Raw genomic sequence first — 113224 nt, 5'->3', positions numbered from 1 at the left:
GTGTACCGCCCCCTGGCGAGGCGGCCCGCGACGAGGCCGAGGCCACCGAGGCCACCGGAGTGGCCGCGCCGTCGGCCGCGTGGCTCGTCAGGTACGCGCCGCCGGCCGCCGTACCGGCCAGCACGGCCAACGCCGTCACCGAGGCGGACATCACTGACCTGCGTATTCTCCGTCGGGGCATGGCCGCACGCTAGGAAGGGCAGCTGAGAGGAGCCTGTGGCGAACCTGTCGTCAGGGTGAGAAAAGGGACCCACTACGCTCGTCCCGTGGAGCTCAAGAACATTCCGGACCCCGGTTTCTCCGACGACGACGGCACCGCCGCCCCCGAGCTGACGGCGGCGCTCACCGCCTGGTCGGAGGACAGGTCGGCCGTCGGGCCGGTGCTCGCAGCCCTCCGGGACGCCCGGCTCCTGGTGCCTGTCGTCGCCGTCCTCGGCGAGGTGGAAGAGGACGAGAACGGGCTGCGCCGCGAGAAGACCAGCGACATGGCCGTCCCCACCCTCAAGGCGGGGAACCGGCGCGCGCTGCCCGCCTTCACGTCCACCGCGTCCCTGGCGCGCTGGGACCCGCAGGCCCGCCCCGTCGCCGTACCCCTGCACCAGGCGCTCCAGGCCGCCGCCCACGAGAAGGCGGACACGGTCGTGCTGGACCTCGCCGGGCCCGTCGCCTTCGAACTCTCCGGCTCCGCACTGCGCGCCCTCGCCGAGGGGCGGTCCAGCGCCGACCCGCTGGACGACCCCGCCGTCGTCAAGGCCGTACGGGACATCGTCTCCGCCGAACCCGCCGTGCTCCGCGCCCACTTGGGCCCCGGGAGCGCCGACGGCACCCTCGCGCTCGTCCTCGCTCCGGACGCCGCCCCCGCCGAGGCGGCGCGCCGGGTGGCCTCCGCGCTCTCCGCCAGCGAGGTGCTGCGCGCCCGGCTCGTACGCGGCCTCGACCTCGCCGTGCTGCCCGCCGGAGCGCCCGCTCCCGGCGAGGCGCTCTTCACCCGCTGAGCGCACGGCCTCCGGGGCCCGCCGGGTGCATGGGGGGCCTCCCGAGCCCGCGAGGCACACGGCCGGCCTCCGGAGCCCGCGAGGCGCATGGTCGGCCTCGGGAGCCGTCCCCGCCACCTGAACGGCCCAGCGAGCGCGTCCGCTGCTTTCCCTTGAAACTGGGCGAAGTGGAATAAAGCCGGACGAACTTCGCGAGGTGGTTGTATGCAGACGCGGACGGTTGTCTCAGAGTTTCTGGGGACGCTGCTCCTGGTGTTCTTCGCCGTCGGTTCCGCGGTGCTCGCCGTCGACTTCATCGGAACGGTGGGCATCGCCCTCGCGTTCGGGTTCACCCTGCTGGCGCTCGCCTACGCACTCGGTCCTGTCTCCGGCTGCCACGTGAACCCCGCGGTGACCCTCGGCATGCTGATGGCCCGGCGCATCGACCCGCGTACGGCGGTCACGTACTGGGTCGCGCAGTTCGCGGGCGGCATCGCGGGAGCGGCGCTGCTCTTCCTGCTGGCGAAGCAGGTCCCGGGACTCCAGACGCACGGCAAGTTCGGCAGCAACGGCTACGGCGCCCGCTCCGAGGTCCACCTCAGCCAGGGCGGCGCGTTCCTCGCCGAGGTGGTGCTGACGTTCCTGCTCGTCTTCGTCGTCCTGGCGGTGACCCACAAGGTCGCGGTGATCGGCTTCGACGGACTCCCCATCGGCCTCTCGCTCGCGGTGATCCACCTGGTGGGCATCCCGCTGACCGGTACGTCGGTCAACCCCGCCCGGAGTCTGGGGCCCGCCATCTTCGCCGGCGGCCCGGCGCTCTCGCAGCTCTGGCTCTTCATCGTGGCGCCACTCGTGGGCGGCGTCATCGCCGCGCTCGCCCACCGTCTGACGCACCCGGTCTCCACGGGTGCCGCCGAGGCGGGCGACGTTCCGGCCGACGAGGCGGGGACGGCCTGAGCGACGGCAACCGCCCGACACCACGGAGCCCGCCGTCCCCCATGGGGGGAGGCGGGCTCCGTGGTGCGCTCTCCGGGTGCTGCCTAGCCGTAGACCGGACCCGTGTACTTCTCGCCCGGGCCGGTGCCCGGCTCGTCCGGTACGAGCGAGGCCTCGCGGAAGGCGAGCTGGAGCGACTTCAGCCCGTCGCGCAGCGGCGAGGCGTGGAAGGTGCTGATCTCGGTCGTGCTGGCGTCCAGCAGGCCGGCGAGGGCGTGCACGAGCTTGCGGGCCTCGTCGAGGTCCTTGTGCTCCTCGCCCTCCTCGGTCAGGCCGAGCTTCACGGCGGCGGCGCTCATCAGGTTGACCGCGACGGTCACGATCACCTCGACGGCGGGGACCTCCGCGATGTCGCGGGCCATTTCGTCGAAGCCGGGGTTCTCGGTGCTGGGGGCGTCACTCATGCCCCACACGATACGGCGGGTCCCGTACGTCCCCGCGCGCGGGAGCCGGGCCGGAGGCGTGAGGGCCGCGGGGCGCGGGATTAGCGTCGGCGTCCGGTGGCTGCTAACCTTGTGTAACGACCGGCCGGACACCTATGTGCTCGGCCCACAAGTGGAGGCTCCGATCTCCCACCTGGTCGCCCTCAGGGCGACGGGTCACCGGTCAGACGGCCACCATCGTTCCGTACGGACGATGGAGCCGTCCGATGCGCCCCGCGGATTGCACGCGGCGGTGTTCCGGTATTTCCAGGAGCCCCGCCTGTGTTCCCGTCCGGGGCATTTTTCATATCCCGGCGCGGTTGGTCTTGTCGAAAACAGACGTTACGAGGCTGTCCGCCAGGCGGTCCCGTGGTGCTACCTAGGAGGATCCATCAGCGCCGAGCCCCGCATCAACGACAGGATTCGCGTTCCCGAGGTGCGACTTGTCGGACCCAGCGGCGAGCAGGTCGGGATTGTTCCGCTTGCCAAGGCCCTGGAGCTCGCACAGGAGTACGACCTCGACCTGGTCGAGGTGGCGGCGACTGCCCGTCCGCCCGTGTGCAAGCTCATGGACTACGGGAAGTTCAAGTACGAGTCGGCCATGAAGGCCCGTGAGGCGCGCAAGAACCAGGCGCACACGGTCATCAAGGAGATGAAGCTCCGGCCGAAGATCGACCCGCACGACTATGACACCAAGAAGGGTCACGTCGTCCGGTTCCTGAAGCAGGGCGACAAGGTCAAGATCACGATCATGTTCCGTGGTCGTGAGCAGTCCCGCCCGGAGCTCGGCTTCCGCCTGCTCCAGCGTCTCGCTTCGGACGTCGAGGAACTCGGCTTCATCGAGTCCAACCCCAAGCAGGACGGCCGGAACATGATCATGGTTCTGGGCCCGCACAAGAAGAAGACCGAAGCCATGGCGGAGGCCCGCGAGGCGCAGGCCGCCCGCAAGGCCGAGCGCCAGGGCACCACCCAGGACACCGAGTCCGAGGGTGAGCCCCAGGAGCAGGCCGAGGCACCCGCCGAGGCTCCTGCCGAGGCTTCGGGCGAGACACCTTCCGAGGCGTGACCTCGGGGCCGCCATCCAGGCGGCCCCCGGTCCTCCCGGAATCCACAGAGATCTGACGCCCCTGAACGCGCGGTGCCCGCACCGTGAGGGGCGCCACTGACGAGGAGAGAACGGCGCGATGCCGAAGAACAAGACGCACAGCGGTACCAGCAAGCGCTTCAAGATCACCGGCTCCGGCAAGGTGCTCCGTGAGAAGGCGGGCAAGCGCCACCTCCTGGAGCACAAGTCGTCCAAGAAGACCCGCTCGCTGACCGGCACGGTCGTCGTGGCTCCGGCCGACGCCAAGAAGATCAAGAAGCTTCTCGGCAAGTGAGGTCCTGGCCCCCGGTGAGTCCGGGCGGCCGACCTCGATCACACCGGGACCAATTCGTTTCCGGGCTGGGTGCGTCGAAGACATGAACACCAGCCCCGCTACAAGGAGTTAAAAGTGGCACGCGTCAAGCGGGCAGTAAACGCCCACAAGAAGCGCCGGGCGATCCTCGAGGCCGCCAGCGGTTACCGCGGTCAGCGTTCGCGCCTGTACCGCAAGGCCAAGGAGCAGGTCACCCACTCCCTGGTCTACAACTACAACGACCGCAAGAAGCGCAAGGGCGACTTCCGCCAGCTCTGGATCCAGCGCATCAACGCCGCTGCCCGCCAGAACGGCATGACCTACAACCGCCTCATCCAGGGTCTGAAGGCCGCCAACATCGAGGTGGACCGCAAGATCCTGGCCGAGCTCGCGGTCAACGACGCCAACGCGTTCGCCGCCCTCGTCGAGGTCGCGAAGAAGGCCCTCCCGGCCGACGTGAACGCCCCCAAGGCCGCCTGACCCAGGCGTACTTGAAGGTGCTTGACCCGGACCCGCAGGCGCTCGTCGCCTGCGGGTCCGGTGCGTCACACGCCTTCCCGGTGCGTCACACGCCCGTCCGGGGCGCGTGACCCTGATCCGCCGGACACCCCCGAGTCCCGCCGCACGCAGAGAGGCCCGCCGCCGACCATGGGCATCCCCGAACTGATCTCCCCGCGTTCGCCCCGCGTCGCCGCCGCCCGGAGGCTGGCCAAGCGGAACTTCCGCGTCAAGGAGCGACGGTTCATCGCCGAGGGGCCGCAGGCCGTGCGTGAGGCCGCCGTGCACCGGGGCGCCGATGGCGAACCCACCCTGATCGAGCTGTTCGCCACCGTGGAGGCCGCCGAGCGGTACACGGAGATCATCGACGCCGCCCACGCGGCCGGTGCCCGGGTGCACCTCGCCGACGCGGACGTCCTCGCCGACGTCTCCCAGACCGTCACCCCCCAGGGCCTGATCGGCGTCTGCCGCTTCCTGGACTCGCCGTTCGAGGACATCCTCGCCGCGAAGCCCCGCCTGGTGGCCGTACTGGCGAACGTACGCGACCCCGGCAACGCCGGTACGGTGCTGCGCTGCGCCGACGCGGCGGGAGCGGACGCGGTGGTCCTCACCGATGCCTCGGTCGACCTGTACAACCCCAAGTCGGTGCGCGCGTCGGTCGGTTCGCACTTCCACCTGCCGGTCGCGATCGGCGTACCGGTCGAGCTGGCCGTCCAGGGGCTGCGGGACGCCGGTGCGCGGGTGCTGGCCGCGGACGGGGCCGGTACCGCCGACCTCGACGACGAGCTCGACGCCGGCACCATGGGCGGCCCCACCGCCTGGGTCTTCGGCAACGAGGCCTGGGGCCTCCCCGAGGAGACCCGCGCCCTCGCCGACGCGGTGGTCCGGGTGCCCATCCACGGCAAGGCGGAGAGCCTCAACCTCGCCACCGCCGCCGCCGTCTGCCTCTACGCCTCCGCCCGCGCGCAGCGCCCCCGTACGGCGTCCTGACCCGGCGGCGCGCCTGTCCGGCGCGCCCGCTGTGTGCCCGCGCGTGCACATCCGCCCGTAGGCCCGCGTGCGACCGGGCGTGCGGGCGTGCGGGGCGTTCCCGCCCCTGCATGCGCGCGGTCGTGCGCCCCGGCGCGAGGCGACCGGGCAAGTTCCGGCCACGCATGAGCCGGTGTTCGCCGATGCGCCCTTCCGCGCGCCCCCGCAGGGTGTCGCGGGCTCACCGACGCCTAGTAGGGTGACGGGCTCGGGGCCCACTGCACCGGTTCGAGAGGTGGGGTACGGGAAAATGGCTGTCGGCATGAGCAGGCCGCGTCGGACGACGACCACCGTCGTCCGCCCCGGGGCGGACGAGTACGCGGCGGGCGGCTCCGCCCCCACGGACATCCTCCCCGGCGTCGAGCCGGACGACCTGCCGGACGGGCTGGTCGTCGCCGACCGGACCGGGCGCATCGTCTGCTTCAACGCCGCCGCCGTCAAGATCACCTCCGTGGCGAAGGAAGTCGCCCTCGGCAGCCGGCTGGAACAGGCACTGCCCCTCGAAGACCTCAAGGGCCGCCGCTGGTGGACCCTGACCGATCCCTACGGCGGCCTCGCCACCCGGGTCGGCCAGCCCGAGCGGAATCTGCTGCTCCCCGGCGGACGCGAGGTCCTCGTCTCCGCGCGGTACGTCCGCGACCACCCCACCGGCCCCGTCCGGCGGGTGGTCGTCTCCCTCCGCTCGACCGAGGCCCGCCGCCGTACCGAGCGCAGCCACTCCGACCTCATCGCCACCGTCGCCCACGAGCTGCGCTCCCCGCTGACCTCCGTCAAGGGGTTCACCGCCACGCTGCTCGCCAAGTGGGAACGTTTCTCCGACGACCAGAAGCGGCTCATGCTTGAGACGGTCGACGCCGACGCCGGCCGCATCACCCGCCTCATCGCCGAACTGCTCGACATCTCCCGGATCGACTCCGGCCGGCTGGAGCTGCGCCGCCAGCCCGTCGACATCTCGGCAGCCGTCGCCCGCCACGTACAGGCCCTCGTCGCCAGCGGCCAGTCGCCCGACCGCTTCCTCGTCCGTACCGAGCACCCGCTGCCCGATCTCTGGGCGGACCCCGACAAGATCGACCAGGTGCTCGGCAACCTGCTGGAAAACGCGGTGCGCCACGGCGAGGGAACTGTCACCATCGACATCGCACCCGCCCCGGCGGACAACGACGAGACAGGAACGGCGGTCACCGTGAGCGACGAAGGGCCCGGCATCCCCGAGGAGTCGATGGCCCGCGTCTTCACCCGCTTCTGGCGCGGCAGCAAGCGCGGCGGCACCGGCCTGGGCCTCTACATCGTCAAGGGCATCGTCGCCGCCCACGGCGGCACCATCACGGTCGACCGGGCGCCCGGCGGGGGCGCGGAGTTTCGATTTATCCTGCCCGTGAGCACCCCCGCGTACCTGCGATAACCAGGATCGCGCGGAGGGATCGGGCGCCTTCGCACCGCGCGGTGCAGGGCCTCCGAGCAGCCCACGGGCTTCGTACCGCCCCCACGGCCTTTAGACTCGACCTTTGGCACCTTTGCGTCCTCCTGCCGTCGAGCAGGGCCACGGGGGTCTCGGGGTGTCCCCCGATACGGGCAGTATCAGCCAATCGGAAGCACGGGAAGAGATGTCGGCACCGAACAAGTCGTACGACCCAGTCGAGGTCGAGGCACTGAAACCGGAAGAGATCGAGCGCATGCGGGACGAGGCGTTCGCCGCCTTCGCCGCCGCGGGCGACCTCGACGCGCTCGCCCAGGCGAAGACCGCGCACACCGGGGGTACCTCGCCGCTGTCGCTCGCCAACCGCGAGATCGGAGCCCTGCCGCCGCAGGCCAAGGCCGAGGCGGGCAAGCGCGTGGGCCAGGCCCGCGGCGCGGTCTCCAAGGCCCTGGCCGCGCGCCAGGCCGAGCTGGAGGCCGAGCGGGACGCCCGGGTGCTCGTCGAGGAGGCCGTGGACGTCACGCTGCCCTACGACCGCGTCCCGGCCGGCGCCCGCCACCCGCTGACGACCATCATGGAGCGCGTCGCGGACGTCTTCGTGGCCATGGGCTACGAGATCGCGGAGGGCCCCGAGGTCGAGGCGGAGTGGTTCAACTTCGACGCCCTGAATTTCGTGCCCGACCACCCGGCCCGCCAGATGCAGGACACCTTCTTCGTCCGCGGCACGACGGCCGACGGCCGTCCCACCGAGGGCGACGAGTCCGGCGTGGTGCTGCGTACCCACACCTCGCCCGTCCAGGCGCGGTCGCTGCTCAGCCGCAAGCCCCCCGTCTACGTGGTCTGCCCCGGCCGGGTCTACCGCACCGACGAGCTCGACGCGACGCACACCCCGGTCTTCCACCAGATCGAGCTGCTCGCGATCGACGAGGGCCTCACCATGGCCGACCTCAAGGGCACCCTGGACCACATGGTGCAGGCGCTCTTCGGCGCGGACATGAAGACCCGGCTGCGGCCGAACTACTTCCCGTTCACCGAGCCGTCCGCCGAGATGGACATGGTCTGCTTCGTCTGCCGCGGCGAGTCCGTCGGCAACCCCGACCGCCCCTGCCGCACCTGCGGCAGCGAGGGCTGGATCGAGCTGGGCGGCTGCGGCATGGTCAACCCGAAGGTGCTCGTCGCCTGCGGTGTCGACCCCGAGAAGTACAGCGGATTCGCCTTCGGGTTCGGCATCGAACGGATGCTGATGTTCCGCCACAACGTCGAAGACATGCGAGACCTGGTCGAGGGTGACGTCCGGTTCACCCGACCGTTCGGGATGGAGATCTGATGCGCGTCCCGCTTTCCTGGCTGCGGGAATACGTCGACCTGCCGGCTTCCGAGACCGGCCGTGACGTGCAGGCCAAGCTCGTCGACGCCGGCTTCGAGGTCGAGACCGTCGAGCAGACCGGCGCCGGCCTCACCGGCCCGCTGGTCGTCGGTGAGGTCCTGACCATCGAGGAGCTGGAGGGCTTCAAGAAGCCCATCCGCTTCTGCACCGTCGACGTCGGTACCGCCAACGGCACCGGCGAACCGCAGGAGATCGTCTGCGGCGCCCGCAACTTCGCCGTCGGCGACAAGGTCGTCGTGGTCCTCCCCGGCGCCGTCCTGCCCGGCGACTTCGCGATCGCCGCCCGCAAGACGTACGGCAAGACCTCGCACGGCATGATCTGCTCCACCGACGAGCTCGGCATGGGCGACGACGGCACCCACGGCATCATCGTGCTGTCGCCGGAGACCGAGGCGGGTACCGACGCGATCGAGCTGCTCCAGCTCGTCGACGAGGTCCTCGACATCGCCGTCACCCCCGACCGCGGCTACGCCCTGTCGATGCGCGGCATCGCCCGCGAGACCGCCACCGCGTACGGCCTGCCGCTGCGCGACCCGGCGCTGCTCGACGTACCCGCCCCGAACGCGTTCGGCTACCCGGTCCGGATCAGCGACCCGTTCGGCTGCCCGCGCTTCACCGCGCGCACCGTCACCGGTCTCGACCCCGAGGTCCGCTCGCCGCTCTGGATGACGCGCCGGCTGCAGAAGGCCGGCATGCGCGCCGTCTCGCTCGCCGTCGACATCACCAACTACGTGATGCTGGAGCTCGGCCAGCCGCTGCACGCCTACGACCGCACCCGCGTCGAGGGCCCCATCGGCGTCCGCCGCGCCCAGCAGGGCGAGAAGCTCACCACCCTCGACGGTGTCGTCCGCGTCCTGGACGCCGAGGACCTCGTCATCACCGACGACCGCGGCCCCATCGGCCTCGCCGGTGTCATGGGCGGCGCCCACACGGAGATCGCCGACGCCGGCACCGGGACCGCCGCCACCACCGAGGTCGTCGTCGAGGCCGCGAACTTCGACGCGCTCTCGATCGCCCGCACCTCGCGCCGGCACAAGCTGTCCACCGAGGCGTCCAAGCGCTTCGAGCGCGGCGTCGACCCGCAGGCCGCCGCCGCTGCCGCGCAGCGCACGGTCGACCTGCTGGTGCTGCTCGCCGGCGGCACCGCCGAGGCGGGCGTCACCGAGATCACCGCCCCGTCCGCGCCCCGCACCATCGCGATGCCCGCGAACCACCCCAGCCGGGTGGCCGGGGTCGACTACGGCCGCGAGATCGTCGTCCGCCGCCTCCAGGAGGTCGGCTGCGACGTCTACGGGCAGGACGAGCTCCTGGTCACCGTGCCGTCCTGGCGCCCCGACCTGAGCGAGCCGAACGACCTCGCCGAAGAGGTCATCCGGCTGGAGGGCTACGAGAACCTCCCGTCGACCCTGCCGACCCCGCCGTCGGGCCGCGGTCTCACCGACCGTCAGCGGCTGGGCCGCCGCATCGGCCGGGCCCTGGCCGGCGCCGGCTACGTCGAGGCGCTGAACTACCCGTTCATCGGGAACACCGTCCTCGACCAGCTCGGCCTGGACACCGACGACGCCCGGCGCCGCACGGTCCTCCTCGCCAACCCGCTCTCCGACGAGGAGCCGGCGCTGCGCACCACACTGCTGCCGGGCCTCCTCGGCGCACTGCGGCGCAACGACGGCCGCGGCTCCCACGACCTCGCGCTCTTCGAGACCGGGCTGGTCTTCCGGCCGACCGGCCACGAGACGCAGGCCGTCCGGCTCCCGGTGGACCGGCGCCCCTCGGAAGAGGAGATCGCCGCGCTCGACACCTCCCTGCCGCGTCAGCCGCGCCACGCCGCCGTCGTCCTCGCGGGCGCCCGCGAGCAGGCCGGCTGGTGGGGCAAGGGCCGCCCGGCCACCTGGGCGGACTCCGTCGAGGCGGCGCGCACCCTCGCCCGCGAGGCGGGCGTCGAGGTGACGGTCCGCGCCGACCGGCACGCCCCGTGGCACCCCGGCCGCTGCGCCGCGCTGTACGTCACGGTGAACGGCGAGGAGACCCTCCTCGGACACGCGGGCGAACTCCACCCGCGCGTCGTCAAGGAGCTCCACCTTCCCGAGCGAACCAGCGCCATGGAGATCGAGATCGACGTCCTGGAGCGGGCCGCCGAAGGCGCGCTCCGCGCTCCGCGGATCTCCACCTTCCCGGTGGCGACCCAGGACATCGCGCTCATCGTCCCCACCGACGTCCCCGCCGCCGAGGTCGAGGCGACTCTCCGCGAGGGCGCGGGCGAACTCCTCGAATCGCTCCGGCTGTTCGACGTGTTCACCGGCGACCAGATCGGTGAGGGCCGCAAGTCGCTCGCGTACGCGCTGCGCTTCCGCGCCCCGGACCGCACGCTGACGGTCGACGAGGCGTCGGCCGCCCGTGACGCCGCCGTGGCGCTCGCCGCCGAGCGCAACGGCGCGGTGCTGCGCGGGGCGTGACGCCCGGCGCGGCGGCCGTCGCCGCACGGTGAGGAGGGACGCATCCGATGACGGATGCGTCCCTCCTCCGTCTCGCCGTCCGCGGGGGACCGCACCCGGGCCCGGAGCCGGGACCGGAAGCGCTTCGGCCCCGGCCTCCGTCCCGTGGCCACCCCTCCTGTTCGTTCGGGCAGTGGGACCGTGCGGTCCTGCACCGCCCGCCCTGCCGTGGTGTGTCGGGCAGGCCGGCAGAGCGGGCGGTGCGGACGAGGGCCGTCGGAGCTTTACGAGGGGGAGCCGCGACGACCCGGCCGCGATCCGGCGAGACGCCCAGTCAACCCACGCCCGTCCCCCCGCGGGAGGGCGCACAGGGGGACGGTTCGGGCATTCCGTTCACACCCCGTGTGAATCGGTGCTTGGCTGGCACCTTGCGGCGTACGCGTCCGGCACAGGCCCGACCCACCTGTTCCGGCCCGGCGCGGGAAGGGGGGACGCGTGGAGCGCGACCGTACGGAGCCCAACATCCTGCTGGAGTCCCTCGTGGAGGAGGCAGGGGTCTCGCGGGCGGGGCTCGCCGCCCACGTGAACCGGGCCGGCCAGGCCCGGGGGCTGCGGCTGCGGTACGAACACACCGCCGTGTCCCGCTGGTTGAAGGGCCAGCGCCCGCGCGGCGAGGTACCCGACCTGATCTGCGAGGTCCTCGGGCGGCGCCTCGGGCGGCCCGTCACCCTCGACGACATCGGCATGGGCGCGGCCGGCGCACCGGCCGCGCCGTCGCCCGGCACCCCGCTCGCCGGCTTCGTCGAACGGGCCACCGCGCTCTGGCGTGCGGACGGGCAGCACAGCCCGCGGCTGACCGGTGTCCCCGCCGTCACCGGGACCGAGGCGGTGATGCCCGTCTGGGAATGGGAGAACCCGCCCGAGGACAGGGACGTCTCCCGCCCCGGCCCGTCCCGCATCGGCCCCGCCGACCTGGAGATCCTGCGCGCCGCCCGCAACCACTACGAGCACCTCTACCGCAAGGCCGGCGGCATCGCCACGAGAGGCCGGGTGGTGGGCTTCCTCAACGCCGGGGCGGCCCCGCTGCTGCACGCAGGCCACGACGACGCGACGGGCCGCCGGCTGCACCGCGCGACCGCCGGACTCGTCGCGCTCGCGGGCATCTGCGCCTACGACTCCGACGCCCACGGACTGGCCCAGCGCTACTTCCACCAGGCGCTGCGCCTCGCCAAGTCGAGCGGCGACCGGGCGCTCGGCGGCTATGTGATCGCCCTGCTGGTCAACCAGTCGCTGCACCTGGGGGAATTCCGCCGCGCGGTCGCCTTCGCCGAGGCGGCGATACGGGCCGCCGGCCACCGCATCACCCCCGCGCTCGCCGCGGACCTCCACGCCATGCAGGCCAAGGCGTACGCCCGGCTCGGGGACGACCGGTCCGCCCGCGAGCGCATCGGCCGCGCCGAGGCCCTGGCGGCCCGCATCCTCCCCGGCGCGGAGCCGGAGGAGACCGCATACGTCCAGCCCGGCCTGGTGGACGTACAGGTCGCCGAGGCCCTGCTCGGCCTGGGCGACCTCGAAGCCGCCAGGGAGCACGCGGCCCTGGCCGTGCACGCCCCGGCGCACGACCGGGGGCGCGTGCACCGGCTCGCGATGCTGACCCAGGTGGAGCTGCGCCTCGGCGAGCCCGACCGGGCGGCGCGTACGGCCACGGAGATGGCGGAACGCGCGCGCGGGGTCGAGTCCCGCAGGCTGCGCGAGCGGATGGGCGCCGTCCGCGACGACCTCGCGGCCAGCAAGAGCGCGGAGGCCGTGCGGGCCGCCGAAGTGATCGGGGGAGCGCTGCGCGTGCCCCTGTGAGCCCCGGCGCATTCGGAAGCGCACCCTCCTTCAACCTGCCACCCCTGCTGCGATGTTGCCACCAAACGAACGAAAGGTGGCAGAACTGTGCAATGGGCGAACCTGAACGAACAGTCCGTCTATGAAAACCGCTGGTTCCGAGTGAACCTCGCGGACGTCCGACTCCCCGACGGCAGGCACCTCGACCACTACGTCATCCGGCTGCGCCCCGTCGCCGCCGCCACCGTCGTCAACGACGCCGACGAGGTCCTGCTGCTCTGGCGGCACCGCTTCATCACCGACAGCTGGGGCTGGGAACTCGCCGCCGGAGTCGTCGAGGACGGCGAGGACATCGCCCGCGCCGCCGCCCGGGAGATGGAGGAGGAGACCGGCTGGCGCCCCGGCCCGCTGCGCCCGCTGATGACGGTGGAGCCCTCCAACGGACTCACCGACGCCCGCCACCACCTCTACTGGGCCGAGGAGGCCCACTGGACCGGGCCGCCCACCGACGGGTTCGAGTCCTCGCGCCGGGAGTGGGTGCCCCTCAAGTCCGTACCCGGCCTCATCGCCGGGGGCCGGGTCCCCGCGGCCAACATGGCAGCCGGACTGCTGATGCTGCACCACCTCAGGCTGGGGTGACGGCGGCCGGACACGACGGAGGGGCGGCCGGGGAAGCCGGCCGCCCCTCCGGGTGGGACGCGCCCAGGCGTACGGGTGGAACCGTTGCCGCAGGCCGCTGCCCGGGGGAGATGCGTGCTCTGCCGGGCGGGCCGGCCGGTCACCGCCGGGTGGTGGCCTCCGGCGCCTACGCGGGAGCGGTGTTGTCGAAGACCACGTGGGTGTCCGGCGACGCGTTGGAGAGGGTCATCAGGCCGATGGCGCAGACGACGGCGACGATGAGAAGGACCAGGACCGCGACGACGCACCGGCGCCGGTACTCCCGGCGGCGCCAGCGGGCCTGTTCCACGCGGTACGACGTCGCCGAACCGTCCGGTACCGACGCGGCGAGGTCGCTCAGTACCTTGCGCAGCAGGTCCTCGGTGTCCCTGCTCACCCGGCTGCTCCCTTCATGACACTCGTCAGCTTCGCCATGCCCCTGGCGGTGTGCGACTTCACCGCTCCGACGGAGATCTTCATCGTCTCGGCGATCTCGGTCTCCTTCAGGTCCAGCCAGTACTTCAGCACCAGGACCTGCCGCTGCCGGGACGACAGCGTACCCAATGCCGCCACGAGTTCACGCTGGTCCTGGTTGAGGAGTACCTGCTGCTCAGCGGAGCGGACCAGGTCTTCCGGCACGCGGTAGGTGTGCCGGCGGACGACCCTGATGCGGCGTATGCGCATCCGCGCCAGGTTGCAGACTATGGAGCGGAGGTAGCTCGCCGCGGCCTCGGGCGTCTTCAGCTTCGCCCATCGGTAGTGGAGCTGGCAGAACGCCTCCGAGACGAGATCCTCCGCGTCCTGTTCGGCGCCGAGCAGCACCGCGAGACGCACCAGCCCGGCGTAGTGCTGGTCGTAGATGTGAGCGATCGCCACTTCCCGGTCGGCGTCACGCAGGTTGAGGGTGGCGTTCTCGTCGAGCGCCTCCAGAGGGGCGAGCGGCGGGACCGCGACGTCCCGGGGCAGCGGGACTGCGGGCGCGAGGGATCGGAGCGGTTCGCTATGTCGTGGCAGGAGCGGCTTCACGGGGTGGGTTCCTCACTCATTCGACGACGAAGGCGTACTTGGAGCCGCGGCGTTCGAACCCCGCTCCTCCGGCCGTGCCGTCCGTGCCCCGCGGCACGCCGAGAGCGTCGAGGAGGGGCGTGAGCAGGGCGGCGACCGCGAGGTTGAGCGCGAGGGCGATCAGGGCGACGTACACCGGCGCGTGCACCGGGCCGACGCCGATGTCGACCACGGTGGAGAAGCCGCGCAGCCCCAGCAGGACGGTGCCGGAGACCATGCCCAGCGCCCAGCCGAGGAACAGCGCGCGCCGGTGGAACCAGCGGGTGAACAGCGACACCGCGACGGCGGGCAGGATCTGCAGGATCCAGACGCCGCCGAGCAGATGGAGGTTGATGGCGTCCTGCGGCTTCATGAGGAGCGCGAAGACGATGGCCCCTGCCATGATCACGAGTGCGGGGCCGCGGGCGACCCGCACCTCGTGCTTGGGGGTGGCCGTGGGGTTGAGGTACTCGACGTAGACATTGCGGACGAACAGCATCGCCGTGCTCATCGCCATGACGACGGCGGGCAGCAGGCCGGCCACGGCGAGTGCGCCGAAGAGCAGCCCGGCCAGCCAGTCCGGGGCCAGTTCGCGGACGAGCGTGGGTACGGCCAGTTCGCCGTGCCCGGGCGAGGTCGTCACCCCCGCGGCGAGCGCGGCGATCCCGAAGAAGGCCCAGAGTCCGAGCGTCATGCTCCACGCGGGCAGGAACGTGGTGGCTGCCCGCAGCGTCTCCTTGGACCTGCTGGCCATGGCGACCAGGAGAACCTGCGGGTACATGAGCTGGGCGAGCGCGGAGCCGAGGGCGAGCGAGGCGTACGTGGTGAAGTGCTGGGTCGGCACGCCGTAGGACTGCCCCATCGCCGTGCCGCGCCCGCCCGCGAGTTCGAAGATGTGTCCCGGTGTGCCGAGCCGGGTGACGGTCAGTACGAGCAGCACCACGACGGCTGCGCCGATGAGCACGGCCTTGACCAGCGAGATCCGGGCACACGCGCGCAGGCCCCCGGGCTGGGTCACCAGGGCGAAGGCCAGGAAGAGCACGACGAGTACCGTGCAGCCCGCGAACCCGTCGGGGGCCAGCCCGATGGAGCGCAACACGGCCGCCATGCCCACGACTTGGAGCCCCAGGTAGGGCATGGTCGCCAGAATGCCGGTGAGGGCCGTCGCGAGTGCCAGCGGATGGGAGCCGTGCCGGACACGGACGTAGTCGGCCGCGGTGACCAGACCGTGCTTCTCGCCGATGTCGCGCAGCCGGGGCAGCAGGATCAGGATCAGCGGCGAGAGCAGCATGGTGTAGACGAGGGAGTACAGCGCCAGCCCGCCGGTGCCGAACATGAGGCCGGGCACGGCGATGTAGGTGTACGACGTGTAGATGGTGCCGCCGAGCAGCAGGCAGGTGGTGGCGGTGCCGAAGCCGCGGCCGCCGAGCGCCCAGCGGGTGGGGTGCGGCAGCTCGTCGCGCGGCGGGCGGCGGGCCCCGGCCAGCAGGGCACAGCAGACGACGAGGACGAACCCCACAGCGATCGCGTGGCTGATGACGCCCCCTCGGCTCAGAACAAGGGATCTGCGGGGGACTGTGCCGGCCGGTAGGCCGAGTGCCCGAAGTCGCTCGGTGTGAGGCTTCCCTCGTCCACTCTTCTGCGTATTTCGTCAACCGGGTTCTGCTCAGCGGCACTTTAGGTCGCGCCCGAGCGAGGGGTCAAGGATCGGCCGGAGGGCGGTGCCGAATGATCACGCTTGCTCGGGCATGCGTCCTACCTCATGAAATAGGGGCTTCGCCGACGCGGAACGTGATCCACGCCACTCGACAAAAACAGCGTCCGCGTAAACCCTCCGCCCGGGGCGCGCAACCAACACCCGTAGCCGGCGGCCGGAGCGCGAGGACGCTCCCGCCGCCGCGCTCCGCGGGAGTCCGCACCTACGCGCCGCGCTGTGCCGGACCGCCTCTTTCGCGCACTCCCGTCTTCTCCGCCGGCCATGTCCCGTCACTCTCGGGCTACCGGCCACCGGATACGTCAACGACTCGGAGGGGTGCGGTTGTGCCAGTGAAGGCTGCGGGAGACGAGTGCGTCGGGAGCGGAAGCGGAAGCGGGAGCGGGGGTGGACGCGGGCCCGCGCGGCGCGTGGCCCGGTGGGCCCTGTTACTCCTGCCGGTGGCCGCCGCGGCGGCGACGCTCGCGGTGCCGCCCGACCGTCCCCTGCTGTTCGGGATTCCCCTCTTCTACGTACTGCACTTCGTCGTCTGCCTGCTGAGCGCGGCGGTCGCCCCCCTGCTGCGGCGCCTGTACAGGACCTCCGACGAGCCGCCCGGTCCGGCGCTGCCGCGCGGGGGTTCCTCGCCGATGCGATGAACCCCCGCGCGAGGACGGGGCCGCCTGGGCCCGGGATGCGGCTGTGCGTGCCCGGCCCATGACCCGGGTGGCGCGTCGTACACCGCCGGCGGATCACCGCCGGGCTTCACGGTGACTCAGGTCACATCAACTTTCCGCAGCCGGGCGTAACCCGAACGACATCGCCAGGCAACTGTTGTGAGTGAAGGGGGTGCCGGGCGCTGTTCCGGAGTGCCTCCGAGGAGACGCCCATACGTTCCGCGCGGGTGGCCGGTCGGCGCCGCGCGGGCACGAGTCGATGGAGGTTCGGTGCGACCGCTGAAGGTTCCACGGGCGGGTGAGGGCTCCCGGTCGTCCTCCTGCACTTCGCCGGCGGACACCGCCGGTGCCGTCGAAGCCCCGCGGGGAATTCCCTTTCTGCGGGGTATCCCATGCTGATCCGAACGCATCCGGTATCGAGGGGAAATTTTTAGCGAAGTGTCGCCGCCGCGCTCAGGTGTGCGCGGTGATCGCGGGGGCTCCTATTTCCGCTGAAACGCCCGTCGGGGCGGAATTCGTCGAAATCATCCTCGGCTGAGGACGGAGCGATCTCTCCGGGGCCGCCCGCCCCGGACGGACGGGGGACATCGCCCGGGCGCCGTGGCTCCGGAAGTCCGGGCTAGGTCGTGCAGGGGCTGAAGCGATGCCTTGTCCGTCGGCCGGCGGCCGAGGGGCTCACCGCCGGGGCCCCGGCACGTGCGGCCGTAGACCTCGCCCTCCCCGGGCGAATTCAACCCTTCTCTTGCCGGAGGGTCTCTTCGGCGTTGCTTTTTTATGCCCGGATTCCGGCCGGAAACGCCCCCTTGACCCCGGCGGTCGATTCACTTAGCTTTCCCTCTGGCACAAATTGGATCCGCCTTCTGGAATTCCCTGAAACGGTGCAGGTTCACCCGCGGCAGTGAGCTCGAGTCCGGGCACTCCTGCCCTCTCTCAACCCGAGGAGCCCTTTTCGTGAGCGTCAACACGGATGTCGTCAGGACCCTGACGAACGAAATCGCCACCGAACTCACCACCGAGACGCTGCTCAAGCTGGCCAACCGCGAGATCGGCGCGATCCACGTCCGCGGCTACTACCCCGTCGACATCGCCGAGGGCGTCGCGCAGAAGGCGATCAACCACCAGGCGCTGGGCAACTACCACAAGCAGCACACCAGCAGTGTCGGCCGCGTCTACATGCCGCACATCGACACCAAGTGGGACGCGGAGCTGACGAACAAGTACCACGACCAGGCCCTGCCGGCCATCCAGGACGTCCGCTCGATGTTCCACCCCTACCTCTCCCCGGTGGACCGGGTCCGCCTGGAGCTGCAGGAGCTGTGGCCGGCGGGCGCCAACCTGTTGCGCCTGCGCGGGCGCGCCTGCTTCGTGGGCGCCTTCCGGGTCTTCCAGCCCTCCACCTCGGAGTTCTACCCGCACAACGACGCGATCGACCAGGAGAGCGACGCCCCGGAGATCGAGGGCGTGGTCAACCAGCTCGTCGCCAACATCTACCTCCAGGTGCCGGAAAAGGGCGGCGACCTGCACCTCTGGCTCCGTGAGCCCACCGAGGACGAGACCAGGACCATCCTCGACGTCGAGGGCCTGGAGCCGGATTCCGTCGAGGAGCCGGTGCACGTCATCCACCCCGAAGCCGGCGACCTCATCATCTTCAGCCCCCGCATGCTGCACGCGGTGACCGCCGGACAGGGCGAACACCGCGTCGGCGCCGCCGCGTTCATCGCCTCCAAGGGCCCGCAGGAGCCGCTCGTCTTCTGGAGCTGATCCCGGCTCACCGGCACCCCCTCCGACCGACCGCCCACACGCAGAGGACTACGGCATGCTCCCGGCTCTGGTTCGTACGCACGCGACGGCCCACCCGAACCGAACGGCCGTCGCCGTGGGTCAGGACCGCCTGACCTACGCCCAGCTCGACGACCGGGTGTCCCGGCTGATCCACCAGCTGCGCGGCCGGGGCATCGGCCGTGGTTCTCTCGTGGGCATCCACCTCGACCGCTCCCCGGACGTGGTGGTGGCGCTCCTCGCCGTGCTCGGGACGGGCGCGGCGTACACGGTCGTCGAGCCCACCGACCCGGTGGCGGAGGGGGCCGGCCGGCTCGCCGCGGCCGCCCCCGGCCTCCTGCTCACCTCCCGGCGGTACCGCGACGAGCTCACCTCGTCGGGGTTCGACGTCCTGGAGGTGGGCGAGGCGGGTACGGCCGGTGCCGCCGGCCCGGCACCGCTCGCGAAGCCGGGCCCCGACGACATCGCGTACGTCCTCTACACCTCCGGGTCGACCGGCATCCCCAAGGGGGTCATGGTCACCCACGCCAACGTGCGGCACTACACCACGTCGCTGCTGGCCCGGCTGGACATCGCCGAGCCGCTCTCGTACGCACACGTCACCACGCTCGCGGCGGACCTCGGCAACACCTGCCTCTTCCTGGCACTGTGGACCGGCGGCACCCTGCACCTCGTCGACGACGCCACGCGCCGCGACCCCATGGGCCTGCTGCGCCACCTGCACACCGAGCGCATCGACGTACTCAAGACGACGCCCTCGCACTGGGGCGTCCTCTTCCGGGCCTTCGGCCACGACGCGACGACCCGGCCCGAGTTGCGCGTCCTGCTGCTCGGCGGCGAGCTGATGCCGGTGTCGCTGGCCCGCCGCGTCCTCGCCTCGGGCGTCACGCGCACCCTGGTCAACCACTACGGCCCCACCGAGGCCACGGTGGGCATCGCGGCACACGTCCTGCGCGACGCGGCGGCCCTGGACGCGATCGGCGACGCCGCGTCCGTCCCCATCGGCACCGCGTTCGGCGAGACCCGCCTTTTCGTACGCACCGAGGACGGCCGCTTCCACCAGCGTGACGCGGTCGGCGAGCTCTACGTCGCCGGGCCCTCGGTCACCCGGGGCTACCGGAACGACGCCGAGGCCACCGCCAAGGCGTTCACCGGCGAACTCGACGCCGCCATGCCGGGACTGGGCACGGCCTACCGCACCGGCGACACGGTACGGGCCGACGGCCGGGGCGTCCTGGAGTTCCTCGGCCGCGGCGACCGCCAGGTCAAGATCGGCGGCTACCGCGTGGAGCTCGGACACGTGGAGGCGGGCCTGCGCCGACTGCCCGCGGTCTCCGACGCCCTCGCCCTCCGGCCCACCGCCGAGCGGCCCGCCCTCGTCGCGGCCGTCACCACCGCGCAAGACGCCGCGGACGCCGAACCGGCCGCGATAAGAGCGCAGTTGCGGGGCACCCTGCCCGCATACATGATCCCGGACCGCATCGAAGTCTTCGACGACTTCCCGCGCAACGACAACGGGAAGACCGACCAGGCCGCGCTGCGCCGGCTCGTCGAGGCCCGTCTGAACGACCGCGCCGAGCGCACCCACGACGCCGACGAGAACGACCCGGTCCTCGCGGAGGTACTCGCGGCCTGGCGCCGCCACCTGGGCCACGGCGACTTCGGGGTGCACGACGACTTCACCCTGGCCGGCGGCAGTTCCATCGGCGCCATCCAGATCATCGCCGACCTCCAGGCCAAGGGCCACCAGGTGTCGGCAGCCGCGTTCTTCGCGGCACCCACCGTCGCGGCGCTCGCGGCCCGCATCACGACCGGCGCGGCCACCGAGCGGACCCCGCACGCCGGCGTCGGGGGAGGCGTCACCGCCGAGGATGACACGGCACTCTCCCCGGCCCAGCAGTGGTTCTTCCGGAACGGGTTCGCGCAGCCCGACCAGTGGAACCAGGCGCTGCTGCTGGACATCGACGCGGGCGTACGGCCCGACGCCCTGGAAGCGGCCGTCGCCGACACGGTCGCGCTGCACCCGCTGCTGCGCACCGCCTTCCGCGGCGAGGGCGGCGACCGCCGGCGCCACGTCGTCGACCCGGGCCGCACCTTCACCGCCTCGGCGCTGCCCGAGGGCGACGAGGCCGTCGCACGGCACATCGAGGAGACGGCGACCGCCAGACAGGCCGAGATCTCCATAGCGGGCGGCACCGTCTTCAAGGCGCACCTCTTCCACGGCGCGGACCAGGCCCATCTCCTGCTGATCTGCCACCACCTCTCCGTCGACGCCGTTTCCTGGCGGATCGTCGTCAACGACCTCAGCCGCTGCTACACCGAGCGGCTGAAGGGCAACGCGCCCACGACCGCCGCCGGCACCACGGGCTTCGGCGAGTGGGCCACCCACCTCAAGGACCAGGCCCGCGCCCTGCGCGCCGACCTCGCCCACTGGGACGACCTGAGCCACCTTGCTCCCGTACCCCGGGACGGCGAGAACCGTGAGGGCGACGCGCAGGCCGTATGGTTCCGGATCGGCCGCACCGAGACCGAAGCCCTCGCCCGCGCGGGCACGGCCAGCACCGGCACGCCGCTCCACGCCGCCCTGCTCGCCGCCTTCGCACAGGCGCTCGGCGAGGCCGACGGCCAGGACGAGTTGCTGGTCGACGTGGAGAGCCACGGGCGCGAAGCGTTCGACGACGCGGTCGACGTCTCCCGCGCCGTCGGCTGGTTCACCTCCACCTTCCCCATCCGCATCGACGTCGTCGACGGCGACGTGGCAGCCACGGGCAAGTCGACGGCGAAGGCTCTGCACGACGTGCCCCACCTGGGCATCGCGTACGGCTTCCACGACCAGCCGCAGCGTGCGGACGTGTGCTTCAACTACCTGGGCTCGTTCTCCCTGCCCTACGGCGACGACCTCCGCCCCTCGCTCTCGCGGCACGCGGTGGGCCCGGTGCGCGGCGCCGACAACGACCGCGGCTACGGCCTCAAGCTCACCGCCCGTCTCCACGACGGACAGCTCGTCGCCGACCTCTCGTACACGCCGCGCCGCCACGACCCGGAGCGGATGCTCCGGCTGGCCCGCGCCACCCGCGCGTACCTCCTCGAGTCGGCCCGGCTGCCCCGCTCCGAGGGCCAGTTCGTCATCCAGCCCGGGTCGGGCACCGGTCTGCTCGCGCAGGTGCCGCGCGCCCTGCACTGCGAACCGCCCGCCCGGGCCACCCGCGAGTACGGGGCCGTCCTGCTCACCGGCGCCACCGGGTTCATCGGCGCGCACCTGCTGCACCTGCTGCTGACCCGTACCACCGGGCACGTCCACTGCCTGGTGCGCGAGCACCCCGACCGGCCGGCGTTCGAGCGGCTTCGGGAGGCGTACGCCTGGTACCGGCCGGGCGACGACCTGGCGCGCTGGGGCGACCGCGTCACCGTGTACGCCTCCGACCTGGCCGAGCCGGGCTTCGGACTCACCGACGAGGAGTACGCGACGCTGACCCGCGAGGTCGAGGCGGTGTACCACCTGGCCAGCAACACACGGCTGTTCGGCGACCGGGACACCTTCGACCGGGACAACACCGGCCCCGTGCGCGCCATGATCCGCCTCGCGGGTACCGGCCGCCCCAAGGACCTGCACTACGTCTCCACCCTCGCGGTCTGCGGCAGCGGCGCGGAGGGCGAGCGGGCCGTCTTCTCGGAGGACAGCCTCAACATCGGCCAGCGCTTCCTCAACGAGTACGAGCGCAGCAAATACGACGCGGAGCGCCTCGTCGAGGAGTTCACGGCGGACGGCGGCGCCGGGTTCGTCTACCGGTCCGGCAACGTCACCGGCCACTCGCTCACCGGCCGCTTCCAGCGCAACGGCAGCGACAACCGGCTCATCCAGCTCCTGCGGGCCTGCGCACGCCTGGGCCGGGTGCCCCGCATCGGCTCCGAGACACTCGCACTGAGCCCCGTGGACACCGTCGCCGAGGGCATCCTGGAGATATCCCGCAGCACCCGGGTGCGCGGCGGCACGTTCCACGTCGACACCCACCACGAGGTGCCGTACGACGAGGTCTTCGCAGCCCTGCGGGAGCTGGGCTGCACCGTCGAGGAGGACGCGGCGCCCGACTTCGCGACGCTCTTCGGCGACCACATCGGGAGCGGGGACGAGCAGATCTCCCTCGCGCACTTCTGGGCGAGCCGCCCGGAACGCAACGTCCGCTACGACCACACGCGCACCCGGCGCCTGCTCGCGCACCTCGGCGTGGAGTTCGCGCCGCTGGACCGCGCCTGGCTGCGCGCGTACTTCACCGGACTCATCCACCAGGGGGAGATCCCCCTCGCCGCCGACCGGCAGGCCGACCGGCAGGACACGCACGACAACCAGGGGATTCGACATGACTGAGGCAAAGAGCGAAAGGCGCGTCGCCGTCGTGACCGGGGCGTCCTCGGGGATCGGCCGGGCCGTCGCCGCAGCCTTCGCCCGGAGCGGCATCCACGTGGTGGCCGCCGGGCGCAGGGCCGACCGGCTGGCCGCCGTCCAGTCCGAGGCGGCCGGCCTGCCCGGCTCCGTGCTGCCGTTCCCCGGGGACATGACCCGGCCGGCGTACACCGAGGAGCTGCTGGTGGCGGCCGAGCGGGAATTCGCCCCCGCCGACATCTTCGTGGCCTCGGCCGGACGGGGCCTGGCCGGCACCGTCCTCAACTCGGACCCGAGCCAGTGGCAGGAGGTGATCGAGGCGAACTACCTCGCCATCCTCCACCAACTGCGGGCCGCTGCAGCCGAGTTCGTGAAGCAGGCGCAGGCGGACGGCGGGCGCCGGGTGCGCGACATCGTCGTCATCGGCTCCACCGTCGGACGCCAGGTGTCGGCCGCCAACCCGGTCTACGGCTCCACGAAGTTCGCCGTGCACTCGCTGGTCGAGGCGCTGCGCCAGGAAGTGTGCGCGCACAACATCCGGGTGACGCTGATCGAGCCCGGCTTCGTGCGCTCCGGCTTCCAGGAGGCCGCCGGCTACGACTCCGAGTGGTTCGAGTCCGTGGCCGAGCAGAACGGTCCGCTCCTCGTGCCCGAGGACGTCGCGTCCGTCGTCGAGTTCGTGGTCGGCCGGCCGACCCATGTGCACCTCGACGACATCCGGCTGCGCCCCACCCGTCAGAAGGCCTGAGGACCGTGCCCGTGGACGACTTCCTCACCTCCCGGTGCACCCCGCGCGGCCGCCCCTCGTCCACCTGACCACACCCGACCGGCCGCAGCCGCGGCACCCACCAGATGAGGAATGCAGTTGTCCCAGAACAAACCGGTCGTCGTGCTTGTCGACGCGTACACGTCGGGCAAGTACCTGCCCCCGGAGTTCGCCGCCCTGGGCGCGGATCTGGTGCACGTCCGGAGCACCCCCGAGTTCATGCCGTCGATGCCAGCCCCCGACCTGAGCGCCTACCACGCCGCCCTGGTGCACGAGGACCTGGAGAAGACGCTCGCCCGGCTGGAGGAGTACGGGCCGCTGTGCGTCATGGCCGGGCAGGAGCCGGGTGTGCTCCTCGCCGACCAGCTCTCGGAGGGGCTCGGCCTGCCGACGAACGGCACGGCGCTGTCCGGGGCACGGCGGGACAAGTACCTCATGGGCGAGGCGCTGCGGGCCGCCGGTCTGCACTGCGCGGACCAGCTCAAGGGCCGGGACGCGGAGACGCTGGCGCGGTGGGCCGAGGAGGCAGGCCGGTTCCCGGTGGTCGTCAAGCCCCTCAACTCGGCTGCCGGCGACGGCGTGTTCATCTGCACCGACGCCGAGCAGGTGCGGGCCGCGGCGGGCGGGATCCTGGGCACGGAGACGATCTACGGCGACACGAACACGGAGGTGCTCGTCCAGTCCTACCTCCAGGGCACCGAGTACGTGGTCGACATGGTGTCGTACGGGCGGCGGCGTTACGTCTGCGGCGTCTGGGAGTACGAGAAGCGGCTGCTGCCCTCGGGCCGCAACATCTACGACCGCGAGCGGCTGCTGGCCGCCGACGAGGGGCCGGCGCCCGAGCTGATCGCCTACGTGGAGAAGGCCCTGGACGCACTCGGCGTCCACTTCGGGCCGACCCACGCCGAGGTCATCGTCACTCCGCAGGGTCCGGCCCTGGTCGAGGTCGGCACGCGCATCGCGGGGAACATGCACCCCGGATTCCACAACGCGTGCGCGGGCGCCAACCAGGCCGCACTCACCGCGCTCGCCTACCTGGCTCCCGCGCGGTTCGTCCAGGAGTACGCGGGACGGCGCTACGAGAAGGCCCGCGAGGCCATCTGCTGCACCACGTCGACGACGCGGTCCGGGATCGTCGAGAGCATCGACGAGGCCGCCCTCGCCGAGCTCTCCGGCCTGGAGTCCGTGGCCCGCTTCGACCTGAAGATCGAACCGGGCGGCGCCCTCCGCCCGACCGTCGACCTCTATTCGAGCACGCTGCGGATCTTCATGTCCGCGGCTTCGATGGGCGAGATCGACCGCGACTACCAGCGGATCGAAGAGATCAAGGACCGGATCTACCGGCTCCGTGACACAAGTGCGGGTGAAAAGTGAGTACGGTCGTCGTCGCGGTCTTCCCCAACTCGGGTGTAAGGCCGCTGAACATCGCCGAGGCCGCCCGCGCGTGCGGGCTCTCCCCCGTCTACGTGGCGCTGACCGGCGCCCTGGACGAGCAGGAGCGTGCCGAGTACGCCCGGCTCGGACCGGTCTTCGAGTCCGACGAATACGAACTGGGCCCCACGGCAGCCGCGTTGAGCGTCCATGCCCCGTCCGGCGTGACGACCTTCAGCGAGGGCCTGCTGCCCTTCACCGCCCGGCTCGCCCACGAGCTTCGACTGCCGTACCACGACCTGGAGACGGTGACCCGGCTCACCGACAAGCGGGCTCAGCGGCAATGCCTCGCCGAGCGGGGCGTGGACGCCGTCCGGTCGGTCGCGGTGACCAGCCGTGCCGAGGCCCTCGCACTCCTCGGCGAGTGGGCGGCCCCCGTCGTGGTCAAGCCGGTGCGCGGCCAGAGCAGCATCGACACCCACTTCGTGGCGAACGTGGACGACTTTCCCGCGGACCTTGCTCCCACCCCCGACCGCCCCTTCGTCGTCGAGGAGTTCCTGCACGGCCGGGACGAGGGCGACTTCGGGGACTACGTCTCGGTCGAGTCCCTGGTCGTGGACGGCGCCGCCCACACCCTCGGGGTCACCGGCAAGTTCCCGCTGATGCCGCCCTTCCGCGAGCACGGCGCGTTCGTGCCCTCCCACCTCGCGCCGGCCGAGCACGGACGCGTCGCCCGGCTCGCCAACGACGCGGCGCTCGCCCTCGGTATCCGCCAGGGCCTGGTCCACACCGAGATCAAGCTGACCCCCGAGGGCCCGAGGGTCATCGAGGTCAACGGCCGCCTGGGCGGGTTCGTGGCCGACATGTACCAGCGTGCCCTGGGCCTCGACCTGCACGAACTGGGCCTCCGGACGGCCTGCGGCCTCCCGGTGGAGCTTCCCGAACTCTCCCCGGACTCGGTGGCGTTCCAGTACTTCGGCCTCTCCCCGCTGCCCACCGGCGGCGTTCTGCACCGCGTGGAGGGCGTCGAGACGATGCTCAAGGAGCCCGGTGTCGTCGGGCACTTGCAGCGCCTGGCCGTCGGCGGGCAACTTCCGCCCGCCGCGACCTCGTTCTTCATGGACATCCTGCTCGGCAGTGCCCCCGACCACGCCGCGATGCTGGAGACCGTCGACCGCGCGCTGGCCCATCTGCGGCTCACCTACGTGGAGTCCGAAGGCGGTACGAGCGTGTGGCAGGCACGCCGCGGCGCGATGAAGCGCATCGGGTGGACGCCACCGCCCACCCCACCGCACACCGAATCCGACACGACCAGGAGTACGCCTTGAAGGGCTCCCCGTATCTCAACAACCCGCGCGCGCAGGCTCTCAACAACTGGATCTTCCTGCGCAAGGCGGGCGGCAGGAACCGCCGCCGCATCATGCCCTCGCACGCGGTCTTCCCCGAGGTCTGGGAACTGGAGCGACAGTTCCCGGACCTCCAGGCCGAGGTGGACGCGCTGCTCGCGAGCCGCAGCATCCCGACGTACGACACCTTCGACCCGGAGCGCGCGGCCCAGGTCTCCGAGGAGTGGAAGCTCTACTACGCGTACATGTTCGGGAACAGCAACAAGCTGGCCAAGAAGGACCTGCCGACCCTGCTGTCCTTCGCCCAGAACACCCCGAACGTGGTCAACGCCTTCGTCTCCATCCTGGAGCCGGGCGTCGTGCTGCCCTCGCACAAGGACCCGTACGCGGGCATCCTCCGCTACCACCTCGGCATCCGGATCCCCGCGGACAACCCGCCGCGCATCCGCCTCGCGGACGAGTACTACCAGTGGAAGGAGGGCGAGAGCACCGTCCTCGACGTCTCACTGGAGCACGAGGTCCACAACGACAGCAGCGAGCCACGCGTGATCGTCATCATCGACTTCCGCCGCCCCATGGGCCCGCTCGCCGGCCTGCTCAACCGCTACTGCCTGTGGCAGAAGCGCAAGTTCGCCCCGCAGTTCGTCGAGGCCAGCAAGTACGACGTCATGCACTGAGAGGCACCGCGGGGCCGGGGCACCCACGCCCCAGCCCCGCTGCCTTCCCCCGCCGAACCACCTCGATCCAGCGACACCAGGAGGGCGCCCCGTGCTCACCCCCACGACGACCGAACGGCAGCCCGGCAGGGTCCGCGCCGTGGAGCGGGCCGCCGACCTGCCCAGGGAGGGCTGGGACGCCCTGGCCGGACCGTCCGACATCTTCCTCACCTGCCGCTGGCTCGACGTCGTCGAGGCGACCGCCGGGGTCCCCATGACCTACCTGTGGACCGAGCGCGAGGGCCGGCCCGTCGCGGGCCTGGCCACCGCGACCGCCACCACCTCCGTGCCGTGGGCGCTCGGCCGGCCCGACGTGGTGCTGCGCAACAGCGCGGAGGCCGAACTGCCCGGGGCGGCCGGGATGCTGGTCGACGTCGACGACCCTTCACGGTCGCTGATGCCCGCGCTGGTGGCGGGCGGGCGCCACGTCGGCAGTACGCGCGTCCTGCGCTCGCCCGAGGCCACCGCCGAGGACGTCGAGCCACTGGTCGAGGCCGCCGAAGCACTGGCGCGCGATGCCGGGCTCGCCTCGGTGTGCTTCCTCTACCTCGACGAACAGGACGCGGACCTCGCGAAGACCCTGGACGCGCGCGGCTACCTCTCGTACACGACCGGCCACTACAGCACCCTGCGGGTACCGGAGGACGGGTTCGACGGCTATCTCGCCTCCCTGCCGCGCAAGCGCCGGGTGTCCATCGGCGCCGAGCGCCGCCGGATACGGGAGGCGCAGGCCCAGGTCGCCGTCGAGTCCCTGGACACGGCGGACCTGCCGCGCTTCGCGGAACTGGAGTCCGGGCTGCTCGCCAAGTACGGCATCGACATCCGTCCCGACCAGGTCCTCGCGCAGATCCGCCAGGTCCGCGACTGCTTCGGCGACGACGCGTTCGCCGTCGTGGCCCGCGCCGAGGACGAAGTCCGCGGGTACGGCCTGATCCTGCGACACGGCGACCACTGGTACGCGCGCCAGACCGGCTACGACTACGCCTACCAGGAACGCACCGGGCTGCCCCTGTACTTCGAAGTCCTCTACTACAGCCTGCTCGAAGAGGCCGCCGCGGCCGGGGTCACCACCCTGCACTACGGCCTCGGCAGCGAACGGGCCAAGCGCTCCCGCGGCTGCACGGCGACGGAACAGCGCTGCCATCTGCTCCGGCTGTGAGCCGCCGCCCGGCCGACCGAACCCCATCCCGCAGGCACCGAAGGACTCCGTGACATGACATCCACCACTGTGAAGAACAGGAGCGGGGCCGCCCCCGTGCTCCCGCGCGGGCCGGGTGTCGTCTGGTTCGGCCTGTCGGAGGTCGTCAAGGCCCTCGGCACCGGCTTCTTCTACCCGTTCTCCCTGCTGTTCTTCACCGAACTGTCCGGGGAGTCGCTGCGTTCGGTCGGCCTGGTCCTGACCGTCACGGCGCTCGCGGTGCTGCCGGGACTCTTCGCGGTCGGCCGCCTGGTGGACCGGGTCGGTCCGAAGCCCGTGCTCATCGCGGCGGCGCTGGTCCGCGTCGCCTGCTTCGTGGGCATCGTCTCCTTCCGGGGCCTCGTCCCCCTGGTCGTGTGCACCCTGCTGCTGGCCCTCGGCAACCGGGCCGAGCAGGCGTCGAGCCCACTGCTCGCGATCCGGCTGGCCCCGGAGGGGCAGAGCGGCCAGTGGCTCGCGCTCACCCGTGTCGCCTTCAACGCGGGGATCGGCGCCGGGGCCCTCCTGGCCAGCCTCTTCATCGTGGACACGGCGTCGGGGTTCGTGGTGCTGGGAATCGTCACGGCGGCCGGCTTCGTCCTCACGGCCCTGCTGTACCTCCGCGTACCGCCGGGGCGGTCCACCGAACCCGCGCAGCGCAGGGGCCTGGGCGGCAGCCATGCCGCACCCTGGCGCGACCTGCCGTTCCTGCGCACGGCGGGCGCGAACGCCCTGCTGCTGACGTCCGCCCTGGCCGTGGAGAGCGCCCTGCCGGTGTTCGTCCTGCGCGAGCTGCACATGCCGTCGTGGATCGTGGGCGTGCTGTTCGCGGTCAACACCGTGCTGCTCACGCTGCTGCAACTGCCCCTGAGCCGGGTGCTGGAGCGGTTCCGGCCGGGGCTCGTACTCGCGGTCGGCGGGATGTCGTACGTCGCGCTGTACGCGTCGGCGCTGCTGGCCGGGAGCGTGCAGCGCGGGGCGCAGATCGCCCTGCTGGTCGCCGGTATGGCCCTCTACACCCTCGGTGAACTGGCCGTCTCCCAGGCCGCCATGGTGATGCTGACGAGCCTGCCGCCCAAGCAGGAGCAGGGCGCCTACCTGGCGTTCAACCAGCTCTTCGCGGGCGGCGCGACGGCCCTCGCCCCGCTGCTCGTCGCCACCCTGCTGGCCAGCTTCCCGCTGACGCTCTGGTGGGTCCTGGCGGCCGGAAGCGTGATGGCGGCGCTCCTGGCCATGACGGTCCTGCGCACGCACGAGCGGGCCGCCGCCCGTACCGCCGAAGCCGGCGTGTGATCTCCGGCATCAGCCGGCTGGAGGCCGCACACGCCTCCGACCTCGGGCAACGCGCCTCGGCGGGTCCGACAGGCCCGGCGGGTCCGACAGGCCCGGCGGGTCCGCGCCGGGCCTGTCGGCAGTGCGGTCAGGCGTACGGGTAGAACCCCGCCCCCGACTTCCGGCCGAGCCGGCCCGCGTCCACCATGCGCTGGAGCAGCGGGGGAGCGGCGTACAGGGGCTCCTTGTACTCCGCGTACATCGAGTCGGCGACGGACGCCACGGTGTCCAGGCCGATCAGGTCCGCCAGCTTCAGCGGCCCCATCGGGTGGGCGCAGCCCATCTCCATGCCGTTGTCGATGTCCTCACGGCTGGCGATGCCCGACTCGAACATCCGGATGGCGGAGAGCAGGTACGGGATCAGCAGGGCGTTGACCACGAACCCGGAACGGTCCTGCGCCCGGATCGGGTGCTTGTCCAGCACCTCCCGAACGAGCGCCTCGGCCCGCAGCACGGTCTGCTCGCCCGTCGTCAGGGCGGGAATCAGTTCGACGAGCTTCTGCACCGGCGCCGGGTTGAAGAAGTGGATCCCGATGACCTGGTCCGGCCGGGAGGTGGCCACGGCCAGCTTCACCAGCGGGATGGAGGAGGTGTTGGAGGCCAGGATCGCGTCCGGCCGCGTCACCACCTGGTCGAGCACCCGGAAGATCTCCGTCTTGACCTGCTCGTTCTCCACGACGGCCTCGATGACCAGGTCGCGGTCGGCGAACTCGCCGAGGTCGGTGGTGAAACTGAGCCGGCCCAGGGCCTCGTCCCGCTCCTCGTCGGTGATCTTGCCGCGCTCGGCAGCCTTCGACAGGGAGTTGTGCAGCCGGGTACGCCCTATCTCCAGGGCCTCACCGGTGGTCTCCGCGACCATCACGTCCAGACCGCTGCGCGCGCAGACCTCCGCGATACCTGCGCCCATCTGGCCACAGCCGACCACTCCGACGCGTGCAATGTCGGCCATAGAGTCCGTCACCTCGTGCCTCTCCCTGATCTCCGTATCGCGGGACCCGTGGGTGGCGGTACCCGCTTCGACCTCCAGACGGTACCCGGCGACGCGGCCCAAGTTACCTGCGGGTCATCGAGGGTCCGAGAAGGCATGATCTGCGTCACGCAGCCGACCGGAGCGGTCCGGCGGGGCGCGAGAGGAAGGCGGAGAGCATGCGGCGCATGGGCCGGAGGGCATTCGTACTGGGCGCGGCCGGAGTGGTGGCCGCCCTGGCGGCACCGGGTCCGGCGGGGGCGGCGGGGCGCGTGCCCCGTGAGCGACGTCACCGCGCGTCGGCCGGGCTGCGCGGGATGTGGATCGCCACGGTCGCCAACGTCGACTGGCCGTCGGCCACCGGCCTGACGGCGGCCACCCAGCGCAGCGAGCTCATCGCCCACCTCGACCGGGCCGTCCGGTTCGGCCTCAACGCGGTGATCTTCCAGGTGCGGCCCAGCGCCGACGCCCTCTGGCCCTCGCCCCACGAGCCCTGGTCGCAGTACCTGACCGGCGTCCAGGGCAAGGACCCCGGCTGGGACCCGCTCGGCACGGCGGTGACCGAGGCCCACGCCCGCGGCCTCGAACTGCACGCCTGGTTCAACCCGTACCGCGTCTCCAACCAGACCGACCCGAAGAAGCTCGTCGCCACCCACCCCGCACGGGTCCACCCGGACTGGGTCGTCCCGTACGGCGGGAAGCTGTACTACGACCCCGGGCTGCCGGAGGTCCGCGCCTTCGTCCAGGACGCCATGCTGGACGCGGTCGGCCGGTACGACATCGACGCGGTCCACTGGGACGACTACTTCTACCCGTACCCCGTCTCCGGCCAGAGCTTCGACGACGCCGGCACCTACGCCGCACACGGCGCCGGCTTCAGCAGCAAGGCGGCCTGGCGCCGCGACAACATCGACCGGCTGGTGAAGGAGACCTCCGACCGGATCAAGGAGATCAAGCCGCACGTCCGCTTCGGCATCAGCCCGTTCGGCGTCTGGCGCAACAGGACGACCGACCCGCTCGGCTCGCCGACCGCCGCCGGGGTGCAGACGTACGACGACCTGCACGCGGACACCCGTAAGTGGATCAAGCAGGGGTGGATCGACTACATCTGCCCCCAGCTGTACTGGAGCATCGGCCAGTCGGGCGCCGACTACGCCCAGCTCGTCCCCTGGTGGGCCGAGGTGGTCGAGGGCACGGACGTCGACCTCTACATCGGTGAGGCGCTCTACAAGGCCGGCGACCCCGCCCAGAACGCGGCCTGGCAGAACGCCGCCGAACTCTCCCGCCACCTGACCCTCGCCGAGGACTACCCGGCCGTCGGCGGACACGCCTTCTTCTCCGCGAACAGCGTGAAGACGGACCGGATCGGTGCCATGGCCCGGGTGGCGGCGGACCACTACGGGGTGGGGTGAGGTTCCTCGCCGGGGCGGGGTGAGGTGCTTCCGTGGGGCGGGGGCGCTTCCCTCTCCCTGATCCGTACGCTCGCGCGCCCTGGTCCGTACGCGTACGCGCGTGCCCTGATCCGTACGCTCGCACCCTCCCCCGATCGAGCGCATGGTGCTACTTTCATTAGCACCATGCTGCTGAGACTGAACACCGCTGACGCCAGCCCCCTGCACGAGCAGGTGGCGGGCGCGATCCGCCGCGCCATCGCGCAAGGGGAGTGTCTGCCGGGGGACCGGCTTCCTCCGGCACGTGACATGTCCCAGGCGCTGGGCGTGAACGTCAACACGGTTCTGCGCGGCCTCCGGAGCCTTCGGGACCAGGGGGTTCTGGAGTTCCGTCGCGGACGGGGCGTGACGGTGGCGGCCGGAGCGGACCGGCGCTCCGCCCTGCTGGACCGGGTCGCCGATCTGGTGGTCGATGCCGCGCGGCTGGGATACAGCAGGACGGAGCTTGCCGAGATGATCAGGGGGGCGGCGCAGTGAACGAGCGCGCGAAGGACAGGAGAGGTGCCGTAGGGGGTGCCGTCTGCTGGGCGGTCGGGATCCTGGCACTGCTGGTGGGCATGGTGCCGGCGGCGAGCGGACGGCTGCCGGAGCGGGTGGCGACGCACTGGAACGAGGCGGGGCGGCCCGACGGTTCCATGCCCCTGTGGGCCGCCGCGCTCATACCGGCGCTGATGTGGGTGGTGGCGGCCGTAGGGATCGGGATCTGGGCGCGGCGCGCGAACGCGTGGCCGGGTGGCGCGGCGCGAGGGTGGGCGGCCACCGCCCTGCTGACGACGGGGGTCTTCCTGGTCGGCTGCCAGGCATCGATCGTACGGGCGAACCTGGACCGGGCCGACTGGCATCAGGCTCGCTCGGTGATCGGATGGATGGTCGGAACTCTCCTGGTGGCGGCGGTGGTTGGGACGGCAACGCGGTGGGCGAACCGCCGGGGCGCCACCGCCCCGGGGCGGGCGGGGGGCGGTCCGCGCATGGATCTGCCCGCCGGGCAGAAGCTCATGTGGTTCTCCCGGGCGTCCAACCCCTGGCTCCACGTGTCAGCGGCCCTCGCCGGAGCCGTGGCCCTGGTCGCCGTCATGGCCGCGGTCGTGGGGGTGGCGGCCCCGCACTGGACGCTGATCGCGATTTCCGCGCTCACCTCGGTCCTGTTTCTGGGCTGCGCCTCCGTGCGGGCCACCGTCGGCGAGAAGGGACTGAAGGTGTCGTTCGGACCGTTCGGCTGGCCGGCGCGGCGCTGGGACCTCCAGGACATCGACTCGGCCCGGTCCGAGCAGCGCAGACCGAGCCAGGTGGGAGGCTGGGGCTACCGACTGAGCGGGCTGGGGACCACCGTGATGCTCCGCGGCGGAGAGTGCCTCGTCATAAGCGCCAGGGGCGCGGACTTCGCGGTGAGCGTGGACGACGCCGAACGCGGCGCCGCGCTGCTGAACTCCCTGGGCGGGCGGCGGCCGGGACGAGGAGCGCCCGGTGGTGCCTGACGGGCACCCCATCGGCGGCGCCAGGGCCTCCGGGTCCGCGACGGGCTGAGAGACGCGTCCGCCGCACACCGGCTCCGCCTGCAGACGGCGGCCATCAGGATGGCCCCTCTGTACGGTTCGGCCCAGGGCCACGGCCTCGACTCGGGAAGAGGGCCGGCGGGGGAGGCGTTCGGGGACAAGACGGTGCTGTCCTCGGTGCTGTCCGTACGCACCTCGGTGCTGCCCGTACGCGTTCGAAGCCGGCCTCGATCGGCCGGGCCCTCACACGGCCCTGTGGCGGGGGCACTGGCAGTGGGGCCAGGCCGACGTAACCTCCGGGACCTTGAGCGGTTTCACCGGCCGCAGGGGGCGGATCACCTGGCGGGAGCCTTCGCGCCCCAACCGGTACACACCGATTCTTGTCGTCACGGGCATTCCCCGGTCAGTCGCCCACCGTCCCTGTCGTGCCGCTCGGCCTCCCGGTGCCTGCCGACCCAGACCCGGAGCAGGCGCCGGGTGATGTCGGCCGCTTCCCGCACGTGGGCGTAGGCGCTGAAACACGGCGTCTCCCGCGTGGGGGCCTTCGCCGCCAGAAGGACGTACGCCTTGCCGATCACATCCCGTACGAACGGGTCCTGGTCCGCGCCCAGTTCCTCGCGGACGAGCAGGTTGAGGAACCCGTGGACTGCCGCAGCATGGGCGAGGATGTCCTCGCGGGTCGAGGTGGTGAGGCGCAGGTCCAGCACCTGGCCCGTGATCTCCGAGATGGTCTCCACATCCACGGGCGCGGTGGCGTGATCCGCCGCCGCTTCTCTGTCGGTCCGGCTTGTCGGCACGGCTTTCTCCTTCTGTTGATCTCTCACGCCCTACGTAACCGTGCAGTCACGCACAGCGGTACCGTGAAGATGGCGCGAGAACTTTAAAGCCTTGAAAACAAGGGTGGTTGACTGTGCCTCAGAAGATGCCGAACGAGGGACTGGCTCGCCTTCTGCGAGAGACCGGGTGGACCTACAGCAGCTTCGCCATGGCAGTGAACCGGGCGGGGACGGAGATCGGGAGGCCTACCCGCTACGACGAATCCGCGGTGAAGCACTGGCTTGACGGCACCATGCCGCGCAAGGTGGCCAGAGGCCTGATCCTCGAAGTCCTCTCCCGTCGGTTGTCCCGCCCGGTTACGCATGAGGAGACGGGCCTTCCTCGGCTTCAGGGAGAGGAAACCCCACTCGATACGGTGGAAGGACTTGTCGATCTGGGGAGGCAGGACATGGACCCTTCGCGTCGTTCCGTACTGGGTGCGGCGCTGTTCTCCGTGGCGCTCACCATCCCGGACTGGCCGGATGTGGTGGGTCGCGCCGAAGCGTTCGCAGCGGGCCGGGTGACCCGTATCGGACGCGGAGAAGTCGAGATGGTCACGCAGATGACGGAGCGGGTCTCCGAGTTGGACGACCAGTTCGGAGGCAGGCACGCCCGGCCGATGGCGGCGGCGTTTCTGGTGAATACCGTCGCCGGGTACCTGCACGCACAAGCTCCGGACCCGGTGCGGAAGGAGATGATGTCCGCCGCTGCGGACCTCTGTTACCTCACCGGCTACATGGCGGTGGACGAGGGACTTCACGGACTGGCCCAGCGCTATTACCTCAAGGCTCTGGAACTGGCCGGTGCTGCCGACGATCACCTGACCTACTGCACGACGCTGCGGGGCATGTCCGTCCAGGCTGTGGATCTCGGGCACGGGCGGCACGCACTACGTCTGGCCGATGCCGCTGCCGCTGCCTCCCCGCACGCCGGCCCCCGGATGCGGGCCTTCCTGGCAGGCCAGCAGGCGCACGCCGCTGCGCAGCTCGGTGAGCGCGACAGTGCCCTACTCCGTATGAAGGAAGCAGAAAAGGCAATGGACGTAGCTGAATCGCAGGCGAAGGCCTTCGGTTCCTACGATCCCTCCTCGCTGATGTATCACGTGGCCCAGGTGCGGCATGAACTCGGCGATGCTGCCGGAGCAGTTGAGTCCATGCAGGAGTCGAACAGGCTTCGCCACAGTCTCTACAGGCGGGCCAAAGTACGCCATCTCGGTCTGACCGCGGAGCGTCAGCTCGCCATGGGGCACCTTGAAGCAGCTGTGAGTACCTGGCACGAGGCCATGGACGACTACCCGATGGTGCAGTCCGGCAGATGTGACGATCGCATGCGCGAGATGGTGTCCGTGCTCTCCCCCTACTCTTCGAATCGGCAGGCGAGAGGTCTTCTGGAGCGCGCCACAGCTGTCGGCGTCACGGTAGCCGCCTGATGGCGTAGCCCCCGTTCAGCGTCTCGCGCCGAGCCTATGGCCGCGCTTTACAGGGTCGGCGCACGAAGGGGGCCACCGGGCAGTCATCTCCTGCCACGGGGACCGACTGCCGTCGGCGGTACCCGAGCCTCTCCGCCCGGTGGCCTGGCTCACCACCGCTCGGGTTCCTTCTGGCCGGTCCTGTCGGCGCCCGCGTGCCGCACCACGCTGTCCGGCCCCGGGTACGCGAGCGACTCGTGGCCGTCCGCGTAGCGCAGCCGGTACGGCGGGGTGCCGCGCGGGCCCCGCACCTCGATGATCTCCGCGACCCGGTCGGGCCGGCCGACGGTTCTGCCGTGGGTCAGCAACCGGTCGCCGGTGTGGGCCTCCATCGGGAACGACCTCCTCCTGGACGGCGGTCCCTGTACCGACAAGTCTATGACCGTGGGGCTCAGTGCTCGCGCGGTCGCGGGGTGCCCGCCCGCTGGGTCACCGCGATGCAGACGAGCACGGCCACCGCCGCGAGCGGAGCCGCCGCCGACAGGTCCTCGCCGAGCAGCAGGAACGACCAGACCAGGGTCAGCAGCGGCTGGGCCAGTTGCAGCTGGCTGGCGCGCGGGATGCCGATCTCCGCCATGCCCCGGTACCAGACGTACAGCCCGATGAACGTGGACCCGGCCGCCAGCCAGACCAGGCCGGCGATCCCGTGCCCGGTCAGCGTGACGGGCTCGTACGACAGCGCGACCACGCTGCTCGCCACCGTGACCGGGAGTGAGAGGACCAGCGCCCAGCCGATCACCTGCCAGCCGGGCATCGACCGCGCCAGCCTGCCGCCCTCCGCGTACCCGGCCGCGCACACCACCAGCGAACCGAACAGGTACAGGTCGCCGGCGGAGACCGCCCCGCCGCTCTGGGCGACCGTGAACGCCAGCACCACGGCGGCCCCCGCGAGCGCCGCGATCCAGAACGCGCGGGGCGGGCGGGTTCCCGTGCGCAGGGAGGAGAACACCGCCGTGGTCAGCGGCAGCAGCCCCACCACCACGGCCGCGTGCGAGGAGGTCGTCGTCCTCAGCGCGAGCGTGGTCAGCAGCGGGAACCCCGCGACCACCCCGCCCGCCACGACCAGCAGCCCGCCCAGGTGACGGCGGCCCGGCCACGGGATGCGGGCCGCCAGCAGGACCGTGCCCGCGATCAGCGCGGCGAGCACGCTGCGCACCGTCACCAGCGACCAGGGGCCGAAGCTCTCCAGCCCCCACAGGGTGGCGGGGAAGGTCAGGGAGAAGGCGACGACGCCGAGGGAGGCGAGGACGAAGCCCGTCCGCTCGGAGGGCGGGGGCTGGGCCGGCGTCGGTGCCGGGGAAGCGGCGGGAGGAGTGGCGGTGGGGGCGAGCGCTATCGTCGGTGACGGGGTAGCGCTATCGTTGTCTCTCATGGAAGAGCGTAGCAGTGTGGGGGAGTTGGCGAGATCCCTGCGCCAAGAGCTGAACCGCTACTCACCTGGCGGGAAGCTGCCGTCGAGCCGCGCCCTCGTCGAGCGCTTCCGGGTCAGCCCCGTCACCGTCACCCGGGCCCTCGCCCAACTGGCCGCCGAGGGGCTGGTCGTCACCCGGCCCGGCGCCGGCGCCTTCCGCGCCCAGCCGCGTACGACTGCCCCGGCCCCGGGCGACACGTCCTGGCAGGAGGTCTCGCTCAGCGGTGACGGTGGGCCCGAGGTGGTGCCCCGTGCCGTCGACGCCTCGGGGGTCCTCGTCACCCTCGCGGCACCCCCGCCGGGTGTCATCGAGTTCAACGGCGGCTATCTCCACCCCGTCCTCCAGCCCGAACGGGCCCTGGCCGCCGCCCTCGCGCGGGCCGGCCGCCGCCCCGGCGCCTGGGACCGGCCGCCGGTGGACGGGCTGCCCGAGCTGCGCGCCTGGTTCGCCCGGGAGATAGGCCCCGGCGTCGGCGCGGCCGACATCCTGATCACAGCGGGCGGCCAGGGCGCACTGGCCACCGCGCTGCGCGCGCTCGCCCCGCCCGGGGCACCGGTGCTCGTCGAGTCGCCGACCTACCCCGGCATGCTGGCCGTCGCCCGCGCCGCCGGGCTGCGGCCCGTCCCCGTACCGGTGGACGCGGACGGAGTGCGCCCCGAACTGCTGGACGCGGCGTTCCGCGCCACCGGGGCCCGGGTCTTCGTCTGCCAGCCGCTCTTCCAGAACCCGACGGGCGCGGTCCTCGCCCCCGCGCGCAGGGCCGAGATGCTGCGGATCGCCCGGGCCGCGGGCGCCTTCGTGGTGGAGGACGACTTCGCCCGCCGCCTCGCCCACGAGGACGCGGGCCCGCTGCCGCCGCCGCTGGCCGCCGACGACCCGGACGGGGTCGTCGTACACGTCTGTTCGCTCACCAAGGTCACCTCGCCCAGCCTGCGCGTCGGCGCGCTCGCCGCGCGCGGCCCGGTGCTGGAACGGCTGCGCGCGATCCAGGTCGTGGACAGCTTCTTCGTGCCCAGGCCACTCCAGGAGGCCGCCCTCGAACTGGTCGGATCTCCGGCCTGGGGCACCCACCTTCGCTCCGTGGCGGGCGAGTTGGCCCGCCGCCGCACCCTGCTCTCCGGTGAGCTCCGCCGCTCGCTGCCCGAACTCGACCTGCCGCACGTGCCGTCCGGCGGTGGCAGCCTCTGGCTGCGCGTCCCCGGCGGGGGCGGCAGCGGTGCGGACGAGGCCGCGTTCGTCACCGGAGCGCTGCGGGCCGGGGTCGCCGTGGCGCCCGGGCGCCCGTACTTCTGCGCCGAACCGCCCTCCGCGCAGGTCAGGATCAGCTTCGCCGCGGCCTCCGGCGCGGGCGAGATCGCGGAGGGGGTCAGGCGGCTGCGCATCGCGTACGACACCCTGCGGGAGGGCGGAGCGCCCGGGGTGTGACCGGGAGGAAAAGGGGCGGACGGGGTGGTGGGGGCGGCGCGTGCGCCGGGAAATCGGTGGGCACGCCCGGAGAGTCGTTCTAGCCTGCGTCCATGACCGGAACGATCACGCAGGACTACGACATCTCGACCGACCCCGACCGGCTCGACCCGGCCCGTATCCACCACTGGCTCTCCACCGACGCCTACTGGGCGCTCGGGCGCAGCCGCGCCAAGCAGGACGCGGCGATCGCGGCCTCGCTCAACTTCGGTGTATACGAGCGGAGTTCCGGCAACCAGGTCGGGTACGCCCGGGTGGTCACCGACCAGGTCTCCTTCGCCTGGCTCTGTGACGTCTACGTCGACCCGGCTGCTCGCGGGCAGGGGCTCGGCGTACGCCTGGCCGAAGCGGTACGCGACCACCTCGCCCCGGCCGGTGTCCGCAGGATTCTGCTCGCCACGGGCGACGCCCACGGAGTGTACGAGAAGGCCGGCTTCCGGAGGCTGGAAGAGCCCGGCAATTGGATGGCTCTGGTCAACCGCTAGATCGTCAACTCCCTTCTGTACGAGCCCTCTTGACCGTGGCGGTCGACGGCCTCACGATCGCGGCCATGAGTGTTCGGGTTTCCCTCGTGGCGGCAGCGCGGAGCTCGTCCCTGCTCGCCGAGCGCTTCGACGACGACCGTCCGCTCGACCACGCCGGATGGCACGAGGTGCAACTCGTCGCCCATGCGCTGGTCCCGCTCGGTGCGGCCGACCTCCGCTACTGTGCGCCGACCCCACGGAGCCGGGCCACCGGCGACGCCCTCGGGTACGCGCCCATGGCCCAACCCGACCTGCGCGACTGTGACATGGGGCGCTGGCGGGGCATGACCCTGGCGGAGGTCGCCGCCCGCGAGCCCGCCGCCGTCGACGCGTGGCTGGCCGATCCCCGGTCCGCGCCGCACGGCGGCGAGCCGCTGCTCGGCTTCATCACACGCATCGGCCACTGGCTCGACACCCGCCCTTTCGACGGCGGTTCCATCGTCGCGGTGGCCGAGCCCCCCGTGGTCCGCGCGATCCTCGTCTACGCGTTGAAGGCCCCGCCCTCGGCGTACTGGAACATCGACGTACGCCCTCTCTCCGCCGTCACCCTCGCGGGTCAGCCCGGCCGTTGGATCCTCTGCCTGGAACCGCCGGTCCACTGACGCGCCCCGCGCCCCGCGCCTGGTGACTCGTGCCCGTCCGCCTCGTGCCGCGACCGACGAAGGCCTCAGCCGCACGGGAAGGGTGAAACCCCTGCGACGGAGGGTGCACATCGGCCACAATCCCGGACATGCAACGGTTTGCGGAGATGTTCACCGATCCTGGAAGCGACCCACGGGCAGAGGTCCCGACGCAGAGCGACGAGCGGACCATGCTCGCCGCATCCCTGCGCCGCCAGCGGGAGACCCTGGTCCTGAAGTGCTCCGGGCTCGACGCCGAGGCCATGGCTCTGCGGTCCGTGGACTTCTCCGGCCTGTCCCTGCTGGGACTCGTCCGGCACCTCGCCGACGTGGAACACCGTTGGTTCAGACTGCGGTTGGCCGGCCAGGAGGGCCCGGCACCCTTCTCCACGGTGGACGAGCCGGACAGCGCGTTCGACCGCGCCGTGCCCGACGCCGCCCGCACCGAGGAAGCCTGGAGGGCCTGGCGCGAGGAGGTCGACTTCGCCGAACGGTTCGTCGCCGAGGCCGTGGATCTGGACGTCTCCGCCATCGACCCCTGGCAGGGGCGGGTCTCGCTCCGGTGGGTGATGCTGCACATGGTGGAGGAGTACGCGCGCCACAACGGCCACGCCGACCTGCTGCGCCAAGGGGTCGACGGCGCCGTGGGGTTGTAGCAGGGGAAGGCCGGGTGCCGGAAGTACGGGGGTGACCGGGGAGGTCCGGGTCCCGGTCCGGACCCTCGGGCGCCGGGCCGGACGCCCGGGCCGGCGCCGCGCCACCCCTTCCCGTCGGTCCGACCCGTCGGTATGTTGCCCGGGACGCCCAGGACGAGGAGGCCACCGTGACGCAGATCCGCGGCCACTGCGACGAACGGTTCGCCCGCGTGCGTACCGCGTTCGAGGAGAACTTCGACGCACGGGGCGAGCTGGGTGCGGCCGTCGCGGTCCTGGTGGACGGCGAGCCGGCCGTCGACCTCTGGGGCGGATGGGCGGACGGCGCGCGGACCCGTCCCTGGGAACGGGACACCCTCGTCAACGTCTGGTCCACCACCAAGGGCCCCACCGCGCTCTGCGCCCACATCCTCGCCGACCGTGGCCTGCTGGACCTCGACGCCCCGGTGGCCTCGTACTGGCCCGAGTTCGCCGCCGCGGGCAAGGAGGACGTCCGGGTACGCGACCTCCTCTCGCACCGGGCCGGCCTCGCCGGACTGCGCGAGCCGCACTCGCTCGCCGACCTCTACGACTGGGAGCTCACCACGTCCCGGCTCGCCGCGACCGAACCCTGGTGGGAGCCCGGCACCCGTTCCGGCTACCACGCGCTGACGTACGGATTCCTGGTCGGCGAGGTCGTCCGGCGGATCAGCGGCGACCTGCCCGGGGAGTTCCTGCGGCGCGAGGTCACCGGCCCTCTCGGCATCGACTTCACCGTGGGGCTGCCGGAGAAGGAGGCCGGCCGCGTCGCCGAACTCGTCACGACGAAGGCGACGCCCGAGCAGATCGCGTTCTTCACGAGCCTGCCCCCGGTGGCCGTCGCCTCCCTCGCCAACCCCGGTACGGGAGCCACCGCGGCCAACACCGCCGCGTGGCGGGCGGCCGAGATCCCGGCGGCGAACGGCCACGCCACCGCCCGCGCGGTCGCCTCGCTCTACGGAATCCTCGCCGGCCGGGGCACGCTCCACGGCCACCGCGTCCTCTCCGAGGAAGCGGCCGAGCGTGTACGTGAGGGCCAGGGGAGCTGCCGCGATCTGGTGCTGGGCGCCGGATTCGCGCACGAGACGGAGATCGCCCTCGGCGTCTGGCTGAGCGGCCCGAACGCCTCCTACGGCCCCAACCCGCGAGCGGTCGGCCACGACGGGGCGGGCGGCTCCTGCGGGCTCGCCGACCCGGAAGCGGGGGTGGCGCTCGGCTACGTCATGAACCGGATGGGCGTGGGGCTCGCCGACGACCCGCGCAAGATGGCCCTGGTCGACGCCGTGTACGCGTCCCTCTGACCACTCTCCGGGACCCGTGCTCCGGAGCGGGGCCTGTGCTCCGGGACCGGCGCTCCGGGGCCACGCTCCGGAACCGGAGAACGAGAAACGCGCGGACCGACGGTTCCCCGTCCGCCCGCGCGTCTCCGAAACGGAATCCCTGAACGGATTCCTTGACGGGATCCTTAGAGGACGCCGCTCTCCGCGATGGTGATCTTCGCCGAGGTGCGGCCGCTCTGGGAGCCGAGGGACTCGATCTTCTGGACCAGCTTCATGCTGTCCTCGTCCGCGACCTCACCGAAGACGACGTGCTTGCCGTCGAGCCACGGGGTCAGGACGGTGGTGATGAAGAACTGCGAGCCGTTGGTGTTCCGGCCGGCGTTGGCCATCGAGAGCAGGCCCGCCTTGTTGTGCGTGAGCTTGAAGTTCTCGTCCGCGAACTTCTCGCCGTAGATGCTCTTGCCGCCCGTGCCGTCGCCACGGGTGAAGTCGCCGCCCTGCAGCATGAAGTCCGGGATGACGCGGTGGAAGGAGGAGCCCGCGTAGCCGAAGCCCTTCTCGCCGGTGGCGAGGGCGCGGAAGTTCTCCACGGTCTTCGGGACGACGTCCTCGAAGAGGTTGAACGTGATCCGCCCGGCGGGCTCGTCGTTGATGGTGATGTCGAAGTAAGCCTTGATGGTCATACAACCATCCTGACACTTCTCGGGCCGGGCCTCGCGCAGAGGGGTCCCCACTGCGCGCTGGGCGCCCCTGCTGGCCGCGCAACCGACCACCTCGCCCACGCCTCAGCGCCTGCCCGGCCGCCCGCCCCGGCGCCGGTCGCGCCCGAGTCCGAAGGGACCCCGCCACCCCGTCCGCGACCGGGGCCGTACGGGCCGCCCCGTTCGGCCCCGGGGCCCGTGACCCGGCACCGCGGGGCGACGGTCGCCGTCCGGGGACGGCAGCGGGGCCTGCCGGTCGGCCTGGGCGCGTATCTCCTGGTGAGCGGCGTACGACGTGGTACGGAACGCCTCCTCGTACGACGCGAGGGCCGCCCCGATCGCCGCCCCGGCCGTCCCCCGGCGCCGCACCCTGGCCGCGAGCGACGCCAGCAGGCCCATGACGGCGGCCAGACATCCGGCAACGATCAGCAGCGGCAGGAGAACACCCATGGCGGCGAGCGTAACGAGCGGGCTCGCGGGGCGGTACGGGCGCCGTCGCCCCGGGAGCCGGGTCGCCGCGTGTGTACGGCCGGTGCCGCGTACGACCGGCGCCACGCGCCCTCCGGCTACCGGCCGCGCGGCTTTCCGCGCTTGGCTCCCTTGGCCCCGCCGGTGCTCTTCGTGCCCTTGCCACCCGCCCCGCCCCGCGGGTTGCGTGCGGACGGCTTGCCCGTGCCGGCACCGCGACGGGCACCGGCGGCCGGCCGCTTCTCCTGCTTCGGCTGCGGGGGAGTGGGAGTACGCCCGCGAGAGCTGTTCACCGTGCGGCCCCGGACGATGCCGATGAAGTCCTCGACCCTCTCGGTCGTCCTCTCCTCCGGCCACGAGAGCGCGATGCGCGACTCCGGGACGTCCGTCATCGTCCGGTAGGTGAGGTCCTTGCGGTGGTGGAGCCTTGCGAGCGACTGCGGGACGACCAGCAGGCCGATCCCCGCCGCGACCAGCGCCACGGCGTCCTCCGTCGTCTCCGGCCGCTCGAACGCGGGCAGACCCGGCGGGCGCTCCCAGCCGAGCGGGTCGTCGAGCGGGTGCAGCACGATGTCCTCCGCGAGGTCCTCGGCGGACACCTCCTCCGCGGCCGCGAGCAGGTGGTCCTTCGGGATCACCACCACCGAGGTCTCGGTGTACAGCGGGATCGCGCTGAGCTCCTCGCGCCCGACCGGCAGCCGTACGAACCCCGCGTCGGCACCGCCCTCCACCAGCAGCCCGGGGGCCTCGCCGGACGGCACGGAGACCAGCTCCAGCGGGATGAGGGGGAAGCGCTCTTTCCAGATGCGCACCCACTTGGAAGGCGTCACGCCCGGTACGTAGGCGAGGCGGAACGAGGGGGATGCGTCGGAGCCAGTCACCCCGCCAGGTTACCGGCCCCACCCCCGGGGGCGTCCGGCGGATCATGGCCGGGAGCCCCTCGCGCCACCCGTAGCGAGCGGTGTGGTCGGCGGCCTCGCACACGCTCGCTACTCTTGACACATGACCTCGCACCAGACACCCCAGACGATGAAGCCCGCCACCGCGGCGAAGAAGCTGGGTGTGTACCTCGAAGCCACCCCCGCCGAGTTCCAGGAGGGTGTGGTCTCGCGCAGCGAGTTCAACGCGCTGCAGGCCGAACCGCCGGCCTGGCTGGAAGAGCTGCGCCGCAACGGCCCGCACCCCCGCCCGGTCGTCGCCGCCAAGCTGGGCGTCTCCATCTCGGGCCTCGCGCGCGGCGGAGTCACCGAGCCGCTCACCACCGAGCAGATCGACGCCCTCAAGAACGAGATGCCGGAATGGCTGAGCGCGGAGCGCGCCACCCAGGCCGACGTCCGCAAGGAGGCCGTCCGCATCAAGGAGCGGAACGCCGCGCGTGCCGCGAAGGCCGACTCCGACTCCTGATCCACGCTCCACCACCGCCCGGCCGCCGGCACACCTCGCGCGGCCGGGCGGAGCTGTGCCCGCGGCCGGGCCGGCCGCTCCGTCCCCCCGCCCGATCCGGCTGCCCGGAGCGGGCAGGGGGGCCACCGGATAACCGGGTGGCCCCGCCCCGGCCCCAATTCCGGTGGCGGGAGTGGCTCGCCGCCCTCCCGGACCTCCCCGACGGCGTGACCGCGACGCCCGCCGCGGACCCCGACGTACGGGTGGCGGCCGAGCTCGCGTTCCGGACCATGTCCACGACCGCCGCCAGCCGGCTCGCCCGGCACCCGCACGCCGAGGTGCGGCCCGCCACCCGGCCCTGCCTCCGCCCGTACGCGCCGTGCTGCTCGACCACGCCGACCACGAGCAGGCCAGGCTGCCGCGGCCGACCCCGCCCTGCCGGTCGCCGAGATGATCCGACGCCTCCCGCCTCCCGCCTCCCGCCGCACGTCGTCCCCGGACTCCTCGGCACCACGTAACGTGCGGGTGGGGGCGTCGGCCGAAGGCGCCGCCGCTTCAGCGTCCGTGTTCCACCTGGCAGAGAGGCCGACACCGACCATGACCGACACACTGACCGTCAGCGTTCTGGGCACCGGGATCATGGGCGCCGCCATGGCCCGCAACCTCGCCCGCGCCGGACACTCCGTACAGGTCTGGAACCGCACCCGGGACAAGGCCGAGCCGCTGGCCCGGGACGGGGCGCGGATCGCCGGCACCCCCGCCGAGGCAGTCGACGGCGCCGACGTGGTCCTGACGATGCTGTACGACGGGGTGGCGGTGGCGGAGGTCATGCGGCAGGCGGCCCCCGCACTCCGTTCCGGGACCGCCTGGGTGCAGTCGACCACCGTGGGCGTCGACGCCGTCGAGGCGCTCGCCGCCTTCGCCGACGAGCACGGCCTGGTCTTCTTCGACGCACCGGTGCTCGGCACCCGGCAGCCCGCCGAGGCCGGGCAGCTGCTGGTCCTCGCGGCGGGACCGGCGCGGCGGCGGGCCGCCGTCGCCCCGGTCCTGGACGCGGTCGGGGCCCGTACGGTCTGGACGGGTGAGGACGGGGCCGACGGCGGCGCCACCCGCCTCAAGCTCGTCGCCAACAGCTGGGTCATCGCCGCCACCACCGCCACCGGAGAATCCCTGGCGCTCGCCAAGGCCCTCGGGGTGAACCCGCAGGACTTCTTCGACGCCATCGCCGGCGGCCCGCTCGACATGGGCTATCTGCGCGCCAAGGCCGGCCTCATCCTCGACGACGGCCTCGAACCGGCCAGCTTCGCGGTGACCACGGCCGAGAAGGACGCCCGCCTGATCGTGGAGGCCGGTGAGCGGTACGGCGTCCGCCTCGACGGTGCCGCCGCGAGCGCGGACCGCTTCGCCCGGGCCGCCGCTCAGGGCCACGGCCACGAGGACATGGCCGCCGCCTACTTCGCGAGCTTCGACCCGGACGAGTCGCGCTGACGCCTGTCCGCTCACCACCCGTTCCCGGGGGACGGCGGCTCAGGCGAACCGGGAGCTGCGCACCGGCCCCGACGAGGCGAGCCCGCGCCGGGGGCCTCGCAGCCACGAACCCCGGACGCCCGCGGTGAAGGCTTCGAGCACCTCCACCGGATCGGCGGGGGAGTCGCCGTCGCCCGGGGCCGGAGCGGGATCCGCCCCGAGGATCTCGGCCGCGAGCGCCTCGGCCGGACGGCCGTCGGCCGGACCTCGCTCAACGTCGCCGCCGGCGCCCGCACGCAGCTGTTCCGCCCAGGGCGCCGCCACGGACTGGTGCAGGAGCGTGACGCTGTCCGCCGTGACCCCCGGGGCATCGGTCCAGCAGCTCGCGTGCTCGTGCAGCACCTGCCCGCGGGCGCGCTCCACCAGGCCCAGGAGCGCTTCCCGCCCGCCGTCCTCCTCGGCCACCTCGACGAGGTCGTACGCGATCACGACGGTGTCCGGCTCACCGGGGCGGAAGGGCCGCGCGGGCAGCCCCAGGACCTCGGCCGCCGCGAGGCCGAGGATCCGGCTGCCACGACCCGGCAGCAGGGCAACCGAACGCGGCGTCACCTCCGCCGCGGCCAGCAGGGACTTCAGACGCTGGAGCCCGAGCAGGCACTGGGCGTACGAGTCCTGGAAGAAGGCGTAGCGCCCGGTCATTCCGGCGGTGAAGCCGTACGGAGACAGCGTGCCGAGCAGCGTTCCGCCGATCACGAACTGCCAGCCGCGCAGGTCGGTGCCGTCCAGCGAGGTCGTACCGGCGGCGCTCGCGGCGCGTTCCAGCATCCGGTTCTGCCGGTCCCGGGGCGCCAGCCACTGCGGGTCCTGGGGAGCCGGCAGCAAGGCGTGCTGACGCCGCGCCAGTTCGAGGTCGCCGGAGAGGATGGCGTTGTGGACCAGGAGATAGCGTTCCGGCCAGTCGGAGAAGCTCTTCTCGTACCCGGTCAGCAGCTCCACCGCGTCACGGTGCAGGCCCTGGCTCTCGTACGCCGCGACCAGTTCGTGCACCACCGCGAGTGAGCCCGGACTCAGGCGCAGCGCCTCCCGGAGCGGGGGAACGGCCAGGTCGTCCAGCCCGCGCTCGATACAGGCGTATCCGAAGCGGTACAGGGCCCGCGCGTCCTCGGGGTCGGCGGACAGCGTCGCCGAGGCGTCCCGGAGGTCGTCGAAACCAGCCGCCGCGGCCGCTCGCCCGATCACCAGCGCCACGTCATCCCTCGGCTGGTTCTCACCGGCGGCCCGTACCTGGCGCAGAGCGCCGGGTACGTCCCCGGTGTCGAGGCTCCTCCAGGCGTCGAGGAGTGCGGCGGACTTCGGGAGTGCGGCGGACTTCGGGCGGTGGTTCCTGCGGGAGAACATCCGGCGATGTTCTCCGACGAGGGGAACGGCTTCAACCGAATTGTTGTCGGCGGGCGTTGGCCCGGCCGCGGGCCCGCGCGGGCAGGTCGGCGGCACGAGCGGCCCGCCCTCCTCGACCACGTTCTCCGTCGAAGGGAGGCGGCCGGCAGCACGTGACCGGCCCGGAGGTCTCCCCTTTCCTCGTGGCTCCTCGTGGCTCCTCGTGGCTCCTTGTGAATCGGAACATCGTTCCGTATTGTCGTTCCGGAACGATGTTCCGTTTTCGGTTCGCCGAACCGGACGGGGCCGTCGCAGGCGCCGTACATGCGGGGCCGTCCGTACAAGACTCGGCACAAGGCCGTGCACACAAGGAGAACCATGCGATACCGCACGCTGGGCCGGACCGGCATCAAGGTCAGCCCGTACTGCCTGGGCGCCATGATGTTCGGCGCCATGGGGAATCCCGACCACGACGAATCGGTCCGCATCATCCACAAGGCGCTGGACGCGGGCATCAACTTCGTGGACACCGCCGACGCCTACTCGCGCGGCGAGTCCGAGGAGATCGTCGGCAAGGCGCTCAAGGGCCGCCGCGACCACGTCGTGCTGGCCACCAAGGCCCACCTCCCGATGGGCGACGACCCCAACCAGCAGGGGAACTCACGGCGTTGGCTGGTCCGCGCCCTGGAGGACTCGCTGCGCCGGCTGGGTACCGACCACGTGGACCTGTTCCAGATCCACCGTCCGGCGCCGGACACCGACATCGAGGAGACCCTCTCCGCCCTCACCGACCTGGTCCGCTCCGGCAAGGTCCGGGCGATCGGCTCCTCCGCCTTCCCCGCCACCGACATCGTCGAGGCGCAGTGGACCGCCGAACGGCGCGGCCTGCAGCGTTTCCGCACCGAGCAGCCGACGTACTCGATCCTCAACCGGGGCATCGAACGCGAGGTGCTCCCGGCCTGCGAACGGTACGGAATCGGCGCGCTGGTCTGGAGCCCGCTGGCCGGGGGCCTGCTCACCGGCCGTTACCGCAAGGGCCAGGAGCCCACCACGCACCGCGCGGGCTTCGGCTTCAAGCACCTGAAGGACGAACGACGCCTCGACGTCGTCGAACAGCTCATCCCCCTCGCCGAGAAGGCGGGGATGCCCCTGACGCACCTCGCCACCGCCTTCGCCATCGCCCACCCCGGTGTCACCTCGGCGATCATCGGACCGCGCACCATGGCCCACCTCGACGACCTGCTCGCGGGCGCCGAAGTCAGCCTGAGCGACGAGATCCTCGACCGGATCGACGCCGTGGTGCCCCCCGGCACCGACATCGGGAGGCTCGACATGGCGTACGACCCGCCCGCCATCCAGCAGGCCGCGCTGCGTCGCCGCGCCGAAGCCGAGCGCGCCGCCGCTTGATCCGGGGCGGGTCGGAGGCGGGGCGGGTTGTCGGCGGGGTACAGCGCGGGGTGCCGGGGCGGCCCGGAGAGGCGTTCCAGCAGCCACTCGGCGGGCAGTTGCCCCGCCGACGGCACCAGGGCGACGGCCGCCTCCCGGACGACACCGGCGGCCGTATCGTCCAGGAGCGGCAGCAACCGCCCGGCCTCCACGCGGTCCAGAAGCCGATCCCCGCCCTCCCGGCCGTCGTACCGGGGGATCGTACGGCCGGGCGGTCCTCAGAACCGCCCGGGCCGTTCCTCGGGCAGGCCGTTCAGTTCCTTCCGGGCCGTACCGATCCGTTCGGAGTCACTCGACGTATTCGATGAGCTGCATCATCCCCTGGTCCTCGTGCTGGAGCTGGTGGCAGTGGACGAGGGCCCGGCCGGTGAAGTCCTCGAAGCGGACGCGCAGGGTCACCGAGCCTCCCCGCCTGATGCCGATGGTGTCCTGCCACACCGGCGTGGCGAGGGCGCGGCCGTCGACGGCGGTCACCAGGAAGTGGTTGGTGTGCAGGTGGAACGGGTGGACGGGGTGGCCGTTCGAGTTGTTGCGCAGGGTCCATTCCTCCGTGTCGCCGAGCCGGAGAGTGTGGTTGACGTGGTCCGGATCGAACCGGCCGTACGTCGGATCCGTCGGATCGGCCACGTCGCGGGTCGCCGGCGTCGCTCCGTCGCCGGTGATGCGGAACGCCTGCGGGAAGGGCTGCCCGGGGAAGGCGTTCCTGTCGCTGTGGAAGGTCAGGGAGCGGCGGCGGGTCACCGCACCCGGATCGATGTACGGGGTGGGCCCCGGCAGGTCCGTGGGCAGTTCCATCCGCGCGCCGGAGCCGGACCGCACGGTCATCGTCGCCAGCAGGATGTCGCCCGCCATGATCCGGTAGTCGCCCGGGCGCTGCGCCCTGATCATGACGTCGGACCGGTTGCCCATCGCCAGGGTGACTCCGTCGAGCTCGACGGTCCGGGTGAGGGCGATGCCGTCCACGGCGATCTGGTGCAGCGCGTGTCCCTCCACCCGGATCGGCAGGACGGTGAACGCCGACGCGTTGATCAGGCGCCAGCGCTGCACCTCGCCCTCGCGCACCTGGATCACCGGCCGGAAGAGGCCGTTCACGACGTACGTCGACTCGACCGAGTCGAGGTCGCCCTCGGCGTGCAGGTCCGGCACCTGGCCGTTCGAGAGCTTGAGTTCACCGATCGCCATCACGACGTCGCTCGCGGCCGCGATCTCCGGAACCCGGTCGATCGCGCCCTCCACGACGATCGCGCCCAGCAGGCCGCCGGACAGCTGGACGGCGGTCGACCCGTGCACGTGCGAGTGGTACCAGTACGTGCCGCCCTCGTGGCCGGAGGGGATCTCGATGCGGCTGCGGTAGCTCGTGACGGTCTGGCCGTTGGCCGGATCGTAGGGAGCGAACTCCCGGAAGACGTTGTCCGCCTCGCCGCTCGGCGACACGTGGAGCCCGTGGGTGTGCAGGTTCACCGTGTTGAACCGGTGCGGCACGTTGTGGTCGCTGTGAGCGGCCTGATCGGGGTCGGGCGGCAGATCGTTGATGTGCTCGATGTCGAGCAGGTCGCCCGGCCGTACGCGGAGCGTCGGTCCGATGGCTTCTCCGTTGTAGAGGCGGAGATCGACGTCGCCGACCCCGGCGAGCGTGCGCCGGGCGTACGCGACCCGCAGCGTGGTCGACAGGACACCGTCCGCCGACCCGATCACCGGAGGCCGGCTGAACCGCGGCGCCGCCGACGCCGAAGCGCGGGGGGTCTGAAGTGCGCCGGCGGCCAGGGCGGGAGTCGCCGCCAGTAGCGCACGCCTGCTGATACCGCGTGATGGGTCCATGGAACTCACCCCTACTCGTGAACGGGCAAAGACCGTCCAGCGTGGCGAGCGGACCACCGGTTCCGCCGGACGACACGTCCCGCGCCGCCCGGCTTCCACCGATCGGCGCACCGGGTGGCCGGAGAAGCCTTGCTGATCCCCGGTCGGATCCCTGGCCGGATCCCTGGCCGGATCCCCGGCCCCCTCGGAACCGTACGGGTGCCTTTCAGCGCGGGAACCGGACGAGCGCATCCGGCTTCACCGGCCGCTTCGAACCTTCCACCGGCCGGCCGTGTCCCCAGCCGCACGGGGCGGTGCACCTGAGCCGCACGGGGCGGTGCACCTGAGCCTCACGGCGCGGTGCACCTGGCGTTCCGAATTGGCCAGGCCCCGGCAGCGCGCAGAGTTCCGGCCAGTGTGGGGAGTCCGATCCAGACCACGAGCGTGGACACCCCCAAGGCGAAACCCGTCACCGCGAGGGTGAACGCCGCCACCCGAGGGGTGTTCCAGACAGCAGATAGCCCCGGTCCCGACGGAACCGGTGGGCCACGGGCCTACTCCCGAAGGGCACTTGGGGCACGGCGCGGAGTGAAGAGGCCAGTCATGGCGTCACAGCTGTCGAGTCCGCCGCCCACGCGCGTCGGGCTGCGTCACCCCGCTGTCGGCAGGGGGTTCCGTGTCCGGTGGCAGGCGCCTACCGCGGATGAGATCACGCCAATCGTGTTGATCATCACTCTGAGAGACCCCGTGATTGCTATTAGCGTTCCGATGTGACTTCCCATCAGATTCGCGACCACGCCCCCCACCCGCCGCTCTCGCTCACCGCCGATCTCACCCACGCGCTCTACGGCGGCCGCCTCGCCGAGACGCATGATCGCTGGCGCGGTCTGTTCAGCTCGGCCCCCTTCTCGTTCCGTGAAGGGCTGACCCGTGAGGAGCGGATAGCGCTCTCCTACGAGCGTCTCCGGCTGGTGCGCGCAGCTGTTCCCGGCCGGATGGAGCGGTTCGTGGCGGACGCGGCGGAGCTGTCCGCCCTCCACGAGTGGGCCGGGGTCGACCCGGGCATGGCCACCGTGAGCTCGATCCACTTCAACCTGTTTCTCGGGAGCCTGGTCGACCACGGCCGCACCGGCGACGATCTGGCCGGGTTCGCCGATCGGACCGGGACGTTTCTGTGTACGGAGCTCGGTCACGGCAATGACGCGGCGAGATGTGAGACCACGGCGACGTTCGACCGGGAGTCGGGCGGATTCGTCCTGGACACTCCGACGCCCGGGGCCGCGAAGTTCATGCCCAACACGTCCTCGGCCGGCGGTGCGAAGGCGGCGGTCGTGGCCGCACGTCTGATGGTCGACGGTACCGACCACGGGATCTTCCTCTTCCTGACCCCGCTGAGCGATGCCGACGGGGTCCACCTGCCGGGGATCGAGGTGCGCGAACTTGCAGAGACGGCCAGTGCCCCGGTCGATCACTGCGTCACGACGTTCCGCGGTGTGCGTCTGCCCTACGAGGCGATGCTCCAGGGCGACCACGGACGCCTCACCCGCGAGGGGGGGTTCAGCAGCGCCGTGGGCAGTCCCCGGCGCCGGTACCTGCACTCCATAGGCCGGGTCACCATGGGCAAGCTGTGCATGTCCGGGTACAGCCTCGGCGCGACGCGCCACGCGCTGGCCGTGACCATGCGGCTCTCCCACGACCGGATCACGTCGTCGATGACCACCCGGGCGACGCAGCCCCTGATCGAGCACCGCAGTCACCACGCCCCCCTCCTGGAGGCGGTGGCCACCACGTACGCGGCCACCCTGCTCCACCGGTCGGTGGTCACGCGGTGGACCCGCGCCGCTGACGGCACGGACGAGGACCGCGCGGCGTGCGAGCGGGACATAGCCGTCGCCAAGACATGGATCACGTGGGAGGCCCGCAGGACGATGACGGCCTGCCGGGAGAGGAGTGGCGCCCGCGGGCTGTTCCTCGGCCACGGCATCGCCATGCAGCTCGCGGCCAACGAGGGAACCATCACCGCCGAGGGGGACAACCAGGTCGTCGCCGCCAAGGCCGGCGGAGAGATGGCCCTCGGCGCCATCGCCCTGAAGCCGCCGAGTGAAATCCCTCCCGCCGAACGCCTGCTGACCGATCCTCAGTTCCAGCTGGACCTCCTGTCCGATGTCGAGCGCATCTGGCACGACAGGGCCAGCGAGGAACGCCACCAGCCCGCCCCCTCGGCGTCGGCACGGTGGAACAACATCGTGGGCCCGGCTCTCACGCTGGTGGACGCCCACGTCCGACGGCGGGCCGGGGAGGAGATGCTCACGGCGGCGGCCCGGGCCGGCTCCGACCAGGGGCGGAGGCTGCTGCTGGACCTGTTCGGGCTGTTCGCGCTGCGCCAGGTGGCCGCGCACAGCGGGGACCTCCTGGCCGAGGGCAGGATGACGGCCGACCAGGTCCGCAACCTGTACAAGGTCACCGGGAAGCTCCTCGACGTTCTCGTGCCGCACTCGCTGTCCCTCGTGGAGGGCTTCGCCGTGCCCGGCGCTCTCCTGGAGTCGAATTCCATGCTGAACCCCTGAAAAGGCTCCGGGGTGCCGTCCACCGGGTTCCGTGGCAGATGGCGCCCCGGGCCGCGCGATGGAGCGATCGGCCACCGGCGGCGGAGGTGCACCTGCCGCCCTCGTTCGCCGGCATCGTCCGCCACGGCTCGTCGAGGGCGGAGCGCCCCCGGACGATCCCGTGTGACGGCTGCTGACAGTTGGCGGATCGCCGGGGGATCTCGCAGGTGACGTGTCTGTGGCCGGACGTGGTTGGCGAGTCCGGTCGGCGATGGCCGGCGGGCTCATCGCCGTTCCGGTCACTGAGGGGCAGAGATCGTCTGGGGACCCGGTCGCGTACAGAGCGTGACCCGCCACTGTCAGTGGCCGACCGCCGACTGTCGCCGGCCGTCGCATTCCGCTTCGGCCGAGCCTCCCAGAACCTTTGCATAAAAGTGCACACCTGCGTATAGTCATGCCATCGATGAGGAGGATTCCGATGGTGGTACGTGCAGCGGTGGCAGGGGCGAGCGGATACGCCGGCGGTGAGCTGCTGCGCCTGCTGCTGGCCCACCCCGAGATCGAGATCGGCGCCCTGACCGGCCACTCCAACGCGGGGCAGACGCTCGGTGCGCTCCAGCCGCACCTGCGGCCCCTCGCCGGCCGGGTGCTGGAGCCGACCACCGCGGAGGTGCTCGCCGGGCACGACGTGGTGTTCCTCGCCCTGCCGCACGGGCAGTCCGCCGCCGTCGCCGAGCAGCTCGGGGACGAGGTCCTGGTCGTCGACATGGGGGCCGACTTCCGGCTCAAGGACGCCGGGGACTGGGAGAAATTCTACGGTTCGCCGCACGCCGGTACGTGGCCCTACGGCCTGCCCGAGCTGCCCGGCGCCCGCGCCGCGCTCGCCGGGTCCAAGCGGATCGCCGTCCCCGGCTGCTACCCGACCGCCGTCTCCCTCGCGCTCTTCCCGGCGTACGCCGCCGGGCTCGCCGAACCCGAGGCGGTCGTCGTCGCCGCGTCCGGCACCTCCGGCGCCGGCAAGGCGGCCAAGCCGCACCTCCTCGGCTCCGAGGTGATGGGGAACATGACTCCGTACGGCGTCGGCGGCGGTCACCGGCACACCCCGGAGATCACGCAGAACCTCAGCGCCGTCGCCGGGGAACGCGTCTCCGTCTCCTTCACCCCGACCCTCGCCCCCATGCCCCGGGGCATCCTCGCCACCTGCAGCGCCAAGGCGAAGCCGGGCGTGGACGCGGAGGCGCTCCGCGCCGCCTACGAGAAGGCGTACGCGGACGAGCCGTTCGTCGAGCTCCTCCCCGAGGGCCAGTGGCCCGCCACCGCGGCCGTGTACGGCTCCAACGCCGTCCAGATCCAGGTGGCGTACGACCCCGCCGCCGCCCGGATCATCGTGATCAGCGCCATCGACAACCTCGCCAAGGGCACCGCCGGGGGCGCCCTGCAGAGCACGAACATCGCCCTCGGGCTGCCCGAGGACACCGGCCTGACCACGGTCGGCGTGGCCCCCTGACCGGCGTGCGCCCGGCCGCACCCGCCCCGGGCGCCGGGCGTACGGACGCCGGGCCCCCGACCACCACGGAAACCCCCGCAGCGCCGCACCGCGCGGGCGGAGAAGCGAACGAGGAGATGCAGTGAGCGTCACGGCAGCACAAGGATTCTCGGCGGCGGGCATCGCCGCCGGGATCAAGGAGAGCGGCAACCCGGACCTGGCCCTCGTGGTCAACCTCGGGCCGCGCCGCGCCGCCGCGGGAGTCTTCACCTCCAACCGCGTCAAGGCCGCACCCGTCCTCTGGTCCCAGCAGGTCCTCAAGGGCGGCGAGGTCTCCGCCGTCGTCCTCAACTCCGGTGGCGCCAACGCCTGTACGGGCCCCAAGGGCTTCCAGGACACGCACGCCACCGCCGAGAAGGCCGCCGAGGTCCTCGAGGGCCACAGCGCGGGCGAGGTCGCCGTCTGCTCCACCGGGCTCATCGGCACGCTGCTCCCCATGGAGAAGCTGCTCGCGGGCATCGACAAGGCCGCCGCCGCGCTCAGCACGGAAGGCGGCACGGACGCCGCCATCGCCATCAAGACCACCGACACCGTCCACAAGACCGCGGTGGCCGCCGGCGAGGGCTGGACCGTCGGCGGCATGGCCAAGGGCGCGGGCATGCTCGCCCCGGGCCTCGCCACCATGCTCGTCGTCCTCACCACCGACGCCGACGTCGAGGCGTCCGCGCTGGACGCCGCCCTGCGCGACGCCACCCGCACCACCTTCGACCGGGTCGACTCGGACGGCTGCATGTCGACCAACGACACCGTGCTGCTCCTCGCCTCCGGCGCCAGCGGCATCACCCCGGAGCAGGACGCGTTCGCCGCGGCCGTACGGACCGTCTGCGCCGACCTGGCCCGGCAGCTCATCGGCGACGCCGAGGGTGCCTCCAAGGACATCCGGATCGAGGTCGTGGGAGCCGCGACCGAGGACGACGCCGTCGAGGTGGGCCGCTCCATCGCCCGCAACAACCTCCTCAAGTGCGCCATCCACGGCGAGGACCCCAACTGGGGCCGCGTGCTCTCCGCGATCGGCACCACCCGGGCCGCCTTCGACCCCGACCAGCTGAACGTCGCCATCAACGACGTCTGGGTCTGCAAGAACGGCAGCGTCGGCGACGACCGCGACCTCGTCGACATGCGGTACCGCGAGGTCCGGATCACCGCCGACCTCTCCGCCGGCACCGAGTCGGCCGTCATCTGGGCGAACGACCTCACCGCCGAGTACGTCCACGAGAACAGCGCGTACAGCTCATGAGCGACTCGAAGAACACGAACACCGAGAAGAGCACGGCGCGGAAGCACACCGCCCTCCCGAAGGCGCAGATCCTCATCGAAGCGCTGCCCTGGCTCACCCGGCACAACGGCCGGACCGTCGTCATCAAGTTCGGCGGCAACGCCATGATCGACGAGGACCTGAAGGCCGCCTTCGCCCAGGACGTCGTCTTCCTGCGGCAGGCCGGCCTCAAGCCCGTCGTCGTGCACGGCGGAGGTCCGCAGATCAACGCCCAGCTCGACAAGCAGGGCCTGGTCAGCGAGTTCAAGGCCGGACTGCGGGTCACCACGCCCGAGGCGATGGACGTCGTACGGATGGTGCTGGCCGGACAGGTGCAGCGCGAGCTCGTCGGCCTGCTCAACCAGCACGGGCCGCTCGCCGTCGGCATGACCGGCGAGGACGCCCGCACCATGACCGCCGTCCAGCACCGCCCGACCATCGACGGCGAGCTCATCGACATCGGCCGGGTCGGCGAGATCACCGAGATCGACACCGGGGCCATCGAGGCCCTGCTGGCGGACGGCCGCATCCCGGTCATCTCCTCGATCGCGCGCTCCGCCGACGACAACCACGTCTACAACGTCAACGCCGACACCGCCGCGGCCGCCCTGGCCGCCGCGCTGAACGCCGAGACGCTGATGGTCCTCACCGACGTCGAGGGGCTGTACGAGGACTGGCCGCACAGCGACGACGTGATCAGCCGGATCACGGCGACCGAGCTGGAGAAGCTCCTGCCGGAGCTGTCCAGCGGCATGGTCCCGAAGATGCAGGGCTGCCTGTACGCGGTGCGCAACGGCGTCGAGACCGCCAGGGTCATCGACGGGCGCGTCCAGCACGCGATCCTGCTGGAGATCTTCACGGACGAGGGGGTCGGCACGATGGTCGTGCCCGACGCCGGCACGACAGCCGAGAACGGCACGGAGGGGGCAGCATGACGAACGCGGAACTCGGTCAGCGGTGGAGCCACGCGCTGATGGACAACTACGGCACGCCGCAGATCCCCCTGGTCCGCGGCGAGGGCGCCCGCGTCTGGGACGCCGACGGCAAGGAGTACCTCGACTTCGTCGGCGGGATCGCGGTGAACGCGCTGGGCCACGCCCACCCCGCGATCGTCGAGGCCGTCTCCACGCAGATCGCCTCCCTCGGCCACGTCTCCAACCTCTTCATCGCCGAACCGCCGGTCGCGCTCGCCGAGCGGCTGCTCCAGCTCTTCGGCCGGAGCGGACGGGTCTACTTCGCCAACTCCGGCGCCGAGGCCAACGAAGCCGCCTTCAAGATCGGCCGGCTCACCGGCCGGACCGGCATGGTGGCCACCACCGGCGGCTTCCACGGCCGGACCATGGGCGCGCTCGCTCTCACCGGACAGTCGGCGAAGCGGGAGCCGTTCCTGCCGCTGCCCGGCGAGGTCACCCACGTGCCGTTCGGGGACGTGGAAGCGCTCCGGGCCGCGGTCACCACGGACACCGCGCTCCTGGTCATCGAGCCGATCCAGGGCGAGAAGGGCGTGGTCGTCCCGCCCAAGGGCTACCTCACCGCGGCCCGCGAGATCACCCGGGCCACCGGCACGCTGCTCGTCCTCGACGAGGTGCAGACCGGCATCGGCCGGTGCGGCACCTGGTTCGAGTACCAGGCCCACGAGGACGTCGAGCCCGACATCGTCACCCTCGCCAAGGGCATCGGCGGCGGACTGCCGCTCGGCGTGACCGTCGCCTTCGGCGCCGCGGCCGACCTGCTCAAGCCGGGCCAGCACGGCACCACCTTCGGCGGCAACCCGATCGCCTGCGCGGCGGGCCTCGCCGTGCTGGACACCCTGGCGGCGGACGGCGCGCTCGACAACGTGAAGCGGCTCGGCGAGCGCATCCGGGACGAGGTCGAGGGTCTCGGACACCCCCTCGTCTCCCACGTCCGCGGCTCCGGCCTGCTGCTGGGTATCGTGCTCACGGGACCCCACGCACCGCAGGTGCAGCAGGCGGCCCAGGAAGCGGGACTGCTGGTCAACGCCCCCGCGCCCGATGTCGTCCGGCTGATGCCGCCGCTGATCATCGGCGACGCCGAGGTGGACGCCTTCCTGGCCGTGCTGCGGGGTGCCCTGGACACGGTGAACCCGGGCGAGGGCGACGGAGAACCCGGAGCATGAGCACCCGGAGAATGAGGCGACGACGATGACCGAGGCGCAGGACACCGAGCACGGAGGCCCTGCCGTGCCGCAGACCCGCACGGCACGCCACCGTCGGATCGTGGACATCCTGAACCGGCAGCCGGTGCGCTCGCAGAGCCAGCTGGCCAAGCTGCTCTCCGACGACGGACTGAGCGTCACCCAGGCGACGCTCTCCCGCGACCTCGACGAACTGGGCGCGGTCAAGATCCGCAACACCGGCGGGGAGCTCATCTACGCGGTGCCGAGCGAGGGCGGCTTCCGCACCCCGCAGGCGCCGCTGGGCGGCTCCGCCAAGGAGGAGCGGATGCGGCGCCTCTCCTCGGAGCTGCTCATCTCCGCGGAGGCCTCGGCCAACCTCGTCGTCCTGCGCACGCCCCCGGGCGCCGCACAGTTCCTCGCCTCGGCCATCGACCAGGCCGAACTCCACGACGTCCTCGGCACCATCGCCGGGGACGACACGCTGATGCTGATCAGCCGTGACGCGGCCGGGGGCCAGGCGCTCGCCGACCACCTGCTGCGTCTGGCGCAGAACGAACGCTGACACACGCGGCGCCACGCGCACCCGAGCCCGGTCCGCCACTCGCGGACCGGGCTCGGGTGCGCCGTGGGCGCGTCAGTAACGGGTGACCGCCAGCGCCCCGCCGGAGGTGCCGATGGCGATGTGCGGGTGCGCGTCCGGGTCGGCCCACGCCAGGACGCGGTCCATCGCCCCCGCCGGCACCGAGACGCAGCCGGCCGTCGCCCCTTCGCCGTCGACGTGCAGGAAGATCCCCGCGCCCCGGCCCCGTACCGGCTTCGCGTAGTTGAAGCCGATCACCAGCGCCCGCGCGTACTGCGTGGGGTACGTGACCAGCTGCTCCGCCTCCGAGGCCCGGCAGTCGGACGGCAGCGGCTCCACCCACCGGTTGTAGTCGCGCGCCTCGTTGTCCTGGCACCACCACGAACCGTCCGTCACCCTGCGGTACGGATACGCCGTACCGGCCGGAGCGGCCCGCACACCGAAGGCGTACGGAAGTCCGTACAGGCCCGTCGGCGTGGTGTTCGTGCCCTGCTGCCGGGTACGCCCCTCGGCGAGACCCGCCGCCCCGAACCGGGCCGGCGCGGACCCCGCCTCCACCCACCGCCCCCGCCGCAGCTCCCACCAGGTGACCGTGCCGGTGGTGGACCCGGCCGCGGGGGCCTCGGCGACGATCAGCTGCCGGCCGCCGCCCGTGTCGGCCAGCCGCTCGGGCACCGTCCGGCCGGCGGCGGCGGGCGGGCCCGCCGCGACGGAACCCGCCAGGGCCAGGAGGACGGACAGGGTCACCAGGGATTTGCGCATGCTCCGGACCGTACGGGCGGCGGGGACGTGGCTCCACCGGGGTGCTCCGTACGGTCCAGAGGAACGCTCGGGGAAGCGTCCGTCAGCGCGGGGCCGGGGCGGGCATCGGCGGCAGCGGAAGCGGCAGGCCGGGCAGGCCGTCGATGCTGGTGGCGATGTCGGGCTTCTTCTCGAAGTACGAGCCGAGGCTCTCGTCGTCCTCCCGGGCGAACCGGTCCGCGTGCAGCGGCCGGTCCCGCTCGTACGCGAGGAACGGCACGGCGAACCCGCAGGTGTCACGGATCAGTCCGGCCGTCACCACGATGACGGCGCGCAGCCCGTGGGGCGTCGGATCCACCTGGTCGAAGCGCGCCAGCAGCCCGGGGAAGCGGGGGTCGTCGCGGAAGACCGGTTCGCCCCGGCCGTGCACCCGCACGATGTTGGGCGGGCCCTGGAACGCACACCACATGAGCGTGATGCGGCCGTTCTCCCGCAGATGGGCGATGGTCTCCGAGTTGCTCCCGGCGAAGTCGAGGTACGCCACCGTCGTCTCGTCGAGCACCGCGAACGAGCCGCTGACGCCCTTGGGGGAGAGGTTGACCGTGCCGTCACCGTCCAGGGGAGCGGTCGCGGTGAAGAAGAGGGGCTGCTCCTCGATGAACGCGCGCAGCCGTCCGTCAATGCGTTCGTAGGTCTTTCCCATGTGCGGATTATCTGCCGTCAGGAGGTCCTGTGGTCGCTGCTTTTCGGCCACCGCAGGCCCTCGCTCCCTCGGCTCAGGCGGGTGGCAGCGGCTCGTACCGGGCGCGCTGCGCCTCGTGGGCGACCTCAGGATCCTCGTCCTCCTCCATCCCCGCCAGCACCCGCTTGCGCAGGCCGAGGCCGTGCGCGCCGAGGAGACGGAGACCGGCCCGGCGGACGTGCGCCGGCCGGGCGGGGGCCACCAGTGCGGCCAGCCACTCCTCCGGCACGAACAGGACGTACGGCTCCAGCGCCTTGCGGGCGGTGCGCACCACCGGCGGATGGGGATCGTCCATGGCGGCCATCAGCTCGTCGGGGGAGACCACGCCCAGCATGCGCAGCCCGGCCAGGGCCGCCGCGCGCACCCGGCCCTCCGGATGGAGCGTCAGCGGCCGCAGCAGACCGGCCGCGTCCGGCGCCCCGGATTCGGCCAGCCCGAACACCGCGCCCGGCGGCAGGCCGGGCGCGGCCGGATCCGCGCACCGCTCCCGGTAGAACGCCCACGGGTCCGTGCCCTCCAGCCGCAGCACCAGCCGGGCGGCCGACCGCACCCGGGCCGAGGGATCGGCGAGACGGCCGTACGCCTCCGGGCCGCGGCCCGCCCGGTGCAGCGCGGTCACCGCCGAGGACCGGGTCGCCGCCGAGGACGCGGTGAGCAGCGGGTCGAGGAGGCGGTCCGGATCACCGGGGGAGACCCGCGCGAGGAGTGCGTCGGTGCAGAGCCGGCGGACCGCCCGGTCCTCGGCGGTGAGGACCAGCTCCGTGAGCCGGGCGGCCGGCAGGAGGCCCCGGTCCAGGCAGAGCCCGGTGCCGAGCAGCCGGGCCCTTTGGCGGGGGCTCGCCAGCAACCGGCCGGGCAGCGAGGACGGAAGCGTGCCGGCGACGGCGAGGACCAGCGCGAGACCGGGGCCGCCGTGCGGGCGGAGCGTCAGCCGTACGGCCAGCGGGACCAGTTCCGCGGCGCGCCCCGCGCCCCCCGGCCCGTCCAGGGCCGTGCCGAGCGTCCGGCGGGCCCGGTCGCGTACCGGAGCCCGGCCGTCCGCGCACCGCAGGAGCAGCAGCGGGAGCAGGGCGGGGCGTCCGGCGGCGAACGGCAGGGCGGCCTGGCGCACCTGCCACCGGTGATGGCAGAGCGCGAGGGCGGTCTCCGGCTCGGACGGTGGGAAGACCGACCAGGTCACGTCCTGGACACTGTCGTCCCAGTCGGGGGCGAGGGGGCGGCCGGGAACCCCGGAGCCCGCGGTGCCGGGGCCCGCGGAGGGGGCGCCGGGTGACGGGCTCGCGGGGTGGGCGCCGGACGGAGTGGTCGCGGCGGGTGCGCCGGGCGGAGCGGCGGTGGAGGGGGCGCCGGGTGACGGGCTCGCGGGATGGGCGCCGGGCGGCCTGCTCGTACCTCCCCTCGCGGTCGTCGCGCGGATCCGCCGGTCGAGACCGATCCAGGCCTCGGGATCGGCCGTGTCCACGGCGGCGGCCAGGGGGTTGCCCAGCAGCAGGTGCTCGTGCGGCGCGAGGTCGCGCGCGGGGGACGGGTGGATCGGCTTCCGCATGGGCGCAGCCTATGGGCAGCCCGGGCGTCCGCCGCCCGGGCCCCGGGAGGCGTACGGCGGGGCGGTCCGGTGCGACATGCGAGGGAGCGTCCGGGCCCGAGTCCAGGCCAAATCGGCTGACGGACCCCGTCGCGTCGGCCCCGCCCCTCGCGGCCGGTCCCCCCGCGGCAATGGGCGCAGAGCCGGACATCCCGCTTGATCAACGCGTGGCCGGATAGCGACGGCGAGCCCCGGGGCTCTGTTGACGGAGCTCCCTCCACCCATATCGTTGCCCCAGGCATCTAGTTCCGTGTCCTGGGCATCTGGTTCCGGGCCTCAGGCACCTAGTTCCGCGAGGGATTCCGTCCGACGTCCTTCTGCCGAGGAGGCAGGCATGACCGAGACCGTGACCACGACGACGCCGACCCCCCACCCCGAATTCCCCATGGCCAGGGCGGCCGGCTGCCCGTTCGATCCGCCCCCCGCACTGCGGGAACAGCAGGACTCCGAGCCCATCTCCCGGGTGCGCCTGTGGGACGGCGGCAACCCCTGGCTGGTCACCCGTCACGACCAGGTCCGCGCCCTGCTCGGCGACCCGCGCATCAGCGCCGACCCCGCCCGGCCCGGGTATCCCCACCGCGACGCCGGGGCGAAGGCCCGGGCCCACACCCGCCAGACCTTCATCACCATGGACGACCCCGGCCACGCCCGCATGCGCCGGATGGTGACGGCCCCCTTCGCGATCAAGAAGGTGGAGGCGATGCGGCCGGCGATCCAGAAGATCGTCGACGGGCTGATCGACACCATGCTGGCCGCCCCCGGGCCCGTGGACCTCGTCGAGGCGTTCGCCCTGCCGCTGCCCAGCCTGGTCATCTGCGAACTGCTCGGAGTGCCCTACGACAAGCACGACTTCTTCCAGAAGCACACCAAGGTCCTGGTCCGCCGCAACGGTGATCCCGAGGAGGTGATCGCCGCCTCGGAGGCACTCATCGGCTACCTCGAGGACCTGCTGGCCGACAAGCTGGCCGAGCCGGGAGACGACATCCTGTCCGACCTGGCCACCAAGCGCGTGGCCACGGGGGAGCTGACGGCGCGCGAGGCCGCCGAGATGGGCTCGCTCCTGCTCGCCGCGGGCCACGAGACCACCGCGAACATGATCGCGCTGGGCACGGTCGCCCTGCTCCAGCACCCGGACCAGCTCGCCCTGCTCCGCGAGACCGACGACCCCAAGGCGATCGCCGCGACGGTGGAGGAGCTGCTGCGCTACCTGACCATCGTCCACTCCGGGCGCCTGCGCGTGGCGGTGGAGGACATCGAGATCGGCGGCGTCACCCTGCGCGCCGGGGACGGCGTGATCTGCGCCACGGACGTCGCCAACCGCGATCCGGAGCTCTTCGCCGAGCCCGACCGGCTCGACATCACCCGTGACGCCCGTCGGCACGTCGCCTTCGGGTTCGGCGTCCACCAGTGCCTCGGCCAGCCGCTGGCCCGCGTGGAACTCCAGGTCGTCTACAGCACCCTCTACCGGCGCATCCCCACCCTGGCCCTGGCCACCGGGGTCGACCAGCTCCGCTTCAAGCACGACGGCGTCATCTACGGCGTCTACGAACTGCCCGTCACCTGGTAGTACCGACCACAGAATCGAGAAGCGCATGCGCGTCAAAGTCGATCAGCCCAAGTGTGTCGCGTCCGGGCAGTGCGTCCTGGCGGCCCCGACCGTCTTCGACCAGGACGACGACGGCATCGTCCAGGTCCTCGTCGACCGGCCGGACGCCGTGGACCACGAGGACGTGAGGGAGTCCGTGGCCGTCTGCCCGGCCGCGGCGATCTGGCTGGAGGAGGAGTGACGGCGGCGCCGCCGCGCCGCATCGTGGTGGTGGGCGCCTCGGCGGCAGGTCTGTCCGCCGCCGAGACCCTGCGGCGCGGGGGGTTCGACGGCTCCCTCACGCTCGTGGGCGAGGAGGCCCACCCGCCCTACGACCGGCCGCCGCTGTCGAAGCAGATCCTCACCGGGACATGGCAGGCCGACCGCCTGCGGCTGCGCCGGCCCGAGGACCTGGACGCCCTCGGGCTCGACCTGCGGCTCGGGACCGCCGCCACCGCCCTCGCCCCGGCCGCACGCACGGTGACCCTCGCCGACGGCACCGAACTCCGCTACGACAACCTGGTCGTCGCCACCGGGGTCCGGCCCCGCCGCCTGCCGGAGTGCGGGACACCGGGCGTCCACGTCCTGCGCGGCCTGGAGGACGCCCTGGCGCTGCGCGACCGCCTGGCGTCCGGCGGCCGGCTGGTCGTGGTGGGCGCCGGGTTCCTCGGAACGGAAGCGGCTGCCGCGGCCCGTTCCCTCGGGGCCGCCGTCACCCTCGTCGAGCCCGCCGAGGTACCGCTCGCCCATGTCCTCGGCCGGCGGCTGGGGGCCCACCTGGCCCGGATCCACCGCGACCACGGCGTCGACCTGAGAACCGGCACGAAGGTCACCGGGATCAGGACGGCCGGGGGCCGGGTCACGGGGGTCCACCTGTCCGACGGGACGGAGGCCGGGGCCGACGACGTACTCGTCGCCATCGGTTCCCGGCCCAACACCGAGTGGCTCGCCGGCAGCGGTCTCGACCTGACCGACGGGGTGGGATGCGACGAGTACTGCGCCGCCGCCCCCGGCATCCACGCCGCCGGGGACGTGGCCCGGTGGCGCAACCCGCTCTTCGGCACCGCCATGCGGGTCGAGCACCGTACGAACGCGGCCGAGCAGGGCATGGCCGCGGCCCGCAACCTCCTCGATCCCGGCCACCCCAGACCGTTCGCACCCGTCCCCTACTTCTGGTCCGACCAGTACGGGCTGAAGATCCAGGCGTACGGGCACCTCCGCGACCACGAAGAGGCCCGCGTCGTCGAGGGGGACATGGCAGGCGGTCCCTTCGTCGTCGCGTACCGCACCGGCCGCTTCCTGACCGGGGTGGTGGCGGTGGACATGCCCCCGAAGGTGCTGCGCCCGTGGCGGGCGGCGATCGCGGCCCGTACCCCCTGGCAGGCATGGGCCGTTGAACCGGCGGAGGCCGCCTCCCCGGCCTGAGGCGTCCCGCCGCTCCACGGACGTGGCGGCCCGGCCGGGGCGCCCGCCACCAGCCGCGTTGACAAAACATACGGAGGATTGCATAGTTATACCGACGGTGGGCGCACCGCGGAGGATCTCCCACCCCCTCCGCGAAGACCGCCGCCGCCCGGCGCGACCCCGCCCGACAGCGCGCGCCACGCCCGCACCACGCGTACGAAACCGGCCTCCCCGATCCTCCGCGGCGGGGAGGCGGTCGCACATCCACCCCCTTGTTCTTCGAGGAGCACGCAGTGAGCAACGCCAACGGCAACGGCAACAGCGACGTACGCCTCTGGGGCGGCCGTTTCGCCGACGGACCGGCCGAGGCGCTGGCCAAGCTGTCCGCCTCGGTCCACTTCGACTGGCGGCTGGCTCCCTACGACATCGCCGGATCCCGTGCCCACGCGCGTGTCCTGAACAAGGCGGGCCTGCTCACCGACGACGAGCTCACCCGCATGACCGGCGGACTCGACCAGCTCGAAGCCGACGTCACCGACGGCTCGTTCACCGGCACCGTCGCCGACGAGGACGTCCACACCGCGCTGGAGCGCGGCCTGCTGGAGCGCGTCGGCAAGGACCTCGGCGGCAAGCTCCGCGCCGGCCGGTCCCGCAACGACCAGGTCACCACGCTCTTCCGGATGTACCTGCGCGACCACGCCCGGATCATCGGCGGACTCGTCGCCGAGCTCCAGGACGCACTGGTGGGCCTCGCCGAGGCCCACCCGGACGTCGCCATGCCCGGCCGCACCCACCTCCAGCACGCCCAGCCGGTGCTCTTCGCCCACCACGTCCTCGCCCACGTGCAGGCCTTCTCCCGGGACGCCGAGCGGCTGCGCCAGTGGGACGAGCGGACGGCCGTCTCGCCGTACGGCTCCGGCGCGCTGGCCGGTTCCTCCCTCGGGCTCGACCCGGAGGCGGTCGCCGCCGACCTCGGCTTCGAGCGCGGCTCCGTCGCCAACTCCATCGACGGCACCGCCTCGCGCGACTTCGTCGCCGAGTTCGCGTTCATCACCGCGATGACCGGGATCAACCTCTCCCGGATCGCCGAGGAGATCATCATCTGGAACACGAAGGAGTTCTCCTTCGTCACCCTGCACGACGCGTTCTCCACCGGCTCCTCGATCATGCCGCAGAAGAAGAACCCCGACATCGCCGAGCTGGCGCGCGGCAAGTCGGGCCGGCTCATCGGCAACCTGACCGGCCTGCTGGCGACCCTCAAGGCCCTCCCGCTCGCGTACAACCGCGACCTCCAGGAGGACAAGGAGCCCGTCTTCGACTCCTGCGACCAGCTGGAGGTCCTGCTCCCCGCCTTCACCGGCATGATGGCCACGCTCACCGTCAACCGCGAGCGCATGGAGGAGCTGGCCCCGGCCGGCTTCTCGCTCGCCACCGACATCGCCGAGTGGCTGGTCAAGCAGGGCGTTCCCTTCCGGGTCGCCCACGAGGTCGCCGGCGAGTGCGTCAAGGAGTGCGAGCACCACGGCATCGAGCTCGACGAGCTGACCGACGAGCAGTTCGCGAAGATCTCCGAGCACCTCACGCCCGAGGTCCGTACCGTCCTCGACGTGCCCGGCGCGCTCGCCTCCCGCAACGGCCGCGGCGGCACGGCACCGTCCGCCGTCGCGGTCCAGCTCGCCGAGATCAAGCAGGACCTCGCGGTCCAGCACGCCTGGGCGACCGCCCGGAAGTAGCCGGCCACCGTCCGGACCGGGCCCACCCGCCCGGTCCGGACACGCGCGTCCCGACCGGGTCTCCCGGGTGGGTCCGAGGTGTACGAACGGCGCCGCGGGCTACGTTGACGGGGAAGGGCGAAGAACCGCCCCCGGACCACGAGGAGCCCGCGATGCCGTTCGACCGCCTGACCGCGGCCACCGCCTCGACCGCCCACATCGGGCTCGGCCTCGCCGCAGTCGGCAGGCCCGGCTACATCAATCTCCACCGCGAACTCGACCTGCCCGAGGACCGCACCCCCGACGCCCTGCGCGACCGCACCCACGAACTCCTGGACGCGGCCTACGCCCAGGGCGTCCGCTACATCGACGTGGCCCGCTCCTACGGCCGCTCCGAGGCGTTCCTCGCCGAGTGGCTGATCGCCCGCCCCGCTCTCACCGACGTGGTGGTCGGCAGCAAATGGGGCTACACCTACACCGCCGACTGGTCGGTCGAGGCCGAGGCCCACGAGGTCAAGGACCACGGGGTGGCCACCTTCGACCGCCAGCGCGCCGAGACCCGCGCCCTGCTCGGCGACCGGCTCGACCTCTACCAGATCCACTCGGTGACCGCCGACAGCCCGGCCCTCACCGACAAGGAACTCCACGCCCGGCTCGCCGGCCTGGCCGCCGAGGGCGTCACGATCGGCCTCTCCACCAGCGGCCCCGGCCAGAAGGACGCCATCCTGGCGGCCCTCGCCGTCACGGTCGACGGCGAACCCCTCTTCCGTACCGTCCAGGCCACCTTCAACGCCCTGGAGACCTCGGCGGGCCCGGCGCTCGCCGAGGCCCACGAAGCCGGACTCACGGTGATCGTCAAGGAGGCCATGGCGAACGGCCGGCTGGCCGGTACGCAGGCCCCGGCGCTGATCCGCGAGATCGCCCTCGACCGGGAACTCGGCAGCGACGCGGTGGCCCTCGCCCATGTGCTCCACCAGCCCTGGGCCGGGGTCGTCCTGTCCGGCGCCGCCACGGTCGGTCAGCTCTCCGGCAACCTGCACGCCGTCACGCTCGACCTCGACGAGGAGGAGCGCGCCCGGTTCGGCAGCCTGGTGGAGGACCCGGAGGCGTACTGGCGGTACCGGGCCGCCCTCCCCTGGAGCTGACGGCCCGCGGAGCCTACGGCCCTCGGAGCTGACGGCCCCGGAGCCGACGGCCGCCCCACGCCGGACGTGCCTCAGGCGGCCCAGGCGGCCAGCGCGTCGAAGTCCCGCCGCTCCAGGCCGACCGCCGGATCGACCTGCCGCAGCAGCGCCGGGCCGGGGTGGTGCGCCGCCACCCACGCCCGGTCCTGCTCGCCGACCTCGTCGTCGATCCAGGCGAACGGCCGCCCGGCCGCGTACGCCACGACGTGCGGCGTCTTCCAGAAGACCCCGTCGCCCGTGCTCCCGCCCACCACCGGCCAGTCGACGAACGGCAGCGGGGGCAGCCCCAGCGGCGGTCCGACCCACTCGTTGGCCTCGTCCTTCCAGGTGGTCGCCCAGACCAGTTCGTACCGGTCCGCCAGCGCCAGCAGCTCGCCGCCGTGCGCCGGATTGAGCAGCACCGGCAGACCCTGCCCCATCTCCCACCCCGTCGGGCGCATCCGCAGGCGCCGGTACCCCGCCGGGTTCCGGCGCCGGGACAGCGCCAGGTAGGGGTTCAGCGGACCGTCGATGTCGATCAGCAGCAGCGGCTTGGTGCCCATGCCCCCATGCTGCCGCCCGGCGGCCCCGAGCGGTAACGAAGTACGGCCGTCGGGCCCCGGGAGCCGCCTGCCACCACGGACCGCCTGGCGGGCCGGTGGTCCGTGCGCACCCGGGGCGTCTCCGGGGACGCGCGGTCAGCCGGCCGGCTTCTCCCACACCGAGACGTGCCGGCCGCTCTCATTGCCGAACGGGCTCCGGTCCCAGTCCTCGAAGCGCTCGCGCAGCCGCATCCCGGCGAGCTGCGCCATCAGGTCGAGTTCGGCGGGCCACACGTAGCGGAACGGGATCGAGCGGAAATCGCCCCGCCCGTCCACGACGTCCACGTAGTTCGAGCTCACCGACTGGGTGGCGACGTCGTACTCGTCGTACGCCCAGCGCGTCGCACTCGTGTGGAAGGGTACGACCCGCTGACCGGGCGGGAGCTTGCGCAGCTCGGGGACCACCACCTCGATCACGAAGGCGCCACCCGGTTCGAGGTGGTCCGCGACGTTGCGGAAGCAGGCCACCTGGTCTGCCTGGGTCGTCAGGTTCATGATCGTGTTGAAGACGAGGTACGCGAGGGCGAAGGTGCCGTCCACCTTCGTCCCGGTGAAGTCCCCGAGGGTCACCCCGATCGCGTCGCCGCCCGGCTTGGCGCGCAGCCGCTCCACCATCGCCCGGGACAGGTCGATGCCGTGCACCGGGATCCCGCGCCGCGCCAGCGGCAGCGCGATCCGCCCGGTGCCGATGCCGAGTTCGAGCGCCCGGCCCGTGCCCGCGAGCCCGGCCAGGAAGTCCGCCGTCGACTCCACCAGATCAGGCGCGAACATGTCGTCCGAGGGATCGTCGTACCGCGCCGCGATCGGCTCTCCGAAGTAGTCCTTCTTGTCGGTCACGCCGGGACCGTACCGTCCGGCGGCACACCACGCCCGCGAATTTCCCGGCCGGCGTCCGGGTACGCGAAGGGCCCGCCACCCGGGGAGAAGGTCCCCCGGGTGGCGGGCCCGGAAGCCCCTGCCGTTACGCGGCCTTCGCCTTCGTCGCGTACATGTCCACGTACTCCTGGCCGGAGAGGCGCATGACCTCGGACATCACCGAGTCCGTCACCGCGCGCAGTACATAGCGGTCGCGGTCCATGCCCTCGTACCGGGAGAACTCCATCGGCTCGCCGAAACGGACCGTGACCTTGCCCGGCCGGGGGATGCCCGCGCCGCCCGGCTGGAGCTTGTCCGTGCCGATCATCGCGAACGGGACCACCGGTGCGCCCGTCATCAGGGTCAGGCGGGCGATGCCCGTACGCCCCCGGTAGAGCCGCCCGTCGGGGGAGCGGGTGCCTTCCGGGTAGATGGCGAAGGCGCCGCCCTCGTCCAGCACCCGGCGCCCCGTCATCAGCGCCGCGACACCGCCCCGTCCCCCGTCGCGGTCCACGGGGATCATGCCGCTGCCGGTGAAGAACCAGGCCATCATGCGGCCCTTGATGCCCTTGCCGGTGACGTACTCGTCCTTGCCGATGTAGTACACCGGCCGGTCGCAGCAGATCGGCATGATCAACGAGTCGATGAAGGTGAGGTGGTTGCCCGCGAGGATCACCGGACCGTTTCCGGGGATGTTCTCGGCGCCCTCGATCTGAGGCCGGAACATCAGGCGCAGGATCGGTCCGAGCACTGCCTTGATGACCGTGAGACGGGACAACGGTTCCTCCGGTGTCGTGGCCGGGCCGGCCGGGGCGGTGACGCGATGGTCTGTGCAGGTGAGGACGATACTCGCGGCGACGGGCCGACCGCACATCGGGTTCACACGACGGATACGCGGTGTTGACGTGTGTTCGCGGTGCGTTGGCCCGCCCGACCCCCGGAGTACGGCCTCCGTGCCTACGCTCGGGGCCGCGCCGGAGCCCGGTGCAGCCGCCGAACGTCACATGCGAGGAGCGTCCATGACAGAGCGTACGCGCAAGAGCCCCGGCCGCCGGGCGCTGCTCGGAGCCGCGGTGCTCGGAACGACCACGCTCGGCCTCCCGGCCGCCGGCACCGCCGCGGCCGACGAACGCGGCCACGACGACCGCGGGGGCAGGGGGAGCGGCACCGGGCGTCGCCTGCGCGACCTGCCCGTCCCCACCGTCGTCGGGCACCGGGGCGCCAGCGGCTACCGCCCCGAGCACACCCTCGGCTCGTACCAGCTCGCCCTGGACCTCGGCGCGGACATCGTGGAGCAGGACGTCGTCCCGACCAAGGACGGCCACCTCGTCTGCCGCCACGAGAACGACATCAGCGGCACCACCGATGTCGCCTCCCACCCCGAGTTCGCCGGCCGCAGGACCACCAAGACGGTCGACGGTGTCGCGCTGACCGGCTGGTTCACGGAGGACTTCACCCTCGCCGAGCTGAAGACCCTGCGCGCCACCGAGCGCATCCCCGGCAACCGCCAGAAGAACACCCTCTACGACGGCCGCTGGGAGATCCCGACCTTCGAGGAGGTCCTGCGCTGGGCCGACGCCGAGGGCCGCGAGCGCGGCAAGCCGGTCTGGCTCTACACCGAGACCAAGCACCCCTCGTACTTCCGGGGTCTCGGCCTCGCCCTGGAGGAGCCGCTCGCCAAGCTGCTGCGCCGGTACGGACGCGACCGCGCCGACGCCGCCCTCATCCTCCAGTCCTTCGAGCCCGACTCCGTGCGCAGGCTCTCCCGGCTGGTCTCCACCCCGCGCATCGTGCTGCTCGCCGGCGCGAACTCCCGCCCCTGGGACTTCACCGAGGCGGGCGACCCGCGCACCGTCGCCGACCTCGTCACCCCGGCCGGCCTGAAGTGGATGGCCTCCTTCGCCCAGGGCATCGGCCCCACCCTCGACCTGGTCGTCCCGAGGGACTCCGCCGGCCGCCTCACCACCCCGACCACGCTGGTCCGGGACGCGCACGCGCAGGGGCTGATCCTGCACCCGTACACGATGCGCAACGAGAACACCTTCCTGCCCACCGAGTTCCGCCGGGGCACCGACCCCAACGCCTACGGCGACGCCTTCGGGGCCTTCCGCGCGTACTTCGCCACGGGCATCGACGGCATCTTCTCCGACAACGCCGACACCGCGCTCCTCGCGGCGGCCGACGCCCGCCGCGCCTGACGGGCGCCCCCGCCCGACCGGGGTACGTACGGCCGCCTCGCCGGGCCGCGCCGACCTGACGGGGCCGCGCCATGAGGGATCGCGTCAGCGCAGTGCCCGTCGTGCCCCGGTCGGGTGGGACTTCCCGCGTACGGCAACCAGCCGTGCGCGGGACGCGTTGAGCGGGCGTGACCCCCGCCGGCCACCGTGCCGCTACCCCCGCCGACCACCGCGCCGCAGGCGCCGTCGAGCGTGCCGACCACCGCGCCGCAGGCGCCGTCGACCGCTCCGGCCGCGCTCCGGCCGCTCCCACCGCGTACACCGTCGTGGTGCTGACGGCCCTGCATCCACTGGTCCGCGCCGAGGTGACGGCCGAGGCCCCGGCGGCCGGAACGGACCCGGCCGACCTCGAACAGACCGTCTGGCTGCGACTGCTGGAGCGCCTCGCCTCCGGCGCCCCGCTGCCCGACCCGGCCCGCTGGGTGCGCGACACCGTACGCGCCGATGTCCGCCGGGCCCGCCGCGCCGCCCTGCGTGAACACCCGCACGCGGACGACGTACCCGACGCCGGACCGCGCAACTGTCCCGAGCACGCGACCCTCGGCGCCGACGAGCGCCGGGTGTTGCGCGCGGCCGTCGCCCGGCTGCCGGGCCGCTGCACCGGACTGCTGACCGCGCTGCTCGACCCGGGCGACCGCACCTACCGCGAGATCGCGGGGGAGTTGGGTATGTCACAGGGGAGTCTGGGACCGATGCGTTCCCGATGTCTGGGATGTCTCCGGATAATGCTCGCGGCGGAGGTTGCCGCTCCCCGCGCGCGGGGAAGGGTGCGTTAGGCAAACCGGCCTATCAGGTGAGCGGGAGGCATGCACACATGGGCATGAGCGTGATCATCTCGGCGGCGACCCCGGACGACGCCGAACAGCTCTTCAGGCTCCAGTACCTCTGTTTCCAGAGCGAGGCGGAGCTCTACGGGAACTACCGCATCGACCCGCTCGTCCAGACCCTGGAGTCCGTCCAGGCCGAACTCGCCACCGACCTGGTCTTCGTGGCCCGCCTCGGTGAAGAGGTCGTCGGCGCGGTCCGGGGATCCACCGCGGACGACGGCACCGGCCGGATCGCCAAACTCTGCGTCCACCCCCGGCTCCAGGGCCACGGCCTCGGCGCCCGCCTGCTGCGCGCCGCGGAGGCCGGACTCGCTTCCGACCGCGCCGCCACCCGCTTCCGGCTGCACACCGGGCACCGCAGCGAGAGCAACCTGCGCCTCTACCGCCGCGCCGGATACGCGCAGGTCGGCGCGGAGACGGGTGAGGACGGCGTACGCCTGATCCTGCTGGAGAAGGAAGCCCCCGCGGCCCAGGAGTACCTGGCGAGCGCGTAACGGCTCCCCGGCCGCCGGCCGTCGAGGAACGAGAAGTCCCGGAACGCGAAGTCCCCCTACGGGAAGTCCCGGAACGCGAAGTCCCGCCCGGACGCACGGTGCAGGGCGGGACCGCGCGGTCTCCCCGGGACGCACGGCCCCCCGGACGGAGAGCCTGCCTCAGTCCGGGACGGAGCCCCGCTCAGGCCTGCTTGGCCCGGCGCAGCCAGAGCAGTCCGGTGACCGGGAGGATCACCGGGATGAAGACGTAGCCCATGCCGAAGTCCGACCAGACGGTGGCGTCGGCGAAGGCGGAGGGCTCCACCATCGTCCACGTACCGACGATCAGAACGCCCGTCAGTTCGGCGGCGCAGCAGACCAGGGCGGCCCGGCGGGCCTTCTCCCCGCCGCGCACCAGGGAGTACGTGATGAACCCGTACACCAGGGCGGCGACGGCCGACAGTACGTACGCCAGCGGCGCCTTGCCGAAGTCCAGGATGATCTGGACGATCGCCCGTGAGGCGGCGGCGACCGTGAACACCCCGTAGAACCAGACGAGTACGCGTCCGGGGCCGGTCCCCAGGTCGAACGACGGCTTCTGCGCCGTCGCTCCGGCCGACGCCGGGGTCTCGGTGCGATCGGTGTCGGTCACGTCAGTTTCCCCAGATGTCGTAGAGCCGTACTTCGAGCACGGCCAGCACCACCGCGCCGGCGGCCACCGTCGCCGAGCCCCAGCGGGTCCGCTCGGTCAACGAGAGGAAACCGGCCGCGGGCACGGCCGCGAAACAGCCGATGAGATAGCAGATGAAGATCGTCATGCCCTGTTCCGGGCGCTCGCCGCGCGCCAGCTGCACGATCCCCACCACCAGCTGCGCGAGCGCCAGCAGCGTGACGACCGCCATACCGATGAAGTGCCAGTCCTTGGTCGGCTGGTCCCGGTATGCGGCGAATCCGCACCAGGCGGCGAGGGCGAGCGCGGCCACGGCGAGCGTGACCGTCAGGGCGTCGAGCATGAGCCGAGGGTATTACGGCCGGACCCCGCGCCCGCCCCCGGCCCCGGCTCCCCGCGGTTGTATACGAAAGAGGGGGACCGGCCCCTCGGTGGCCACTCCGAGGGGCCGGTCGCCGTCTTCCGGTGGCCGCCTCCGAGACCGTGGCGGCTGTCTCCCGGCGGACCGGTGCACAAGCCTTCGAGGGCGGGGCCCGTGGCGTCCGCCACAGGCGCCCGGGCAGGGTGAAGGCGTGGAACCCGGACGGCCGGGTCCGATCCGTTCCAGTGTTTACGCAGGTCAGCGAGGTGTGCGGGGGAGAGTTGCCCGCGGTGCGACGGGGGGCGGCGGCCCCCCGCCCAGGGGTCCGGCATGCGGACGCGCCGGTTCCGCGCTCTGTTACGTCTGTTTTACTTGGGGCATGACCACGACGAGCAGCCGCACCCTTGCGACCGAGGCGATCACTACGCCCGGTGCTCGTTGTATGTGTCGAATGCGCGCCATCTGAGGGCCCCCGCCAGTGTCTCGCGCCCCGAAGCGAGAACCCGCCGACGCCGTCCCCTCCCGGTCGCCCCGGGCAGGAACGCGCCGGCCCCGTACGGCCTCGACCGGCACTCCTGTGCCGCGGCCGTGCCGAGACCCCGGCCGACGAGGGCCGGTGAGTCTCCCCGGACGAATGCCCCGTGCCCGGCGGACAACCACGCCGCGAGCACTCGACAGTGACGGAAACCCTGTGATCACCACTTCGGGCCTCACGAAGGTCTACCAGTCGCGCGACCGCGAGGTCACCGCACTCGACGGAGTCGATCTGCACGTCGAGGAGGGCGAGGTCTTCGGCGTCATCGGCCAGAGCGGCGCCGGCAAGTCCTCCCTCATCCGCTGCGTCAACCTGCTGGAACGCCCCACCTCCGGCACCGTGACCGTGGCCGGCCAGGACCTCACCGCCCTCGCCGGCCGGGGCCGCCGGGCGGGCAAGGAACTGCGCGAGGCGCGCAGCCGTATCGGCATGGTCTTCCAGCACTTCAACCTGCTGGCCTCGCGCACCGTCCAGGGCAACGTGGAACTCCCGCTGGAGATCCTCGGTGTGCCCGGCCGCGACCGCTCCCGCAAGGCCCTCGAACTGCTCGACCTGGTCGGCCTCGGCGACAAGGCGAAGGCGTACCCCGGACAGCTCTCCGGCGGTCAGAAGCAGCGCGTCGGCATCGCCCGCGCCCTGGCCGGCGACCCGAAGGTGCTCCTCTCCGACGAGGCGACCTCGGCGCTGGACCCCGAGACCACCCGCTCCATCCTCCAGCTGCTGCGCGACCTCAACCAGCAGCTCGGCCTGACCGTGCTGCTCATCACCCACGAGATGGACGTCGTCAAGTCGATCTGCGACTCTGCCGCGCTGATGCGCCGGGGCCGCGTGGTCGAGTCCGGCACGGTGGGCGAACTCCTCGCCACCCCCGGCTCCGAGCTGGCCGATGAACTCTTCCCGGTCGGCGGCGGCACCTCCGGCCCCGGCCGCACCGTCGTCGACGTCACCTTCCACGGCGACGCGGCCGGCCGGCCGGTGATCTCCCAGCTCTCCCGTACGTACAACATCGACATCTCCATCCTCGGCGCGGCCATGGACACCGTGGGCGGCAACCAGATCGGCCGGATGCGCATCGAGCTGCCCGGCGGCTTCGAGGAGAACGTCGTGCCCATCGGCTTCCTGCGCGAGCAGGGGCTGCGGGCCGAGGTCGTGGACGAGGCCGCCGCCACCGCGATCCCCGTACGGACCACCGCCCCGCTCACCAAGGAGGCCGCGAAGTGACCTGGTCCGAAATGCAGCCCCTGCTGACCCAGGGCACCGTCGACACCCTCTACATGGTGCTGTGGTCCGCGGTCGTCACCGTCGCCGTCGGCCTGCCGCTCGGCGTCCTGCTGGTCCTCACCGACAAGGGCGGACTGCTCCAGAACACCGTGGTCAACAAGATCGTCGGTGCGGTCGTCAACATAGGCCGCTCCCTGCCCTTCATCATCCTGCTGATCGCGCTGATCCCCTTCACGACCTGGGTCGTCGGCACCTTCATCGGTCCGACCGCGATGATCGTCCCGCTGGCCGTCGGCGCCATCCCCTTCTTCGCACGCCTGGTGGAGACCGCCGTCCGCGAGGTCGACCACGGACTCGTCGAAGCGGTCCAGTCGATGGGCGGCTCCATCCCCACCATCGTCCGCAAGGTCCTGCTGCCGCAGGCACTGCCCTCGCTGATCTCCGGGGTCACCACCACCGTGATCGTGCTCATCGGCTACTCCGCGATGGCCGGCGCCGTGGGCGGCGAGGGGCTCGGCTCCAAGGCCGTCACCTACGGATTCCAGCGCTTCGACAACCAGTTCATGATCGTCACCGTCGTGCTGCTCATCGTCATCGTGACCGTCGTGCAGCTCATCGGCGACCTCGCCGGACGCCTGCTGGCACGCCGGAGCCGCACCGCCTGACGCGCTCTCCCCGCCGCCACCTCCCCGCAGACTTCCGTCCCGCACCCGTAACGGCCCCGTTGTTACGAACGCGCGGCGACGGCCGGGCCCGCACTCCTTGTCCGGGCGCTCCACCCCACCCGAAAGAGGCACTTTTCGTGCGCAAGACCATCAAGCTCTCCGCGGCAGCCGCCGCCACCGCCGCCCTCGCCCTGGGCCTGAGCGCCTGCGGTACGGACTCCGACCCGTCCGCCGGCGGCACCGGCGCGAGCGCCGACACCTCCAAGGCGCTCGTCGTGGGCGCGTCCCCGACGCCGCACGCCGACATCCTCGACTTCGTGAAGAAGAACCTCGCGGCGAAGGCCGGCCTCAAGCTGGAGGTCAAGGAGTTCACGGACTACGTCCTGCCGAACACCGCCACCGAGAACGGCCAGATCGACGCCAACTTCTTCCAGCACAAGCCCTACCTGGACGACTTCAACAAGAAGAACGGCACCCACCTCGTGCCGGTCGTCAACGTCCACCTGGAACCGCTCGGCCTCTACTCCAAGAAGGCCAAGTCCGTCTCCGACATCACGTCCGGCCAGACGATCGCGGTGCCCAACGACACCACCAACGAGGGCCGCGCGCTCCTGCTCCTCGCCGACCAGGGCCTGATCACGCTCAAGGCCGGTGTCGGCACCGACGCCAAGCTGAGCGACATCACCGACGCCAAGGGCCTGAAGTTCAAGGAGCTGGAGGCCGCCACCGTGCCCCGCGCCCTGGACGACGTCGACGCCGCCGTCATCAACGGCAACTACGCGATCGAGGCCAAGCTCACGCCGTCGAAGGACGCGCTCGCCATCGAGAAGGCGGAGGGCAACCCCTACGCCAACATCCTGGTCGTCAAGAAGGGCGGCGAGAAGGACCCCCGCGTCGAGAAGCTCGCCAAGCTCCTCAACAGCGACGAGGTCAAGAAGTTCATCGAGGACACCTACAAGGGCTCGGTCATCCCCGCCTTCGGTGCCCCGGCCGCTTCCTGACCGTCCCGCGCATCCCGCGGAGCCCCGCACCTCCCGCCGTGGAGGTGCGGGGCTCCGCCGTACGGACCCGCCCATGCACGGCGCGCGCCCGATACTGCATGCTGTGCCTTTACCGGTCTTCGGCATGGAGCTGCGCATGACTACCACGTTTCCGTCGATCTCGATCAGCACGGACCGACTGGTGCTGCGCCCCTACGACATGTCGGACCTCCCCGCACTGACCGACATGATGGACGACGAGGCCGTCACCGCCTGGACGGACGCCCCGCACCCGTACACGCAGATCGACGCCGAGCGCTGGATCCGGCGGATCGCCCCCGGCGAGCGCACCCAGGGCCACGGCATCGTCCTCGCCGTCCACGAGTTCCTCACCCAGCGGCTCGTGGGCTCCGTACGGCTGCTCAACACCGACTGGCGCACCCGCTCCACCGAGGTCGTCTACGTCACCGCCCACTGGGCGCGCGGCGAGGGATACGCCACCGAATCGGTACTGGCGCTCGCCGAGTGGCTCTTCCGCGACCAGGCCTTCGAGCGGATCGAGTTGCGCACCCAGGCCGACAACACCGCCTCCCAGCAGGTCGCCCAGAAGCTCGGCTGCATCAGCGAGGGCGTCCTGCGCAACGCCCGGATAGCGCGGACGCAGACGGAGGACGGCGGGTGGGTCGACTTCCGTACCGACCTGATCGTCTGGGGACTCCTCCCGGAGGACCTCGAAGGCGTCGCCGAGCAGCTCGCGGACGCGGGCGGCTACGGCACCTACAACGACTGGAACTGACGGGGGCAGCCGGCCGCGGCCCTCCGGCCGGACCGGGAAAGGACCGACGCGGACCGGCGCCGGGCCCGGACCGGACCGGCGGAGGACCGCCGCCCGCGTGCCCTGCGGGGCGACCCGATAACCTCTACCCGGTCCGCCGCGCGGGCAAGGCCCCACCGGCGGACAAGCCCCCCTCACGCACCCCCACAGCTCCAGGAGACGGACGACGATGGCCGACCGGGTCACGGTGATCGGCTGGGACGGCTCACCGCTGACCAGAGCGGCCTCGGCAGCGCTCTCCGCCGCCACGCTCGTGGCCGGCGCCGCGCACCACCTCGCGCTCGCCGAAGTCCCCCGGGACGCCGAACGCATCCGCCTCGGCAGCGTGGACCTGGCCGCCCGGCGTATCGCCGGACACCGGGGGAGCGCCGTCGTCCTCGCCGACGGCGACCCCGGCTTCTTCGGAGTCGTACGCACCCTGCGCGCACCCGAACACGGCCTGGAGGTCGAGGTCGTGCCTGCGGTCTCCTCCGTCGCCACCGCCTTCGCCCGCGCCGGGATGCCCTGGGACGACGCCCAGGTCGTCGTCGCCCACCCGAGGACCCTGCGACGGGCCGTCAACGTCTGCCGGGCCCACCACAAGGTCGCCGTCCTCACCTCGCCCGGCGCCGGCCCGGCCGAACTGGCCCTGCTGCTCGACGGCATCCACCGCACCTTCGTGATCTGCGAGGAACTCGGCACCGCCCACGAGCGCGTCACCGTCCTCACCTCCGACAAGGCCGCCGACCACGCCTGGCGCGACCCCAACGTCGTCATCGTCGTCGGCTCCGGACCCACCACCGCGTCCGCCGGCTGGATCGGCGGCCGGGACCCCGCCCGCCCCGACGGCGTGCGCGGCTGGGCCCTGCCCGAGCACGCCTACCGCCGGACCGGCCACGGTCCCGCCGGAGGCGACCGGACGGGTACGGCGGAGAGCACCGAGGGCGAGTCCGCCGGGATGCGCGCCGCCCAACTGGCCCGGCTCGGCCCGCGCACCGGCGACCTGGTCTGGGACATCGGCTCGGGCACCGGCGCGCTGGCCGTCGAAGCGGCCCGCTTCGGCGCGGCCGTCATCGCCGTCGACCGCGACCCCGCCGCCTGCGCCCGTGCGACGGCCGCCGCCCGTTCCTTCGGCGTGGCCGTCCAGGTCGTCCAGGGCCTCGCCCCGCACGTGCTCGAACGGCTTCCCGAACCCGATGTCGTACGCATCGGGGGCGGGGGCGTACCCGTGGCCCTCGCCGTCGCCGACCGGCGCCCGGAGCGGATCGTCACCCACGCCTCCACCCGGGACCAGGCGGAGGCCCTCGTCACCGCGCTCTCCGGCAGCGGCTACACGGTGGAATGCGCGCTCCTCCAGTCCGTGGACCTGGACACCTCGGCCTGGCGGGAACGCGAACGGTCCGTCGCGTTCCTGCTCTGCGCGGTGCGTTCGGACCTTGCCCCGTGACCAGGTCGCTACAGCGCGGAAGGTAGGCTGGCCGATTGTTGTACCGAACCCGGTCGTTCGTCGCTTCGTTCGTCAATGTCCGGAAAAGGGAGTTGTTTTGTTTCTCCCTGTGGTACGGCACGACCGGGCACGCGCAAAGTGGCGCAGTCCACAGCGAACCGCGGCGCAACGACCTGTCGCTGCGGCGAACGGCCGCGAGAATATGTAGAGGTCTGCGGGCGTTTCGTGCCGCGCGGCGAGCCCGCTCGTTCTTGATGACGAGCACCGGCCTGCCGTGACGCGGGCGTCCCGGGAGATGGGCCGAAGGAGCACTGACGATGGGCGAGGGGTACGCATGACTGACACCGGCCAGGTCCCGGGCGAGGGACAGCCGGAGAACGCAGGCATGGTGGAGCAGCCGGGCGTCCTCGCCCCGGATGCCTACACCTACCTCGACCCCTCCGAGCAGGCACCCGACGAAGAAGAGATGCTGCTGATGCCCGCCGCCCACGGCGGCGCGTGGGGCGACCCGCAGATCGTCCCGCCGCCCGCCGGGGACGCCTACCAGCAGTTCCCCCAGCAGAGTGCCTACCAGGCCCAGGAGCCCCCGGCGCAGGGTCCCGCGAGCCACGACTCCGGGGCCTTCGACCTCGGCGGCGTACGGATCCCGGCCCCGGCACCCGCCCCCGCGCACGCCGCGGCCCCCGCCCCGTCGCGCCGTCCGCTCCACCGCGGGCCCTCGGTCGACGGCCCGTCCTACGGCGGGCAGAGCGGCGTCGTGCGCTCGCTGGCCGACCGGGGCCCGGCCGGGTCCCCGCAGCCCCAGGCGCCGGTCCGTACCGTGGCTCCGGCTCCCGTCGCGCCCGAGTACCAGGCGCCCGCCGAGACTCCCGTGCCCTCCGAGATCCCGGCACACGCCGAGACTCCCGTGCCCACCGAGATTCCGGCCCACGCCGAGACCCCAGCACACGCCGAGGCGCCCGCCGCGCAGGAGCCCGTACTCCCCGGCCCGCAGCTGGGCGAGATCCCGCTCCAGGGCGCCGACCCGTGGGGCGCCCCCGAGACGGTTGCCGCCACCGAGGAGCAGCCCTTCGCGGCCGAGCCCGCGCCCGTGGACGCCGCGCCGGCGGAGTACGTACCGGCCGATGCGCTCCACCTGCCCGCACCGGAATTCGTGCCCGCGCCCGAGGCGGCGCAGGGCTTCGAGCCGGCCGCCGCCCAGGACCTCGCACCGGGGCACGCCCCTGTCGAGGGACCGGCCGAACTCGCGGTGGAAGCCCCGGCAGAAACGGTCGTCCCCGAGGCGCCCGCCGAGCCCGCCGTCCACGCCCCGGTCTTCGTACCGGAGGCAGCCCCGGAGCCGTACGCCCCCGAGGCGGACCCGGTGCCCGCCGCCGAGTTCACCGGCGCCCAGCTGCCCGAGCAGGTCCAGCTCCCCGCGGAGGCCGCCGCCCCCGTGGCGCACGCCCCGGCGGAGCACACGGTCGCCGAGCCGATCGCCATTGAGCCGATCGTGACCGAGCCGCCGGCCGCCGGACCCTTCATCGCCGGGGAACCGGCCGCCGAAAGGACGGCCGAGGAGACCCCGGCCGAAGAGCCGACCGTCGAGGAGCCCGCCGCCGAACCGGCCCCGCCCGCCGAGCCCGTCGCCTTCGACGCAGCCGCGGCCGCCCTGCCGGAGCACGGCACGGAGCCCCGCACGGAGGCCGGCAGTGTCCCGGAGGCCGCCGCGCCGCACGCCGCCGGAGCGCCCTGGGCCGTCGAGCCCCCCGCCGCCGAACAGGGCGCCGGGCCGCAGTACACGGAACCGGAACACCAGAACGTGCACCAGGAACAGCCCTACCCCGCCGAGGCCCCGGAGGCCCCGGCCTTCGAGGCGGCCGAGCCCGTCACGGCCGAGCCGCTCGTCCCCGCCGCCGAGGCCGTCGCGGTGCAGCCCGCCGCCGAGGAGCCGGAGGCCGGGTACGCCGACGCCCCCGAGGAGCCGGCGACCGACCCGGCCCCCGGCTACGACGAGGCGGAGCGCGAGGCCGTACTGCGCGTCATGCGCGAACGCCGCGACATCCGCAACGGCTTCCGCAGCGACCCGATCCCGCACGAGGTGCTGCTCCGCGTGCTGGAGGCCGCGCACACCGCGCCCAGCGTCGGCCACTCGCAGCCCTGGGACTTCGTCGTCATCCGCTCCGCGGAGACCCGGCGTTCCATGCACGAGCTCGCCCAGCGGCAGCGCGACGCCTACGCGAAGTCCCTCCCCAAGGGCCGCGCGAAGCAGTTCCGGGAGATGAAGATCGAGGCCATCCTCGACACCCCCGTGAACATCGTCGTCACCGCCGACCCCACCCGCGGCGGCCGGCACACCCTCGGCCGCCACACCCAGCCGCAGATGGCGCCCTACTCCTCCGCGCTCGCCGTGGAGAACCTGTGGCTCGCCGCCCGCGCCGAGGGCCTCGGCGTCGGCTGGGTCAGCTTCTTCGACGAGCGCGAGATGGTCCGCGCCCTCGGCCTGCCCGAGCACCTCGAAGTCGTCGCGTACCTCTGCGTCGGGTACGTCGACGAGTTCCCCGAGGAGCCCGAGCTGATGCAGGCGGGCTGGTCCAAGCGCCGCCCGCTGTCCTGGGTGGTTCACGAGGAGACGTACGGCCGCCGGGCGCTGCCCGGTGAGGAGCCGCACGACCTGCTCCAGGAGACCATCGCCAACATCCGCCCGCTGGACGCCAAGGCGCTCGGAGAGGCGTGGGAACGCCAGAAGCGGATGACCACGCCCGCCGGCGCGCTCGGCATGCTGGAGATCATCTCCGCGCAGCTCGCCGGGCTCTCCCGGACGTGCCCGCCGCCGATCCCGGAGCCCGCAGCCGTCGCGATCTTCGCCGGCGACCACGGCGTACACGCCCAGGGGGTGACCTCCTGGCCCCAGGAGGTCACCGGCCAGATGGTGGCCAACTTCCTGGCCGGCGGCGCGGTCTGCAACGCCTTCGCGAGTCAGGTCGGCGCCGAGGTCTGCGTCGTGGACGTCGGTGTCGCCACCGAACTCCCCGCCACCCCGGGCCTGTTGCCCCGCAAGGTGCGCCCCGGCACGGCGGACTTCACCACCGGCCCCGCGATGAGCCGCGAGGACGTTCTCGCCGCGATCGAGGTCGGCATCGAGACTGCCCGCGACCTCGTCGCCGCAGGCAACAAGGGCCTCCTCATCGGAGAGATGGGCATCGCCAACACCACGGCGTCGGCCGCCCTCATCTGCGTCTACACCGGCGCCGACCCGTCCGAGGTCACCGGCCGGGGCACCGGCATCAACGACGAGATGCACGCCCGCAAGGTCGACGTGGTGCGCCGCGCCCTGGAACTCCACCAGCCCGACCCGTCCGACCCGATCGGCGTGCTCGCGGCCGTCGGCGGCCTGGAGCACGCGGCCATGGCCGGCTACCTCCTGGGTGGCGCCTCGCTGCGTACCCCGGTCATCCTGGACGGCGTGAGCGCCGGTGCCGCCGCCCTGGTCGCCCGCGCCATCGCGCCCGAGGCACTGGCGGCCTGCATCGCGGGCCACCGCAGCGCCGAGCCCGGCCACGTCGCCGCGCTCAACAAGCTGGGACTGCGCCCGCTGATCGACCTCGACCTCCGCCTCGGCGAGGGCACGGGCGCCCTGCTCGCGCTCCCGATCGTGCAGAGCGCCGCGCGCGCCATGCACGAGGTGGCGACGTTCGACTCGGCCGGCGTCACGGAGAAGTAGCCCCGAGGCCGTCCCCGGCCGGGCTCCCGCGCCCGCCCGGGGACGGCCCCGTGCCTCCCGGGGCCCTGCCCTCCGGTGGCCCCACCCCGTATGGTGGTCCCCGCCCCACCCTGCTGAACCCGCACGTCACAGCCGCTCCGGAGCCGCAGCGGCAGCCCCGTCCGCAGCCGCCGCGTCCCGAACGCCGGACCGGACTCGACCGGACTCCCCGTGCGGCGCCCCACCGCGCCGCACGCACCGTTCCCCGCCGAGGAGCCAGCACCGCCATGGCCGAGCACGTCGATCACCCCGCGTACCCCGTCGGACTGCGCCTGCACGGGCGCCGCGTCGTCGTCGTCGGCGGCGGCCAGGTCGCGCAGCGCCGCCTCCCCGCGCTCATCGCGGCCGGGGCGGACATCACCCTCGTCTCACCGTCCGCCACCCCGTCCGTCGAGGCCATGGCCGACGCCGGGGAGATCCGCTGGGAACGCCGCCGGTACGCGGACGGCGATCTCGCCGACACCTGGTACGCGCTCGTCGCGAGCAGCGACCCCGCCGCCAACGCCGCCGCCTCCGCCGAGGCCGAGCGCACCCGCACCTGGTGCGTCCGCAGCGACGACGCCGAGGCGGCCACCGCCTGGACCCCCGCCACCGGCCGCAGCGAGAACGTCACGGTCGCCGTGCTCACCACCACATCCAAGGGCCGCGACCCCCGCCACTCCGCCGCCGTGCGCGACGCCATCGTCGAGGGACTCCGCGACGGCACCCTCGCCGCCGCGCACCACCGCACCCGCACCCCCGGCGTCTGGCTCGTCGGCGGCGGACCCGGCGACCCCGACCTGATCACCGTGCGGGGCCGCCGGCTGCTCGCGGAGGCCGACGTCGTCATCGCCGACCGGCTCGGCCCCCGCGACCTCCTCGACGAGCTGCCCCCGCACGTCGAGGTCATCGACGCCGCGAAGATCCCCTACGGCCGTTTCATGGCCCAGGAGGCGATCAACCAGGCGCTCATAGACCACGCGAAGGCGGGCAAGGCCGTCGTCCGGCTCAAGGGCGGCGACCCGTTCGTCTTCGGCCGCGGCATGGAGGAGGCCCAGGCGCTCGCCGCCGAGGGAATCCCCTGCACCGTCGTACCCGGCATCTCCAGCTCCATCTCCGTGCCCGGCGCCGCCGGAATTCCGGTCACCCACCGGGGCGTCGCCCACGAGTTCACCGTCGTCAGCGGCCACGTCGCCCCCGAGGACCCCCGCTCGCTCGTCGACTGGGAGGCCCTCGCCCGGCTCCGCGGCACCCTCGTCCTCCTCATGGCCGTCGACAAGATCGGCGCCATCGCCAAGGCCCTCGTCGCCCACGGCAAGGACCCCGCCACCCCGGTCGCCCTCGTCCAGGAGGGCACCACCGCAGCGCAGCGCCGCGTCGACGCCACGCTCGCCACCGTCGGCGAGCGGGCCGCTGCCGAGGACGTACGCCCGCCCGCCGTCATCGTCATCGGCGAGGTCGTCGCCGTCGGCCCCGACGCCCCGGGCCGTGTCTGACCCTTCCCGCCGGGCGCCCACGGCCGGGCCCGGCCCGGCGACCCCCACCGCGTAAGACCGGCGGCCCCCGCCGCCGCCCCACCCCGGACAAGGCAGCACTCCTGTGGCAGAGATCATCACCGTCGAGGACCCCGACGACCCGCGCCTGCACGACTACACGGGCCTCACCGACGTCGAACTGCGCCGCAGGCGCGAACCCGAGGAGGGCCTCTTCATCGCCGAGGGCGAGAAGGTGATCCGCCGCGCCGGGCAGGCCGGGTACGCGATGCGCTCGATGCTCCTCACCCCCAAGTGGACCGAGGTGATGCGCGATGTCATCGAGGCGGCCGAGTCCCCGGTGTACGTGGTCACCCCCGAGCTCGCCGAGCAGGTCACCGGCTACCACGTGCACCGCGGCGCGCTCGCCTCGATGCGGCGCGAGCCGCTGCCCGACGCCGCCGGGCTGCTGGCCGGTGCCCGCCGGGTCGCCGTGTTCGAGGACATCGTCGACCACGCGAACATCGGCGCCGCCTTCCGGAACGCCGCCGCGCTCGGTGTCGACACCGTGCTGCTCACCCCGCGCTGCGCCGACCCCTTCTACCGGCGGGCGGTGAAGGTCTCCATGGGCGGCGTCTTCCAAGTGCCGTGGACCCGCCTGGAGTCCTGGCCCGCGGACGTCGGGGTGCTGCACGCCGCGGGCTTCACGGTCGCCGCGCTCTGCCTCAGCGAACGGGCGATCACCCTCGACGAGCTCGCCGCGCGGAAGGACGAGCGGCTCGCCCTCGTCTTCGGTACGGAGGGTGCGGGCCTCACCGAGAAGACCCTCGCCGCCGTCGACGACCACGTCCGCATCCCGATGGACGCCGGGGTCGACTCGCTCAACGTGGCCGCCGCCTCCGCCGTAGCGTTCTACGCCACCCGCCCGCGCCCGGCCTGACCCTTCGCCCGGCCTGACCCTTTCGCCCGGAACCGGAACCGGGACCGGGACCCGAGCCACGGCTCAGAAGGTGGGGTCGACAGCCGGCGCCACGGATCCGTCGCCCGGCTGCCCGCCCGCCGCGTACTGCCCGCCGGGCTGCCGCGCGGGCGAACCGCCCAGCCCGCGCGCCGGTCCCTGGCAGCCCTGAGCGGCCGCGATGCCGAGCGCCACCAGCAGCGTCACCACCACGAAGACGAAGAGGCGCTGCCGCAGCAACCGGGGGTTCGCCGGACGCCGCCCGGTCCCGGTCGGCCTGGCCCCGGGACGGGTGCCCGGCCTGCCGTTCGTACCGTTGGTCGGGCTCGGCCGGCGGCCCGGCGGGACCGCACCGCGGGCCGGCCGGGGCCGGGCGCCGGCCGGACGGGGCGCCCCCGCGCCCGCCCGCGAGGCGGACACCGACGCCGAGGACGTGGAGCCGGACGGCCCCGGCGAACCGGACGCGGAGGCTGGCGAGGGCCGGCGGGCCTGCGGCGAACGCCCGGTGGACGGGCCCTCGGACCTGCGTGTCTGCTGCTCGGTGTACGGGCCGTCGAGCCGGCCGGTGGGCCGGTCGGCCTCGTGTGCGGAACGCTGGACGGGCGGACGGCTCTCGTGCAGCCCCTGGGCCTCGCGCGCCGCGATCTCCTTGAGCCGCATCGACAGCTGCAGGGTGCTCGGGCGCTCCTCCGGGTCCTTCGCCAGACAGGCCCGCACCAGCGGAGCGAGCGCGTCGTGCACCTCGGCCAGGTGCGGCTCCTCGTGCACCACCCTGTACAGCATCACCTCGGAACTGCCGTGTCCGAAGGGGGAGTCGGCCGTCGCTGCGTACGCGAGGGTGGCGCCCAGCGAGAAGACGTCCGTCGCGGGCGTCACCGCCGCGCCGCGCACCTGCTCCGGCGCGAGGAACCCGGGCGACCCGACCGCCGTACCGACATGGGTGAGCGTGCTCGCCCCGGTCGCCCACGCGATGCCGAAGTCGATGATCCGGGGGCCCTTGGGAGAAAGGAGGATGTTCGACGGCTTGAGGTCCCGGTGCACCACCCCGGCCTCGTGGACCGCGACCAGCCCCTCGGAGAGCGCGGCCCCGATCGAGGCCACCTCCGAGGCGGAGAGCGGACCCTCCTCGGCGACCTTGTCGTGCAGCGAGGGGCCCGGTACGTACTGCGTGGCGAACCACGGCCGTTCGGCATCCAGATCCGCGGCCACGAGGCGGGCGGTGCAGCCGCCCCGGATGCGCCGCGCGGCGGACACCTCGCGCGCGAACCGGGACCGGAACTCCTGATCCTCCGCCAGGTCGGGACGGATCACCTTCAGGGCGACACGCTGCCCCCGCCGGTCGGAACCCAGATAGACGACACCCATCCCGCCGGCCCCGAGCCGCCGGTGCAGCCGGAACGAGCCGACGAGACGCGGGTCCTCGCGCCGGAGCCGCATCATCGCCATCGTCTGCCCATCCCCGCTGCCTGGTCCGCCTGACGAGGCACAGCTTACGTACCCGGCGCCCAGCGCGCTCAGAGGCCGCGCCTTCCCCCGGGATTCGATTGTCCGTACCGAACCGGACGTGTGAAGCACGGTCAGCAGTACGCCGATCCGGGCGATTCCGTACCCCTCCGGGCTCAAAGGGGCATCCCCGCACGGGTATTGGCGCACCGCCGGCGGACGGCGGCCGGACGGGCGCCTCCCGCGGGCCGTTCCGGCCCGGCGCCCCGGCAGGTCCGGGCCCCTCTCTCCTGCCCCACGAGAAGAGGCGTCCCCGCCCGGTCCGGCGTGAGTGATGTCACCCGTTCCGCCGCTTTCCGGACGAACCCCACCCGCAGTCCGCAGCCCGTCTCCACCCAGGGGAGTACTCCGGCTACCCACAGCTCATCCTCCCGTAGGCCCGCCGATCGGTACGCGGGCATGACGCCTGCCCCGCACCGTCTCCCTAGGCTGGGAACGAACGGGGGCGGAACCCTCCCGGCCGGGACCGGCCGCCGACGTTCGCACCGTCAGGAGAGGAACCATGTCGGACACGGCCACGCGGACCACGCTCCGCGCGCAGGGACGCAAGGCCCACGAAGCGTTCGGCGGCCGTCCGTCCGGCACCCGCCACCCCCTGGTGGCGGCGGCCATGGTCCTTCCCCTGGCGGCACTGCTGGTGGTCGTCTTCGGCGGCTGGGAATCAGTGGTCACACAGGCGTCGTCCGTGGGCGTGATGATGGGGCGCTGAAAGGCGCCCCCGGGTCCGGAAGAGCGGTCCGGACCGGGACATCCGGCCAACAGCCCCGTGGGGACGGGGGTACGGCGGACGACAGCGTTTGTCCGGCCGGCTGGGGAGCCGGCCGGACATCGCGCTCTTCGGGACCCGACACCCCCAGTAGCCTGGGGCTTTGCCACGACTATTCCCGGGAGACCCGTTGAGCGGCGCCGAGGTCGTCACCGCCCTGGGCGGCCTGGCCCACGCCGCCGCCCACCCGGCCGCCGACGGCGGCTGCGGCTGCCCGCCGCCCCGGGTGCTCGCCGACCGCCCGGACGGCACCGTCGTCCGGGGCGGCGGAACGGTCGCGAAGGCCCACGCCCCCGGCACCGGCGGACCGGAGTTCGCCGCCCGCCTCGCCCTCGCCGCCGCGCCCGCGCTCGCCGGGGTCCTGCTGCCGCCCGTTCCGGTACCCCGTCCGCTCCCGCGTGTGGACGGACGCCCCGTCACCCTCTGGCCGTACGGCGAACCCGTCGACCCCGCCGATCCGTCGGCCGCCCCCTGGGAGGAGGCGGCCGCCCTCCTCGCCCGCCTCCACGGCACCGCGCCCCCGGTGCCGCTGCCGCCGATGCGCGGACCCGCCAAGGCGGCGCTCGCCGTCGCCCGGATGCGGGCGGCGCACCCCGTCGGCCCCGGCCGCGCCGAGGTCCTCGCCGCCTGGGCGACGCTGCCCGGGTGGGCCCGTGACGAGGCGCCGGCCCCACCCGGCCGCGCGGGATTCCTCTGCCACGGAGACCTCCACCTGGGGCAGCTCGTCCGCCACCCGGTCCCGCACGGCCCCTGGCTGCTGATCGACATCGACGACACGGGCACGGGCGACCCCGCCTGGGACCTCGCCCGGCCCGCCGCCTGGTACGCCGCCGGACTGCTGCCCGACACCGTCTGGCAACGGTTCCTGGACGCCTACCGCGCGGCGGGCGGCCCGGCCGTCCCGGCCACCGGCGACCCCTGGCCCGAACTCGACGTCCCCGCCCGGGCCCTGACCGTGCAGACCGCCGCCCTCGCCCTCGCCAAAGCGGCGGACGAGGGGCGGGAACTCGACGATGTCGAACGGATGATGACCGACGCGTGCGCCCGTATCGCCTCACTCCCGCCCGAGTTGGCGCCACCGTGCACGTCGTAGGGTGAACCGACCGCCATCGGGCAGGAATTCCGGTGGCGGACCACCGAACGGCGAGGAGCCGAGCCGATGATGCAGTGTCCGAAGTGCCACGCGCAGATGCACACGTACAACCGCAATGGTGTCCAGATCGAGCAGTGCAGCGGCTGCCGGGGGATATTCCTGGACTTCGGCGAGCTGGAGGCCCTGACGCGGCTGGAGTCGCAGTGGACGCAGCAGGCGCCGCCCGCGCCGCCGGCCCCGCAGGCGTACCCGGCCGCCGGCCCCGCGTGGGGCGCCCCGCAGCACGGCGGCGGTCACTACGACCACCACCACCGCCAGAAGAGCTTCGGCCGGATGCTCTTCTCCTCCTGAGCCGGCGCCGCCGCCCGCCGGTCACGCCGGGCGGCGCTCCCGGACCCCCAGGCGTTGCGGACCTTCGTGGCGTCCGGATCCCCGGAGCGTTCCGGGGCACGACCTGGCCGCGGGCACAGCGAAAACCCCGGTCGTGTGGACGACCGGGGTTTTCCGTGGTGCGCGATACTGGGATTGAACCAGTGACCTCTTCCGTGTCAGGGAAGCGCTCTCCCGCTGAGCTAATCGCGCAGGGTGAACCTGCGTGTACTGCGTGCGCGATACTGGGATTGAACCAGTGACCTCTTCCGTGTCAGGGAAGCGCTCTCCCGCTGAGCTAATCGCGCGGGGCGAACTGCGTGTACTGCGTGCGCGATACTGGGATTGAACCAGTGACCTCTTCCGTGTCAGGGAAGCGCTCTCCCGCTGAGCTAATCGCGCGGGAAGATCCTTGCGGATGAGTGGACGATACTGGGATTGAACCAGTGACCTCTTCCGTGTCAGGGAAGCGCTCTCCCGCTGAGCTAATCGTCCTTGGAGGTGGAGACGGGATTTGAACCCGTGTAGACGGCTTTGCAGGCCGTTGCCTCGCCTCTCGGCCACTCCACCAGAATCAGGGGGTTCGGGAAGATCCCCCTTTTCCTGCGAGCGGACGACCAGGTTCGAACTGGCGACCTCAACCTTGGCAAGGTTGCGCTCTACCAACTGAGCTACGTCCGCTTGTCTTTCCCGTTCCGCTTGCGCGTCCCGGCGACGTGTTGAACTCTAGCGGATTCCTGGGCCAGCACAAAAACGCGTTTGCGCAGCGTGCTGCGGCCCGCTCGCTCCGCCCCGGCCCGAGGGCCCGCGGACCTACACTCGACCGCGTGTCCGACATCGCCCCCATGGCCCGCTTCGGCGGCCTCGTCGCCTCCGGTCTCCGGGACGTGACCAGCGATCCCGCCGCTCTCGGCTCCGCGGGCTTCTGGGCCGTATCCGCCGACTTCGAGGGGCGTGTCGTGTGCGCGCGCTTCTCCTCCGTACGCGAGGAGCCGGTGCCCCCGCCCGTCCCCGGCGCCTGGCGCGGCCCCGGCCCGGGGGAGTGGACCTCCTCGCTGGACCGCGAGGCCTACCAGGAGGCCGTACGGCGCGTCCGCGCGCACATCGCGACCGGCGGGGTCTACCAGGCGAACCTCTGCCGGGTGCTCTCCGCGCCGCTGCCCGATCCGGACCGCGCCGACGTGGACGCGCTGACGGCCCTCCTCGCGCGTGGCAACCCCGCTCCCTACGCGGGCACGCTCCGGCTGCCCGGCCACGGGGTCGAGATCGCGACCGCCTCTCCCGAGCTGTTCCTGTCGCGCTACGGGCGCACCGTCGAGTCCGGGCCGATCAAGGGGACCGGGCGCACCGAGGCGGATCTGCTGGAGAAGGATCACGCCGAGAACGTGATGATCGTCGATCTGGTCCGCAACGACCTGGGGCGTGTCTGCGCCACCGGCACGGTGACCGTCCCCGACCTCTGCGTGGTGGAGAAGCACCCCGGGCTCGTCCACCTCGTCTCGACCGTGCGCGGGGAGCTCGCGGACGGCGCGGGCTGGCCGGAACTGTTCGGCGCCGCCTTCCCGCCCGGCTCGGTGAGCGGGGCGCCCAAGTCCAGCGCGCTGCGGATCATCGAGGAGCTGGAGACCGCGCCGCGCGGCCCCTACTGCGGCGCGGTCGGCTGGGTCGACGCCGACCGGTCGGCCGCGGAGCTCGCGGTCGGCATACGCACGTTCTGGATCGACCGGACCGGGCCCACGCCGCTCCTGCGTTTCGGTACCGGGGCGGGCATCACCTGGGGCTCCGACCCCGCGCGCGAGTGGGACGAGACCGAACTGAAGGCGTCCCGGCTGCTCGCCGTGGCGTCCGGAGCCGGGTTCGCCCTCTGAGGGCGCCGCCGGAGGGCCGGTACCGCTTCCGTGTACGGGGGTGACCCGGCGGCTCCGGGCCGGTAGAACAAGTGCGGTGACCACGACCCTGCGGCCGACCGGGCCGACCCAGCAGAGCGCCGACGGCGCGCGGACCCGTAGTTACGACGTGTGCGACAACGGGCGCCCCGTCGGTACCGTCAGCCTCTCCACCGACTTGTCCTTCGGCCCGGCCACCGGGGTGCTCGACGGTCTCCGCATCGAGGAGCACCGCCGCCGGCGGGGACGGGCGATCATCGCCTCGCTCGCCGCCGAGGAGGTACTGCGGGACTGGGGGTGCGTGGAGGTGCGCGCCCGGATCCCGGCCGGGAACGAACCGGCGCTGCGGCTCGCCGCCGTACTCGGCTACGCCGAGCGCAGCCGGAACATGGACCGGCCGACGCCCGCGCACGCCCCCGCGCCGCCGCCCGGCCTCGTGGGGCGGCCGATGAGGCCGGAGGAGTTCGCGCCGTGGCTGGACGGCCGCCACGAGGAGTACGCGCGGGAGTGGGCCGAGCGCGGTGTCCCCCCGGAGCAGGCCCGTCGCAAGTCCGAGACCGACCACGCCCAGCTCCTCCCGCAGGGCCTGGCCACTCCGGGGGTGTACATCGACGTCCTGGAGCGCGAGGAGGACGGCCGGGCCGTGGGCCACGTCTGGCTCTCGGGACGTCCCGCGGAGACCGGCGCGACGATCGGGTACGTCTTCCACGTCGAGGTGGACCCGGAGTTCCGGGGACGGGGGTACGGCCGCGCCCTCATGGGGCTCGCCGACGGCATGGCGCGGAGCGCGGGGTTCGACCGGATCGGGCTGCACGTCTTCACGTCGAACACACCGGCCCGGAGACTGTACGAGTCGCTGGGGTACGAGCCCACCGCGCACAACCTGGTGAAGGCCCTGTAGGCGGCGGCGGAGGGCCGGGGCCGACCGGGTCAGCCCCGGGCCGCGAGCAGCCCGTCGACGAGGGACTCGATCCGCTCGCGCAGCCCGTCCTGGCTCTTCCCCCCGTCCAGACGCTCGCCGCCGACGACGTAGGTCGGGGTGCCGGTCACCCCGATCGCCTTCCCCTCGGCCTGGTCGGCGTCGACGATCAGCATGTGCCGGCCGTCGATCAGGGCCGTGTCGAACTCCTCCGCGTCCAGGCCGAGTTCACCGGCGACCTCCAGGAGCAGCGGCTCGCCCGCGCGGGACAGCTCGGCCGTGCGCCCGAGGACCGCCTCGATGTACGCCCAGTCCTTGCCCTGGGCCGCGGCCTCCTCGGCGGCCTGGGCCGCCGCGTACGCGTGCTTGTGCTTCTCCAGCGGGAAGTGCCGCAGCCGGATCTCGACGCGGTCGCCGTACCGGGCGCGCAGGGCGTGCACGTCGGTGAGGGCGCGGTGGCAGTCGGGGCATTCGAGCTCGCACCAGAGATCGACGACGACGGGGCTCACGGGGGTGGAATCGCTCATGCGGCCAGTCTTTCAGCAGGTACGGCCACGACCCAATCGGCGGCGCCCCCGAGTCCGGTCCGGCCGGCGTCGCGCCGCCACCCGATCCGCGTCCGGCCGGCGCCGGGTCCCTCCCGGAGGAGGAGCCGGACCCCGAAAAGACCCTGACGCACGGCCGACGGCATGGCCCCGGTCACCCCGGGCGGTGCACGATGGAAGGGACGCCCGTTCCTGCCGCTGGAGGCCCCGATGATTGCCGAGACCATTTGCTCCGCGGCTTCGGCGGCGGGCCTGGGGATCGCCGCCGTGACGGCGTACCGCAAGCGGTTCCTCACCGCCGCCCGGATCGCCGCGTACTCGCTCGTCCCGATCGGCCTCGTACTCACGGGGATCGTGGAATGGGTGGCCGGCATCGCGTTCGATCCGAGCGTGTGGATCGGCTTCCTGCTGCTCGGCGCCGCCTGGCTGCTCTTCGTCACCACGCGGGCGGTGGAGCGCCGCCGCGGGCTGACCCGGGAGGAGCGCAAGGCCGCCCCCCGGGGTGGCGACGACGGACGGACCGCTCCGGCGTCCTCCGTGCCCTCGCTCCGGCAGGCGCCCACGGGTCGGCACCCCGCCTCCCGCCCCGGCGAGAAGCCGGGCGGCACGGGCGGGACGGAGCCGGCGGACGACTTCAGCGACATCGAGGCCATCCTGAAGAAGCACGGCCTCTGAGCCCGTCCCCGACGGTGAGGGACCGCCACTGACCGTGTGAGCCCGTCCGCCCCTGAATTGATTCAGGCAGGGCGCAGGGAGTGGGCGGACCGCCCGTGCTCCGCGGGCGTGAGGAACGTGCCGGAGTGGCGCCCGGGGAGCGTCGGGCCGCCGCGGATTGAATCAATTCATGCGCCCGGCCCGGGTCCCGCTCCGGTGCGGGTCCTCCGTACGATGGGCGGATCCGTCGACCGGCACGGCGGCCGGGGGCGGCAGTCGGCATCAGTGGGGCAGGACAAGTGGCGCGTGTGGCAGGGATCAAGGATGTGGCCCGGCGGGCCGGCGTCTCGGTGGGCACGGTCTCCAACGTCATCAACCGGCCCGAGGCGGTGCTGCCGGAGACGCGCGCCCGCGTGCTCGCCGCCATAGAGGAGCTGGGCTACGTACGGAGCGAGTCCGCCCGCCAGCTCAGGGCCGGCCGCAGCCGCATCATGGCCCTGCTCGTCCTCGACATGGGCAACCCGTTCTTCGTGGACGTGGCCCGGGGCGCCGAGCGGGCCGCGCGGAAGGCCGGCCTGGGGGTCATGGTCTGCAACAGCGACCAGAACCCGGCCGAGGAGGCCGAATACCTCGGTCTCTTCGCCGAACAGCGGGTCTGCGGGGTACTGGTCACCCCGGCGGACGCGAGCGGACGGAACCTGGAGTCGTTCGCCCGCCACCGGATTCCGTTCGTGCTGGTCGACCGGGTCGCCTCCGGCCCGGACTCCTGCTCCGTCTCCGTGGACGACGTGCGCGGCGGCGCGCTGGCGGTGGGCCACCTCGTCCAGGCCGGCCACCGGAGCGTCGCCTACGTCAGCGGCCTCGGCGACCTCCACCAGATCAGGGACCGCAGAGTCGGCGCCCTCGCGGCCCTCGCCGAGGCGGGCCTGCCCCCCGAGGCGCTCGTCGAAATCTCCTCCGACCGGCTCGACGTCGCCGCGGGCCGCGACGCGGGGGCCCGGCTGCTCGGTCTGGTACCCCGCCCCACCGCCGTCTTCTGCGCCAACGACCTGCTCGCCCTCGGCGTCCTGCAGGCGCTCTACGCGGCCGGGGTGCGGGTGCCGCAGGACGTCGCCATCGTCGGCTACGACGACATCGAATTCGCCGCCGCCGCCGCGGTACCGCTCACCTCCGTCCGGCAGCCCGCCGTCCGGATGGGGCAGCTCGCGGCGGAGCTGCTGCTCGAGGAAGCGGACGACGACTCGGGTGCCCACGAGCACCGGGGCGTGCTGCTCCAGCCCGAACTCGTCGTCCGCGCGTCCAGCGCCTCCGCCCGCTGACGGCAGGCCGCCTTGCGGCGGTGGCCGGACCGCCGCCCTCCGGACAGCTGGGGGAGACTCGAACGGCCAGGCGATTTTCGCGCTCCTTCGAGGTGAACTCCCGGACCCAAAAACGGGGTTGATCTCCGGGGCGGCCCCGCCTGGGTCATGATCGCTACGAAATGTTGGACACATCCAGGGGCGAAGCCCCCGCACAGACCGCCGAAGAGCCCCGTGGCTGCCTCTTCGCTCTCTCCCAGCCCCCACTGATGATCTTCCTCACCGTGGTCGGCACCCTGCTGCTCATGGCGGCGCTGCACGATCTCTTCCTGCTGTGAACCGGGGACGACCCGCGAACCGGGGGCGGCCCGCGAACCGGGGGCGGCCCGCGAACCGGGGGCGGCCCGCGAACCGGGGACGTCCCGCGCGCCCGGGACGGCCCGCGAACGGACGGGGACGAACGTGCGGACGTCCGCCCCCTCGCACGCTCCCCAGCCCGTTCCGTCGCCCGTTCCCGGGCCCCCGCTCAGCCGGTCGCTTCCTTGCGCCGGGCCCGGTACGCCGCGACGTGGAGGCGGTTCCCGCAGGTGCGGCTGGAGCAGTAGCGGCGGGAGCGGTTGCGCGAGAGGTCGACGAACGCCCGGCCGCAGTCGGGGGCCTCGCACCGCCGCAGCCGCTCCTGCTCGCCCATGACCACGATGAACGCCAGGGCCATGCCGCAGTCGGCCGCGAGGTGGTCGGCGATCGAGGCGCCCGGTGCGAAGTAGTGGACGTGCCAGTCGTACCCGTCGTGATCGGTCAGCTGCGGGGTGGTGCCCGCCGCGGCGACCAGCTGGTTGACGAGATCGGCCGCGGCCCGGGCGTCCGTGGCCGCGAAGACGGCCGCGAACTTCGCGCGTACGTCCCACAGCGCCCGCAGGTCCTTCTCGCCGAGCCGGCCGACGTCGCTGACGCGGTGGTGCGCCGCGAAGGCGTACAGCTCCGTGGTGCCGGCGATCCCGTCCGTGGGTCCGCCGTCGGGCGATCCGCTCTCCGGGGCGGTGTTCACCAGATCGACCACCGTGTCGAGGGCGATGCGGGTGTCGTGTGGGATCAGCACGCTTTGCTCCCTGGCCTCCGGCGGGCGCCGTGCCCGCAGATGCGGGCAGACTCTACTGGCTCGTGCCGCCCGCGCGGGGGCCGGGACCGGCGGGCGGGCCGCCGTCCATGTCCGCGTGCACGCGCCGGCGCCGCCACCGCGGTGGGTTCCGCGGTGACGGCGCCGGTTCCTGCCCTATGAGGTTGTCCGCGCGACGCCGTCTCCCCGAGTCGGACGGCGTCCCGCAGTTCGTCGCCTGGCTCAGCTTTCGGCCAGGATGTGTGAGAGCTCGGTGTCGAGGTCGAAGTGACGATGCTCGGTGCCCGGCGGAACCGCGGCGTCGGTCCTCTTCAGGAACGACTCCAGGGCCCGCGCCGGGGCTTCGAGCAGGGCCTCTCCCTCCGGAGAGCTCAGTGCGATACAGACGACGCCTTGGCCGTGACTACGAGATGGCCAGACGCGGACGTCTCCGGTGCCGGTGGGCCGGTGCAGCCCCTCGGCAAGGAGGTCACGGGCGAAAACCCACTCGACCGTCTCCTCCGCTCCGGTGTGGAAGGTGGCGTGCACGGCATAGGGATCGGCCGTGTCATACCGCAGGCCCGCGGGTACAGGCAGTGAGGACTCGCTCGACACAACGAGGCGCAGGTGCAGCTCGCAGCTGACCGTGGTGTTCATAAGCGCCAGGGCCTTTCGCTCAGTGTGCGCTCGGGGATTCGCACGTCGGCGAAATCGACATGCCACCTACGGTGGCGTTGTAAACCCCTCTGACCGTTTTGTGCTTCTTTGGGTCCCCCGTACAGCGGTGTGTAACTTTCCGTCATGCACCCATTCCAGTGACGGAGAGCGGTCGGGTAGGTTGAGACCCATGAATGCGCAGAGTGACGAACGGGACGGAACCGCGGCGGTCGCGGAGCCGGATTCCGTGGCGGGGGACGTGACGGAACCGGAGCGTGAGCTGGGCTCCCGGGCGCCGGCCTTCATCAAGGCCTCGAAGCCCCTGCACCTGAGCTGGCAGGTGGGCGTCTTCGCCGTGGGCCTCGCCGTCGTGGCGGCGGGGGTGGCGATGCTCGTGCTGCCCGGGCCGGGGTGGCTGGTGATCTTCGGTGGCATGGCGATCTGGGCGACCGAGTTCGTCTGGGCGCAGCTCGTGCTCCGCTGGACCCGGCGGAAGGTCACCGAGGCGGCACAGAAGGCGCTCGATCCCAAGGTGCGGCGTCGCAACATCATTCTCACCGTGGCCGGGCTCGTGATCATCGCGGCGTTGGTGGGGGTCTACCTCTGGAGGTTCGGCCTCAGCCTGCCGTGGAACATCAGCGAGTGAGTGCGGGGTGGTCCAGGGGCACCGCTGACATGCGGTAATGTTTGCGGTGCGCCCGGGCGATTAGCTCAGTGGGAGAGCGCTTCGTTCACACCGAAGAGGTCACTGGTTCGAACCCAGTATCGCCCACCCGGACGGAAGGCCCGAGAAACCGCAAGGTTTCTCGGGCCTTCCGCGTTCCCCGTCGACGTCATGGGGTCGGGTGTCCTCCGGCGGAGCGGAGTCCTGGCCCGGTACCGGAAGCCCTGCCCGCCCCTCGCGGAACCCGGGCCGCCCGGGTGTTTCCGATGCCCCGGTGAAGCGCTTCGACCGATCCTGTCACAACCGTTGACGTTGTCGTGTCCACTCCATAATTTGTCGGCAAGCGCTTTCTTGAACGATTCAATCTACCGCGGCGGGGGTGCGACCTGCCCGGGATGGGGTGTGTCATGGCGTCTTGGCGAAATACCCGGGGACTGCGTGCGGCAGGCGTGTCCGTGGTGGCGCTGGGGCTTCTCGCCACCGGCTGCGGAGGCGACGGCGGAACGGGAGCCGGCGGCAAGGTGGAGATCCGCTACTCCTGGTGGGGCGGACAGGAACGGGCCACCTTGATCAACAAGACGATCGCCCTGTTCGAGAAGAAGCACCCTGACGTCGAGGTGAAGACCGACTTCCAGGACTACGAGAACTTCTGGAAGAAGTTCAACACGCAGGCCTCGGCAGGCAACGCCCCCGACGTCTTCCAGAACTCCGTCGCCTTCCTGCGCAAGTACGACGACAAGCGGGTGCTGCTCGACCTCAGCGCCCAGGTGCGGGCCGGGAACCTCAGCATGGAGCACTTCCGGGCCGGCCTCGACAAGGCCGGAGAGGTCGACGGCAAGCTGGTCGGCGTCCCGGTCGGCGGCAACACCTTCGCCCTGATCTACAACCCCGCCGAGTACGAGAAGATCGGCGTCACCCCCACCGAGGGCTGGACCTGGGACGAGTACGACGCGGCCACCGAGAAGATCAGCAAGAGCGGGCTGCCGGGGGACAGCGGTGGCGGCGGGATCATGTACCTCTACGACCTGGTCCTGCGTCAGCACGGCAAGGCCTTCTTCACCGACGACGCGAAGCTCGGCTTCACCGAGGCCGACCTCAAGGACTGGTGGAACGAGAACTACGCCCGCACGAAGGCCGGCGTCCTGACCGACCCGAAGAAGATCGAGCAGGCCAAGCCCACCTCCGGGCTGTCGAAGGACCTCTCCGCGGGGGAGTTCACCTGGGACAACTTCCTGGTCCGCTACACCTCCGAGACCAAGACCCCGCTCGCCCTCGCGCCCGTACCCACCACCGACGGCAAGCGCACCGGGCAGTACATCTCCTCACTGATGCTCAGCGGGTCCGCCCGCACCAAGCATCCCAAGGAGGTGGCCACCTTCATCGACTTCATGGTCCACGACCCCGAGGTCGGCAAGATCATGGGCTACGACCGGGGCGTCCTCGCCACCGAGGAGCAGTTCGACGCCTACGAGCCGACCGGGGTCTCCGCCCAGATCGCCGCGTACGAGAAGCAGATCGCCGGCAACGTCGAGCCGATCACCCCGCATCCGGCGGGCGCCGACATCGTCGAAGCCGCCTTCCTGCGCATCGCCGCCGACGTGTTCCTCGGCAAGACCTCGGTGGACGACGGCACGAAGCAGTTCTTCTCCGAGGCGAAGACGGCACTCGGCTCCTGAGAGGAACGGCGATGACCGACACCCAGGCGGCCCCCGCGCCGTCGCCGCCCGAGGAGCGCCCCGCGCCCCGCAAGGCCCCCGCCGCCTCCGGGCGGCGGCGGGCCCGCGGTGAGAACCTCGCCGGCTATCTGTTCATGTCCCCGTGGATCGTCGGCTTCCTGCTGCTGACCGCGGGCCCCATGCTCGCCTCGCTCTATCTGGCCTTCACCGACTACAACCTCTTCGACAGCCCCCGGTGGGTCGGGTTCGAGAATTTCACCGAGATGTTCTCCGACCCCCGCTGGCGCAAGTCCGTCGAGGTCACGACCTCGTACGTCCTGGTGGGCACCCCGCTCAAGCTGGCGGCGGCGCTCGGCGTCGCCCTGCTGCTCAACAAGCCGCGGCGCGGCCAGGGCTTCTACCGGGCCGCGTTCTACGCCCCCTCGCTCGTCGGCGCGAGCGTCTCCATCGCCATCGTGTGGCGGGCGCTCTTCTCGGACGACGCCGTCGTGGACCGTTCGCTCCAGGTCTTCGGCGTGCACGTCGGCGGCTGGATCGGCGACCCGGACATGGTGATCTACGCCCTGGTGGCGCTCACCGTCTGGCAGTTCGGTGCGCCCATGGTCATCTTCCTGGCAGGCCTCCAGCAGGTGCCGCGCGAGCTGTACGAGGCGGCGCAGGTGGACGGCGCGAGCGCCTGGCGGCGGTTCCGCTCGATCACCCTGCCGATGATCTCCCCGGTGCTCTTCTTCAACCTGCTGCTGGAGACCATCCACTCCTTCCAGATCTTCGCCTCGGCCTACGTCGTCACCAACAGCAAGTGCGGTCCGGCCGACGCCGGGCTCGTCTACACCTGCTACCTGTACGAACAGGGCTGGACCAACCTCCGGATGGGTTACGCCTCCGCCATGGCCTGGATGCTGCTCATCTCGGTCGGCCTGGTCACGGCCGTGCTGTTCCGGTCCCAGCGGCGCTGGGTCCACTACGAGGAGGACATCCGATGAGCGCGCTCCTCCACCCGGCGCGGCGCCGGACGACGCGCTCGGTGCTCTGGCACGTCGGCGCGCTCCTGGTCCTCGCGCTGGTGCTCTACCCGCTCTTCTGGGTGATCGGCAGCTCGCTGAAACCCAGCGAGGACATCGTCGGAGGGCTCGAACTCTTCCCCACTCAACCGGTGTTCGAGCACTACCGGAAGCTGACGGACGGCATCGCCGACATCCCTGTCTCGACCTTCTTCGTCAACTCGATGGTGCTGGCGTTCGGTTCGGTGGCCGGAGTGCTGTTCTCCTGCTCGCTCGCGGCCTACGCCTTCGCCCGGATCGACTTCCGGGGCCGCAACCTGCTCTTCTCGCTGATGATCGGCACCCTTCTGCTGCCGTACCACGTACTGATCATTCCGCAGTACGTGCTCTTCCAGAAGATGGAACTCATCAACACCTATGTGCCGCTGCTGCTCGGGAAGTACCTGGCGACCGACGCGTTCTTCGTCTTCCTGATGATGCAGTTCATGCGGAACCTGCCCCGCGAACTCGACGAGGCGGCCCGGCTCGACGGCTGCGGCCACCCCCGGATCTACTGGCACATCATGCTGCCGCTCTCCCGGCCCGCCCTGATCACCAGCTCGATCTTCACCTTCATCTGGTCCTGGAACGACTTCCTCGGTCCGCTTCTCTACCTCAACGAGCCGGACAAGTACCCCGTCTCCATGGGCCTGAAGATGTTCATCGACCAGGACAGCGCGGCGGACTACGGCGGGATGGTCGCCATGTCGGTCCTCGCCCTGCTGCCCGTACTCGCCTTCTTCCTCGCCTTCCAGCGGTACCTGGTCGAAGGCGCGGCCACCTCCGGGCTGAAGGGCTGACCGGGCCATGGGCGCACCCACCACCACCGGCGTCCGCGCGCACACCCGGCGTGCCGCCGTGCGCCGCCGCACCGAACGGCTCGCCCGCTTCGCGCTCTTCGCCGAATGCCTGCTCACCGGGGTCTGGATCACCCTCGCCGCACTGCCCCTGGTCACCCTCGTACCGGCGTTCGCGGCGGGCTGCGCCCACCTGCGGCGGCAGACCGAGGGCAGGCGCGGCGGGATCCGGGAGTTCGCCGGCGATCTGCGGGAGGCGGCACGCACCGGCCTGCTGGTCTCCCCGCTGACCGGGGCGGCCCTCGCCCTGCTCGCACTCGACTGGCGGATCGCCCGGTCCGGACAGCTGCCCGGCGGCCGGCTCCTCGCGGCGGTCAGCGTCCTCGGCGCCCTCGCACTGGCCGTCGCGGCACTCCGTACGGCCGCCGCCTGGCGGCCCGGCGCCCGCTGGACACCGCTGCTGCGCGAGGCGGTCCGCCGTACCGCGACCGACCCCGTCGGCTCGCTGCTCCTCGTCGGCGGGTTCGCCGCCGTCGCCCTCACCGCCTGGCAGCTGCCCCCGCTCGCCGTAACCGCCCTGGGCGCACTCGCCGCCGCGGCGGTCGTCACCGACCGCCGCCGCTGACCTCCCGTCCACCCCCGGGGCGCGGAGCGCACCCCGGGGCGGTCCGGCCTGCCCGGTTCCATGCCGGCGCGAGCGCACACGAACCGAGTCCCCCCGAGAAGTGGAGTCGTGATGTCCCCGATCCCCCGTCGCACCATGCTCAAGGCCGCAGCCGTCGTCGGTGCCGCCACCTCACTGTCCTCGACCGCGTTCGCCGGCGCGCCACGGGCCGGAGCGGCCACGCCCGCCGCCGGGGAAGGCGGGGAGCCGGTCGAGATCGGCTGGCTGGAGGAGGGCGGGCTCGGCGCGGCCCCCGGCACGACGTTCGGGGTGCCCTGGCCGAAGGGGCGGTACCCGGCCGACCAGAAGTTCGCGCTCGCCACCGCGGAGGGCAAGGCCGTCCCCGTGCAGAGCTGGACCACCGCCACCTGGCCGGACGGCTCCCTCAAGTGGAGCGCCCACGCCGTCGGGCCGGAGGCGGCCGGCGCCGGGAAGTTCGCCCTCACCGCCGGTGAACCCACCGCCCCCGGGGCGAAGGTCACCGTCAGCGGCTCCGGCTCGGCGATCACCGTCTCGACCGGGGGCGTCACCGCGAAGATCGGGAAGACCGGCTCCTCGCTCGTGAAGTCGCTGGTGCGCGGCGGCACCGAGATCGCCAAGGACGGCAGGCTGGTCCTGATCCGCCAGGGCGAGATCGAGGACGGCGACCAGGGCAAGGAGACGTACGAACGCTTCGAGAGCGCCATCGCCTCGGCCGAGGTCGAACAGGCGGGCCCGCTGCGTGCCGTCGTCCGCGTCGACGGCAGGCACCGCCGCGGCTCGCGCTCCTGGATGCCGTTCTCCGTCCGGTTCTACTTCCACGCCGGCGCCGAGTCGTTCCGGATGGTCCACACCATCACCTTCGACGGCATCCAGGAGCCCGGAAAGGCCAGTGGCGACTTCGTCCGGGGTCTGGGCGTCCGCTTCACCGTCCCGATGCGCGACGAGACCTACGACCGCCACGTCCGGCTCGGCGGCGAGGGCACCGGCATGCTCCGGGAGGCCGTCAAGGGCATCACCGGCCTGCGCCGCGACCCCGGAGCCGCCGTCCGGGCCGCCCAGTTCGAGGGGGTACGCCTTCCCGACCCCGCCACCTGGGACCAGCGGGTCACCAGCCGCCTCCCCCTCATCCCCACCTGGGGGGACTACACCCTCGGCCAGCTCTCCGCGGACGGGTTCGCGCTGCGCAAGCGCACCGCGAAGGGGCACGGCTGGATCGCCGCGGGCGGCGGACGCCGCGCCTCCGGCTTCGGCTACGTGGGCGGCGTGAGCGGCGGACTCGCCTTCGGGCTGCGGGACTTCTGGGAGAAGTTCCCCGCCCAGCTCGACATCAGGGGCGCCGACACGGACGAGGCCGAGGTGACCGTCTGGCTCTGGTCGCCCGAGGCCGAACCCATGGACCTGCGCTTCTACCACGACGGCCTCGGTATGGACACATACCCCGAGCAGCTGGACGGGCTGGAGATCACCTACGAGGACTACGAGCCCGGCTTCGGCACCCCGTACGGCATCGCCCGCACCAGCGAACTCCTCTTCTGGGTCCACGACTCCACCCCCGGCGCCGAGGCACTGGCCCGCCAGACCGCCGCCGTCCGCACCCTCCCGCAGCTCGTCGCCCCGCCCTCCCAGCTCATCGGCGCCGGCGTCTTCGGCGGGCTCTTCGCCGAGCCGGACCGTTCCACCCCGGCGAAGGCGAGGATCGAGGACCACCTCGACTTCCTCTTCTCGTACTACCGGGACCAGGTCGAGATGCGGCGCTGGTACGGCTTCTGGGACTACGGCGACGTCATGCACACGTACGACCCGTCCCGGCACCAGTGGCGGTACGACATCGGCGGCTACGCCTGGGACAACTCCGAGCTCTCCACCGACCTCTGGCTCTGGTACGCCTATCTGCGCTCCGGCCGTGCCGACATCTTCCGCTTCGCCGAGACGATGACCCGCCACACCGGCGAGGTCGACGTCTACCACCTCGGCGAGTGGGCCGGGCTCGGCACCCGCCACGGCGTCCAGCACTACGCGGACAGCGCCAAGCAGCAGCGCATCGCCAACACCACCTACCGCCGCTTCTACTACTTCCTCACCGCCGACGAACGGGTCGGCGACCTGATGCGCGCCAACGTCGACTCCGACGAGACCTTCCTGGCGCTCGACCCGCAGCGCAAGGTCCGCACCGACGTGTACACCCCCGACCGGCACGCGCTCTCCATCGGCTTCGGCACCGACTGGAGCGGGCTCGTCTCCGCCTGGCTCACCGAGTGGGAGCGCGGCGGTCCGCAGGCGGCGAAGGCCAGGGACCGGGTCCTCGGCACCATGGAGACGATCGCCGCACAGCCCAACGGCTTCGTCCAGGGCAGCGGACTGTACGACCTCGACACCGGCCGGTTCGCGATCGCCGCGCAGCCCGTCGTGAGCGTCTCCCACCTCTCGGGCGTCTTCGGGCTGAACGAACTCTGCGCCGAACTCGTCGCCCTCGTCGACATGCCGGCGTTCGAGCGGGCGTACCTCGACTACTGCCGGTACTTCAACGCCACCAAGGCGGAACAGGCCGCCCGCTACGGCTCCGACTTCGGCAGCATCAGCCTCTTCCAGGGCCACTCCCGCATGGACGCCTACGCCGCCGTGCGGACCGGTGACGCCACATTCGCCGCCCGTGCCTGGGAGAAGTTCTTCAACGGTGACGGATACAAGGAGTCCGCGCCCTGGAAGACCGAGGAGGTGACCGGGCCCCTCGCCACCGTCGCGGGCACCGAGGCCGCCTGGGTCTCCACCAACGACACCGCCCTCTACGGGCTCGCCGCCATCGAGAACCTGGCCCTCGTCGGCGACCGCATGCCCGGCTGACCCTCCGCCCCGTCCCCCCTGCCCGCCCCGAGTCCGGGGCTGGCAGGGGCCGACCCCCTCACCCCATCCGGCCCAGGGCCTCCTTCACCCGACGGGCGTCCCGCAGCCGCTTCTCGTACGTGGCGCCCACCGCGAGCAGCAGCACCCCGGCCGCCGCGGGCACCAGCCACCTCGGCAGCGCGCCCACCACCTGCACCACGTACGGGGCGAGCTCGTGCAGGCCGAGCAGGGCCAGCACCCCGCCGCCGAGGAGCAGCGGGGCCTGGAGGCGGGCCCGGGCCCCGGCGAGCGTGACCGCGAGGGCCGCGAGCCCCAGCAGCAGCGGACGCGTCCACCCCGGGTCGCCCCAGGCCGCCAGCAGGCTCGGCACCAGCGTGACCGTGAGCCCCGCGCCGTACGCCGTCCAGGAGGAGACCTCGTGGCCGGGGGCGGCGCGGCGGCGCCGCAGCACCCCCACCACCAGGGCCGGGACCGTCACCGGCAGGGTGTACGCCTCCGGGGCGGTGACCTCCGACGCCGCGAGCCGCACCCAGGACGCCAGCACGAAGAGCACCAGCGCCAGGGTGCCCGCCGCCTTCCGCCGCTCCGGCCGCACCGCCGTACCCGCGGCCAGCACTCCGGACAGCCCGAGCACCAGGGCGAGCGACGCCGGGTCCGTGGCCGCCATGCCCACCGCCACCAGCACGCCGAAGGACCCGGTCAGCTCCACCGGCACCGACACCGGGCGGCGCCGGAGCACCCCGCCGAGCAGCGCCGTGACCGCCGGGCCGGCCAGCAGCAGCGGCGCTCCGTGCGGGGCGGAGAGCCCCAGCGACCCGACGGCGGCGGCGGTCAGCGCGATCCCGCCGAGGACGGCGGCGCAGGCGGCCACCGAGCGCACCGGGCGCTCCGGCAGCCGGAGGGCCGTAGCGGTGAACAGCACCGTCAGCGCCGCCACCACGGCGTAGGTCGCCGCCTGGGAGGGGAGCGCCAGGGCGGCCACGCTCACCGTTCCCGCCAGCGCGCCGCCGAGCGCGGCCGGCCCGGCGGCGGGCCGGGTCCGGCCCCGGCTGGAGCGCACCAGCAGCTCCAGCGCCCCCGCGACCAGCAGGGTCTCCAGCACCGCCCCGGCGGCGTACGGGATGTTCGCGGCGGCCGCCGCGACCAGCACCGCGCCGGCCGCCAGAGCCGGTACGGCCACCGGGGCCGCGCCCCGCCACCACGTCCAGAACGTCCGCGTCCGCGCGGCGGCGAGGCCCTCCGCGCCCTCCACGCCGTTTGCCCCCGCTGGCCGCACGATCCACCGGTGGGCCGTCGCCCCCAGGACGGCCACCACCGCCAGGGCCACCGGCGCGGCCATCGTCCACGACGGGGGGACCGGCCCGCCGAGCGCGTCCCGCAACCCCTCCGGGGCGCCCGCCCACACCCGCGTACCCGCCGACAGCGGGCCCAGCAGGACCGCGGCCACCCAGGGCACCGCCCAGAGCAGCGCCCCCGCGACCACGGCCGCCACCGCCGCGTCCACACCCCGCCCGCCCGCCGCCACGGACAGCACCCGGACCACCGGCAGCGCCCGGGCCACCGCCAGGAGCGCGATCCCCGCGAGCAGATACGCCACGACGGCCCACTCCGCCGGCAGCCCCGCCCGCACCACCCCACCGGTCCCCGCCACCCCGGCGAGACCGCCGACGAGTCCGCAGGCCGTCGCGAGGCCGGCCGGCGCCCAGCGCACGGCGAGCAGCGCGGCGGCCCCCGCGAGCACCAGCAGCGCCCCCGGGGCGATCGCCGCGACCGGGCCCCCGGCCGTCAGCGACCGGGCCAGGGCCAGCAGCAGCGCGCCCGACCCGGCGGCCGCGAGGCAGACCAGGGCGGTGATCCGAACCCCGGACCGGACCGCCCGGACCGCGAGTACCCCGTCCAGCACCGCCGTGACCAGCAGCGCCCACCCGAAGGCGAGGGCCGGGGCGCCGGCGGCCACGCAGCCCAGCACCAGCGGCAGCTGACCCGCCACCACCGCCGCCGGAACCGGCAGCACCGGCCGGCCCGGCGTCAGGCCGTACCCCGCCCAGAGCGCGGCGAGCACGGCCGAGGCCACGGCCGCGTACGCCGCGCCGCCGGTGCCGGGGAGCGCCACCGCGTGGAGGGCGTAGGCGTCGAGGAGCGTCAGGACGAGCCCGAAGGCGCCCAGCGACTCGGCCGTGGCCCGCAGCCCGCGCTGCCGCAGCAGGACCGGGGCGACGAGGGCGGCGGCCGTCACGGTGGCCAGCACCGCGGAACGGCCGCCGATGCCCATCGAGCCCCAACTGAGCAGCGTGAACGCGATGGCGGCGACCGCCAGCAGCAGCCCGCCGAGGGCGAGCAGCACGTTCTGCGCGCCGCGCCCGGAGGGGGTGCGCGCCGGGGTGCGCGGGCCGGACACCGGCGGCGGGGCGGCGAAGGCCGTGTGCGCGCGGGCGAAGCCGGAGCCGGCCGAGGCGCGCAGGGCTTCGACCAGCCAGGCGCGGCGCTGGAGCAACTGGGCCCGGTGGTGGTCCAGTCGAGCCAGTTCACGATCGAGGAGCGCCAGTTCCTCGGCGGGTGGCAGGGCATGTTCCATGCCCGGAGTGTCGGGCCCGGGCCGGGGTGCGTACATGTGTTCAGGTACTCACTTCCGGGAGTGAGTACCTGGGGCGGCCGCCTCCCGAGCGCGCCAGACTGGCTCCATGAATCCGAACCACTACCGGTTCACGAGCCTGTGGGACCTCCCCGCGCCGCCCGCCGCCGTCCTCGCGGTGCTGGAGCGGGGCGAGGAGTACCCGCACTGGTGGCCGCAGGTCCGCGAAGTGGCCCAGGTGGACGCGACCACGGGACGGGCGCGCTTCCGCTCCGTCCTGCCGTACGACCTGGTCGTCACCCTGGAGCGGGGCCGCCGCGATCCGGCGGCCGGAATCCTCGAAGTGTCCATGCGGGGTGATCTGGAGGGCTGGGCCCGCTGGACCGTCACCGGCCGGGGTGACGGCAGCCGCGTGCGGTACGACCAGGAAGTCGAGGTCCGCAAGCGGCTGATGCGGCTGCTGGCACCCGTCGCCCGGCCGGTCTTCCGGGCCAACCACGCCCTGATGATGCGCGCGGCGAGGCGCGGGCTGACCGCCGTGCTCGACGGTGCCTGACGCCCCGGCGGGAGGCGGGCCGGCCGCGTTTCGCGACGCGGTTTGAACGAAGCCCGCCGAGCCCTGTATTGTTCAACCCGTTCCCGGGCGATTAGCTCAGTGGGAGAGCGCTTCGTTCACACCGAAGAGGTCACTGGTTCGAACCCAGTATCGCCCACCGGGAAGAGCCGGTCCGTCAGTGATGACGGACCGGCTCTCGCGCGTTCCGGCCCGCACCGGGAGGTGAGGGCACGGCCGTTCACGCCGCGGCGGCCACCTCCGGCCGCGGACGCAGCGGCCACGCGGGGTCGACCCACTCCGGGGTGCCGCTCCGGGCGAACCACGCCTCCAGCCCCCGTGCCTGCGCCGCGTGCCACGACACCTGGAGTGTGTGCAGCTCCGCCGGGCTCAGCCGCTCCAGCCGCGAGGTGAACCGCCGGCCCACGGCGCGTACCAGCTCCATCGAGGCCGCGGCGTCCGCCGCCGCGTCGTGGGCCCCGTCCAGCACCACCCCGTACAGCTCGCAGAGGTCGGTCAGGGTGCGGCGCCCCTTGCGGTAGCGGTCCAGGTGCTTGTCGAGCACCCGCGGGTCGACCACGCACAGCGGCACGTGCTCCAGATAGTGCGTGAGCGAGGACGCCCGGTGCCGCTTCAGTTCGCGGTCCAGCAGCGTCAGGTCGAAGGGCGCGTTCATCACGACCAGCGGACGGCCGGTCGCGCACTGCTCGGCGAGCGACCGCGCGATCTCCTCCACCACCGGAGCCGGCCACCGGCCGTTGCGCTGCAGGTGGCCGTCGGTCAGGCCGTGGATCTCGGTGGCCCCGGGCGGCACCGGTATCCCCGGATTGATCAGCCAGCGGGTCACCCGGGCCCGTCCGCCGGCGGTGTCCTGGACGACCAGGGCGGCCGAGACTATCCGGTCCTCCTCGACGTCGACCCCGGTCGTCTCCGTGTCAAATGCGGCCAACGGCCCCTCGAACCAGTGCATCATCCCCGAACTCCTCGCACCCGCACGGCAGATGACGTGATTCCTCTGCCCGATATCGGTGATACCCGCAGTGTTTGCCTGATACGCCGTTTGCGGGCCGTCTCCTTCGGTGACAACACTTCTGACGGGAAACGGAGTTGACCGGCGCTGATTCGCGGTGCCGTTCGTGGTGCCGGCCCCGTCGGAGTTGAAGCACGCCCACGACCGGAGAACTGCACAGCCCGGAAGGCATACGGAGCCATGGCGCTCGCGCAGCCCGACCCGGGGAGCACCGCCCGTGCCGCGGACCGCGAGAGAGGTCTGCCGGCCGGGCGGACCGCCCCCCTGCGGGGCACCCTCGCCACCACCGCCTGCATGGAGACCCTTCAGGTGGGGTACCTCCACGCCGTGGCGGCAGCGGCCGGCTGCTCCCTCTCGCAGCCGTTTCCCGACAACGGCGTCGACTGGCACCTCAGCCACGGCGCCCCGGCCCACACCGTCGACGACGAAGTGACCGTCAAGGTGCAGCTCAAGTGCACCTACCAGCTCCCGCCGCACCCCCGGGGCGGGACCTTCCCGTTCACCCTCGACAACACCCACCTCGTGAAACTCGCCCGGACCCCCGTGTCCGTGCACCGGATCCTGGTCGTGATGATCGTGCCGCGTGCCCAGGACGACTGGCTGCGCGCCGGACACGACCGGCTCGACCTGCGGCACTGCTGCTACTGGATCAACCTGGCCGGCCACCCGGTGACCGGCCGGCTCAGGACAACCGTGCGCATCCCGACCTCGCGGATCTTCGACGACCGGGCGGTCTGCGAGATCATGGCCCGGGTCGGGGCGGGAGGGAGACCCTGATGCACCGGTCGATGGACGAACCCGTCGGCGGGGGAGCGGAGCCGGGGACCCGGGCCCATCCGTCCGAGATCCAGCTCCTCCGGGAGGCGGGGAAGGCGCCAGAGGCACCGGACCGGGGTGCGTCCGGCGCCCTGCCGGACCCGTCCGCCGTGGACCCCGCCGTCCTCGGGGCGCTCCTCGCCCGCCACGGCTGGTGCCGGCGCGGCGGGACCGCCGGGCGCTACACCCGGTGGACCCCGCCCGGCCCGGCCGGCGGGCCCGCCAGCCTGCTGGTGCCCGCCACCGTCGCCTTCCCCGACAGCGAGGAGCTGCTCGCGGAGGCGGTCGCGGCTCTCGCCCGCAGCGCCGAACCCTCCGCCCGGGACGTCCTCGTCGCCCTCGCCGTACCCAGTGACGAGGTCCGCTGGCGGCGCGAGGTCCCCGAGGGGGCGGCGGCCGCCGCGGGGGCCGCCGGAGCGGCGGGCTGGGGCGAGGCGGAGGCGCTGCGCTCGGCGGCCCTGCGCGTCCTGCTGGCCGGCTCCCTCGCGGTACGCGGGCCCGCGGGCCACCACGGGGCCCGCCACCGCAGACGGGCCCGTGCGGCGCTGGACGACGTGCTGATCGGCCCTGCCCCGGGCGGCCGCAGGCTCACCGCCTTCCTCCCCGTCGCCTCCGGCCGCGCCGTCGCCGGCCGGCTCTACCGGGCGCTGCACGCCGCCCGCGAGGCCGTCGACTACCAGCGGGCCACCGGCCGCATGGAGGCCTTCGACGCCGCCGTCCCGGCCGGCGTCAGCCGCGAGCTGACCGAGGCCCTGGTCGCCCTGGTCCGCGGCTCGGAGGGGGCCAGGATCACCGTCGACTGGGAGCCCGCCCGCGGTGCGCCCGACGACTGCCCGGCCCGTCCCGAACCCATCGACTTCTCCCCGGGCGACCTCCCCGCACTCCGGCTGGCCGGCACCCGTTACCGCCAGGAGGAGCCCTCCTTCCCGGTCCGGATCACCGGAGCCGTCGTACGGATGCGCCGCTCGGGGCCGCGCGGCCCCGGGACCGTACGGCTGCGCGTCCTCGCGGGCGCCGAGGTGGCGCACGTGCGGGTCGAGCTGGACGAGGAGGCGTACCGCATCGCCGGTCACGCCCACCTGGTCGGGCTGCCGCTGCGGGTGGAGGGGGTGCTGGAGAGCCGGGGCGGTTTCCGGCGCCTCACCGGCGCCACCCAGGTCGCGCCGGTGCAGGTCGACGAGGCGGAGCGCGACCGGCTGATGAAGGCGCTCCAGGAGAACCTCGACTGGTTCGAAGAGGCGTGCGCGGGCGACGAGGCGTAGCTTCCGGGGCGCTCACCGCTCTCTCCCGCGGGGCCGCGGTCGTGCGCGGGAGAAGAACGCAATGTGAATTAGGCTGCCCGGCTCGGTACGATCCCTGGAGCACGCGCAAGCAATGCGGTGCGCCCCCTGAGTCAGGAGAGACCGGTGTCAGACGTCCGTGTGATCATCCATCGCGATTCCGAGCGGGAAGAGCACGTGGTGACGACGGGCACGACGGCCGCAGAGCTCTTCCCCGGACAGCGCTCGGTCGTAGCAGCCCGCGTCGACGGCGAGCTGCGTGACCTCAGCCACGTCCTCCAGGGCGGCGAGACCGTCGAGCCCGTGGAGATCTCCTCCGAGGACGGCCTCAACATCCTGCGCCACTCCACCGCGCACGTGATGGCCCAGGCCGTGCAGGAGCTCTTCCCGGAGGCCAAGCTCGGCATCGGCCCGCCGGTCAAGGACGGCTTCTACTACGACTTCGACGTCGAGAAGCCGTTCACGCCCGAGGATCTCAAGGCCATCGAGAAGAAGATGCAGGAGATCCAGAAGCGTGGCCAGCGCTTCTCCCGCCGCGTCGTCACCGACGAGGCCGCCCGCGAGGAGCTGGCCGCGGAGCCGTACAAGCTGGAGCTCATCGGCATCAAGGGCTCGGCCTCGTCCGACGACGGCGCCGACGTCGAGGTGGGCGGCGGCGAGCTGACCATCTACGACAACCTGGACGCCAAGACCGGCGACCTGTGCTGGAAGGACCTCTGCCGCGGTCCGCACCTGCCGACCACCCGGTTCATCCCGGCGTTCAAGCTGATGCGCAACGCCGCCGCGTACTGGCGCGGCAGCGAGAAGAACCCGATGCTCCAGCGCATCTACGGCACCGCGTGGCCCACCAAGGAAGAGCTCAAGGCGCACCTGGAGTTCCTGGAGGAGGCCGCCAAGCGCGACCACCGCAAGCTCGGCAACGAGCTGGACCTCTTCTCCTTCCCCGACGAGATCGGCCCCGGTCTCGCCGTCTTCCACCCCAAGGGCGGCATCATCCGCCGGGCCATGGAGGACTACTCGCGGCGCCGCCACGAGGAGGAGGGCTACGAGTTCGTCTACAGCCCGCACGCCACCAAGGGCAAGCTCTTCGAGAAGTCCGGCCACCTGGACTGGTACGCCGACGGCATGTACCCCCCCATGCAGCTCGACGACGGGGTGGACTACTACCTCAAGCCGATGAACTGCCCGATGCACAACCTGATCTTCGACGCGCGCGGCCGTTCCTACCGTGAACTCCCGCTCCGGCTCTTCGAGTTCGGCACGGTCTACCGGTACGAGAAGTCCGGCGTGGTGCACGGCCTGACCCGCTCGCGCGGATTCACCCAGGACGACGCGCACATCTACTGCACCAAGGAGCAGATGGCCGAGGAGCTGGACCGCACGCTCACCTTCGTGCTGAACCTGCTCCGCGACTACGGCCTGACCGACTTCTACCTGGAGCTCTCCACCAAGGACCCGGAGAAGTTCGTCGGCTCGGACGAGATCTGGGAAGAGGCCACCGAGACGCTGCGCCAGGTCGCCGAGAAGCAGGGGCTGCCCCTGGTCCCGGACCCGGGCGGCGCCGCCTTCTACGGCCCGAAGATCTCCGTGCAGTGCAAGGACGCCATCGGCCGCACCTGGCAGATGTCGACCGTGCAGCTCGACTTCAACCTGCCGGAGCGCTTCGACCTGGAGTACACCGGCCCGGACGGCACCAAGCAGCGCCCGGTCATGATCCACCGCGCCCTGTTCGGCTCCATCGAGCGCTTCTTCGCGGTGCTCCTGGAGCACTACGCGGGTGCCTTCCCGGTCTGGCTCGCGCCCGTCCAGGCGGTCGGCATCCCGATCGGCGACGCCCACATCCCGTACCTCCAGGAGTTCGCCGCCACGGCGCGCAAGCAGGGGCTGCGGGTCGAGGTGGACGCCTCCTCCGACCGGATGCAGAAGAAGATCCGCAACCAGCAGAAGGCCAAGGTCCCCTTCATGATCATCGCGGGCGACGAGGACATGGCCAACGGCGCCGTCTCCTTCCGTTACCGCGACGGTTCGCAGGAGAACGGCATCCCGGTCGACGAGGCGATCGCCAAGATCGCCAAGGCCGTCGAGGACCGCGTCCAGGTCTGATCCACGGCACGGCACGCGTACGGCCCCCGGTGCGGCGTCAGCCCACCGGGGGCCGTTCCTCGTCCTCCCGCCGGAAGACCTGGAGCAGCCACGACGAGAAGGAACCCGTCACCGCCCCCAGCAGGGCCAGACCGCACGCCATCAGCCCGGCCGCGACGATCCTGCCCTCCGGGGTGACCGGCACCGCGTCCCCGTACCCCACCGTCGTCAGGGTCGCGCACGCCCACCAGACCGCGTCGCCGAACGTGACGATGCTGGCGCCCGGCGCGGTGTGCTCCACGTGGTAGACGGTCAGCGCGGCGGAGACGCCGAGCAGGACCGAGGAGAGCCCGGCGTACGACATCACGCGGGCGTACAGGCTCAGCCTCGGCTCCGAGCGGCGCTGCTGGACCGCCGTGTACACCTTCACCACGCGCAACGGCCGCAGCAGCGGCATCACCAGCACCAGGGTGTCCAGCCAGTGCGTCCGCACGAAACGGTGGCCCTGGCCGCTGAGCCACAGGCGTACGGCGTAGTCCGCGACGAAGAGCGCCCAGGTCCCGTAGACCAGCGACAGCCCCACGTCCGGCCACGGCTCGCGGTCCCGGCCGGCCAGCACGTGGATCGCGTACCCGGCGAGGAAGACCAGTGAGGCGACGGCCAGGGGCACCTCCGCACGCGCCTCCCACCGGCCGAGCCGGGCCGGCGGGCGGGAGGCGGCGGAGCGGTCGCCCGCGGGGGCGGGGCGGTCGCTCGGGGGATCGGGGCGGTCGCTCATGGCCGCAAGCATCCCGCCGCCGCCCGGGGCCGGGCCCCGGCGACACGCACGCCGGGGGTGACGCCATATGCTGAACCGCATGACGAGTGAGCCCGAGCAGCAGATCGGAGTGGGGACGCCCGACGCGTTCCAGCGCCTGTGGACCCCCCACCGGATGGCCTACATCCAGGGTGAGAACAAGCCGAGCGGTCCCGGCGCCGACGACGGCTGTCCGTTCTGTACGATCCCGTCCAAATCGGACGTGGACGGTCTCATCGTGGCACGCGGCGAACACGTCTACGCGGTGCTCAACCTCTACCCGTACACCGGCGGCCACCTCATGGTCGTGCCGTACCGGCACGTCGCCGACTACACCGAGCTCGACGGCCCGGAGACGCTCGAACTCGCCGACTTCACCAAGAAGGCGATGACCGCGCTCCGCCGGGCCTCCGGGGCGCACGGCTTCAACATCGGCATGAACCAGGGAGCCGTCGCCGGCGCCGGCATCGCCGCACACCTGCACCAGCACCTCGTCCCGCGCTGGGGCGGCGACACCAACTTCATGCCCGTGGTGGGCCACACCAAGGTGCTCCCGCAGCTCCTCGGCGACACCCGCGCGCTGCTGGCCGACGCCTGGCCGGCCGTCTGACGGACCGCGCACGGAGAGGAGGGCGGACGGGGGTGGGTGGCTCCGGCGGTGCCGATGACCAGGAGGCCGATG

General features: G+C 72.6%; 103 protein-coding genes and 8 tRNA genes (1 of these 111 cut by a window edge). 75 read left to right on the top strand and 36 right to left on the bottom strand.

The features are described from left to right. Positions 1 to 181, bottom strand: the 5' portion of a protein-coding gene (locus tag ACWCSV_RS23910; protein ID WP_451145362.1) for a serine hydrolase. 767 nt of this gene lie to the left of the window's left edge; only the first 181 of its 948 coding nucleotides appear in the window; the start codon lies at positions 179 to 181; its stop codon lies off the left edge, out of view. Positions 182 to 266: 85 nt separating this feature from the next. Here ACWCSV_RS23910 and ACWCSV_RS23905 point away from each other — a divergent pair, with 85 nt between their 5' ends. Continuing rightward, positions 267 to 995, top strand: coding sequence for an SseB family protein (locus tag ACWCSV_RS23905; RefSeq protein ID WP_451145360.1), 729 nt, complete (start codon positions 267 to 269; stop codon positions 993 to 995). A 204-nt stretch (positions 996 to 1199) separates the two neighbouring features. Then, positions 1200 to 1931, top strand: coding sequence for an MIP family channel protein (locus tag ACWCSV_RS23900; protein ID WP_451145358.1), 732 nt, complete (start codon positions 1200 to 1202; stop codon positions 1929 to 1931). An 83-nt stretch (positions 1932 to 2014) separates the two neighbouring features. On the opposite strand, the gene ACWCSV_RS23895 is transcribed toward ACWCSV_RS23900, so the two are convergent. Further along, positions 2015 to 2374, bottom strand: a complete 360-nt coding sequence (locus ACWCSV_RS23895) for a DUF1844 domain-containing protein (protein WP_266702546.1) — start codon at positions 2372 to 2374, stop codon at positions 2015 to 2017. Positions 2375 to 2783: 409 nt separating this feature from the next. Between ACWCSV_RS23895 and infC the strand changes: the two genes are divergently transcribed. The 9 genes from infC to ACWCSV_RS23850 all read left to right on the top strand — a co-directional run bounded on the left by infC (position 2784) and on the right by ACWCSV_RS23850 (position 13024). Then, positions 2784 to 3458, top strand: a complete 675-nt coding sequence (infC, locus tag ACWCSV_RS23890; RefSeq protein ID WP_451145374.1) for a translation initiation factor IF-3 — start codon at positions 2784 to 2786, stop codon at positions 3456 to 3458. A gap of 118 nt (positions 3459 to 3576) precedes the next feature. Beyond that, positions 3577 to 3771, top strand: coding sequence for a 50S ribosomal protein L35 (rpmI, locus tag ACWCSV_RS23885; protein WP_266702544.1), 195 nt, complete (start codon positions 3577 to 3579; stop codon positions 3769 to 3771). A gap of 114 nt (positions 3772 to 3885) precedes the next feature. Beyond that, positions 3886 to 4269, top strand: coding sequence for a 50S ribosomal protein L20 (gene rplT, locus ACWCSV_RS23880; protein ID WP_266702543.1), 384 nt, complete (start codon positions 3886 to 3888; stop codon positions 4267 to 4269). 168 nt (positions 4270 to 4437) lie between these two features. Beyond that, on the top strand, positions 4438 to 5277 hold the full coding sequence (locus ACWCSV_RS23875) for a TrmH family RNA methyltransferase (RefSeq protein ID WP_451011910.1): 840 nt from the start codon (positions 4438 to 4440) through the stop codon (positions 5275 to 5277). A gap of 289 nt (positions 5278 to 5566) precedes the next feature. Beyond that, positions 5567 to 6718, top strand: coding sequence for an ATP-binding protein (locus ACWCSV_RS23870; protein WP_451145356.1), 1152 nt, complete (start codon positions 5567 to 5569; stop codon positions 6716 to 6718). A 202-nt stretch (positions 6719 to 6920) separates the two neighbouring features. Further along, on the top strand, positions 6921 to 8060 hold the full coding sequence (gene pheS, locus ACWCSV_RS23865; RefSeq protein WP_451145354.1) for a phenylalanine--tRNA ligase subunit alpha: 1140 nt from the start codon (positions 6921 to 6923) through the stop codon (positions 8058 to 8060). After that, complete coding sequence (pheT, locus tag ACWCSV_RS23860) at positions 8060 to 10573, top strand: phenylalanine--tRNA ligase subunit beta (RefSeq protein WP_451145352.1); 2514 nt, start codon at positions 8060 to 8062, stop codon at positions 10571 to 10573. The genes pheS and pheT overlap by 1 nt, the downstream gene beginning before the upstream one ends. A gap of 474 nt (positions 10574 to 11047) precedes the next feature. Beyond that, positions 11048 to 12406 carry a transcriptional regulator gene (locus ACWCSV_RS23855; protein ID WP_451145350.1) on the top strand — a complete coding sequence of 453 codons (1359 nt, stop codon included), beginning with the start codon at positions 11048 to 11050 and terminating at the stop codon, positions 12404 to 12406. Positions 12407 to 12493: 87 nt separating this feature from the next. Then, the gene (locus tag ACWCSV_RS23850; protein WP_451145348.1) at positions 12494 to 13024 is read left to right on the top strand and encodes an NUDIX hydrolase; all 531 of its coding nucleotides are present in this window, start codon (positions 12494 to 12496) and stop codon (positions 13022 to 13024) included. Positions 13025 to 13190: 166 nt separating this feature from the next. Here the strand turns inward: ACWCSV_RS23850 and ACWCSV_RS23845 are convergent, their stop codons facing one another. Genes ACWCSV_RS23845 through ACWCSV_RS23835 form a run of 3 tightly spaced genes read right to left on the bottom strand, consistent with a single transcriptional unit; the run spans position 13191 to position 15605 of the window. Further along, positions 13191 to 13439 carry a hypothetical protein gene (locus ACWCSV_RS23845; protein ID WP_451145346.1) on the bottom strand — a complete coding sequence of 83 codons (249 nt, stop codon included), beginning with the start codon at positions 13437 to 13439 and terminating at the stop codon, positions 13191 to 13193. Continuing rightward, positions 13436 to 14068 carry an RNA polymerase sigma factor gene (locus ACWCSV_RS23840; RefSeq protein WP_451145344.1) on the bottom strand — a complete coding sequence of 211 codons (633 nt, stop codon included), beginning with the start codon at positions 14066 to 14068 and terminating at the stop codon, positions 13436 to 13438. The genes ACWCSV_RS23845 and ACWCSV_RS23840 overlap by 4 nt, the downstream gene beginning before the upstream one ends. Positions 14069 to 14084: 16 nt before the next feature. Beyond that, entirely contained in the window at positions 14085 to 15605 is a 1521-nt protein-coding gene (locus ACWCSV_RS23835; RefSeq protein WP_451145342.1) for a sodium:solute symporter family protein, read from the bottom strand. A gap of 635 nt (positions 15606 to 16240) precedes the next feature. Here ACWCSV_RS23835 and ACWCSV_RS23830 point away from each other — a divergent pair. The 9 genes from ACWCSV_RS23830 (at position 16241) to ACWCSV_RS23790 (ending at position 29285) form a co-directional block, all read left to right on the top strand. After that, positions 16241 to 16438, top strand: coding sequence for a hypothetical protein (locus ACWCSV_RS23830; protein WP_451145340.1), 198 nt, complete (start codon positions 16241 to 16243; stop codon positions 16436 to 16438). Positions 16439 to 17407: 969 nt separating this feature from the next. Next, positions 17408 to 18217 carry a 2OG-Fe(II)-dependent halogenase WelO5 family protein gene (locus ACWCSV_RS23825; RefSeq protein WP_451145338.1) on the top strand — a complete coding sequence of 270 codons (810 nt, stop codon included), beginning with the start codon at positions 17408 to 17410 and terminating at the stop codon, positions 18215 to 18217. 55 nt (positions 18218 to 18272) lie between these two features. Further along, positions 18273 to 22601 (top strand): amino acid adenylation domain-containing protein, encoded by a 4329-nt coding sequence (locus tag ACWCSV_RS23820; protein WP_451145337.1) that lies wholly within the window; start codon positions 18273 to 18275, stop codon positions 22599 to 22601. Beyond that, positions 22594 to 23364, top strand: coding sequence for an SDR family oxidoreductase (locus ACWCSV_RS23815; protein WP_451145335.1), 771 nt, complete (start codon positions 22594 to 22596; stop codon positions 23362 to 23364). Before ACWCSV_RS23820 ends, ACWCSV_RS23815 begins: the two co-directional genes overlap by 8 nt. 117 nt (positions 23365 to 23481) lie before the next feature. Beyond that, positions 23482 to 24756 (top strand): ATP-grasp domain-containing protein, encoded by a 1275-nt coding sequence (locus ACWCSV_RS23810; RefSeq protein ID WP_451145334.1) that lies wholly within the window; start codon positions 23482 to 23484, stop codon positions 24754 to 24756. Further along, on the top strand, positions 24753 to 26081 hold the full coding sequence (locus tag ACWCSV_RS23805; protein WP_451145332.1) for an ATP-grasp domain-containing protein: 1329 nt from the start codon (positions 24753 to 24755) through the stop codon (positions 26079 to 26081). Before ACWCSV_RS23810 ends, ACWCSV_RS23805 begins: the two co-directional genes overlap by 4 nt. Then, complete coding sequence (locus ACWCSV_RS23800; RefSeq protein WP_451145331.1) at positions 26078 to 26776, top strand: aspartyl/asparaginyl beta-hydroxylase domain-containing protein; 699 nt, start codon at positions 26078 to 26080, stop codon at positions 26774 to 26776. The genes ACWCSV_RS23805 and ACWCSV_RS23800 overlap by 4 nt, the downstream gene beginning before the upstream one ends. 91 nt (positions 26777 to 26867) lie before the next feature. Beyond that, positions 26868 to 27974, top strand: a complete 1107-nt coding sequence (locus ACWCSV_RS23795) for a GNAT family N-acetyltransferase (protein WP_451145329.1) — start codon at positions 26868 to 26870, stop codon at positions 27972 to 27974. Between the two features lie 54 nt (positions 27975 to 28028). After that, entirely contained in the window at positions 28029 to 29285 is a 1257-nt protein-coding gene (locus ACWCSV_RS23790; protein WP_451145327.1) for an MFS transporter, read from the top strand. Positions 29286 to 29412: 127 nt separating this feature from the next. Here ACWCSV_RS23790 and ACWCSV_RS23785 read toward each other — a convergent pair whose 3' ends face one another. Continuing rightward, the gene (locus tag ACWCSV_RS23785; protein ID WP_451145325.1) at positions 29413 to 30273 is read right to left on the bottom strand and encodes a 3-hydroxybutyryl-CoA dehydrogenase; all 861 of its coding nucleotides are present in this window, start codon (positions 30271 to 30273) and stop codon (positions 29413 to 29415) included. Positions 30274 to 30470: 197 nt separating this feature from the next. Between ACWCSV_RS23785 and ACWCSV_RS23780 the strand changes: the two genes are divergently transcribed. The 3 genes from ACWCSV_RS23780 (at position 30471) to ACWCSV_RS23770 (ending at position 33217) form a co-directional block, all read left to right on the top strand. Then, positions 30471 to 31703, top strand: a complete 1233-nt coding sequence (locus ACWCSV_RS23780) for a glycoside hydrolase family 10 protein (protein WP_451145323.1) — start codon at positions 30471 to 30473, stop codon at positions 31701 to 31703. Positions 31704 to 31868: 165 nt separating this feature from the next. After that, positions 31869 to 32219 (top strand): GntR family transcriptional regulator, encoded by a 351-nt coding sequence (locus ACWCSV_RS23775; RefSeq protein ID WP_451145321.1) that lies wholly within the window; start codon positions 31869 to 31871, stop codon positions 32217 to 32219. Further along, on the top strand, positions 32216 to 33217 hold the full coding sequence (locus ACWCSV_RS23770; RefSeq protein WP_451145319.1) for a DUF1648 domain-containing protein: 1002 nt from the start codon (positions 32216 to 32218) through the stop codon (positions 33215 to 33217). The genes ACWCSV_RS23775 and ACWCSV_RS23770 overlap by 4 nt, the downstream gene beginning before the upstream one ends. Before the next feature lie 404 nt (positions 33218 to 33621). On the opposite strand, the gene ACWCSV_RS23765 is transcribed toward ACWCSV_RS23770, so the two are convergent. Next, positions 33622 to 34032 carry a hypothetical protein gene (locus ACWCSV_RS23765; protein WP_451145317.1) on the bottom strand — a complete coding sequence of 137 codons (411 nt, stop codon included), beginning with the start codon at positions 34030 to 34032 and terminating at the stop codon, positions 33622 to 33624. A gap of 113 nt (positions 34033 to 34145) precedes the next feature. Between ACWCSV_RS23765 and ACWCSV_RS23760 the strand changes: the two genes are divergently transcribed. Continuing rightward, complete coding sequence (locus ACWCSV_RS23760; protein ID WP_451145315.1) at positions 34146 to 35480, top strand: tetratricopeptide repeat protein; 1335 nt, start codon at positions 34146 to 34148, stop codon at positions 35478 to 35480. Positions 35481 to 35629: 149 nt separating this feature from the next. On the opposite strand, the gene ACWCSV_RS23755 is transcribed toward ACWCSV_RS23760, so the two are convergent. Both ACWCSV_RS23755 and ACWCSV_RS23750 read right to left on the bottom strand, forming a co-directional pair. Then, positions 35630 to 35851 (bottom strand): DUF1918 domain-containing protein, encoded by a 222-nt coding sequence (locus ACWCSV_RS23755; protein WP_451145313.1) that lies wholly within the window; start codon positions 35849 to 35851, stop codon positions 35630 to 35632. A 59-nt stretch (positions 35852 to 35910) separates the two neighbouring features. Further along, positions 35911 to 36891 carry a DMT family transporter gene (locus tag ACWCSV_RS23750; protein WP_451145311.1) on the bottom strand — a complete coding sequence of 327 codons (981 nt, stop codon included), beginning with the start codon at positions 36889 to 36891 and terminating at the stop codon, positions 35911 to 35913. Here ACWCSV_RS23750 and ACWCSV_RS23745 point away from each other — a divergent pair. The 5 genes from ACWCSV_RS23745 to ACWCSV_RS23725 all read left to right on the top strand — a co-directional run bounded on the left by ACWCSV_RS23745 (position 36890) and on the right by ACWCSV_RS23725 (position 41511). Further along, a complete protein-coding gene (locus tag ACWCSV_RS23745; protein ID WP_451145309.1) occupies positions 36890 to 38356 on the top strand; it encodes an aminotransferase-like domain-containing protein in 1467 nt (488 codons plus the stop codon). The genes ACWCSV_RS23750 and ACWCSV_RS23745 overlap by 2 nt on opposite strands. Positions 38357 to 38448: 92 nt before the next feature. Next, on the top strand, positions 38449 to 38880 hold the full coding sequence (locus tag ACWCSV_RS23740; protein ID WP_451145307.1) for a GNAT family N-acetyltransferase: 432 nt from the start codon (positions 38449 to 38451) through the stop codon (positions 38878 to 38880). Positions 38881 to 38945: 65 nt separating this feature from the next. Further along, positions 38946 to 39521: a histidine phosphatase family protein gene (locus tag ACWCSV_RS23735; RefSeq protein WP_451145305.1), complete on the top strand. Its 576-nt coding sequence runs from the start codon at positions 38946 to 38948 to the stop codon at positions 39519 to 39521. A gap of 128 nt (positions 39522 to 39649) precedes the next feature. Continuing rightward, a complete protein-coding gene (locus ACWCSV_RS23730) occupies positions 39650 to 40195 on the top strand; it encodes a DinB family protein (RefSeq protein ID WP_451145303.1) in 546 nt (181 codons plus the stop codon). A 167-nt stretch (positions 40196 to 40362) separates the two neighbouring features. Then, positions 40363 to 41511 (top strand): serine hydrolase domain-containing protein, encoded by a 1149-nt coding sequence (locus ACWCSV_RS23725; RefSeq protein ID WP_451145301.1) that lies wholly within the window; start codon positions 40363 to 40365, stop codon positions 41509 to 41511. Between the two features lie 164 nt (positions 41512 to 41675). Here ACWCSV_RS23725 and ACWCSV_RS23720 read toward each other — a convergent pair whose 3' ends face one another. From ACWCSV_RS23720 to ACWCSV_RS23710, 3 genes are all read right to left on the bottom strand, one after another. Beyond that, positions 41676 to 42173 carry a peptidylprolyl isomerase gene (locus tag ACWCSV_RS23720; protein WP_327174783.1) on the bottom strand — a complete coding sequence of 166 codons (498 nt, stop codon included), beginning with the start codon at positions 42171 to 42173 and terminating at the stop codon, positions 41676 to 41678. A 102-nt stretch (positions 42174 to 42275) separates the two neighbouring features. Further along, positions 42276 to 42641 carry a hypothetical protein gene (locus tag ACWCSV_RS23715; protein ID WP_451145298.1) on the bottom strand — a complete coding sequence of 122 codons (366 nt, stop codon included), beginning with the start codon at positions 42639 to 42641 and terminating at the stop codon, positions 42276 to 42278. Between the two features lie 116 nt (positions 42642 to 42757). Then, entirely contained in the window at positions 42758 to 43540 is a 783-nt protein-coding gene (locus tag ACWCSV_RS23710) for a LysR family substrate-binding domain-containing protein (protein ID WP_451145296.1), read from the bottom strand. Positions 43541 to 43661: 121 nt separating this feature from the next. On the opposite strand from ACWCSV_RS23710, the gene ACWCSV_RS23705 reads away from it, so the two are divergent. Next, positions 43662 to 44063: a DUF5997 family protein gene (locus ACWCSV_RS23705; protein WP_450772600.1), complete on the top strand. Its 402-nt coding sequence runs from the start codon at positions 43662 to 43664 to the stop codon at positions 44061 to 44063. Positions 44064 to 44639: 576 nt separating this feature from the next. Beyond that, positions 44640 to 45530, top strand: coding sequence for an NAD(P)-dependent oxidoreductase (locus ACWCSV_RS23700; protein ID WP_451145294.1), 891 nt, complete (start codon positions 44640 to 44642; stop codon positions 45528 to 45530). A gap of 39 nt (positions 45531 to 45569) precedes the next feature. On the opposite strand, the gene ACWCSV_RS23695 is transcribed toward ACWCSV_RS23700, so the two are convergent. Beyond that, a complete protein-coding gene (locus ACWCSV_RS23695; RefSeq protein WP_451145292.1) occupies positions 45570 to 46907 on the bottom strand; it encodes a hypothetical protein in 1338 nt (445 codons plus the stop codon). A 357-nt stretch (positions 46908 to 47264) separates the two neighbouring features. Between ACWCSV_RS23695 and ACWCSV_RS23690 the strand changes: the two genes are divergently transcribed. Further along, positions 47265 to 48293 carry an aldo/keto reductase gene (locus ACWCSV_RS23690; RefSeq protein ID WP_451145290.1) on the top strand — a complete coding sequence of 343 codons (1029 nt, stop codon included), beginning with the start codon at positions 47265 to 47267 and terminating at the stop codon, positions 48291 to 48293. 327 nt (positions 48294 to 48620) lie between these two features. Here the strand turns inward: ACWCSV_RS23690 and ACWCSV_RS23685 are convergent, their stop codons facing one another. Further along, the gene (locus ACWCSV_RS23685) at positions 48621 to 50150 is read right to left on the bottom strand and encodes a multicopper oxidase family protein (protein WP_451145288.1); all 1530 of its coding nucleotides are present in this window, start codon (positions 50148 to 50150) and stop codon (positions 48621 to 48623) included. Positions 50151 to 50479: 329 nt separating this feature from the next. Continuing rightward, complete coding sequence (locus ACWCSV_RS23680) at positions 50480 to 50623, bottom strand: sensor domain-containing protein (RefSeq protein ID WP_451145286.1); 144 nt, start codon at positions 50621 to 50623, stop codon at positions 50480 to 50482. Between the two features lie 276 nt (positions 50624 to 50899). On the opposite strand from ACWCSV_RS23680, the gene ACWCSV_RS23675 reads away from it, so the two are divergent. The 6 genes from ACWCSV_RS23675 (at position 50900) to ACWCSV_RS23650 (ending at position 58175) form a co-directional block, all read left to right on the top strand. After that, positions 50900 to 52696 (top strand): acyl-CoA dehydrogenase family protein, encoded by a 1797-nt coding sequence (locus ACWCSV_RS23675; RefSeq protein WP_451145284.1) that lies wholly within the window; start codon positions 50900 to 50902, stop codon positions 52694 to 52696. A 457-nt stretch (positions 52697 to 53153) separates the two neighbouring features. Beyond that, positions 53154 to 54182 carry an N-acetyl-gamma-glutamyl-phosphate reductase gene (gene argC / locus ACWCSV_RS23670; RefSeq protein WP_451145282.1) on the top strand — a complete coding sequence of 343 codons (1029 nt, stop codon included), beginning with the start codon at positions 53154 to 53156 and terminating at the stop codon, positions 54180 to 54182. A 121-nt stretch (positions 54183 to 54303) separates the two neighbouring features. Further along, a complete protein-coding gene (argJ, locus tag ACWCSV_RS23665) occupies positions 54304 to 55458 on the top strand; it encodes a bifunctional glutamate N-acetyltransferase/amino-acid acetyltransferase ArgJ (protein ID WP_451145280.1) in 1155 nt (384 codons plus the stop codon). Then, positions 55455 to 56411 (top strand): acetylglutamate kinase, encoded by a 957-nt coding sequence (gene argB / locus ACWCSV_RS23660; RefSeq protein ID WP_451145278.1) that lies wholly within the window; start codon positions 55455 to 55457, stop codon positions 56409 to 56411. Before argJ ends, argB begins: the two co-directional genes overlap by 4 nt. Then, entirely contained in the window at positions 56408 to 57613 is a 1206-nt protein-coding gene (locus tag ACWCSV_RS23655) for an acetylornithine transaminase (RefSeq protein ID WP_451145276.1), read from the top strand. Before argB ends, ACWCSV_RS23655 begins: the two co-directional genes overlap by 4 nt. A 25-nt stretch (positions 57614 to 57638) precedes the next feature. Continuing rightward, complete coding sequence (locus ACWCSV_RS23650; protein ID WP_451145275.1) at positions 57639 to 58175, top strand: arginine repressor; 537 nt, start codon at positions 57639 to 57641, stop codon at positions 58173 to 58175. Positions 58176 to 58247: 72 nt separating this feature from the next. Here ACWCSV_RS23650 and ACWCSV_RS23645 read toward each other — a convergent pair whose 3' ends face one another. From ACWCSV_RS23645 to ACWCSV_RS23635, 3 genes are all read right to left on the bottom strand, one after another. Further along, on the bottom strand, positions 58248 to 58955 hold the full coding sequence (locus ACWCSV_RS23645; protein ID WP_451145273.1) for a L,D-transpeptidase family protein: 708 nt from the start codon (positions 58953 to 58955) through the stop codon (positions 58248 to 58250). An 82-nt stretch (positions 58956 to 59037) separates the two neighbouring features. Then, positions 59038 to 59637 carry a pyridoxamine 5'-phosphate oxidase family protein gene (locus ACWCSV_RS23640; RefSeq protein WP_451145271.1) on the bottom strand — a complete coding sequence of 200 codons (600 nt, stop codon included), beginning with the start codon at positions 59635 to 59637 and terminating at the stop codon, positions 59038 to 59040. Between the two features lie 73 nt (positions 59638 to 59710). Beyond that, a complete protein-coding gene (locus tag ACWCSV_RS23635; RefSeq protein ID WP_451145269.1) occupies positions 59711 to 61222 on the bottom strand; it encodes a hypothetical protein in 1512 nt (503 codons plus the stop codon). 373 nt (positions 61223 to 61595) lie between these two features. Here ACWCSV_RS23635 and ACWCSV_RS23630 point away from each other — a divergent pair, with 373 nt between their 5' ends. From ACWCSV_RS23630 to ACWCSV_RS23610, 5 genes are all read left to right on the top strand, one after another. Continuing rightward, a complete protein-coding gene (locus ACWCSV_RS23630) occupies positions 61596 to 62828 on the top strand; it encodes a cytochrome P450 (protein ID WP_451145267.1) in 1233 nt (410 codons plus the stop codon). Positions 62829 to 62853: 25 nt separating this feature from the next. Further along, positions 62854 to 63048, top strand: coding sequence for a ferredoxin (locus ACWCSV_RS23625; protein ID WP_451145265.1), 195 nt, complete (start codon positions 62854 to 62856; stop codon positions 63046 to 63048). Further along, a complete protein-coding gene (locus ACWCSV_RS23620; protein ID WP_451145263.1) occupies positions 63045 to 64271 on the top strand; it encodes an NAD(P)/FAD-dependent oxidoreductase in 1227 nt (408 codons plus the stop codon). Before ACWCSV_RS23625 ends, ACWCSV_RS23620 begins: the two co-directional genes overlap by 4 nt. A gap of 272 nt (positions 64272 to 64543) precedes the next feature. Continuing rightward, a complete protein-coding gene (gene argH / locus ACWCSV_RS23615) occupies positions 64544 to 65983 on the top strand; it encodes an argininosuccinate lyase (RefSeq protein ID WP_451145261.1) in 1440 nt (479 codons plus the stop codon). 152 nt (positions 65984 to 66135) lie between these two features. Next, entirely contained in the window at positions 66136 to 67107 is a 972-nt protein-coding gene (locus tag ACWCSV_RS23610; RefSeq protein ID WP_451145259.1) for an aldo/keto reductase, read from the top strand. A gap of 71 nt (positions 67108 to 67178) precedes the next feature. Here ACWCSV_RS23610 and ACWCSV_RS23605 read toward each other — a convergent pair whose 3' ends face one another. The 3 genes from ACWCSV_RS23605 to ACWCSV_RS23595 form a co-directional block, all read right to left on the bottom strand. Further along, positions 67179 to 67688, bottom strand: a complete 510-nt coding sequence (locus ACWCSV_RS23605) for a hypothetical protein (RefSeq protein WP_451145257.1) — start codon at positions 67686 to 67688, stop codon at positions 67179 to 67181. 135 nt (positions 67689 to 67823) lie between these two features. Then, positions 67824 to 68564: a class I SAM-dependent DNA methyltransferase gene (locus ACWCSV_RS23600; protein ID WP_451145255.1), complete on the bottom strand. Its 741-nt coding sequence runs from the start codon at positions 68562 to 68564 to the stop codon at positions 67824 to 67826. A 124-nt stretch (positions 68565 to 68688) separates the two neighbouring features. Continuing rightward, positions 68689 to 69360: a lysophospholipid acyltransferase family protein gene (locus ACWCSV_RS23595; protein ID WP_451145253.1), complete on the bottom strand. Its 672-nt coding sequence runs from the start codon at positions 69358 to 69360 to the stop codon at positions 68689 to 68691. Positions 69361 to 69601: 241 nt separating this feature from the next. Between ACWCSV_RS23595 and ACWCSV_RS23590 the strand changes: the two genes are divergently transcribed. From ACWCSV_RS23590 to ACWCSV_RS23580, 3 genes are all read left to right on the top strand, one after another. Then, complete coding sequence (locus ACWCSV_RS23590) at positions 69602 to 70780, top strand: glycerophosphodiester phosphodiesterase (protein ID WP_451145251.1); 1179 nt, start codon at positions 69602 to 69604, stop codon at positions 70778 to 70780. A gap of 305 nt (positions 70781 to 71085) precedes the next feature. Beyond that, the gene (locus ACWCSV_RS23585) at positions 71086 to 71595 is read left to right on the top strand and encodes a sigma-70 family RNA polymerase sigma factor (RefSeq protein WP_451145372.1); all 510 of its coding nucleotides are present in this window, start codon (positions 71086 to 71088) and stop codon (positions 71593 to 71595) included. Between the two features lie 38 nt (positions 71596 to 71633). After that, positions 71634 to 72140, top strand: a complete 507-nt coding sequence (locus tag ACWCSV_RS23580) for a GNAT family N-acetyltransferase (protein ID WP_451145249.1) — start codon at positions 71634 to 71636, stop codon at positions 72138 to 72140. A gap of 181 nt (positions 72141 to 72321) precedes the next feature. Here the strand turns inward: ACWCSV_RS23580 and ACWCSV_RS23575 are convergent, their stop codons facing one another. Together ACWCSV_RS23575 and ACWCSV_RS23570 are read right to left on the bottom strand one after the other, a co-directional pair. Next, entirely contained in the window at positions 72322 to 72771 is a 450-nt protein-coding gene (locus ACWCSV_RS23575) for a hypothetical protein (RefSeq protein ID WP_451145247.1), read from the bottom strand. A 1-nt stretch (position 72772) separates the two neighbouring features. After that, positions 72773 to 73132: a hypothetical protein gene (locus ACWCSV_RS23570; RefSeq protein ID WP_387371947.1), complete on the bottom strand. Its 360-nt coding sequence runs from the start codon at positions 73130 to 73132 to the stop codon at positions 72773 to 72775. Between the two features lie 709 nt (positions 73133 to 73841). Here ACWCSV_RS23570 and ACWCSV_RS23565 point away from each other — a divergent pair. From ACWCSV_RS23565 to ACWCSV_RS23530, 8 genes are all read left to right on the top strand, one after another. After that, positions 73842 to 74906 carry a methionine ABC transporter ATP-binding protein gene (locus tag ACWCSV_RS23565; RefSeq protein ID WP_451145245.1) on the top strand — a complete coding sequence of 355 codons (1065 nt, stop codon included), beginning with the start codon at positions 73842 to 73844 and terminating at the stop codon, positions 74904 to 74906. Continuing rightward, positions 74903 to 75571 carry a methionine ABC transporter permease gene (locus ACWCSV_RS23560; protein ID WP_451145243.1) on the top strand — a complete coding sequence of 223 codons (669 nt, stop codon included), beginning with the start codon at positions 74903 to 74905 and terminating at the stop codon, positions 75569 to 75571. The genes ACWCSV_RS23565 and ACWCSV_RS23560 overlap by 4 nt, the downstream gene beginning before the upstream one ends. Positions 75572 to 75708: 137 nt before the next feature. After that, positions 75709 to 76572 carry a MetQ/NlpA family ABC transporter substrate-binding protein gene (locus tag ACWCSV_RS23555; protein ID WP_451145241.1) on the top strand — a complete coding sequence of 288 codons (864 nt, stop codon included), beginning with the start codon at positions 75709 to 75711 and terminating at the stop codon, positions 76570 to 76572. A 136-nt stretch (positions 76573 to 76708) separates the two neighbouring features. After that, on the top strand, positions 76709 to 77347 hold the full coding sequence (locus ACWCSV_RS23550) for a GNAT family N-acetyltransferase (RefSeq protein WP_451145239.1): 639 nt from the start codon (positions 76709 to 76711) through the stop codon (positions 77345 to 77347). 208 nt (positions 77348 to 77555) lie between these two features. Further along, positions 77556 to 78812: a precorrin-6y C5,15-methyltransferase (decarboxylating) subunit CbiE gene (cbiE, locus tag ACWCSV_RS23545; RefSeq protein WP_451145237.1), complete on the top strand. Its 1257-nt coding sequence runs from the start codon at positions 77556 to 77558 to the stop codon at positions 78810 to 78812. 334 nt (positions 78813 to 79146) lie between these two features. Further along, a complete protein-coding gene (gene cobT, locus ACWCSV_RS23540) occupies positions 79147 to 82515 on the top strand; it encodes a nicotinate-nucleotide--dimethylbenzimidazole phosphoribosyltransferase (RefSeq protein WP_451145235.1) in 3369 nt (1122 codons plus the stop codon). Positions 82516 to 82781: 266 nt separating this feature from the next. Continuing rightward, positions 82782 to 84029, top strand: coding sequence for a uroporphyrinogen-III C-methyltransferase (gene cobA, locus ACWCSV_RS23535; protein ID WP_451145233.1), 1248 nt, complete (start codon positions 82782 to 82784; stop codon positions 84027 to 84029). Positions 84030 to 84132: 103 nt separating this feature from the next. Beyond that, positions 84133 to 84945, top strand: a complete 813-nt coding sequence (locus ACWCSV_RS23530) for a TrmH family RNA methyltransferase (protein WP_451145231.1) — start codon at positions 84133 to 84135, stop codon at positions 84943 to 84945. Between the two features lie 63 nt (positions 84946 to 85008). Here the strand turns inward: ACWCSV_RS23530 and ACWCSV_RS23525 are convergent, their stop codons facing one another. Continuing rightward, positions 85009 to 86409, bottom strand: a complete 1401-nt coding sequence (locus ACWCSV_RS23525; protein WP_451145229.1) for a serine/threonine-protein kinase — start codon at positions 86407 to 86409, stop codon at positions 85009 to 85011. Positions 86410 to 86968: 559 nt separating this feature from the next. Here ACWCSV_RS23525 and ACWCSV_RS23520 point away from each other — a divergent pair. From ACWCSV_RS23520 to ACWCSV_RS23510, 3 genes are all read left to right on the top strand, one after another. Beyond that, on the top strand, positions 86969 to 87175 hold the full coding sequence (locus ACWCSV_RS23520; protein ID WP_451145227.1) for a hypothetical protein: 207 nt from the start codon (positions 86969 to 86971) through the stop codon (positions 87173 to 87175). A gap of 187 nt (positions 87176 to 87362) precedes the next feature. Continuing rightward, positions 87363 to 88325: a phosphotransferase enzyme family protein gene (locus ACWCSV_RS23515; RefSeq protein WP_451145370.1), complete on the top strand. Its 963-nt coding sequence runs from the start codon at positions 87363 to 87365 to the stop codon at positions 88323 to 88325. A gap of 66 nt (positions 88326 to 88391) precedes the next feature. Then, entirely contained in the window at positions 88392 to 88676 is a 285-nt protein-coding gene (locus ACWCSV_RS23510; protein WP_327174743.1) for a TFIIB-type zinc ribbon-containing protein, read from the top strand. A 156-nt stretch (positions 88677 to 88832) separates the two neighbouring features. On the opposite strand, the gene ACWCSV_RS23505 is transcribed toward ACWCSV_RS23510, so the two are convergent. From ACWCSV_RS23505 to ACWCSV_RS23480, 6 genes are all read right to left on the bottom strand, one after another. Continuing rightward, positions 88833 to 88907: transfer RNA gene (locus ACWCSV_RS23505), tRNA-Val, on the bottom strand. A gap of 23 nt (positions 88908 to 88930) precedes the next feature. Next, positions 88931 to 89002 (bottom strand) — tRNA-Val (locus ACWCSV_RS23500). 22 nt (positions 89003 to 89024) lie between these two features. Continuing rightward, a tRNA-Val gene (locus ACWCSV_RS23495) sits at positions 89025 to 89096 on the bottom strand. A gap of 21 nt (positions 89097 to 89117) precedes the next feature. Continuing rightward, a tRNA-Val gene (locus ACWCSV_RS23490) sits at positions 89118 to 89189 on the bottom strand. Position 89190: 1 nt separating this feature from the next. Beyond that, a tRNA-Cys gene (locus ACWCSV_RS23485) sits at positions 89191 to 89264 on the bottom strand. 38 nt (positions 89265 to 89302) lie between these two features. Next, positions 89303 to 89375 (bottom strand) — tRNA-Gly (locus ACWCSV_RS23480). A 164-nt stretch (positions 89376 to 89539) separates the two neighbouring features. Between ACWCSV_RS23480 and ACWCSV_RS23475 the strand changes: the two genes are divergently transcribed. Both ACWCSV_RS23475 and ACWCSV_RS23470 read left to right on the top strand, forming a co-directional pair. Beyond that, positions 89540 to 90562 (top strand): chorismate-binding protein, encoded by a 1023-nt coding sequence (locus ACWCSV_RS23475; RefSeq protein WP_451145368.1) that lies wholly within the window; start codon positions 89540 to 89542, stop codon positions 90560 to 90562. Positions 90563 to 90638: 76 nt separating this feature from the next. Continuing rightward, positions 90639 to 91481, top strand: a complete 843-nt coding sequence (locus ACWCSV_RS23470) for a GNAT family N-acetyltransferase (protein WP_451145225.1) — start codon at positions 90639 to 90641, stop codon at positions 91479 to 91481. 29 nt (positions 91482 to 91510) lie between these two features. Here the strand turns inward: ACWCSV_RS23470 and ACWCSV_RS23465 are convergent, their stop codons facing one another. Continuing rightward, positions 91511 to 92026, bottom strand: a complete 516-nt coding sequence (locus ACWCSV_RS23465; protein ID WP_451145223.1) for a DsbA family protein — start codon at positions 92024 to 92026, stop codon at positions 91511 to 91513. A gap of 228 nt (positions 92027 to 92254) precedes the next feature. Here ACWCSV_RS23465 and ACWCSV_RS23460 point away from each other — a divergent pair, with 228 nt between their 5' ends. The 3 genes from ACWCSV_RS23460 to ACWCSV_RS23450 all read left to right on the top strand — a co-directional run bounded on the left by ACWCSV_RS23460 (position 92255) and on the right by ACWCSV_RS23450 (position 94334). After that, positions 92255 to 92719, top strand: coding sequence for a hypothetical protein (locus ACWCSV_RS23460; RefSeq protein WP_451145221.1), 465 nt, complete (start codon positions 92255 to 92257; stop codon positions 92717 to 92719). Between the two features lie 278 nt (positions 92720 to 92997). Next, positions 92998 to 94017 (top strand): LacI family DNA-binding transcriptional regulator, encoded by a 1020-nt coding sequence (locus ACWCSV_RS23455; protein ID WP_451145219.1) that lies wholly within the window; start codon positions 92998 to 93000, stop codon positions 94015 to 94017. 161 nt (positions 94018 to 94178) lie between these two features. Then, positions 94179 to 94334: a hypothetical protein gene (locus tag ACWCSV_RS23450; RefSeq protein WP_327174738.1), complete on the top strand. Its 156-nt coding sequence runs from the start codon at positions 94179 to 94181 to the stop codon at positions 94332 to 94334. Between the two features lie 188 nt (positions 94335 to 94522). Here the strand turns inward: ACWCSV_RS23450 and ACWCSV_RS23445 are convergent, their stop codons facing one another. Then, entirely contained in the window at positions 94523 to 95095 is a 573-nt protein-coding gene (locus ACWCSV_RS23445) for a CGNR zinc finger domain-containing protein (RefSeq protein WP_451145217.1), read from the bottom strand. 240 nt (positions 95096 to 95335) lie between these two features. Then, positions 95336 to 95749 (bottom strand): SsgA family sporulation/cell division regulator, encoded by a 414-nt coding sequence (locus ACWCSV_RS23440; RefSeq protein WP_003959770.1) that lies wholly within the window; start codon positions 95747 to 95749, stop codon positions 95336 to 95338. A gap of 190 nt (positions 95750 to 95939) precedes the next feature. Here ACWCSV_RS23440 and ACWCSV_RS23435 point away from each other — a divergent pair, with 190 nt between their 5' ends. The 7 genes from ACWCSV_RS23435 (at position 95940) to ACWCSV_RS23405 (ending at position 103413) form a co-directional block, all read left to right on the top strand. Further along, complete coding sequence (locus ACWCSV_RS23435; protein WP_451145215.1) at positions 95940 to 96395, top strand: TIGR02611 family protein; 456 nt, start codon at positions 95940 to 95942, stop codon at positions 96393 to 96395. A 54-nt stretch (positions 96396 to 96449) separates the two neighbouring features. Next, positions 96450 to 96521: transfer RNA gene (locus ACWCSV_RS23430), tRNA-Val, on the top strand. Between the two features lie 299 nt (positions 96522 to 96820). After that, positions 96821 to 98089, top strand: coding sequence for an ABC transporter substrate-binding protein (locus ACWCSV_RS23425; RefSeq protein ID WP_451145213.1), 1269 nt, complete (start codon positions 96821 to 96823; stop codon positions 98087 to 98089). An 11-nt stretch (positions 98090 to 98100) separates the two neighbouring features. Further along, positions 98101 to 99072: a carbohydrate ABC transporter permease gene (locus ACWCSV_RS23420; RefSeq protein ID WP_451145211.1), complete on the top strand. Its 972-nt coding sequence runs from the start codon at positions 98101 to 98103 to the stop codon at positions 99070 to 99072. Further along, on the top strand, positions 99069 to 99929 hold the full coding sequence (locus ACWCSV_RS23415) for a carbohydrate ABC transporter permease (RefSeq protein WP_451145209.1): 861 nt from the start codon (positions 99069 to 99071) through the stop codon (positions 99927 to 99929). The genes ACWCSV_RS23420 and ACWCSV_RS23415 overlap by 4 nt, the downstream gene beginning before the upstream one ends. A gap of 7 nt (positions 99930 to 99936) precedes the next feature. Further along, positions 99937 to 100551, top strand: coding sequence for a DUF624 domain-containing protein (locus tag ACWCSV_RS23410; RefSeq protein WP_451145207.1), 615 nt, complete (start codon positions 99937 to 99939; stop codon positions 100549 to 100551). A gap of 111 nt (positions 100552 to 100662) precedes the next feature. Further along, positions 100663 to 103413 carry an exo-rhamnogalacturonan lyase family protein gene (locus tag ACWCSV_RS23405; protein WP_451145205.1) on the top strand — a complete coding sequence of 917 codons (2751 nt, stop codon included), beginning with the start codon at positions 100663 to 100665 and terminating at the stop codon, positions 103411 to 103413. A gap of 58 nt (positions 103414 to 103471) precedes the next feature. Here ACWCSV_RS23405 and ACWCSV_RS23400 read toward each other — a convergent pair whose 3' ends face one another. Continuing rightward, positions 103472 to 105988, bottom strand: a complete 2517-nt coding sequence (locus ACWCSV_RS23400) for an SCO7613 C-terminal domain-containing membrane protein (RefSeq protein ID WP_451145203.1) — start codon at positions 105986 to 105988, stop codon at positions 103472 to 103474. Between the two features lie 106 nt (positions 105989 to 106094). Here ACWCSV_RS23400 and ACWCSV_RS23395 point away from each other — a divergent pair, with 106 nt between their 5' ends. Both ACWCSV_RS23395 and ACWCSV_RS23390 read left to right on the top strand, forming a co-directional pair. After that, complete coding sequence (locus ACWCSV_RS23395) at positions 106095 to 106541, top strand: SRPBCC family protein (RefSeq protein ID WP_451145201.1); 447 nt, start codon at positions 106095 to 106097, stop codon at positions 106539 to 106541. An 85-nt stretch (positions 106542 to 106626) separates the two neighbouring features. Next, positions 106627 to 106698, top strand: a tRNA-Val gene (locus ACWCSV_RS23390). An 81-nt stretch (positions 106699 to 106779) separates the two neighbouring features. Here the strand turns inward: ACWCSV_RS23390 and ACWCSV_RS23385 are convergent. Next, the gene (locus ACWCSV_RS23385; protein WP_451145199.1) at positions 106780 to 107511 is read right to left on the bottom strand and encodes an exonuclease domain-containing protein; all 732 of its coding nucleotides are present in this window, start codon (positions 107509 to 107511) and stop codon (positions 106780 to 106782) included. 237 nt (positions 107512 to 107748) lie between these two features. Here ACWCSV_RS23385 and ACWCSV_RS23380 point away from each other — a divergent pair, with 237 nt between their 5' ends. From ACWCSV_RS23380 to thrS, 3 genes are all read left to right on the top strand, one after another. Beyond that, positions 107749 to 108345 (top strand): DUF4365 domain-containing protein, encoded by a 597-nt coding sequence (locus ACWCSV_RS23380; protein WP_451145197.1) that lies wholly within the window; start codon positions 107749 to 107751, stop codon positions 108343 to 108345. Beyond that, positions 108345 to 109646: a hypothetical protein gene (locus tag ACWCSV_RS23375; RefSeq protein WP_451145195.1), complete on the top strand. Its 1302-nt coding sequence runs from the start codon at positions 108345 to 108347 to the stop codon at positions 109644 to 109646. The genes ACWCSV_RS23380 and ACWCSV_RS23375 overlap by 1 nt, the downstream gene beginning before the upstream one ends. Before the next feature lie 144 nt (positions 109647 to 109790). Continuing rightward, positions 109791 to 111767 (top strand): threonine--tRNA ligase, encoded by a 1977-nt coding sequence (thrS, locus tag ACWCSV_RS23370; RefSeq protein WP_451145193.1) that lies wholly within the window; start codon positions 109791 to 109793, stop codon positions 111765 to 111767. A 37-nt stretch (positions 111768 to 111804) separates the two neighbouring features. Here thrS and ACWCSV_RS23365 read toward each other — a convergent pair whose 3' ends face one another. Then, positions 111805 to 112524 (bottom strand): potassium channel family protein, encoded by a 720-nt coding sequence (locus tag ACWCSV_RS23365; protein WP_451145191.1) that lies wholly within the window; start codon positions 112522 to 112524, stop codon positions 111805 to 111807. Positions 112525 to 112591: 67 nt separating this feature from the next. Between ACWCSV_RS23365 and ACWCSV_RS23360 the strand changes: the two genes are divergently transcribed. After that, positions 112592 to 113152 carry an HIT family protein gene (locus ACWCSV_RS23360; RefSeq protein ID WP_451145189.1) on the top strand — a complete coding sequence of 187 codons (561 nt, stop codon included), beginning with the start codon at positions 112592 to 112594 and terminating at the stop codon, positions 113150 to 113152. The last annotated feature ends 72 nt before the right edge of the window (positions 113153 to 113224 follow it).

It is taken from the genome of Streptomyces sp. NPDC001770, from assembly GCF_053596135.1.
The sequence above is the reverse complement of the archived record's forward strand: the minus strand, read 5'-3'. Positions and strand labels throughout refer to the sequence as shown.

Bases quoted from the DNA above. Each gene is read 5' to 3' on its own strand.
- ACWCSV_RS23700 (WP_451145294.1), top strand. From the start codon at position 44,640: ATGACCGACACACTGACCGTCAGCGTTCTGGGCACCGGGATCATGGGC.
- argB (WP_451145278.1), top strand. From the start codon at position 55,455: ATGAGCGACTCGAAGAACACGAACACCGAGAAGAGCACGGCGCGGAAG.
- ACWCSV_RS23720 (WP_327174783.1), bottom strand. From the start codon at position 42,173: ATGACCATCAAGGCTTACTTCGACATCACCATCAACGACGAGCCCGCC.
- ACWCSV_RS23815 (WP_451145335.1), top strand. From the start codon at position 22,594: ATGACTGAGGCAAAGAGCGAAAGGCGCGTCGCCGTCGTGACCGGGGCG.
- ACWCSV_RS23655 (WP_451145276.1), top strand. From the start codon at position 56,408: ATGACGAACGCGGAACTCGGTCAGCGGTGGAGCCACGCGCTGATGGAC.
- ACWCSV_RS23465 (WP_451145223.1), bottom strand. From the start codon at position 92,026: ATGAGCGATTCCACCCCCGTGAGCCCCGTCGTCGTCGATCTCTGGTGC.
- ACWCSV_RS23510 (WP_327174743.1), top strand. From the start codon at position 88,392: ATGATGCAGTGTCCGAAGTGCCACGCGCAGATGCACACGTACAACCGC.
- ACWCSV_RS23635 (WP_451145269.1), bottom strand. From the start codon at position 61,222: ATGCGGAAGCCGATCCACCCGTCCCCCGCGCGCGACCTCGCGCCGCAC.
- ACWCSV_RS23520 (WP_451145227.1), top strand. From the start codon at position 86,969: ATGTCGGACACGGCCACGCGGACCACGCTCCGCGCGCAGGGACGCAAG.
- ACWCSV_RS23380 (WP_451145197.1), top strand. From the start codon at position 107,749: ATGGCGCTCGCGCAGCCCGACCCGGGGAGCACCGCCCGTGCCGCGGAC.
- ACWCSV_RS23590 (WP_451145251.1), top strand. From the start codon at position 69,602: ATGACAGAGCGTACGCGCAAGAGCCCCGGCCGCCGGGCGCTGCTCGGA.
- ACWCSV_RS23610 (WP_451145259.1), top strand. From the start codon at position 66,136: ATGCCGTTCGACCGCCTGACCGCGGCCACCGCCTCGACCGCCCACATC.
- ACWCSV_RS23750 (WP_451145311.1), bottom strand. From the start codon at position 36,891: ATGAGAGACAACGATAGCGCTACCCCGTCACCGACGATAGCGCTCGCC.
- ACWCSV_RS23650 (WP_451145275.1), top strand. From the start codon at position 57,639: ATGACCGAGGCGCAGGACACCGAGCACGGAGGCCCTGCCGTGCCGCAG.
- ACWCSV_RS23745 (WP_451145309.1), top strand. From the start codon at position 36,890: ATGGAAGAGCGTAGCAGTGTGGGGGAGTTGGCGAGATCCCTGCGCCAA.
- ACWCSV_RS23690 (WP_451145290.1), top strand. From the start codon at position 47,265: ATGCGATACCGCACGCTGGGCCGGACCGGCATCAAGGTCAGCCCGTAC.
- pheS (WP_451145354.1), top strand. From the start codon at position 6,921: ATGTCGGCACCGAACAAGTCGTACGACCCAGTCGAGGTCGAGGCACTG.
- ACWCSV_RS23715 (WP_451145298.1), bottom strand. From the start codon at position 42,641: ATGGGTGTTCTCCTGCCGCTGCTGATCGTTGCCGGATGTCTGGCCGCC.
- pheT (WP_451145352.1), top strand. From the start codon at position 8,060: ATGCGCGTCCCGCTTTCCTGGCTGCGGGAATACGTCGACCTGCCGGCT.
- cobA (WP_451145233.1), top strand. From the start codon at position 82,782: ATGGCCGAGCACGTCGATCACCCCGCGTACCCCGTCGGACTGCGCCTG.
- ACWCSV_RS23630 (WP_451145267.1), top strand. From the start codon at position 61,596: ATGACCGAGACCGTGACCACGACGACGCCGACCCCCCACCCCGAATTC.
- ACWCSV_RS23895 (WP_266702546.1), bottom strand. From the start codon at position 2,374: ATGAGTGACGCCCCCAGCACCGAGAACCCCGGCTTCGACGAAATGGCC.
- cbiE (WP_451145237.1), top strand. From the start codon at position 77,556: ATGGCCGACCGGGTCACGGTGATCGGCTGGGACGGCTCACCGCTGACC.
- cobT (WP_451145235.1), top strand. From the start codon at position 79,147: ATGACTGACACCGGCCAGGTCCCGGGCGAGGGACAGCCGGAGAACGCA.
- ACWCSV_RS23785 (WP_451145325.1), bottom strand. From the start codon at position 30,273: ATGGCCGACATTGCACGCGTCGGAGTGGTCGGCTGTGGCCAGATGGGC.
- ACWCSV_RS23695 (WP_451145292.1), bottom strand. From the start codon at position 46,907: ATGTTCTCCCGCAGGAACCACCGCCCGAAGTCCGCCGCACTCCCGAAG.
- ACWCSV_RS23415 (WP_451145209.1), top strand. From the start codon at position 99,069: ATGAGCGCGCTCCTCCACCCGGCGCGGCGCCGGACGACGCGCTCGGTG.
- ACWCSV_RS23900 (WP_451145358.1), top strand. From the start codon at position 1,200: ATGCAGACGCGGACGGTTGTCTCAGAGTTTCTGGGGACGCTGCTCCTG.
- ACWCSV_RS23780 (WP_451145323.1), top strand. From the start codon at position 30,471: ATGCGGCGCATGGGCCGGAGGGCATTCGTACTGGGCGCGGCCGGAGTG.
- ACWCSV_RS23375 (WP_451145195.1), top strand. From the start codon at position 108,345: ATGCACCGGTCGATGGACGAACCCGTCGGCGGGGGAGCGGAGCCGGGG.
- ACWCSV_RS23730 (WP_451145303.1), top strand. From the start codon at position 39,650: ATGCAACGGTTTGCGGAGATGTTCACCGATCCTGGAAGCGACCCACGG.
- ACWCSV_RS23450 (WP_327174738.1), top strand. From the start codon at position 94,179: ATGTTGGACACATCCAGGGGCGAAGCCCCCGCACAGACCGCCGAAGAG.
- ACWCSV_RS23360 (WP_451145189.1), top strand. From the start codon at position 112,592: ATGCTGAACCGCATGACGAGTGAGCCCGAGCAGCAGATCGGAGTGGGG.
- ACWCSV_RS23775 (WP_451145321.1), top strand. From the start codon at position 31,869: ATGCTGCTGAGACTGAACACCGCTGACGCCAGCCCCCTGCACGAGCAG.
- ACWCSV_RS23685 (WP_451145288.1), bottom strand. From the start codon at position 50,150: ATGGACCCATCACGCGGTATCAGCAGGCGTGCGCTACTGGCGGCGACT.
- ACWCSV_RS23755 (WP_451145313.1), bottom strand. From the start codon at position 35,851: ATGGAGGCCCACACCGGCGACCGGTTGCTGACCCACGGCAGAACCGTC.
- ACWCSV_RS23475 (WP_451145368.1), top strand. From the start codon at position 89,540: ATGGCCCGCTTCGGCGGCCTCGTCGCCTCCGGTCTCCGGGACGTGACC.
- ACWCSV_RS23820 (WP_451145337.1), top strand. From the start codon at position 18,273: ATGCTCCCGGCTCTGGTTCGTACGCACGCGACGGCCCACCCGAACCGA.
- ACWCSV_RS23570 (WP_387371947.1), bottom strand. From the start codon at position 73,132: ATGCTCGACGCCCTGACGGTCACGCTCGCCGTGGCCGCGCTCGCCCTC.
- ACWCSV_RS23875 (WP_451011910.1), top strand. From the start codon at position 4,438: ATGGGCATCCCCGAACTGATCTCCCCGCGTTCGCCCCGCGTCGCCGCC.
- ACWCSV_RS23705 (WP_450772600.1), top strand. From the start codon at position 43,662: ATGACCTCGCACCAGACACCCCAGACGATGAAGCCCGCCACCGCGGCG.
- ACWCSV_RS23425 (WP_451145213.1), top strand. From the start codon at position 96,821: ATGGCGTCTTGGCGAAATACCCGGGGACTGCGTGCGGCAGGCGTGTCC.
- ACWCSV_RS23640 (WP_451145271.1), bottom strand. From the start codon at position 59,637: ATGGGAAAGACCTACGAACGCATTGACGGACGGCTGCGCGCGTTCATC.
- argC (WP_451145282.1), top strand. From the start codon at position 53,154: ATGGTGGTACGTGCAGCGGTGGCAGGGGCGAGCGGATACGCCGGCGGT.
- ACWCSV_RS23735 (WP_451145305.1), top strand. From the start codon at position 38,946: ATGAGTGTTCGGGTTTCCCTCGTGGCGGCAGCGCGGAGCTCGTCCCTG.
- ACWCSV_RS23410 (WP_451145207.1), top strand. From the start codon at position 99,937: ATGGGCGCACCCACCACCACCGGCGTCCGCGCGCACACCCGGCGTGCC.
- ACWCSV_RS23440 (WP_003959770.1), bottom strand. From the start codon at position 95,749: ATGAACACCACGGTCAGCTGCGAGCTGCACCTGCGCCTCGTTGTGTCG.
- ACWCSV_RS23580 (WP_451145249.1), top strand. From the start codon at position 71,634: ATGGGCATGAGCGTGATCATCTCGGCGGCGACCCCGGACGACGCCGAA.
- ACWCSV_RS23395 (WP_451145201.1), top strand. From the start codon at position 106,095: ATGAATCCGAACCACTACCGGTTCACGAGCCTGTGGGACCTCCCCGCG.
- ACWCSV_RS23605 (WP_451145257.1), bottom strand. From the start codon at position 67,688: ATGGGCACCAAGCCGCTGCTGCTGATCGACATCGACGGTCCGCTGAAC.
- ACWCSV_RS23645 (WP_451145273.1), bottom strand. From the start codon at position 58,955: ATGCGCAAATCCCTGGTGACCCTGTCCGTCCTCCTGGCCCTGGCGGGT.
- ACWCSV_RS23460 (WP_451145221.1), top strand. From the start codon at position 92,255: ATGATTGCCGAGACCATTTGCTCCGCGGCTTCGGCGGCGGGCCTGGGG.
- ACWCSV_RS23870 (WP_451145356.1), top strand. From the start codon at position 5,567: ATGGCTGTCGGCATGAGCAGGCCGCGTCGGACGACGACCACCGTCGTC.
- ACWCSV_RS23525 (WP_451145229.1), bottom strand. From the start codon at position 86,409: ATGGCGATGATGCGGCTCCGGCGCGAGGACCCGCGTCTCGTCGGCTCG.
- ACWCSV_RS23405 (WP_451145205.1), top strand. From the start codon at position 100,663: ATGTCCCCGATCCCCCGTCGCACCATGCTCAAGGCCGCAGCCGTCGTC.
- ACWCSV_RS23435 (WP_451145215.1), top strand. From the start codon at position 95,940: ATGAATGCGCAGAGTGACGAACGGGACGGAACCGCGGCGGTCGCGGAG.
- ACWCSV_RS23420 (WP_451145211.1), top strand. From the start codon at position 98,101: ATGACCGACACCCAGGCGGCCCCCGCGCCGTCGCCGCCCGAGGAGCGC.
- ACWCSV_RS23740 (WP_451145307.1), top strand. From the start codon at position 38,449: ATGACCGGAACGATCACGCAGGACTACGACATCTCGACCGACCCCGAC.
- ACWCSV_RS23790 (WP_451145327.1), top strand. From the start codon at position 28,029: ATGACATCCACCACTGTGAAGAACAGGAGCGGGGCCGCCCCCGTGCTC.
- ACWCSV_RS23365 (WP_451145191.1), bottom strand. From the start codon at position 112,524: ATGAGCGACCGCCCCGATCCCCCGAGCGACCGCCCCGCCCCCGCGGGC.
- ACWCSV_RS23385 (WP_451145199.1), bottom strand. From the start codon at position 107,511: ATGATGCACTGGTTCGAGGGGCCGTTGGCCGCATTTGACACGGAGACG.
- rpmI (WP_266702544.1), top strand. From the start codon at position 3,577: ATGCCGAAGAACAAGACGCACAGCGGTACCAGCAAGCGCTTCAAGATC.
- ACWCSV_RS23550 (WP_451145239.1), top strand. From the start codon at position 76,709: ATGACTACCACGTTTCCGTCGATCTCGATCAGCACGGACCGACTGGTG.
- ACWCSV_RS23625 (WP_451145265.1), top strand. From the start codon at position 62,854: ATGCGCGTCAAAGTCGATCAGCCCAAGTGTGTCGCGTCCGGGCAGTGC.
- ACWCSV_RS23400 (WP_451145203.1), bottom strand. From the start codon at position 105,988: ATGGAACATGCCCTGCCACCCGCCGAGGAACTGGCGCTCCTCGATCGT.